Below are 113,350 nucleotides of genomic sequence, written 5' to 3'. Positions count from 1 at the left end.
TGACGCCTTCCGGCCCCTTGAGCGACTCGGCGCGCTGCAAATGGCGTTCGAGGATCGCCACGGAGTTTTGGGCGAATTTCTTGAGGTCAGGATTATCCCCCGAGGCGGCGTAATCCTGGAACAGGCGGATCGCTTCCTGATGTCCCTGGATTTGCTGGGTACGGAATTCGCGGTCGAAGGCTGCGCCTGTGGCCGATGAAAGCTGCTTGAGCTTCTGGGCGTGCTCGGCGTCGGCGGCGTTTGGAAGCTCCGCGCCGCGCGTGCTTCGCATGATGGACCTCAAATCATCCTGCATCTTCTGGTGATCGTTCACGACCATCTTGGCAAAATCCTTGAACTCGGTCTTCTGCGCCTTGTTCTCGGCCTCCTGGCCCGCCTGGATTTCAAAATTATTGATGTTCCACGCCTTGTTCAAAAACTCCTGGGTAGTGACGCGCTGCGATTGGGTCGTTCGCGCGCCGGTCGTCGGCGCTTCCCGCATTGGAGTCTGCGTGGATTGCTGCGCAAAGGCCGCCCCTTGCAGGGCAAGCGCAAGAAACACGCTCGTAGCGATGACAGGCCTCATCTCGATTGCTCCGTGACAGCGAGCCCCCAACCCTAACCCGCCCTCCCTGTCTTCGTTCCTGTCTGGCGCGGCGGGGCGGCGACTTTCCTTACGTCGACGACGGGGCGCGGTTGACGCGGAATGAAAGGCGCGATATTTATAACTAATAGGTTATATAACTAGGCAAGAATACATGCAGGACCCGCTCAGCCTCACGCTTTCCGCTCTCGCTGATCCGACCCGCCGGGCGATCCTCGCGCGCCTCGCCCAAGGCGACGCGTCGGTCAACGAGCTTGCGGCGCCCTTTGCGATCAGCCAGCCGGCCATCTCGAAACATTTGAAGGTGCTGGAGCAGGCGGGGCTCATCAGCCGCGCTCGCAAGGCGCAGTTGCGGCCTTGCCGGCTCGAAGCGGCGCCGCTGCGCGATCTTGCAGGGTGGCTGGAGAGCTATCGGCGCTTCTGGGACCAAAGCTTCGACCGGCTCGACGTCTATTTGAAGGAATTACAGAAAGGCAACCCTGATGGACCGCGCAACTGACGATGTATTTTCGACGCTTGTCGTCTCGCGCCGCTTCGCCGCGCCGCCCGAGATCGTCTTCGACGCCTGGTTCGACGCCAAAGCCGTCGGCGCATGGCTTTTCGCGACTCCTGGCGGTCAATCGGCGCATGTCGAGATAGACGCGCGCGTCGGCGGCGGCTTTGCGATTCACGAGCAGCGCGGCGAGAGCCTTGCAACGCATTTCGGCGAATATCAGGAGATCGATCGCCCCCGTCGGATCGTCTTCGCTCTCTCCACTGACAAGGACGGCCCGCGCAGCCTTGTCACAGTGGAGATCGAGGCCGATGGCGCCGGCAGTCTCTTGATGCTCACCCATCGCCTCTTGCCGGAACGGGCGCCTGTCGACGCGAGCATGCGGGCAGGATGGGAAAGCATTCTCGAAGGATTGGCGCGTGCGACCGGCGAAGAAGGCGCCGGCTACACGCTTATCATGCGCCGCACATTCGATGCGCCACGACTCCTGGTGTGGAAAGCATGGACGGAAGCCGATCATTTGCTCCGCTGGATGTGCCCGGCCAATTTCAACGTGCTGTTCGCCGAGAATGAATTGCGCATCGGCGGCAAATGGCGGTCCGGCATGCGCTCGCCCGAAGGCGAAGACTTCATCCATTGCGGCGAATATATCGAAATAGAAAAGCCGTCGCGTCTCGTTTTCACCCATCGATGGGAGCGCAACAGTCTCGAGCCTCAGGCGAACACGATGATCACAGTCGTTCTCACCGAGCGTGACGGCAAGACCGACATGATCTTTATCCATGCTGGCCTCGCCACAGTGGAATCCGCTTGTTCGCATCAAAATGGCTGGACCGGCGCATTCGAGTATCTTGCGCGGCATGCAGCGGAGCTCGCGCAAGACAGCAATTAACCGCGGTGAAGGTGCTTCGGCCCGAGCCGCGGCGGTTTGATACGAGGTCTGCTTGATTGGTTCGGCGCCGTTCCCGACGCCCGGTCGGGCTTTCAGCCCGCCGGGAATGACAATGCCCGACGCAAGCCGTTCAAACGGAAATGCAAAAACTTGCTTTTGTTTCGAACAAGGAGACATGTGATGGCTATCAATCCCTACCTTTACTTCGCGGGCCGCGCCGAGGAGGCGATCGCCTTCTACCAAAAGGCGCTGGGCGCAGAGCTGACGATGCTTTTGCGTTTCAAGGAGAGTCCCCAGCCTGCGCCAGAGGGCGTCATCGCGCCGGGGTGGGGCGAGAAGGTTATGCACGCCAATCTAAATGTCGGCGGCTCCAACCTGAGCCTCTCCGACGGTTGCGGTCCGGATAGCGCGGGCTTCAAGGGCTTTAGTTTGACCTATACGGCGAAGGACGCCGCCGAGGCCGATCGCATATTTGCAGCGCTCGCGAATGAAGGCCAAATAAGAATGCCGCTCGGCGAGACCTTCTTTGCGCCGCGCTTCGGCATGGTCGAGGACCGTTTCGGCGTTCTGTGGAACGTGATCGTTGTGGCGTGACAATAGGAGGCGCGAATGGCTCAGAAGGTAAGGACCTGCCTCTGGTTCGATCACGAGGCCGAAGAAGCGGCGAACTTTTACGTGTCGCTTTTCCCGAACTCCCGCATCGTCGACATCGCGCACTATAACGAGGCCGGCCCCGGCAAGCCGGGGTCTGTCTTGATGGTGACCTTCCAACTTGCCGGCGTCGAATATCTGGCCTTGAACGGCGGCCCGATCTTCAAATTCACCGAAGCCATTTCGATTTCGGTGGACTGCGTCGATCAGGCGGAGGTGGACCGTTTATGGGAGAAGCTCGGAGAGGGCGGTTCCTATAGCCGCTGCGGCTGGCTCAAGGATCGCTACGGACTTTCGTGGCAGATCGCTCCCTCCCGGGTCGTCGAGTTGATCAGCGGCCCTGATAAAGCTGGCGCCAAGCGCGCCATGGAGGCGATGATGACCATGGCGAAGCTCGATATTGCGGCAGTCGAAGCGGCCTACAATCGTTCGTAGCTTCATGCTTGCGCCCTCGAACGCGTTCGAGGGCGCAAGCGCGCGGATCAATCCAACAGCTTCGCGAAATCGTCGATGGAAACCGACGCGACGATGTTCATTTGATCGTCGAGCAGTTCGTAAAGCGCGTCGTTTTCGCCATAGATGGTGAACATCACCACCACGTCCTGATCGCCCCCGCCTTCGCGGTGAGGATCATTGCTCGGCGGGCTCACAGTGTAGCGTCCGGCAGGGCGGATTTCCTTGAGTTTTCCGTCGGGATGATACAGACGGTGCTCTCCCTGGATAACGAAAGTCTTGTTCGTGGTCTTATGCCGATGCAGCACGATCTGCTGGTTCGCCGCGAATTTGAAAAGCACCTGGACGATTCTGTTCTTTGCGTCCACGTCGAGCACGGAAAGCCACAAATGCTCGACGTCGCCGAACCGTTCCCATCGGATATTGCTGTCATCGAATCCCAATTGCGCCACGGTATTTTCTCCCTTGGATGGCGTGCAAGACGGATCAGACCAAAGGAGCCCGCGCGCGAACACGGAGAAAAACCCTGTGAGGCCAGGGAAATTTGCCCGCTCCCGACTGCCCGCGCGATCAGGGACGACGCCGACGCGGCTGTGATAGAGTCGTGCTCCTGGAATTGTCGAGAGGACAGGAAAGCATGAGCCGGAAAGTGATCATCGCATCAGCGCTCGTCACAGGCGTGGCTCTCTGCGGCTCCGCGCTTGGCGAGGTTCGTTTCGGCAAACATGTTTACGTCGGCGGCCATGATTTTTCGAACCAGACCTTCGACCCAAAGCATCGCGCCGAAGTGCATCTTTACGACAATCAGCCCAAAAACGCGGGCTGTCATTGGCAAGCCGACGGCTCCGGTGGGCGCGTGAAGGTCTGTCGACTTCGAACTTTACATTGACCACGGGCAGGCAGCCACACGCCGCGCCCAGCTTGACAAGCGCCGACCGCGATCCAGTTCGCGTTTGTCGCGCCCTTTTATAGGGCCAGCTCCAACAGGGAAGCGGCTATCATGCGCAAGCTTATCTTGTTCTCCATTTTATTGGGTCTCGTCGCCTTGGATCCAGCGCTCGCACAGGGCACGAAAAAACAGCGGTCAGCGTGTGAGCGCGACTCTCACAAACTCTGCGCCGAGGCGGAGCCTGACGCGCTCGCCGTGGAGAAATGCCTCAAGGCGCATATGAGCGCGCTGTCGCGGGGGTGCCAGCGTCAGTTCAAGAGCCGGGGTTGAGGCTGAAGGAACAAGGGCCTCCCGCAGTGGTTTGTCGTCATCCGCTCGCGCGGCGGGCGGATCGACGGCTTTAAAGGGAGAAGCCCATGCGCTCTTACATCCTTGCAATATGTACGGCGGCCTTCTTTAGCTTGCCTGCTGCGGCGATTCCGAGTGATGCGGGCGCCGACGCGTCGCTTCTGCAAGTCCAGTATCGGCAGTATCATCAGCGCTGGGGGTATGGCCCCAACTGCCGCGAGCTTCGGCGCGCCTGCATGTATAAGCGCGAACTCGGCGAAGAAGGCATGGGCAATTGCCAGCGCTATCGCGAGCTTTGTCGATAACGGCGTCGGCGCGGGCCGTCGGAAGCGGTCGGCCCGCGCCTTTTTTATCGGGTAAACTCTGAGGCGTTCGGAGCCTTTTTAGCCGGACGACGCTTGTCTGAGCTGCTCTGCAAGCGCGAGGGTCTCCGGCCAAGCGAGCCGCGCCTCCGCGCAGCCCTCGGCGCGGACGACGATGCCGTCCTGCCCGACGCTCGCCTCGAAGTCGTGATCGCTGGCGATCGGGCTCATGAAAATCTGCCGCTCGTCGCTCGCGCCTTGCGCCACCGCTTTGAGCGCCCGCGCCACGATCGCCGCCTCCTGCAGGGTGAAGCGGCGCGCCGGTTGGGCGGCGAGGCGCAATGTCGCTAAAACGCCAAACGCGTGGTGACGATCGACAACAAGGCTGAAACTTTCCGACATGGCGGGCCGCCTCCCAGGCGGAGGAATCTCTAATCCACTGATTTTCATCTGTTCTGGCGCGGGCCTCGGGCGGGCGCCCTTCTTGAATAAGAGGGGCGCCTCTTCACGAGAGAACCGCGCGCGATGCAGAACAAATTTCGTGCCCCGCAGAGCCGGCGTCCGCGATGAACGCTTATTCCGACGCGCTTCCCGCCGATATTCGCGGCTATCATCTCCGCACCAAGCACGCGCCCAACCGTTACGCGCTCGGCCCGGCTTTTCTGGATTGGACCTCGCAGCCGTCGCCCTTCCGGCGCTTCGAAGGGGCGCGGCTGATCGCGCTGCCGTTGAGCCGCGGGCCGGAGACGCCGTTCCCCGGTCCGGCGCGCGACCCGGCGCCCCTCGACGCCGCCGCGCTCGGCCTCTTCCTCGAGCTGGCCTTCGGCCTCAGCGCGTGGAAGACCGCCGAAGGGTCGACCTGGGCGGTGCGCAACAACCCTTCCTCCGGCAATCTGCATCCGACGGAAGCCTATATTCTGGCGAATGCGCTCGCGGGCCTGAGCGAAACCGCCGGGCTCTATCACTATGCGCCGCAGGAGCATGGGCTCGAAGAGCGTGCGCGTTACGCTGCGGCGCAAGCGTTCCCGGGCGGCGGCTTCCTTCTGGCGCTCAGCGCCATTCCGTGGCGCGAGTGCTGGAAATATGGCGAGCGCGCTTTTCGTTACTGCCAGCTCGACGCCGGGCACGCCATCGGCGCGGCCGCGCAAGCCTGCGCGGGCCTCGGATGGCGCGCGCATGTGTTCGCAGCGCCTTCCGATGACGAGATCGCCGCGCTGATCGGGCTCGATCGAGCGGATGCTTTTCACCGGCGTGAGGAAGAACACCCCGACGTCCTGCTCTGGATCGCGACCGATGGCCCGCCGCCGCCTGTAATCGACCTTGCCGCCTTGCTGGCGGAGCCGCGCACATTCCACGGCGCCGCCAATCGCCTCAGCGAGGATCACGACGGCTGGCCGCTCGTCGATCGCGCTGTCCGTCTTTGCCACAAGGCGGGTTCGACCGTGCCGGAGCCGCCGCCCGCGCTGCCGGCTCCGTCGATCGATGGCCCGGCGATCGGCGAGGTGGTGCGCCGGCGCCGCAGCGTTCAGCGCATGGATGGCGTCTCGACCCTGCCGCTCGAAACCTTCCGCCTCACGCTCGCCGCAACGCTGTCCGGCGCCGAGCCGCTCATGAGCGCCTTTCCCTTCGCGCCGCGCCTGTCGCTCGTTTTTTACATCCATCGCGTCGAGGGGCTGGAGCCAGGCCTGTATCTTCTCGCGCGCGACGCGGAGATGGCGGCGCGGCTGCGCGCGGCCAGCGACGCCAATTTCGAATGGGCGCCTGTCGATCTCTTGGGCGTTCCGCTGTTTCGCTTGCGCGCCGGCGCGCATGAACGCGAAGCGACGAAATTCGCCTGCCTCCAGCCGATCGCGGGCAAGGGCTGCTTCGCCGTCGCAATGATCGCCGATTTCGACCGCGCGCTTACAGAGGAAGGCGCCTTCGCCTATCGGCGTCTCCATTGGGAGGCGGGGCTGATCGGACAGGTTTTCTATCTCTGGGCGACGGCCGCCGGGCTCGCGGGCACAGGCATCGGCTGCTTCTTCGACGACGAGGTCCACGCCATGCTCGGCCTTCCGGCGGGCGAGACGCAATTCCAGGACGTCTATCACTTCACGGTCGGCGGGGCCGTCGAAGACACGCGCATTCTGACCCTTCCTCCCTATCCCGAAGAGCGGCGCCGGCCATGAATATCGAAATCGAAAGAAGCCATGTCGAAGCTTTGATGGCGCGTTTTCCGGCGCAGGCGGGGCTTGCGAGTCAGTTGCGCTTCAGCGACAGAGTCGAGGTCGATCTCAGCCATCTGACGAGCGAAGAACTCGATTTTCTCGAAGCGCGCTACAAGGAGTCGGGCCCCGAGCTGCGCGCCCGCGCGGCGCAGCTTTCCACCTTGCGCGCCGCGCTGGTCTCGCAGGACAAGCGCTTCCAGAACGGCGAACTCGAGGACGTCCTGCCGGCGCTGGTGCGTTATCTGACGACCGATCCGATCTACGGCTGGCTCTTCACGGCGAGCATTGCGTCGAAGCCGCTGCCCTATCTCATCATGCGGATCGATTACGTGCCGGCGTCCAACGACGAGGCCGGCAAGATTCTCATCGAGCTAAAGGCCAACGCCAAGGGAACGCTGCAGTCGAACGTCATCCGCATCATGGCGGCCGACATCGTGGGGCGAACGATCAGCGAGATACTCGCCGCCAGAGGCTTCCTGCGCGAGACGGCGGAATTGATCGAAGCCTTCGAGTCCTCAACGGAAACCTATTTCGAATGGCGCGGCCGCTACGGCCAGCAGTTCAGCGGCAAGGGCGTCGGCTTCCACGCCGAAGACCCCAACGCCACCCATCGAGACACCGATTGGGCGCGCAAGGATATTGTCGTTCTCTCGACCAGCGGCGGCGAGGCGCGGCTCGTGAATGACGAGGGCGTGCTGACCAACCGCAGCCTGACGCTGGAGGCGCCGGGCGACATTCTCGGGCATTTCCTGCGCAAGGCCGGCAAGAGCAATCGTTTCGCGGCCGAGGACGAAATCGCCGAATTGCGCGCGCAGATTCCGGAAGGGCTCTTCACCCGCATTCCGGTGCATCCTTACATACTCATGTTCCACCTCGACCTGCATCACCATCTCTGGGTGCATGTCGACGAGATGCGGCCCTATCAATATCAACCGGCGCTGAAGCAAAAGCTCGTCCTGCCGCCCGAGCAGACCGATCTCATCGACATTCTCACGGCCGAGATGGACGTGCTGATGGACGACATCGTGCAGGGCAAGTCGGGCGGCACCACTGTGCTCTGCGCGGGGCCGCCCGGCGTCGGCAAGACGCTGACGGCGGAGGTCTATTCCGAGATCATCCAGCGCCCGCTCTACCGCGTGCACTCGGGCCAGCTCGGCCTCAATGTCGCGGCGATGGAGACGTCGCTGAAGGAAATCCTCACCCGCGCGCAGCGCTGGGGCGCGGTGATGCTGATCGACGAGGCGGACGTCTATATCAAGCGGCGCGACGACAATATAGCGATGAATGCGGTCGTCGGCGTCTTCCTGCGCGTGCTCGAATATTTCAACGGCCTGCTGTTTCTGACGACGAACCGCGTCGACGACATAGACGAGGCGATCGTCTCGCGTTGCATCGCGCTTATCCGCTATTACCCGCCGGACGCCGACGCCAAGCGCCGCATATGGCGGGTCATGGCGGAGCAGTTCGGGCTTGCGGTCGACGATGCGCTGATCGACGATCTGGTGCGCGTCTTCCCGCAGGCGACTGGCCGTGACATCAAGGGCCTCGCCAAGCTTGTCGCCAAATTCTGCCACCAGAAGAGCGTGCCGCCTGATCTGAGCGCTTTCCAGCGCTGCGCCATCTTCCGGGGTCTGGATATGGCGCCGCTCGACGCAAAGGCGGCCTGAGCGGCTGCGCCAGCGCGCCGCATCCATCCGTCGCGCCCTCGCTCGCACGCTCGCTAATGGCCTCTGTGGGTATTCGCTTAGCGTGGACCGGCCGCTCTGGCGCTCGACGCCTGCTGCGCGATCGAGCCCACGCAGCAATCAAGCGGAAATAAAGCAAGTCAGCGCTTCGCTTGCCGAAAGGGTAGCCCCGCTTACTTGCCCGTGTTCCGGCGGCGCCGGATGATCACGGAGGAGACGATGAACAGAAAACTGCTTGCGGCGGCGCTCGTCGCGCCGATATTGGCTTGGGCTCCCGCTTCGGCGTTGGCGCATGGATGCGCTTCGAAGCATCACTATCGCCATCATACGAAAGCGACCGGCGGCGAGACTTACGGCAGCAGCAAGTCGATGCAGAAGAAGGGCTCGACTTCCAGCAATCCGAGTTCGCGCTCGCAAGATCTCAACCAGGGCGCCCCGAGTGGTTCGACTGCGCCGAGCGGCTCATCGGGCTCACCGAACAAGGGGCAGGGAATCTGAGGCGCCGTGGCGGCAGGAACGGCGAGGGCGCCGTTCCTGCCGTTCAAGCTTCGTCGCCGCTGGCGCGCGGAAGCGTGACGCGGACGACGAGCCCGTTCGGCTCGCGATCCAGTAAAGAGACGGTTCCGCCGTGGCGTTCGACCAGAGAACGCACGATCGACAGGCCAAGGCCGAATCCGCTGTGGCTGTCCATCGTGCGCCCCGGCTCGCCGCGCACGAAGGGCTCGAAAACGGACGCCCTCTGGTCTTGCGGAATGCCCGGACCGTCGTCGATGACGTCGACCTGGAGCTTGCCGGGCAGGGACTCGTCTATCCGGACGTCGACCACGCCGGCGTGATGGACAGCGTTCTCGACCAGATTGGTGAAAACCCGCTGCATGTCCGTCAGGGAGCCGATCATCATCTGGCGACCGCCGCCAGCGTAGGACACGTTGTAATTCATGTCGGCGAACTGATCCACGACGGTTTGCAGGACGCTGTCGAGGTCGATCAGCGAATAATCCGTCTTGTCGCTCTCGGCGCGCAGATACTGCAGGTTCTTGCGCAGCATGGCGTCCATGAGGTCGACGTCGCGGAGCATTTTGATTCGCAGATCGGCGTCGGCGATAAATTCGGCTCTCAGATTCAGCCGCGTGATGATGGTTCTCAGATCGTGGCTGACAGCCGCCAACACCCGTGTCCGCGCCACGATCATCGCGGCGATACGCTCCTGCATGCGGTTGATCGAGCGCGTCAGCTCGCGCACTTCGCTGGGGCCGCGCTCGGGAAGCGCGCCTTCGCTGCTGTGCGAGCCGGGGAACTGCTCGGCGTGGCGCGCCAAAGTAATCAGCGGCTCGACAATGCCGTTCGACGCCCACAGCACGAGAACCGAGGTGCTGAGAAAAAACAAAATGGCCGACAGCGCCCATGGCGTCAGCAGGAAAGGCGTGCCGGGCTCCGGCTCCCAGAGCCATCGCCACACCGAGCGCGGCGGCTTGCGGTGCTGGGTAATGGAGATGAGCCCATAGCCGCCCTTGCGGAGCGCGACAGCCATAACGCCCTGCGCGCCGTCCTCATTGGGCGGCGCGGCGGCGTAAACCTCCGCCTCGGGCCACAGGTCGGTCCGGATCAGGCGGATTTCTTTTTTGAACTCCCTGTCGTCGGTCGTGACGGCCCGCGGCTTTTCCTTTTGCAAATGGATATTCGCGAAAGGCGCGGCCTGCGCGAATTCGGATAGCAACCCCTGACGCGCCTCGGCCGGCGCCGCGTCCAGCGCGAGAATGACGCTCGCGATGAAATCCGTCTGGTCGACAATGTGGCGCCGCCCTTCGACGTCGAGCACGTGGAAAGTGACCAGCACGATCGTCTGGAAGGTCACGATCGAGACGAGGATGAGCAGCGTGATTTGACCGGCAAGGCGGGCTGGGGCCAGGCGTCGCATGAAAGCCTTGATCTTCAAATCCGGGCGACGGGCGCGGAGAGCATGTAGCCCTCCGATCTCACCGTTTGGATGATAGCCGGGTTTTTGGGATCCTTCTCGAGCTTCTGTCTGAGCCGGCTGATCAGCACGTCGATGCTTCTCTCGAAGGGGCCGGCGGTGGGGCCATGGGTCATGTTGATGAGCTGATCGCGGGTCAGCACCCGGTTCGGATTTTCGCAGAATGCGTGCAGGAGATCGAATTCCGCGCCGGTCATGGCGACCTTCATGCCGCTGGGCGAAACGACGTCGCGGGCGAGAAGATTGATGCGCCAGCCCAGGAACTGAAAGATTTGGTTCGAGGGGCCGGCCTCGACGCGGCTTTGCGGCCCGGTGCGGCGCAGCACGGCTCTGATGCGCGCGAGCAGCTCCCGGGAGTTGAAGGGCTTCACCACATAATCGTCGGCGCCTATCTCGAGTCCGAGGATCTTGTCGACGTCCTCTCCCTGGGCGGTGACGATGATGATCGGGATGTCATGCGCCGCCCGGACCCGCCGGCAAATGGAAAGACCATCCTCGCCCGGCAGATTGAGGTCGAGAATGAGAATGTCGAAGTCGCCGGCGGCCAGTTTGGCGTCGACGGTTTCCCCGCTGGGGATGCGCGTGACCGCCATGCCGTTGTTTTCGAGGTATCTGGAAATCAGCTCCGCGATTTCCGCGTCGTCTTCGACGATGAGGACCGAACTGCGATTGCTCATGCTTCCAAGCGCCTCCGTCCATGTGCGCCTCTGTGTTCATGGCTATAGCGTGTCGCACCCCGATTGTCTGGGTTTCCGGAAGCGCGCCGGCTTCCCCGACATAGAGCGGAAACATTTTTCCGCAGTGCGAAAAACTATGGAAACAGCCGCTTGCAAGTGTAGCTGAGCCCTTGGAGGCCAATCGAGGAAAGCCAATGAAGCGAGACTTAGGCGCAGCAAAAGGCCGGCCCAGCCTTCATTTTAGACAAATCGCGGCTCTGCCGAAATAAGCGCCGTCCCGCCTGAAATATAATCTTGCCGGGTCCGTGAGCGGCGCCGGGCGCCCTCAGCCCCACCAAAAAGAGTGCAGACGGCCTCGGCGCCGAAAATGCCTTTGTCGCCCAAGGGGGACAGGGCCCAGGCTCTTTTTCCGGTCTCATCTCCAGTTCGAGGATAACAGACGATGACCATCTCCTCGCCGGCTCATGACGCCTTGTCTCCCAAATCCGGGTTCGCCGGGCTCTTCGAAAGCTGGCGCTCCGACGTCGTTTCAGGCTTCCTGGTCTTCCTGATCGCCTTGCCCTTGTGCCTTGGCATCGCCATGGCCTCCGGCTTTCCGCCCCAGGCCGGCATCATCTCGGCCATCGTCGGCGGGCTTCTGGTGTCGCGCATCAACGGCTCTTTCGTCACGATCATGGGGCCGGCGGCCGGCCTGATCGTCGTCATTCTCGATTCAGTGAACGAGCTCGGCGAGGGCGACGCTATGGCGGGCTATCGCTACACGCTCGCCGCGATCTTCTTCGCCTCCTTGCTGCAAATCCTCATGGGCGTAATGAAGGCCGGCAAGATGAGCGCCTTCTTCCCCGCCTCGGCCGTCCACGGCATGCTGGCGGCGATCGGCATCATCATCATGGCTAAGCAAATTCACGTCATGCTTGGCGTGAAGCCGGATGCGCAGACGCTGTTCCAGACGATCGGCGCTATCCCGGCGAGTTTGCGGGACATGAACCCGGAGGTCGCCATCATCGGCTTTCTGGGCATCGGGATTTTGGCGCTCTGGACCCTGGTGCGGAACCCCAAGCTCAAGATGATCCCGGCGCCCTTGCTCGTCGTCCTGCTGGGCATGGCCCTCGCCAAATATTTCGACATCGAGGACGAGCACAAATACCTCTTCCTGCCGGACATGGTCTTCCTGCCGCACCATGAATTCACCATCGGCCCGAAGTTCCTCGTCACCTTGCCGGAGAATTTCCTGGCGGGCTTCGCCGCGCCCGATTTCGCCCGCGTCGGACATCTCGTCTTCTGGCAGCAGGTCGTCGCCATCGCGCTCGTCGGCAGCCTCGAGAGCCTGCTGAGCGCCGCTGCGGTCGACAAGCTCGATCCCTATAAGCGAACTTCCGACCTCAACCGCGACATCGCGGCGGTGGGCGTCGGCAACGCCATCTGCGGCCTGATCGGCGGCCTGCCGATGATCGCGGAAATCGTTCGCAGCTCCGCCAATGTCAACAACGGCGCGAAAACCGGCTGGGCCAATTTCTTCCACGGGCTCTTCCTGCTCGTCTTCGTCGCCCTGTTCCCGAAGTTGATCCACGAGATCCCGCTCGCCTCGCTCGCGGCGCTCCTGGTCTTCACGGGCTATCGGCTGGCCTCGCCTCACGAGTTCAAAAAGACGTTGGAGATTGGCTGGGACCAGTTGGGCGTCTTTGTCGTGACCATCGTCGGCGTGCTGGCGACCGACCTTCTCATCGGCGTCGCCATCGGCGTCCTGGCGGAGCTGGCCTTCCATTTCTGGCGCAGCATCCATTGGCCGGATGTTATCAAGCTCAGCCGCTCGATCGAAGAGAAGACGCCGGGCGTCTACCATGTGCAAGTCGCGGGCGCGGCCTTCTTCGGCAATTATCTCGCGCTCAAGAACGACCTCACCGCGATCCCGCCGGGCAAGACGGTCATCTTCGATCTCTCGGAGACAGCGACCGTCGACCACACGGTGATGGAAAATCTCCATCATTTCTGCGGGGATTACCACGGCAAGGGCGGTCATGCGGAAATCCGCGGGCTCGACCATCTCGTCCCGACCTCCGACCATCCTTTGGCGCCGCGCAGGCGCCCCGCCTAGCGCGCTTTTCCGCGCAGATTCAAAAAGCTGGAGCGCATTCTTTTCGCACAGGTCTGCAACTTTTGCGGAATGCGCTCTAAGGCCGCGCCGCATTCCGGCGAAATATCGCAGGTGAGACGTTCGGCGGGATAGACAGCCGCCGGAATTCCCGCGACCGTCTATGCAGGCAAGCCTCTCGGCCAAGTCGTTCAAGGAACATAAATGCCGCTTTATCTCGCCCTTCTTTGCGTGGGCGCCCTGATCGGCGTCGGCGTAGCCTCGATCCGCTATAAGGACCGCGCGGATGTGACGCGGCTCGTTTACGGGCTCACCGGCGGATTATGCGCGGCGATTTTCCTTGCCGTCATCGTCCCGAGAGGCGCGCATGTCTTGCAGACGACGCTGCCCCTGGGCCTGCCCTGGATCGGCATGCGCTTTCGCATCGACGCGCTGAGCGCCTTCTTTCTTGCGGTCGTCAATCTCGGCGGCGCGGCGGCGAGCGTCTACGCCATCGGCTACGGCGCGCATGAGAAAAGCCCGATGCGCGTGCTGCCGTTCTTTCCGGCCTTCATCGCCGGCATGAACGGCGTCGTGATGGCCGACGACGCCTTCACCTTCCTCGTCGCCTGGGAATTCATGTCGCTCTCGTCCTGGGCGCTGGTCATTTCCCATCACGATCACGCCGAAAACCGCGCCGCCGCCTACATCTATTTGCTCATGGCGAGCTTCGGCACCTTCTGCCTGCTCATGGCCTTCGGCGTTCTCGGCGGCGCCTCCGGCGCCTATGACTTCGATACGATCCGGGGGATTCCGAAGGACGCCTGGAAATCCGGCCTCGTCCTTGCCCTCGTCATCCTCGGGGCCGGCTCGAAGGCGGGTCTCGTTCCGCTGCATATCTGGCTGCCGCTCGCTCATCCCGCCGCGCCGAGCCATGTCTCGGCGCTCATGAGCGGCGTCATGACGAAGGTGGCCATTTACGGCTTCATCCGCATGGCTTTCGATCTTCTGGGCCCGCCCGCCTTCTGGTGGAGCATTCACCCACTGGTTTTCGGCGCGGCGAGCGCCCTGATCGGCGTGCTGTTCGCCACCGTGCAGAGCGATCTCAAGAAGCTTCTCGCCTACAGCACCATCGAGAATATCGGCATTATCTTCGTCGCGCTCGGCCTGGCGCTGGCCTTCAAGGCGAATGGCCAGGCGCTTCCCGCGGCGCTCGCCTTCACCGCGGCGCTGTTCCACGTCTTCAACCACGCTCTGTTCAAGAGCACGCTCTTCTTCGGCGCCGGCGCCGTGCTCGGCGCGACCGGCGAGAAGAACATCGAAAAGCTCGGCGGCCTGATCCGCTCGATGCCGAAAACCGCCTTCGTCTTTCTCGGCGGCTGCATGGCCATCGCCGCGCTGCCGCCGCTCAACGGTTTCGTCTCCGAGTGGCTGGTGTTCCAGGCCATCCTTCTCAGCCCCTCGCTGCCGCAGTGGATATTGAAGCTGCTCACGCCTGCTGTCGGCGTGACGCTGGCGCTGAGCGCGGCGCTGGGCGCCGGCGCCTATGTGCGGGCCTTTGGCGTCGTCTTCCTTGGCCGGCCGCGCTCGGGCGCCGCCGAGCAGGCGCAGGAGACCGATCAATGGTCGCTGCGCGCCATGTTCGCGCTGATCGCTCTCTGCCTTCTGGCGGGGATTACGCCAAGCTTCATGATCGACACGATCTCGCCCGCGGCGGCCGAATATGTCGGCGGCCGCATGCCGGCGCAGAGCCAGATCGGCTGGTTTACGATCGCGCCCATCGCCGAGAGCCGCAGCTCTTATAACGGCCTCCTCGTCTTCGCCTTCATCGGCCTGTCGGCTTTTGCCATGGCGCAGACGATCAAGACCTTCTGGCCGCGTCCGCTGCGCCGCGCGCCGCCGTGGGATTGCGGCTACGTCGATCCAACCCCCGCGAGTCAATATACGGCGAGCAGCTTTGCGCAGCCGGTGCGTCGCGCGCTCGGCGCCGTCGCCTTCTCGGTGCGCGAGAAGCTCGACATGCCGCTGCCGGGGGAGACGCGCGTGGCGCATTTCTCCGTGGAGATCGGCGACCGCTTCATCAACTACCTCTACGAGCCGCTGACGAAAGCGGTGCTGTTCTGCGCGGGGCGGCTCAATGTGGTGAACTTCCTGTCCATCCAGGAATATATCGCCCTCGTCTTCGCCGCCCTCGTCTTTCTCCTCATCCTCGTGGCGCTATGACCTTTCTCTTCGACCTCTTCGCGCAAGCGGCGCAAATGGCTTTGGTGCTGGCGCTCGCGCCGGTGCTGATCGGATTCACGCGCAAGGTGAAGGCGCGCCTGCTGCGGCGGCGCGGGCCGCCGCTTCTGCAGCCCTGGTACGATCTCATTCGCCTGCTAAGGAAGGACGTCGTGCTCGCCCATGACGCCTCCTGGCTCTACCGGGCGGCCCCCTATCTGATTTTCTCGACCACATGGGTGGCGGCGTCGCTCGTTCCAACATTTGCGACCGGACTGATGTTCGGCTGGATCGCCGATCTCATCGCGCTCACTGCCTTGCTCGGCGCCGCCCGCTTCTTCCTGGCGCTCGCCGGCATGGATGTGGGGACGAGCTTCGGCGGCATCGGCTCGAGCCGCGAGACGATGTTCGGTTCGCTCGCCGAGCCGGCGACGATCATGATCGCCTTCATCGTCTCGCTCATCGCCGGCTCGACCCAGCTCTCGGAAGTCGCCGCCTATATGGCGTCGGATTTCGCGCTGCGCGTCTCCGTGCTCTTCGCGCTGATCGGCCTCATCATTGTCGCGATTGCGGAGAACGGACGCATACCGGTCGATAATCCCGCGACGCATCTTGAGCTCACCATGGTCCACGAGGCGATGATTCTCGAATATTCGGGACGTCATCTCGCCATCATCGAGATGGCCTCGGCGCTCAAGCTTCTTCTCTATGTGTCGCTTATCGGCTGCATCTTCTTCCCCTTTGGCATCGCGCCCCCGGATGGCGGCATCGTCGACATGGGCTATGGCGTCGCCTTTTATGTCGTGAAAATCTTTGTCGCGGGCTTTTTGCTGGCCCTCTTCGAAGTATCGACCGCAAAGATGCGCATCTTCCGCGTGTCGGATTTCCTGGGAGCGGCGCTGATGCTCGGCCTTCTCGGCACTCTTCTCGTCTTTGTCACCCGGAGCCTGTAATGCAAGAGCATCTGTCTCTCGACATCGCGCAGCTCCTCGCGGGCGGGCTGGTGCTCGTCAGCTTCATGCTGCTCTATCAAGATCGCCTGACGGGGCTCATCAACATCTTCGCGCTGCATGCTTTGGTGCTGACTTTGTCGGTGGCCTGGCAGGCCCATGTGCAGAACGCGGCGCATCTTTATGTGACGGCGGCGATCGCCCTCGTGTTCAAGGCCATCGTCATTCCCTATAGCCTGCACAAGATCGTCAAGGCGCTGCGCGTCCATCGCACGGTGGAAGTCGTCGGCGGCATCGGCGCGACCATGCTCGTCGGCATGTTCCTGATGGGCCTTTCGCTCGTCGTCATGCTGCCCGCGACGACGACCGCCGATCCTTTCGCGCGCGAAGACCTCGCCTTTGCGCTGACGATCGTCCTTCTGGGCATGCTGATGATGGTCACGCGGCGCAACGCCGTCAGTCAGATCATCGGCTTCATGTCGCTGGAGAACGGCCTCGTGCTGGCGGCCGCGGGCGCCAATGGCATGCCGCTCGTCGTCGAGATCAGCGTCGCCTTCTCGATTCTCATCGCCTTTATCGTGATCGGCATCTTCCTGTTCCGCATTCGGGAGCGCTTCGACACAGTGGACTTATACGAACTCGATCGCGTGCGCGGAGAACGCCGATGATTTCCGAATTCTTCATGGTGTCGAACGCGCTCGTGGCCATTCCGGCGGTCGCGGCGGGCGTGCTGGCCTTTCAGACCGAATATAAGAAAGCGGCTCAGCTCAATGTCGCCGCGTCGGGCGCGACCTTCGTCTTCGCGCTTTTGCTCCTCGCCAAGGGACACGAGGCCGGCAGCTTTCTCTCGGTCGACGATCTCAACGTCGTCTTCGTCGTGCTGTCGACGCTTATCGGCTTCACCACGGCGGGCTTCAGCGCGAGCTATATCGAGCACGAGCTCGCGATCGGCAAATTGACGCCGGGCAATCTGCGCTTTTACCACGCCATGTATCAGGCGCTGATGTGCGCCATGAATCTGGCGCTTCTGGCCAGCAACATCGGCCTCACATGGGTCTCGGTCGAAGTCGCGACGCTGACCACGGTTGTCATGGTCGGCCTGTACCGCACCCGCGACTCGCTCGAAGCCGCCTGGAAATATTTCATTCTGGGCAGCGTCGGCATTGCGCTCGCGCTCTTTGGCACGATCCTCGTCTATATGTCGGCGGAGCCGGTTCTGGGCGAGGGCTACGACTCCATGCTCTGGTCCACGCTGATGCAGCACGCCGCGCATCTCAGCCCGCGCCTCTTGAATGTGGCCTTCGTCTTCCTGATGCTCGGCTATGGCACCAAGGTCGGCCTCGCGCCCATGCACGCCTGGCTCCCCGATGCGCATGCCGAGGGCCCGACGCCCATCTCGGCGGTGCTTTCCGGTCTGTTGCTGAATGTCGCGCTCTACGCCGTGCTGCGCTTCAAAATGCTGCTCACGGCCAACGCCGCCGCCATTACGCCCGGGCCGCTGCTCATCGCGCTGGGCCTCGCCTCCGTGCTATTCGCGGCTTTCATGCTCTACCGGCGCGACGACATCAAACGCCTCTTCGCCTATTCGTCGATCGAGCACATGGGCATCATCGCCTTCGCCTTCGGGATCGGCGGCCCGGTCGCCAATTTTGCCGGATTGCTGCATATGGCGATGCACAGCCTCACCAAATCTGCGATCTTCTTCTCCGTCGGCCACATCGCTCAGGCCAAGGGCACGCAGAAGATCGCCGAGATCAGGGGCCTGACCCAGAGCCATCCGGTGCTGGGCTGGAGCCTCGTCGTCGGCGTGATGGCGATCTGCGGCATGCCGCCGCTCGGCGTCTTCATGAGCGAATTTCTGGTCGTGAGCTCAGCCTTCGCGCGTCAGCCATGGCTGGCGGTTCCGCTGGTTCTCGGCCTTCTTGTGGCGTTCGGCGCCTTGTTGATGCGGTTGATCGGCATGGCTTTCGGCGAACCGACGAAGAGCGCCGGAGAGGCGCCGGCCTCTCCCGTGCCGCTCATCGCGCATCTTTCGCTCGTGCTTCTCGCGGGCCTTTATCTGCCGTCTTATCTCGTCACCTGGTTCCAGAACGTGGCGCGGCTGCTGGGATAAGCGCAAAGGGACATGCAAATGCTCTTCACCCCTGAGGACCCGAACAGCACGGCTCCTGCGCCCGCTGCGTCCTGCCGCCCCTGGGCGCGCGAGACGGTCGACGACGCCGGTTGGCGCGCGGCAATCGAAGAGATCGCCGGCCGCAAGGCCGATCTTCTCAGCCTATGGAGCGACGGCGCTCATGTGTTCATGGCGATCGTCGGCAGGGCGACGCCAAAGATTCGCCTCGTCTCGCTCGATTGCCCGCAAGGCCACTTTCCCTCGGTCGGCGTGCGGCACCCGCCGGCGCTGAGGCAGGAACGCACGATCGCCGATCTTTACGGGCTCACGCCCGAAGGATCGCCCGACACGCGCCGCTGGCTCGATCACGGCCGCTGGGGCCTTCGTCATCCCGACGGGGAGGCGGCGCAGATCGAGACGGCGAGCGACGCTTATCAATTCTCGCCGGCCGAAGGCGCGCCGCTGCATCAGATTCCTGTCGGCCCGGTGCATGCGGGCATCATCGAGCCGGGTCATTTCCGCTTCTCCTGCAATGGCGAGGTGGTGGTCCGGCTCGAGGAGCGGCTCGGCTTCGTGCACAAGGGCGTCGACAGCCTCATGGCCGGCGCCCCGCTCGACAAGGCGGCGAAGCTCGCCGCGCGCGTCTCAGGCGACAGCACCGTGGCCTATAGTTTTGCCTTCGCGCGCGCCGTCGAGGCTGCTTATGGCGTCGAGCCGCCGCCGCGCGCCGTGTGGCTGCGCGCTTTGATGGCGGAAATCGAGCGCCTCGCCAATCACTTCGGCGACATCGGCGCGATCTGCAACGACGCCGCCTTTGCGCTGATGCTCGCGCAATGCGGGCTGGTTCGCGAAAAGCTGCTGCGGGCGGCCGCCGCCTGTTTCGGCCATCGGCTGATGATGGACCGCATCACGCCCGGCGGCGTCGCCGTGGATCTGTCGGAAGAGGGCGTGACGACGCTGCGCTCCCTGCTGGAACGGATCGCGGTGATGACGCCGCGTCTCGTCGCGCTCTATGGCGACACGACCTCGCTGCAGGACCGCACCGTGGGAACCGGCGTGCTGAGCGCCGAGCTCGCCAGCCAATATGCCTGCGGGGGCTTCGTCGGCCGCGCCTCTGGCCGCCGCTTCGACGCCCGCGCCACCATCGGCTACGCGCCCTATGACGCGCTCTCCTTCGAGCTCGGCGAGTCGACCGGCGGCGACGTCGATGCGCGCGTCTGGGTGCGCTTCGACGAGGTGAGAGCGTCGGTCGAGATCATCGAGCAAATCCTCGATCGCCTCCCCCATGGCCCCATCCAAGCCGATCTCGGCGCCGCGCCGGGCGGGGCCGAGGGCGCGGCGCTCGTGGAAGGGTTCCGCGGCGATATTTTCGTCTGGCTGCGCCTTGCGGCCGACGGCCGGATCGAGCGGGCGCATCTGCGCGACCCGTCCTGGTTCCAATGGCCGCTGCTCGAAGCCGCGATCAAGGGGAATATCGTCGCGGATTTCCCGCTCTGCAACAAATCCTTCAACTGCTCCTATTCGGGGCACGACCTGTAAGCGGCTCGCAACCATGCAGAAATTTCTCTTCCAAGGGCTTTTGCGCGGCGCGCTGACCGAGCCGCCGCCCCGGCCCGAAGACGCGATGCTCGCCGAGCTCGGACAGGCGATGGAAAGAGCCGCCCGCGAGAAGCTCGGCCGCAGTCTCGCGATCCGCGAGGTCGACGCGGGCTCCTGCAACGGCTGCGAACTCGAGATTCATGCGCTGAGCAACGCCTTTTACGATCTCGAGCGCTTCGGTCTGCGATTCGTGGCGTCGCCCCGGCACGCCGACGTGCTGCTCGTCACCGGGCCCGTGACCAAGAATATGAAAGAGGCGCTGGAGCGCACTTATAATGCGACGCCCGATCCCAAATGGGTCGTCGCAGTGGGCGATTGCGCTTTCGACGGCGGCGTTTTTGCCGGAAGCTACGCCTGCGTGGGCGCCGTCTCGCAGGTCGTCCCGGTCGATCTCCATATTCGCGGCTGCCCTCCCGACCCCGTGGCGCTGCTCAAAGGCTTGATCGCCTTGGTCGACAAGGCAGGCTGAAAGCGCCGGGCCGGGCGCTGTGCCCGGCCCTGGCGACTTCTTCGTCAAGAGGCTCAGTCGAGCGTCTTGCCGCCGGCCGCTTCGCAGGCCTGGGCCGATTCCATATAGACCCAGCCCTTGCCCTTGCAGGAGTTCATGCCCTTGCAGGCGTTTTTGGGCGAATGGCAATCGCTCTTGCCCTTGCAGCTATTGGCGCCCAGGCAGTGAACTCTCGCAGTCGTCGTCTCGGCCTTCGCGGCCGGGGCGGTTCCGGCGAGCGCGATTGCGACCGCCGCGACAGCGAGCGTCGCGCCGTTGATGGTTTCCTTTTTCATGTCGTTTCTTCCCTGCGCCAAGAATGGCGCGGCATTCTTGCATCAAAGCCGCTATTTTCGCCAGCCGCCTCGGCAGAAAGCATATATTAGCGAATCGGCTGCGGCTTTCGCGCGCTGCCGATTCGGACTGTGTTTGTCCCTCATCTGTCCGTTGCTTCCTGTTTCAGGACAGAGCCCCAGGAGAGACGTTTAATTCATTGGCAAGGACGAGCGGCTGCGACGTCAGTGCACATGAAACTCGCCGTCGACCAGCCGCATCTCCGCTGGCGTGATGAGCTGGGCATGCGCCACCGTCACGCCATGGAGCGGCCCGTCGAGGCTCCTCGCCCAAAAATCCAGGAATTTCCTCAGCTCGGGAAAATGCGGGTGCAGATCATATTCCTGCCAAATGTAGCTCTGGATGATCTTCGGATGGTCCGGCAGGCCATAGAAAATATTCGCCGTCGTCAGACCGTAGCCCTGCATCTGCAAGCGGAAGTCCCTGGACGCCATTCCCGTCTCCTTTCCAACGGAAGACACTCTTAAAAAATTAGGAGCGACAGGTTAACGAAAGCAACTCTTGCGCCAGAAACAGGCGTAAAAACAAACTATTAGCAGCGTGTGCGGGCGAGTGCTGATTTCCCTGATTGAAGTGACTAAGGAAGAGCGCTTCCCAAGAGCCCGGGAGCGCAGAAGCCGCGTATTTACCATAAGCACAGGCGCCGCCTGGATTCTTTGGCCCGCGCCATCTTTCCGCCGAGTGCATTCAAGAGTTTGAGGGCCATGATTCGACGTTTCGCTCTCTTGTGTCTTCTCGCCTGCCCGACGCCGCTTGTCGCTGGCGCTTTGCCCCCCGGGCCAAAGGCTTCCGTCGCCTCCGTCGTTCGCGCGGTGACGCCGGGCGTCGTCAACATCGCCACGAAGCGGATCGAATCGGTCGAGGTGCCGACGGTCGTCGACCCGGTGCTTCAAGAGTTTTTCGAGATCCCGAACACCCATTTGAAGCGCGAAACCACATCCGCGGGTTCGGGCGTCATCGTCGACGCCGAGGCCGGGCTCATTCTCACCAATGAGCATGTCGTCCGCGGCGCCTCCGTCATCGAAGCGACAACGAAGGACGGCCGCCGTTTTCGCGCCCAACTCGTGGGCCGCGACAAAGCCACGGATATCGCCGTGCTGAAAATCAAGGCGGATAATCTTGCCGCCGTTCCGATGGGCGACAGCCGAACGCTGGAGGTCGGCGACTTCGTTCTCGCCGTCGGCAACCCCTTCGGCCTCGGACAGACCGTGACCTCGGGGATCGTGTCGGCGATCGGCCGCGCGGGACTTGGGATCGAAGGCTATGAGGATTTCATCCAGACCGACGCCTCGATCAATCCGGGCAATTCCGGCGGCGCGCTGGTGACGCTCGACGGGCGCCTCGTCGGCCTCAACACCGCCATTCTGTCGAAATCCGGCGCCAGTCATGGCATCGGCTTCGCCATCCCCATCGACATGGCGCGCCGCATCATGGCGCAGCTTGTCGAAAGCGGGGAGGTGCGTCGCGGCCATATCGGCATTTCGATCCGCTCGCCTTCGGGGAATGGCGCAGGCGCCGAGATCGTCACGGTGGAGCCGGCGTCATCCGCCGCGCTCGCAGGGCTTCGCAAAGGCGACGTCATCACCGCCGTCGACGGAAGGGCGATCACGACGCCGGCGCAGCTACGCGCCTTTCTCGGCGCGAGCCCGGCGGGAAGCGAGATCGACGTCCGCTTCCATCGCGCCGGGGAGGCGATGCAGGCGCGGCTGCGGATCGAGGCGAGCCAGAAGGCCGCGAGGCAATAATCTAGCGGAGAACCACGACCTTCGTGCCGACCTTCACGCGCGAATAGAGGTCGATCACATCGTTATTGGTCATGCGGATGCAGCCGGAGGACACGGCCGCGCCGATCGTATCCGGCTCGTTCGAGCCATGGATGCGATAGTCGCTGGAGCCGAGATAGAGCGCGCGGGCGCCGAGCGGATTCTCCATACCGCCCGCCATATAGCGCGGCAGGTCGGGGCGGCGTTTCAGCATGGGCGCGGGCGGGCGCCAGTCGGGCCATTCGCGCTTGCGGGAGACCGTTTTCACGCCCGACCAGGTGAAGCCCTCGCGACCGACGCCGACGCCATATTCGATCGCCTGGCCGCCGCCGAGCACATAGTAAAGCCGCCGTTCCTTGGTCGAAATGACGACGGTTCCCGCCTTATATTCCGGGTGGCGCCACTGCACGAGCTGCTTGGGGATCGACTGCTGACGGAAGATGGTCAGAAAATCCGCGACCGGCCCGCGATCGAGGGGACTTGCAAGGGCTATCCCCGGCGCCGTCATGGCGAGGGCGACAAGCGCTTTGAAGGGCAAGCTGGACCATTTCCTCATGCGCTTTCGTCTCTCCGCTTGTTATTCTGGGCGGTGAGACTGTTTGTCGACGAATGCGGCCGAAGTCTGACGCCGTTATCGGGGTTCAGGGCGCGTGGGAGAGTGAGCCATGCCAAAACGCAGCGCAGGCGTCCTCCTTTACCGGCGTAGCGCCCATGGGGTCGACGTCTTCCTGGTTCACCCCGGCGGGCCTTTCTGGGCGAGAAAGGACGACGGGGCCTGGTCGATCCCGAAAGGGGAAATTGGCGACGGGGAAGATCCGGAAAGCGCCGCCAAGCGTGAGTTCGCCGAAGAAACGGGCGTGGCGCTGACGGGCGAGCTGACGCCTCTCGGCGTCTTCAAGCAGCCCAGCGGCAAGCTGGTCGCCGCCTTCGCGCTCGAGGGAGACATCGCGCTCTCTTGCGTCCAAAGCAATGACTGCAAGATCGAATGGCCGCCGAAATCGGGGCGCATGATCGACATTCCCGAGATCGACAGAGCGGACTGGTTCACGCCTCAGGAAGCGCTGGAGAAAATTACAAAGGGCCAGCGCCCGATCATCGAGGCGCTTTTGTCCAAATTGAAGCTTTCGCCAGAATGAACGTCACCGCGCTTGCGCCGCCCAGCTTGTGACGGATCGCGGCGCCCAGCACTCGACGCCCCTGTGGCATTGCGCGCCGGTATAGCGGTTTTTATGAAAATACGGCGAATCCGCCGGGACGAAACGGTTGGCCCAGGCAAAAGTGGCGAGCCAAATGACGAGGATTCCAAATATGGCGTTGCGCCAGCTTTTGGGCCCGGGCATTCTTAAACTCCCCTGCGCGTTTCACAGAACCGGGGAATTGGAGGCTTCGAACCTCTCGCCCAGTGGGGAGACTCCAAAAAGTGTGTGTCAGCTTTGCCATGATCGAGCGAAGCAGGGCGTTCTCTAAACTTCCGCCGTGATCGTTGCGCGCAAGCCATCGGGCTCGAAGGCGATGTCGATGTCGCCGCCGAACTGCCGGGCGAGGACGGTCTTCATCAAATAGAGACCGACGCCTGAATGTTGCGGGTTCGCAACCGATGGCCCGCCTTGCTCCTTCCAAATGATGAGCAGCCGTCGGCCTTCGTCGTCGGAAATCCGCCAGTCGACGACCACATGCCCTTCTTCCCCCGATAGCGCGCCGTGTTGCTCGGCGTTGGAGAGAAGCTCGTGCAGCGCCATGCCCAGGGCCAGCGCGACTTCCGAGCGCAGCGCGACGTCTTCGCCGAAGATGGAGATGCGATCGCGGATGGCGAGCGAATCATAGGCGAGCGCCGTCATCACCAGCTCTTTCATGGGCGTCTCCGCCCAGGATTTTTTGACCAGCAAGGTCGAGAGACGGCTGAGGCACTGGATACGATCGGAAAAGCTGTTTCGAAAGCTGGCGAAATCCGTCGCCGTGCGGGCGGTGATGTTGGCGACGCCCTGGATCATGGCCAACGAGTTGTTCACCCGATGGTGTAGCTCGAGGTTCATGATGCGCCGGTGTTCTTCGGCGCTTTTGATCTCGTCGATGTCGGTAATGGCGATGATGGCGGCGATGATCTTGCCGCTTGCGTCGCGGATCGGCGCGCCGACAATGTTGATCCACGCCCATGTGCCGTCCGCGCGCTGATGCCGGCATTCGAGCGTCGGCCGATTTTCCCCGGCGAGGGCGCGGGCGAGGGGATATTCGCTCTCCTGGACGGGCTCGCCGCTCTCATGCACGGCGACCCAGTGCCGATAATGGCCCAGTCCTTCCGAATAGATCACAGGCCCTCGCCGGATGGCCTCGAGCGCCGAATTGCCTTCGAGGATGCGGCCGCTCGGCGCTTCCGCGATCAGCACGCCGACCGGAAGCGCGTCGATGACGGCGCGGAGCCTGTTGTTGAAGCCGTTGGGCGCGTTGGCGGCATCGCCTTTGATCAGCTCTTCGTTGAGCCGGCTCAGCAGCGCGCGCTTGCGGCGCAGCCTCTGTTCGAATTGATCGAGGGTGTGCGCGATGTCGTCGATGTCGGGGACGCCGGTCGCGGCCCAGGCGGGCAGCTCGCCGGCTTTCAGGCGATGGGCCAATTCCGCAAGCCGGTGGGTCGCCGCCGCCTGCCGCCGCCGAGCAGAGTCGAGACGATAAAGCGCGAGGAGCGCTGCGACGAAAGCAATCGCCAGCGCAACGATGATGACTTGCCCATAGGCGGAAATCAGCTCTGCTTGCGCTAGCGGGCGCACTTCCGCCGCTAGCGTATTATTGCCCCTCGGGCCAAGGGAAATGTCGGCTGAAAGGCCGAATCCGAGGATTCGAACGAGGTCTTGTTCGACCACTAATCACTCCGCGCCAAAACGGGCAGATTTGCATTTGCCCCCGAGCGTTTTGCGCCCGCGCGTTTTCTAGGCTGCACGAAAGTTGCCGGGCAGATGCTGAAACTGGCGAAGTCTTCGCCGAGTTCCACGGATCTGCCTGCGCCAGAGAGTTTTTTTGAACCGATTTCAGAGCGCCTTCGTGTTTTTTCGCGCGGCGATGCCCGTCATGGTCGGGTCCGAATCGATCTCATGTGTCCCGTTGAGCCCGAGATGCTCCGCAAGCTTGGCGCGCGCGCGATTGAGCCTGCTCTTCACCGTTCCGACGGCGATATTGCAGACCTGCGCGGCTTCTTCGTAGGACAATTCCGTGATGCCGATCATGAGCAGTATTTCGCGATGCTCCGGCGCAAGCTTGTCCAGCGCCTTCTGCACGTCCTGCATCGTCACATTTGATTCCTGCCCGCCTTTCACCGGAATCTGTTCCGCAAGGACGTTGTCGCTATCCTGCACTTCGCGCGAGCGCTTGCGGTACTGCGAGAAATAAGTGTTGCGTAAAATCGTCACGAGCCAGGCGCGAAAATTCGTGCCCGGCTCGAAACTGTCGGCATGCGACCAGGCCTTCACAAGCGTGTCCTGGACGAGGTCGTCCGCCACGCTATATGAGCCCGAGAGCGAGATGGCGAAGGCGCGCAGATAAGGGATCTGCGCCACCATTTGCTCTCCAAAGGTCGCGTTGGTCATTTCTTCTCGCGCTGTATGGCTTCGAGCTGGGCGAGCAGCATGACGAATTTGTCCGGAATTGGCTGGTGGATCAGGTCGTCGCAGAATGAGCGCAGCACACGCCCCAATTGATCCTGGATATGAGGCTCAAGAAAGGCCGTCTCCACGCCGTCGACCTGGTCGCCGTCAACCTGACCCAGGTCGGCCGTCTCCTGTGGCGCCAAGGTCTTTCTCTCCTCTTTTTCGTTGCCCTGCGTCATCTATCGTCCCGAGATCGCTCGCCCAACTGGTGGAGGCTTTGGCGAAGCGCCCTCGCTTCAGGCGCCTATTTAGGCAACCCGGGGACGGCGCATTCGTTCCGGATGGAAGTTGTGGATTTCTAGTTCGACGCGACGTAATGCTCAACCGCGCTGACAGCCTCTCACAAGACCGCAAGGTGTCGTCATGAACATCTCACGCGAGATCGCTCCGCATCTTCCCTATCTGCGTCGCTTCGCGCGCGCTTTGTGCGGGTCGCAAAAAAGCGGCGACGCTTATGTCGTCGCGACGCTCGAAGCGCTCGTTGCGGACATCGATTCCTTCCCCTCCAACATGTCGGCGAAGGTTGGGCTCTATCATCTTTTCATGAGGAGCTGGTCGTCGATCGCCTTGAATGTCGAGGACCGTCCCGAGGACGATATTTCCGCAGCGCAGCGTAACGTCAGCCTGCTGACGCCACGCTCACGCCAGGCTTTTTTGCTCCGTACGGTCGAGGGATTTTCAACCGAGGACGTCGCCGACATCATGTCGGTCACGCCAGAGGAAGTCGAGGCGTTGATCGCGCAAGCCGGGCGCGAGATCGCCGAGCGGGTCGCCACCGACGTGCTCATCATCGAGGACGAGGCGCTGATTGCGCAGGACATCGAATTCATCGCACGCGATCTGGGGCATCACGTGATCGGCATCGCCCGCACGCACAAGGAAGCGGTCGAGCTCGCGAAGGGACGTCACCCGGGCCTGATCCTTGCGGATATTCAGCTCGCCGACGGCAGCTCCGGCCTCAATGCGGTGAACGAATTGCTGCAAAGCTTCGACTGCCCGGTGATCTTCATCACCGCTTTCCCCGAGCGGCTGTTGACGGGCGAGCGGCCCGAGCCCGCCTTCCTCATCAGCAAGCCTTATAAGGTGGATACGGTGAAGGCGACGATCAGCCAGGCGCTGTTCTTCCAGCGAAAGGCCAGTCGCGTCGCTTAAGGCGCGGCTGCGGCTGGAACAATGAAGGCGAGCGCGCGTTCGTCGCGTAACGCTGGAGGCCCGCTCGAAGGAGGCCGCAATGACCATGAATATTCCCGAGAGCCGCGACACCGAACGGGCGGCCCTCAACACGCCAAGCGACCTTTCGCCGGAAGCGACGGCCACGCTCGCCGACAGCATCAACCGCCTCGTGGCGGACGCCTATGTGCTCTATGTGAAGACCAAGAACTTCCACTGGCACGTCAGCGGGCCGAATTTTCGCGACTTTCACGAGATGCTCGATGAGCAGAGCGAACAAATATTGGAGTCGATCGACCCTTTGGCGGAGCGCGTGCGCAAGCTCGGCCAGCCCACGCTCAAATCCCTCGGGCAGATTCTCGAACTCGCGTCCTTGCACGAAAATCAGAAGGATTTCGTCTCCCCTTACGAGATGCTCGTCGAGCTCATGAACGATAACATCTCCATCGCCAAATCGATGCGCGAAGCGCATGGCGTCTGCGACGATTGGGACGATGTCGCGACCTCTAGCCTGATCGAGCAATATCTCGACGAGACCGAAAAGCGGACGTGGTTCCTGTTCGAGGCGGCGCGGGCGGCCGACTCCGGCGGACACTGAGCCGGGCCGATCCTCTCTTGCGGAAGACCTGTGAAGCCGCATAAATTTCCAGCGATTTGCGCATCCGGCCTCGGCTGCGCTCCGCCGCGCTGGAAAGGACAAGATGGCGTCCGAACCCGAGAAGCTTCTTGGCGCAGTGACGTCGCATTACGCGGCGGCGCGGGGCTTTCTGTCCCGCCTGTCGGCCTTTGTCGCGAAGGTCACCTTCAAAATCCCCAAGGGCGGCTCGCCGGGGGAGACGATCGATGAGCTCGGCAAGCGCTGGGCGCTCGACGAGGAGGAGCGGCTGACGCTGCATATTCTCGTCAGGAGCAAGCCGGGCCTCGCCTTCTTCGACGAGAAGATTCAGAGCATCAATCGCGCCGCCTTCCATCGCTCGGCTTTCGTGCTGAATGCGGCGACGCAGCTTTTCTTCGTCGACATCGGGGCGCAGCTTTACATTTCAGCCCCGCAGTTGAAGGCCGCGCTCGTCGCCACAAATGTCCTGCTCGTCGCCGTTGCGCATTTCGAGATCAAGTCGCTGCTGAAGGCGCTCATCGCGGGGCCGAATGCGTTGCCGCCAAAGCGGCGTTTCTGGGGCCTCTTCTCGAATCCGCATTACAACAAGGCCGTGAAAAAGCATTCTCGCCATTACGCGCGTAGCGCCTGGAAGGAGAAATCGCTCTACCGGCCCGCCTATTTCCTGGACGCTGCAACGATCTTCCTTGGCGCGCAGTTCATTCTGGCGCCAGAGCGCATTATTTTCCCATTCGGCTTCATTATCGGCAAGACGACCGGGCTCCTCACGACCCTTATCATGATGTTCGACGTGTGGCGGGGCGTGCGGGCGGGGGAAGACGCGCGCATCGCGCGCGAACGCGAGGTGGCGGTCTATCGCGATCTCGATGTGTGACGTGCTCGTGGTCTCTGTGACGCATACCTGCGCAGCCTGCTTTGCGTTTCGGCGCCGCATGTGCGCATTTTAAACGCTTTCGATACTTGCGAATCTTGCACGCCGCTCGAGATCGATCAGACGATTCGAGCGTCTCGGGTTGCTCCAGCCGGCGCGTCTGTCCGACGCAAATGCAGAGACCACAACGGCTTGCGGATATTGTCGCAAAGGCGCGGGCTTGCGGGCGCGCGCGTTTTCAGAGACGACCATGATGGGGTCGTCGGCCCCAACCTTGCGGACCATGGGGATTCTCCCTTACGTCGCTTCGCGGCGCTTCGTGCTGTGTGCTTATTTCGTGCCAGACGGTTGAGGCATTTTCTGGGTAAAGCCGATGGAGGGAAAGAACCACGCGACGGCGCTTTCGATGGCGCCACCCTGACGAAGCTCGCGCATCGAGCTTCTACGCATGGATGCAAGCCTGAAAAACGATCTTCGAGACGGCGGCGCGAGGGTGCGTCAAAGTGGTCGATTGCAAGTGGCGCGTCTCTCGCTCAAATCTGAGGAATGATCCGCCCTCAGATTTCCAACGCCATCATCCTGTCGATACTCTTCGCCTCGCTTGCGGCCGGAGCCACGCTGATGCTCATGGAAGTGCCGGCAATCCATCGGGCGGAGTCGGGGAAGCTTAAGGCGCAGGGATCGGCGTCGCCTGCGCGCGACGCTGGCTTGACTGTCGCGCGCCAATAGCAGAAGGCCGCTTCACGACCTGTTTCGCTTGAAAGCGCGATTGTCGCCCGAGGCCCGCGTTCTATCTTGCGAGAAGCGAAGAGCGGAGCAAGGCCGAAGAGCGGAGCAAGGCCAATGACGAGCAAGTCGGATTTCGCGCCTGTCGAATGGAAAAAGCTGGTGCAGGCTCCCTTGCTCGCAGGCTACGCGGTCAGCGCGGCCGACCCCAGCGGCTTTGTCGGCTTGCTCCAGGAGGCATTCGCCGCCGCGCGCTCTCTCGCCGAGGCAAGAACGCAGCCGGGTGACGAGCTGATAAAGGCGGTCGCCGAGGAGCTTTTGACCGCGAACGGCCGCGCCGACGCGCGCGAAGGGGTGCGCACGGTCGCGCAAGGCGCAGCGCTCGAAGATATAAAGCACCGTGCGCTCGACGCCTTGAAGGATACGAGGGCGATACTCGACGCGAAGGCTGGCGAGCATGCGCGGCCTTTCAAGGAGTGGCTGATCAAGATCGCGCGCGTGGTGGCGGAAGCGGGTCTCGAAGACACTTTCCTCGGCTTTGGCGGCATCAGGATGAGCGAAAAGGAGAAATCCACGCTCGCGGAACTCTCCGCCTCGCTGGGGTTGGATGCGACCGCCCAAGGCGCAGGATGAGCGCCTTTCGATCTCCTGCATAAGGCAGGTCAACTTTTTCCGCGATCGGCTTTAAAATTCGCCCGACGACAAAGAAGGGCGGATGGATGGCGGAACGTATTTTTTTAAGATCGATGGCGCTGGCCGCGGCGCTCCTTGTTAGCCCAGTCGCCGGGGCCGAGCAGCGCTGGCCCGAGGGCTTTTTATCGCGCGTCGAGGTTCTCGCCCTGATCCAGACGCTGAACGCCTCCTTGCTCGCGAGCCGCAGCGCCACAATGACCCTGGAGAGATGGTGCGCGGACCACAAAATGGCCCTCGAGCCCAAAATCGTCGCGACACGCGTCTCTGGCGCCGACAAGCCGCCGAGCGACGAGACGCGCCAGCGGCTGCGCGTCGATCTGTCGGAGCCGGTCAAATACCGGCGCGTTCAATTGAGCTGCGGCGCCCATGTGCTCTCGGACGCGGATAATTGGTATGTGCCTGGCCGTCTGTCCCAGGACATGAACAGGACGCTCGAGACGACGGATACGCCCTTTGGAAAGGCTGTCGCGCCTTTGCAGCCTTTTCGCCGCACGATCGACATGAAGATGCGCTGGTCGCCCTTGCCCGAGGGCTGGGAACTGGCGCCGCAGAGCGCCCAATCTGAGGAGGGTGCGCTGCCGCTGCCCCGCGACATCTTCGAACACACGGCGGTCCTATACGGGCAGGATCAGAAGCCCTTCTCCGAAGTCCACGAGACCTACACCAGCGGGATTTTGGATTTTCCCCCGCAGGCTGGGGCAACGCCAAAAGATTAGCCGCATTTGTGGTCGACCGTGGCCTTGTCGCTAGATAGGTGACGAGCAAAAGCGGCGAGGCGGCGTATGGCGGACATTTGGTATTATGCGGAAGGCGGCGAAACCTTCGGGCCGGTCGGCGCAAGGGAAATTGCCGCACGCCTCGGCAAGGGGAAACGGCCGCTTCTCGTCTGGGCGCCCGGCATGCCCGAATGGACCGACGCGCGCGGCCTGCCGCAATTCGCGGCGACAGCGCAGGGCGCTGGGCAAGGCGGCGGCAAGGCGCCAGCGAGCCGCGCGTGGCGCTCCCACCCCGAGCTGATTTCCTATCTGGCCATATCCGGCTATCTGCTGGTCTGGTTTTGCGCGGTCTTGATTTATAGGGCGACCGTTTTGCGCGGTGGGGGGATAGAATTCGCGGCCTTTGGCGTCGCCGTGGCAAAGGCGTTGATCCTCGGCAAATTGATGCTGACGCTGAATTCCGCACAGCGCGACGCCATCGGCGAGACGCTCCTGGCCTGGACGGCGAAAAAGGCGCTTTATTTCGCTCTCGCGCTTTTTCTGTTGTCCGTCGCGGAAGGGTTGATCGTGGGCTATCTTCACGCACGCGGCGCAAAAGCGCCACTGGGCGAAATTGCCGGCGGCGCCATTGCCCAAGCCGCCGCCACCGCCGTGTTGATGTTTCTGGCGCTGCTGCCCTATCTCGCGTTCCGGCGTCTCGCGCGCGAGTTCGGCGAGCTTCCGGAGCTTCTCTTCTCGCGGCGGGAGTTCGGGCGTCGCGTCGAACGCCCCGACTCGATTTGACGGCGGGGCGTTTATGTCTGACCCATTTCCATTTGAACAGCTCGATGGGGACTTGTCATTCCCGGCGGGCTGAAAGCCCGACCGGGAATCCAGAGCCGCAAAAGCGCCGGTTTTGCTCTGGATTCCCGATCGCTCGCTTTGCGAGCGTCGGGAATGCCGCCGAACCCATCAGGTGGATCTCATAAGACGGAGCGCGCGCTTGCGTCAGGCGTCGCTCAAAGCGGGCCGAGGCCCAAGCCGAACAAGCCGCCGCCAGGAGCGCCGAGGCCGAACAGGCCGTCGCCCGCATAGCCGTAATATCCGGGCGTCGCACAGCCGGGGTATGCGGACCCATACATTCCCGCGGGATATGCCGAGCCATACGCCGCCGGCGCCGTCGTCCACCCGGGATACATGCCGTAGCGATAGCGCGGCCCGCCATAGCGCCAGCCCATATGCCAGCGGTGATGCCGGTGTTGATATGCGCGCCAGTGGATCTGTTCCGCAGGTTGCGAGAGGCTTATCGCGTCTTTGCCGGTGACGCTCATGACGCCGGCGGATGACGGCGCTGGCGCGGCAGAAACAGCGGCTGCGGCGCAAAGGGCCGCCGTCAGGTTCCGTGATCTCGAGCAATACATTTGGGCCTCCTACACGCGCTTTGAGACCCCGCCAGTTAGATCGTGAACGGCTCCTGTCGAGCGACGCGATAATTATTTTGTCTCTCTTGTTCCGCACGCGTTGCGCATCTGGGGTCTCATCCAACCAATAGCCTGTCGATCCTGGGAAGATCCGTATGGTGGAGCAGCAGCACCTGGTTCGAGGCCGCCAGCTTCAGCGCGGAGGAGGTATAACCGCTAGTCGTGACGACGACGCCTCTTTGAGCATTTTGATGCGCGATGCCCGCGACGATCTCTTGGACCGCCCGATTGCCGACCGGCTTCGCGTATTTCTTGCATTGGAGCACAATGCGCATGCCGCGCTTCTCCGCTACGATGTCGACGCCTTGATCGCCGCTGAATTGCGTGACGCGGGCGTCCCATTTCCGCTCGCGAAGGACGCAGGCGCAATAATGTTCGAACTCCTCCGGGCTCATGGTCTCGTGGAACTTCGCCCCGGCGATGTCCTCATAAGCGAGCACGGCGAGGTGAAGCGCGCCGGCATATGCGAGCCCCATGGAGACGACGCCAAGGGCGCCCGGCCAGAAGAAGCCCGCGAGAACGGTAAAGAAGGAGATCCAGAGGACGCAATTTGTCGCGCCCGGGGCCGGCTCTCGTCGCTCCGCCATAGCTCCCTTTCCGATTGCTGACCCGGGCCTTCCCCTGAAAATAAGACTAAACAGAAATCCATTCGTTAATTTCTCGTGAAGGGGTCGCTCGTCGCAAGCAGCGCAAGTCCGGCCCCTCCCAACGCGGCGTGGCGCCCCGCATTGATCGTCTCGACGCTCGCGCAGCCTGCGATCCGGAAGCCAGGCCAACGCTTTTCGGGCTCTGGATTCCCGATCGGGCCTTCGAATGACAAGGCAATCAGATCAACGCTTGCGCGCGTAAGTCACCGCCATTGTAACCGTGACATCCTTTGGGGGAGCGGAGAATGGCGCGCAGGCGCGAACAGTATCGAGCGCGCTGATATCGAGCTCCGCTCGTCCGCTGCTGGCGACGATCTTCAGCGAATCCGGATGCATCGTTCCATCCCTCTTGATCCTGAAAGAAACAGTCGTCACGCCCTGCAAACCGGAATGCCGGGCTTCTTTCGGATAAAGAAGTTTCGTTTGAATCTTTTTCGACAGGTTTCGGATATAGGCTTTCAGCACATTCATCTCGGCGTCGGTGCGTCGTTGGATGATTTGCGCATGTTGCTCGTTTTCGATCCCTTCCACGTCGCGACCGGCTTGCTGAGCGGAAGCACTCGGCTTGGCGGCGGCTGCGACCTGCTCCTCCTCCTTTTTTATCTTGTCCGGAACCGCGTCTTTTATCCGCTCCGGAAGCGCTTCGTCGTCTGCAACTTTTTTCTCGGCTTTCTCTTCCGTCTTCTCCTGCTTGGCGTTCTGCGCTTCGACCGCGCCGCCAGATCCCGCATTCTGCCGCTTGTGTTTCTCTTCGGCCTGAACGTCGGAGTCGACGCCATTGAATTCGACCAGCAATGTATCGTCTATCTCGGGGGACGCCTGTCCAACGGCGCCCCATAGAACGAGCAAAGCGAAGGAATGAACCGCCAGCGATCCTGCGATTCCGTGAAAGATGCCGAACTGCGCGTGGTTTGCCATTTTCAGATCTTGTGACAATCAGGAAAAAGATGATTTCGGAATTTTATTTGGCGCTGTTTTCGGTCTGAATCCCGACCCTGGTAATTTTGAGCCGCTTCAGAACATCGGCGACATCGACGAAGCTCTGGAACTTTGATCCACGGTCGGCGCGCACAAGAACGGGCGTCTGGCTCCCCTTGTCGGCGAGACGCGATTCAAGAGTGGCGGCCGAAACGGCTTCGCCCTCGAAATATATTTCGCCGCCCGACGCGATTTCGATAATCGTATCCTTGCGCTTTTCGTAGTCGGGTTTCGACGCCTGAGGCAAGGAGACAGGAATTCGCCCGGCTGAGATGAAGGATGCGGTGGTCAGAACGATCGTCAAAAGCACGAGCATGATGTCGACCAGCGGGACCACATTGATCGATTCGAACGATTTGTCATCCATTGGCGATCTCCCACTCGATCGTTAGGACTTTGACGCGGCGGGTCAGCGCATTGTGGAGAGTAACCGCGATAAGCGCGACAATGAGTCCGGCCGCGGTGGCCTTTAGCGCAAGGCCGAGGCTCGCCATGATTTTATTCGCGTCAGCGGACCCGTCGAGGCCCATGCTGTAGAATGTCGCCATGATCCCGAGGACAGTGCCGAGCAGCCCGATATAGGGCGCATTCGCGGCGACGAGGCCCACGATGTGCAATCGCTGCGTCAGCGCCAGCTCCAGCGCCTTTGCATTGCGGAATGTCTCGAGGCGAATAGCCCGAAAATAGAAGAAGCGCTCCAGCCCGATCGCGACGATGGTCACGCTCAGCGCCGCAAGCAATCCGATGACGCCGACGTCGACGAGTTTGGAGATGAGTTCGATGTCCATTTTGTTCCAGTCATGTCGTTGAAAATTTGTTGGTTGAGAGAAGGGGTCAGAAGGTCACGCCAACTTGAAACAAGCCTTTTGTGTGTCTGTTGTAGCTGGGCGCGATCTCGTTCCAGCCAAGGGAATGCGCGACCTGCGCCTTCAAAAACAGAGTGCGCAGGGGCGAGGTTTCATCGAAGCTCGGCAAATCATATGAGCCGTAATAGCCGGCTCCGACGTCGCTCAACGGCGAACAGGCCTTCTGCGTGATCGTGTAGGATGGGTTTTCGAGCCATACCACGCCAATATCCGAGAAGGCTCCGATCGAGTGTTGATAGCGCTCGATCGTCGGCAAAGCGTATCTGACCTCGGGCGTGGTGACGAAACCGCTGTCTCCCGCCATGCCTTCGTCGAAAGATCTGACGCCGAAATAGCCGGTCAAGCTCAATTTCTCGCTGGAATCGAGATTCCGGCCGATGGCTTTTTGCGCCCGAAGCGCGAGGGACGCCGATACAAGCGGCGTTATCGCCAGCGTGCCGTTGACGCTGAGATTTATGCGACCATAAGAGCCCGCCGTGCCGATGCCGGCCTGATTGGCGCGGCGCTCCTCGGTGTTGGGGAAACGCACGAAGCCGAAAGAACCCGAAAGAGATGCGTTGGTCACGTAGGGCAAGTCGAGGAAAGAGCCGAACATGTCATGATTGACGCCGATCGTCCCAACCTCGATGTAGCGGTAGGCCGTCGAGACGCCGAGCACCTTGTCGTTGAGATATTTGTGCGTGAAGTTGGAAAAGAGATAGATGCTCTCGTCCCTCTGGCGCTTGAGCGGATAAACGAGATTCGCCGCGACGCCATTCGCTTCGCCCCAGGCCTGCGCATTGTTGTAAACGCCGCCGAGCTTATAGACTGTCTCGAAAACGCTGACTTCGCCGCGCAGGCCGCCAAAGGCCGGCGGCGGCGCATAGGCCAGCCGCCCGTTCACCAATCCTCCGCGTTCCGACACGATGCCGAAAGCCGATAATCGATCGCCATATCCCGTCGGCGAATTCAGCGTGACAGCGCCGCTGGTTCGGATTCGCCCTGTGTAAGGAGAACCGTAATTATCGGCAAGAAGGTAGCCTTCGATCTGGCGGTCCTCCGGCGGACTGAAGATAAAGTCGGAGGTTTCCGGCTGTTGTCCCGGGGCAATCGAAATCCGCGGCGCGCCGGCGCCAGGGAGGTCGGCGTTCAGCAGCATCGCCCGTTCGAGTTCTTCCTTGCGAATGAAAGGCGACCCGGCAAGCGCGCGATCGATCATGGTTTGCAGATAATCGGTTCGCACCAGCGAGTTGTTGTCGACTTTGACCGCGCCATAGCGGCCGGGGATCACTTTGAATTTCAATTGGCCATTGCGCGCGTCCTGCTCGGGCACATAGGTCTTGGCGACGATATATCCCTTGGCCCGGTAGAGATTGGTGATTTTGTCCGCGGCTTCGTAAATCTGGCCAAGCGTCAATTTGCGATTTTCGTAGCGCTCCAGGGCGTCGCGAATATTCTGCGCGCCCACCAGATCGGGACCGTCGATCGTAATGCGCCGAATAAAGATCGTCGCGCCGTCCCGCATGGTGAAACGAGGCTCCGCGGTCTCGGGCGTCTCGATGTCCGGCCGATGGGGCGGCGGGGCCTCGCGCCGGGCGGATTCAGCCGAGCGCACCGCGTCGCCGAGCGTATAGGGAATGAAGGGGCCGGCCTCCTGCGCTTGTGCCGTCGTGAGGGAGCCAAAGGCGGTCTGGAGTGCGCCAATGGCGCTTGCAAGTTGAAGAACTCTTCTCATTTTCTCGATACGCCTGATAGAAATTAACGCTGTTGCGCGGGCTTGTTCGGGGCGCCGGGGGCGCGGTCCTGGAGATTGAACCGCTTGCCGTCGACTTCGATGCTCTGGATCGCTGCGCCGTAATCGGCGGCCTTCGGCTTCGATGCGGCCGGTTTCGCCGCCGTTTGCGGACCCGCCTGTCGATGCGCCCGCGCGTCTTCCGCGGCGGCGGATCCACGTGGCGCGGCTCTCGCGCCGCTACCGAGCGAAGAGACTCTCGCGGGCGCGCGTGACGTCGATTGCGACGGCGCCTCACGCGGCGTCTCCTTGATGTCGACTTGGCTATCCAATGCGGGAGACGCCATCGAGCTGACGGCGGCGACGCCGGCGGCGGCCATCCCGCGGGAAGGGGGCGATGCCGCCTGCCGCGCCGTATTCGTCGTCGAGATGACGGTTCCGAGCTGCTCTGCGTTGAGCGCGACCTGAGTCGATATGGTCGGAGAGCCGGGCGTTGCAATCGCCCAGGGCGGCGCGGAATTGGGATCGCCGAGCCCGGTGGCGCCGGAAGTCGGCTGCTGCGCGGGGATTGCTCCGAAGCCAGAGGTCTGGCCGGTGGCGGCGATATCCCAGCTATTGCCGCTTAAAGTCGCAACTCCCCCCGTGTTGCCGATCAAGCCGCCGGCACCGTAGGGCACGACATCTACGCCGGACGTGACCTGTCCCGCAGCGTAATTGTCGGTAATGGAGCCGGCGAATGCAACTCCAACGAGCCCGCCAATGTTATTGACCCATCCGTCGTTGTAGATATTGGACAGCGAAACTGATCTGGTGATGACGCCGCCAGTCTCGTCTAGGGCGAAATCATTTACGCCGACGAGCCCGCCTACGGCGCTGATAGGGAAAGGCGATCCAGCAATACTATTCAGAGTAATGTCGACTTTTGCGAAGCCGTCGCTAATAACGCCGCCCCAGTTGTCCCCGACCAGCCCCCCGATAGCGGTATGCGAGTCGCCGCCAAGCGGGTATTGCCAGGTTGCGTTTATCCAGCCGGTTGCCGACGAGTTTTTGATTTCGCCGCCCGGCAACCCAAAACCGAAGTTCATGTTGTATCCGACGAGCCCGCCGATGTGTTGGGCGTTATAGGTCGTTATCGCGACATTAGCGCGCGAATCCGAGATGGCGCCGGCGTTGATGCCAACGAGGCCGCCCGCGTCTCCTGCATTGACCAACCCCCCAAATGTGGTCGAAGGCGAGCCCGCGAAAATAAATCCGTTTGCGAAAGAATTATTGATAATGCTGAACATGAAGTTGTTGGCGACCAAACCGCCGATAGAATCCCTTCCGGCAACGGAGATATCCGTTCCGGAATTGATGATAGAACCGAAATTCGAAGAGACCAGTCCACCGACGCGGGACGAACCCGAAATATATCCGCCGTAGGCGTAGGAATTGCTGATCAGGCCCTGGTTCCAAGAGACGAGCGCGGCCGCATTGCCGGCGGCTCGCGGGTCTGCAAGGCCAACTAGGACATTGGTATTGACGAGCGTCAGATCACGTACCACCGCCGAGTCGTTGGCCGTCCCGATTAATGCGTTGGGATTGTTGCCGCTATCATCGGCGATTGTCAGATTGCGGATCGAATGGCCCATCCCGGCAAGCGTGCCGCTCAGCGTGTAAATCACAGGCCCGCCGAAAACTCTGCTTCCCGCGTCGATGTCGCCATTGAGCGCATAGAACCCTGACGCAATGGCGTCCGGATTATCCGCCAAGGCCGCCAGCTCGGCGATTGTGTTGATCAACTGGTATGATTGCCCATTGATCGTCAGCCCGGCGTTCTGGCCGGTGAGCGAAATGGAGCTGGTGGCGTTTTTGAAGATATAGTCCCCGCCAAATTCCAGCGCGAGATTTGCAGAAGCGCCTGTCGCCGTGAGCGACGAGGCGATGTCGATGTTTCTCGCGGCGTCTAACGTGAGATTTGTCGAGGCCGACCATGCGACGGCGTCCAAGACGCTGATGTCTCCCTCGCTTCCCGTTCCGACGGAACGGATCGTAACATTATTCAGCCCCAACAGGGTCGCGAGCTGCGCGCCGCCGATGTCGCCATTCTGTCCGATCGTGAACCCGTGCGATTTGATGATCCAATCCCCGGCCCGGCCCGATGGCGCGCTCGTTGTGACGTCGGCGTCTGGCGCAACCGTTACTTTGTTGCCCTTGGTCACGATCTTTCCGCCATTGCCGCCCTGTGGCGCCGAGGCGTCCAGGCGACCGCTGACGCGAACCTTCCCGCCGATCGCAGCAAGCTTGATGACGCCGGTTCGCGACGGCCCGCCCATGAGGCCCGCCATCGTGCGCGCCTGAATCACCCCGGTGTTGTTGACCTGCGCGGAGAGCAAAGCGTCCGCGGCGCGCGCGGTGAGCACGACGCGCCCGCCGTCGGCTTTGATGACGCCCTTGTTTTCGACAAGCGCGTTCAACGTCCCTTTGTTGACTGTGACATCCACAAGCGAATTGCCGCCAAAATTGAGGGTGATGTTATCGCCCGAAGCGAGGGCCACTGTTCCGAGCGTCGCTTCGATCACACCCTCGTTCGAGACGTTATTTCCAAGCAGCGCGACATAGCCGCCCGGATTGGCGGTGATCGCCCCCTGATTGATGACCGATTCCTTGGAGCTACCGGCGAAGACATATTTGCCGGCATTGAAGTCGGCGTTGGAAATGTCGAGCGTCGAGGCGACGAGTCCGCCGACATTGACCTGTGCGTCCTTCGAAAAAAGAATCCCTGCGGAATTGACGATGAAGACCTGGCCGTTAGCGTGCATTGCGCCTTCGATGACGCTTCTTTCGTTGCCCACCACACGATTGAGAATTGTCGAATAGGGCGTCGGCTGATTGAAGTTCACGATCTCGCCGGGCGCGATGGAGAAGCTGCGCCAATTGACGATCGCGGCGAGCGTATACTGATTGATGGTCATCAGATTGCCCGCAGAGGCAATATCGACCTGCCCTGATACGACTTGCCCGTCGAGAGGATTGGCAAGAGCGGCGTGAGGAGCGGTCGTCAGCGCGCACGCCGCAGCCGTGGAGAAAAGCAATCGTCTCCGGCGCTGCGCCGATAGCGACGCTCTTCCACTCGAGGATGCCCGGAACATTTGGATGGCCGCGCATCGAGCGGCGACGGAACGGGTCATCTGAAACTCCAAATGACAAAACAACAGCTTAGCGGGTTGCTAGCGATATAACAAAAATATATATCGACAGAAAAGTTATCTGCAAAGCCTATAATTTTTGCGGTCAGGCTCGCGCCGTACGCAGTTGCAGCACAATTTTCGATCTTGATCACTGCTGTTCGTTATATAATGTTAAGATATAAATGCAGGTCGATCGCGATGGCGGCGTGCACATTATTGCTGTGTGAGGGCGCGCGCGGTTTGGGGGGGCTGTGAGATGAGTGCAGGATAGCAAAACCAATAGGATAGGCGTGCTCTACTGTGCGCTGGGATCGGCGCCTCTCAGGTAGCCGCCAACTCCCGGCCGATGGCATTCCGATGCCCCCAACACTTTGCGTTTCAACTATCGACACGCGAGCGCTTCGATCCGAGGCGGCCGTTTGTTGTGACGGACGATCGCGTCCGTCGATCGGCGTTCGACGCCAGCGTCGAACTGCAAACTCGGGCGTGAAAATTTGAAGGATATGTTGATGCTGAAAGAAAAACTCGTATGCCTCGCAATTGGCGCCGTCGCTTTCGCCTTGTCCTGCGCCAACGCCAAAGCCGCGACGACGATCACAGTCGCTGTGACGCCGACGGCGGCACCCGCCATCGTTGATCTCGTCGCAGATTTCGTAAATGCAAACCCGACGTATAACGTCGCCGTCGTCGGCGCGCCGGATAGTCTCTCGAAAGACGCCATTGTCGCTGGTGGCGCAACGGGCCCGTATGATCTGCTGTTGGCCCAGTCCTATCTTGTTCCTGCGGGTTTGAAATACCTTCATCCCACCCTCGTCTCAGGGGATCCCTTTCCCTTCGCGAAGGATACGCTCGTCCTCTATTCGACGACCGTCGACATCAGTGGCGGTATTCCTCTTCAGCTCCAGGCATTTTCCTTGCCGGACCCCGCCACTCTCGATCCTTATGGCGTGGCGGCGGTTCAAGCGATGGGAGCCGAATATCTTTATGCGCTTTCCAAAAAACTGCCCATTAAAACGGCCGACGCGGGCGGTTCCTATGCGCGGGTCGAATATATGGGAACGGCTTACGGCTTTACCGGAAAATCCCAAATTTGCACCGCTGTTACCGACGTCGAAGCATATGAGCCAGGCAGCTTCCATCACGAATATGTTCTCGGGCAGAATTATGTGACCGACATCGTGTTGGCGGGCATCAAGATCGCGCGCACGCGCAGCGCCGATCAGGAAACAGCGCTGACCGCCTTCGTCAATTTTCTGACCAGCGCACAGGCAAAAGCCCTTCAAGATCATTGCTACAAACTGCCGAGCGCCGCCCAATAAGAAGAGTGTAGGGCACAGAAAGAGATGGGAGCGACCATCTCATCGAGAGCCCTATTCACCAAGAACGCCTCATTCCGAATTTCGGAGAAGGAAAACAGTTATGTCCTCAATGAAGCTCAAGGCGGCGGCGCTATCCGCTTTCGTTTTTACGACTCTGGCGAGTCCTTTCGCACATGCGGCAAGCATCAAAGTGGCGGTCGCGGCCAATTTCACCGCGACATTGGCGCAACTCATCAATGTGTTCACGCAATTGTATCCAAGTGTCTCCGTAACGTATGCGTCTGATTCATCGGGCAATCTGCAGACTCAGATCATCAATCACACGGTCGCATATGATTTGTTCTTGTCGGCTGATCAGTCGCGCCCGCAGACGCTCGCGACGAGCTATCCCTCGCTCGTGATCGGAAGCCCGTTTCTCTACTCCGTCGGCGAGCTCGAGCTTTGGTCCAAAACAGTCGATATTAGCGCTGGTCTGCCAAGCCCGATCCCGGTGGATATTGTGCTCGCTGATCCCAACAAGGCGCCTTATGGAACCGCTGCGGCCCAAGTGCTCAGCGCGAGCCCGTGGTCCATTACATGGACGCCCGGAAGCGCCTACCCTCCGTCAGGCACGGCGCATGTATTCACGAAATCAAACATCGGCCAAACATATTCAGCGATCAACGACGGCGCCTACGCCTATGGCTTCGTGCACCAATCCGCCATCTGCAAGCTCGTGGGCGGCGTGAAAACCTTCACCCAGCCGGGCGGATACCACCATACCTATCCGTACAATGACACAACGTACCCGCACAGCCAAATCTCTCAATACGGCATCAAAATCGTCAATTCAGCCCGCACTTCAGCAGACGACACGGCGCTTACCAACTTCGTCAACTTCATAACCGCCAATACATCAGGAACGAACATCATCAAATCCTACTGCTACTCATTGACATTGTAGCCGATCGCATTGGCGGTCGTCGCCGGTAGGCTTCTGGCGGCGGCCGCTCATCACGCAATGGCTTTCGATCTTTTCGCTCCAATCGCGCCATCGAGGGAGATGGGCGACCACGGTCGCACGAGGGCCTCTTACCTTTCCAGTCCAGAGTTCTCGTGTGGGGGGGAACATATGAAAAAACTTGCCGCTTTGCTTTGCGCACTTGCTTTGAACCAAGGACCTGCGCTCGCCGCCGATCTCATTCGCAAAGGCCCGCAAATTCTTCCGCCTCCTCCTCCGACGCCGAGCTGGGCAGGATTTCATGTTGGGCTCAACGGTGGTTATACATGGGCCGATAATCCCAGTATCCAGATTTCGTCTGTCCCCTTGCCTCCGCCACCTCTCGTTACGCCGCAAGGCGCCGTGGCGTGGGCAGACCGCTTCGCCTTCGGCGCCTCCGGGTCCATTGCAGGCGCAAGAAGCGGGGGATTTATCGGCGGCGGACAGCTTGGCTACGACGGTTTGATCACGCCTCATATACTCGCGGGCGTCGAAGCGGACTTCCAGGGCGTTCTCGGCGCCACGGGCAGCGCGTTTGTTTCGAACGCGACCACGCAGCTCCATCCCACCTCACGGCTCGACTATCTCGGAACCGTTCGCGCCCGCCTGGGCTATCTCTTGACCTCTGACTTCCTCCTTTATGCGACCGGAGGCGCGGCTTATGGCGGCGCGTCCTCGAGCATGTCGATCTTCCAACCCGCCCAAGGCGTGATTGGCGGCGTCGGGACGGGCGCCGCCAGCTCGACGCGTTTCGGCTGGACCGCCGGCGCCGGGGGTGAGTGGATGTTCTGGCCGAATTTGTCTGCGAAAATGGAGTATCTCCATTACGATATTGGCTCAATTGGATCCTCACTTATTGCAACAAGTGGTGGTTATGATCCACGTTATTTAATTGGAAATCCATTTGACAATGATACGATGTATCCATACGCGTACCTTACGGCTAAAACACACACGCATTACAGCGGTAATATTATTCGAGCTGGCGTCAATTACCATTTCAATTGGAATCCGCCACTCCTTTCGAAACTTTAATTGCAGCTCATTACCTCGAATCTGAAAAAGGCCTGTCGTCATGGCGTCGCGTAATTCCTGCCTGTGGATGAAGTCGGTTGCATTGGGTGTTGTATTGGCGTCTGCCTCCTGGGGAGCGTCGGCTGCGCCTGCGGGAGATGAAGCCGCGCCATCAAAATCTCAAAGTAACGACCCTGCGAAGGGCGCCACGAAACGCGCTCCCCAAGCCGTGCTAAAAACGGCCCCGCCTGCCTCAAAGGCCGGCGCGGCGCCGGTCGAGGAGAAAAAAAGCTACTACATGCCCACGCGCGGTTATCGGTTGGAGCCGCAGCCCGACATCCCGCCCTATGTGCGAAATCTCGGCAAGACGTATAAGCAATTCGAAGGCATCGATTGGCTGGACGTCGGTCTCGATTCGCGCACGAGATTTGAGTATCGCAAAAACGATTATCGGCCCTGGACCGACACAACGACGAATCCAGCATCATCGAAGCGACGATATTTTCCGAACTCTCTTTGGCTGCTGCGCACGCGCGCCTATATCGGCGTCAAGGAAATCCTCGATCCCTTCCGCTTCGTCGTGGAATTCCAGGACTCGCGCGCATTCAACAGTATCTATGAGCTGCAGGGTCAGGAGATCAACGAAGCGGACCTTATCTCGGGCTATGGCGAACTCTATTTCAAGGACGCTCTCGGCAAGGACGACCGTGGAAATGACCGGCCGCTGATCGTGCGCGCCGGCCGCTTCCATCTCGAGGTCGTCGATCGACGTTTGATCGCCGAAAACGAATTCCGTAACACGACCAACACATTCGATGGGCTTCGCATCAAGATCGGCAAACGCGACAATGATTGGGACCTCGATAATTTCGCGATGCGGCCGGTGGTCCGCTTACCCTATGAATTCGACCGCCCCGATTGGCAGAACTGGGTTTACGGCAGCGTGCTGAGCGTGCGCCGATGGTCAGAGTTCGCGACGATCCAACCTTATTTCATCGGACGTAAACAATATGGCGACCCGTCGAGCGCGTCGGCGGCGAGTAGAGTGAGCCGAGAGACATATTCGCCGGGACTGCGCCTCTACGGCGTTCTTGGCAATTTCGATTATGATGTCGACGTCACCAAACAGTTCGGGCAGATCGGCGAGTATCAGACGTTCGGCGGCACTTCCTTGCTGAAGAGCGTGCGCCTCGACGCTATCGCCTATGCCTTCGAGGCGGGCTACACCTATGTCGATCATCCCTGGAAGCCACGAATAAGCGTCAATTACGCCTATGGCTCCGGCGACAAGAGTCCCTACGACAACGCCAATCAGACGCTCGACATTCTCTACGGCTTCAATCAGCCCTTCTCGCGGAACGACTATTTCGCCTGGAACAACGTCAAAGCGCCGAAAATCCGCCTGGAGTTCACGCCGACAAAGAATCTTCAAATCGACACGGCTTTCGGCGGTTTCTGGCTCGCGAGCACGGCCGCCGCATGGGACCGCGCCAATCTCTATGCGCCGCTCGGCAATAGAGGCGGCTACCTGGGTTCCGAAGTGGACGTTCGCGTGCGCTACAAGCTGTCGCAATACATCAATCTGACCGCGAGCTACGCCCGCTTCTGGCCGGGCTCTTTTCCGTCGAGCTTCGGGCCGCCCGTTGTTGCGCAGACCTATTTTCCGCAATCCTTTCGCGGGCAAACCACCACGACAAACGGTCTGACCGCGCAGCCGACCGACTTTTTCTATCTCGAAGCGACGGCGAACGCTTTCGGCGACGGTCAGCCGATCACGAGCAATCCCGCCCAGGATGTCGCCGCGATTTTCCGCGCTGAGCCACCGAGCCCGGCTACGCCGACGTGGCGTGATTTCTATGTCGGGCTCAATGGCGGCGGGGCCTGGTCGAGTCCGAGATCAATGGTTTCTGTTGGCCCGATCAGCAGAGCGCAGCCGAGCCTGCCTGTCGCGGCGACGTCGAATATGCTCCCGACCAATTTCGAACTCTCGGGATTTCTCGGCGGCGGGCAAATTGGGTGGAACCGGAAATTCAAAACCAATGTCGTCGCCGGCCTCGAAACGGATTTACATGGCGTCAGCGGAAATACCGACAGGAAGGACCAGGCGACAAAAGCCTGGTCGATCGGCAACACTTTCGTCAATTACGGCGTGCGCTCGGCGACCTTGAATTTTCTCGGCACCGCCCGCGGCCGTCTCGGCTATCTCGCGACGCCTTCCGTGATGCTTTATGGAACAGGCGGCCTCGCTTATGGCGGCGTGACCTCCAATGCGGCGCTTTTTACCTATCGGGTGGGCGGCTTTACAATTACCCAGGGCAATCCGCTGAATCAGGAGACGCGCATTGGGTGGACGGCCGGGGGCGGGCTCGAATGGGCGCTCTCGCCGAATTGGAGCGCGAAGGCGGAATATCTCCATTACGACCTCGGAATGGCGACAGCCATGGCCCCGGTATTCCACCCAAGCGGGTTCTATGGTTATGGCGTGCTCAGCCAGACCAAGTTCGACGGCAATGTCGTCCACGCCGGCGTCAATCGGCATTTCGATATGAGCGCGAAATAGGCTTCGAGTAACCGCGGTCGCGGGACGGATACCATTTCCGTTTAAACAGCTCGCATCGGCGCGTGTCATTCCCGGCGGACTGAAAGCCCCCTCAAGAGCGCTGGTTTTGCCTAGAGCCCGTCATTGCGAGCGAAGCGAAACAATCCAGGGCCGCGATGCGGCGCTGGATTGCTTCGTCGGCTCCGCCTCCTCGCAATGACGGCGGTGAGTCCCTGTGTGTCCGGCGCGAGCGTCGGGGATGGCGCCGAACCAATCGAGCGGCTCTCGTATGACTTGGGAGGGCGTCTGTCTGGATGGCGCGGCCTTCAGAGGATGAAAGAGCCGCCCTGCCGCAGATTGCCGCGCTGCATGCGCGCGATCGGAACGATGACGCCTGGCGTGATGACGCGCGCGTCGCCGGGGCCATACAGGGCGCACGCCGAAAAGCGTTTGGAAGCATGGTACCGCCACCCCGGCTCGAACGGGGGACCCCCAGATCCACAATCTGGTGCTCTAACCAACTGAGCTATGGCGGCCCGAAGCGGCGCGAACCTATTCGCTCGCGGCGGGGATTGCAAGCGCTCCTGCAATCACGTCGCGTAATTGGCCGTGAGGCCAGGCGGTTAGCGGCTGCGGCGCGGCGTGAGCGCCCTTTCTCCCAGCCTCACCAGCGCGGCGCGCAGCGATTCTTCGGCGACGCCCTCCGTCGCCTCGGCCGCCCGCGCCCGTACGGCGGGGTCCGCGGGCGCCATTTTGGGGCGGGTTTGCGCCGCCCGTTGCGCCAGCGCCTGCTGCCGGAGCGTCACCCTGGAGACGCAGCGCCAGCCGAGATGGGCGTTGATCCGGTCGATGATGGCCGGAGCCATATGCTGGATCTCGAGGCTGAAACCCGGTTCGACGCGCAGAATGAGCGACGCCGGCTCCTGCGCCTTGTCGGGGGAGGGCTTGCGGCCCCGGGCCGGCCATTGCAGGCGCTCGGGCGCGCAGATGTCGGCGATGCGCGCGCCGACGATCTCGCGCCATTGCATCAGGAGCGACGCCTCGCCGAAGCCCTTTTTGGCCACGAGCGGGTCGACCTGCTTGAGCACATATTCGGCGAGCGGGCGGGCGAAGACGCCTTTCTTGCGCGGCGCGGCGCTCATGCGGCCTTCTCCCTTGCTTTGCCGCAGCGGCGGCGCCAATGGCTCTGTCTCGATGATAAAGCCTCAAGCCAAACGGCGAAAGCGGCCCGAGGGCGCGGCGCCGGCCGAAACGCTGCTGGCCTGGTACGACGCCCATCGCCGCGATCTGCCGTGGCGCGCGCCGCCGGGACGGCGGGCGGACCCTTACGCCGTCTGGCTGTCGGAAATTATGCTGCAGCAGACGACCGTCGCGACGGTGGAGGGCTATTTCGAGAAATTTCTTGTGCGTTGGCCGACGGTCGAAGCGCTCGCCGAGGCGCCGCTGGAGGATGTGCTCGCGGCCTGGGCGGGGCTCGGCTATTACGCCCGCGCCCGTAATCTTCACGCCTGCGCGGGAAAAGTGGCGCGCGACCATGGCGGCCGGTTTCCGGCGCGCGAGGCGGCGCTGTTAGACCTGCCCGGGGTCGGGCCCTATACGGCGGCGGCCATTGCAGCCATCGCCTTCGACGCCCCCTGCGCCGCAATCGACGGCAATGTCGAGCGGGTGATGACGCGGCTTTACGCGATCGAGACCCCCGTGCGCCAGGCGAAGCCGCTCATCCGGGAGAAGACGCAGGCGCTTCTCCCTGCCGCCCGCGCGGGGGATTTCGCCCAGGCGCTGATGGATCTCGGCGCCACGGTCTGCACGCCGCGCGGGCCGCTGTGCGGGCTTTGCCCCTGGGCGCAAAATTGCGCCGCTTGTCGCGCGGGCGCGCAGGAGGATTACCCCGTCAAGGAGAAGAAGGCGGAAAAGCCGAAGCGGCGCGGGGCCATTTTCATTCTCAGCCGGGGAGAGGAGACGCTGCTGGCGCGCCGCCCGCCCAAAGGGCTTTTCGGCGGCATGAGCGCCTTTCCCGCAACGCCCTTCAGCCGGGACGTCGGCCCGGACGAATGGCTCGACTTCGCGCCATGCCCTGCGGAATGGCGCGCGCTCGCCGAGCCGGTCGCCCATGTCTTCACACATTTCGCGCTCAGGGCTACTGTTTTCGTGGCGCGAACCGAGGCGGCGCCTAGGTTCGGCGCCGATTGCCGCTGGGCGGCGCAGCGCAATCTAGGTAAGGAAGGCTTGCCCACGCTCATGCGCAAGGCCGCCGCAGCGGCTGGGCTTTTCGACGATTAGAGCGCATTCCGCAAACAGACTGTTGCGACAAGAATGCGCCGTTTTTTTAGGGGCGCGGCTGATGGCGCGGGCGAAGATCAAGGTCGAGATGACGGAGGGCGCGATCCGCGTCCATCAGGACGGGCGCACGCTGACGATTCACGCGGAGGCGCCCGACGCCGAGTCCGGCGAGGAGACGGATTTCGTCGTGCGTCTCGATGAGATCGACACTTGGGACGCCCCCGATCAGGACAAGGAAATTCCCATTGACGATTTGCAGAGGATTCTCGACGCGGTGGAGAAGGAACTCGCCAAGCACGGGCTGACCGTAGATTTCGACTGATATAAGATCCGCTCGATTGGTTCGGCGCCATTCCCGACGCTCGCGCCGTTTGGACACACAGGGAATCGCCGTTCATTGCGAGGAGGCGGAGCCGACGAAGCAACCCAGGGCCGCATCGCTGCCCTGGATTGCTTCGCTTCGCTCGCAATGACGGGCGCGGACGGCGTCCCGCTCCGTTATCCAGCCCACCCCAGCGAGCGCTCGACCGCCTTCTCCCATGAGGCGACGAGCCGCGCCCGCTCTTCACCCGACATCGCCGGCTCGAAGCGCTGCGAGGCGCGCCAATGGGCGGCGATATCCTCCAGGCTCTTGAAGACGCCGACGGCGAGGCCGGCCGCATAGGCCGCGCCGAGCGAGGTCGTCTCCAAATGGCGTGGCCGCACCACCGGCGCGTCGAGAATATCGGCCTGAAACTGCATCAGCAGATCATTCGCGGCCATCCCGCCATCGACTTTCAGCGCGCCGATAGCGACGCCGGAGTCCGCCGTCATTGCCGCGAGAACCTCGCGCGTCTGATAGGCGGCGGCCTCCAGCGCGGCGCGGGCGATATGGCCCTTGTTGGAAAAACGGGTGAGGCCGGCGATGATCCCGCGCGCGTCGCCGCGCCAGCGCGGAGCGTAGAGGCCGGAGAAGGCCGGCACGAAATAGACGTCGCCATTATCGGGAACGGTTTTCGCCAGCGCCTCGATCTCGGGGCTTTTCTCGATGAGGCCGAGATTGTCGCGCAGCCATTGCACCAGCGCCCCTGCGATGGCGATGGAGCCTTCGAGCGCATAGACGGGCTTGGCGTTGCCGAGTTGATAGGCGAGCGTTGTCAGCAGGCCGGCAGTCGAAACATGCGGCGTCCCGCCCGTGTTCATCAGCAGGAAGCAGCCGGTGCCATAGGTGTTCTTGGCGTCGCCGGGTTCGATACAGGCCTGCCCCAGAAGCGCCGCGTGCTGATCTCCGAGCGCGCCCGCGAGCGGAACGCCTTCTAGCGGCCCCGCGCAATCGCCATAAACCTCGCTCGACGAGCATATCTGCGGCAGGCAGGCGCGCGGGACGCCGAAGAGCGCGAGCAGCTCCTCGTCCCATTGCAGCGCCGAGAGGTTCACGAGCTGCGTGCGGGCGGCGTTTGTGGCGTCGGTGATGTGGCGGCCGGTCAGGCTCCACAGGAGCCAACTATCCATCGTCCCGAAAAGGGCCTCGCCGCGCTCGGCCTTTGCGCGCGCGCCGGGGACATTCTCCAGCAGCCAGATGAGCTTCAGCGCCGAGAAATAGGTCGCGAGCGGCAGACCGGTTTTCATCCGCACCAGCTCGCCGACGCCTTGCGCCAGATATTTATCGACGAGCGGCTGCGTGCGCGTATCCATCCAAACCAGCGCGTTATGAAGCGGCGCGCCCGTCGCGCGGTCCCACAACAGACAGGTCTCGCGCTGATTGGTGACGCCGACGGCCGCGAGGTCCTTTGGCAAAAGCCCGGCCTTTTCCAGCGCCCCTTCGACTGCGAGACAGGCGTTGGCGCGAATCTCGGCCGCATCATGCTCCACCCAGCCCGGGCGCGGATAAATTTGCGCATGTTCACGCTGGTCGAAGGCGAGAATTTCGCCTGCCGCGTCGATGACCGTGAAGCGCGTGCTGGTCGTGCCCTGGTCGATCGCGCCGATGAAACGCCGCATGGAGCGCCTTTCTGAATCCTTGCTGAACGGCCGCTTAATGCTTAGTTCAAGACCGCTGCGCCACTCTCCCCCACCTTAGACTGGGCGAGGCGCCCTTTTGGCTCCAGGAGAATGCCTCATGAAATTGGTTACCGTCAAAACGCTCGCTGGACTGGCCGTCGCCGGCGGGCTGGCCTTCGGCCTTTCGTCGGCTCAGGCCATGCCGGCCCTGGACCCTGGCGTCGCCGTCGGCGGCGGGCCAAAGGTCGAAAAGGTTTGGTGTGGGCCCTATGGCTGCCGCCCTGGCGGACCGGGTTATGGTTATGGCTGGCGCCCGCGCCCCCCGGTTGTCTACGGCTATGGACCGCGTCCGCGTCCTCCAGTCTATGGCTATGGACCGCGTCCGCGTCCCCCGGTCTACGGCTATGGGCCGCGCCCGCGCCCCCCGGTCTACGGCCCGCATCCGCGTCCCTGGGGGCCGGGCTACTGAGCCGGACAGGCTTCTTTCGAAAGAAACGCACAGACAGGCCGCGACGGTTTCGTCGCGGCTTTTTTTTGCGCCATCTTTGCTTAGCGTGGAAGAGTTCCAAATTTCATATCGGCGGCACGTCGATTGCGATTTTGCCCGTGACCGCCAGAGCCATGTCGGGAAACCGACACTGACGGGTTGCAAAACGAGGGAAGCTTTGTAAGCTACTGATGTAAAACGTAGTTTGCAATCTTTCCAAACTGGGCGAAGCCATGATCGTTTGCTCCTGCAACGTCCTCTCCGACCGCGACGTGCGCGAATCTCTCAGCGCGCGCGCCGATCGTCCCTCCGTGGGGGCGGTATTCCGCAGCATGGGCTGTGAGGCGAAATGCGGACGCTGCGTGCGCAGCATCGTCGCGCTTGTCGATCAGCACGCCACGGCGAGACTGGACGAATGTCGCGGAACGAGCGATTGTGATAGCTGCCGCGCCGACGGTTTGGCGGCGTGAGTTTAAGAAACATGGAAAGGGATTGCGCATGCGCGGCGACGCGAAGGTTATCGAATATCTCAATCGCGGGCTTCGCGCCGAGCTGACGGCGGTCAACCAATATTGGCTGCATTATCGCATTTTCGACAATTGGGGTTTCAAGGAGCTGGCCGAGAAATGGCGTAAGGAATCGATCGAGGAGATGTATCACGCCGATCATTTCACAAAGCGCATCCTTTTCCTCGAAGGCTTCCCGAATATGCAGGTGCTCGACCCGCTGCGCATCGGCCAGACCGTCGAGGAGATCATCGCCGCCGATCTCGCCACCGAGTCGGACGCTCGCAAGCTGTACATAGAGGCCGCCGTTTATTGCGACTCCGTGGACGACCGCGTGTCGATGGAGCTTTTCGAGAGCATCATCAAGAGCGAGGAAGGACATATCGACTTCCTCGAGACCCAGCAGGAGCTGATCCGGCAGCTCGGCGTGCAGCTCTACAGCCAGAAGCATATGGGCGGGCTTTCGTCCTAATGGGATGCGTGCGCAGGCGGCCTGTGGGTGGCCGCCCGCGCAAGCGCGCCGGCCCAGAAATATCGGGGTTTCAGGAGTATTTTTTCGGTCCGTAGGGGGCGTCTGCGAGTTCAGGCGATCTGCGGGAGTAATACGGAGCTGCCAAACGCTCCATGCGCACAATATGTGTCTTGCTTCCCGACGCGCATGGACCGGATGTGACCACCTATCTTTACGACGCGCCCGCGTCTCAATCGCGACAATCGCTTGCGACGCAATGGCGTCGCGCCGAAGCCGTGGGCCTTGCGATCGACCAGGCTTTCACCGAGCAGGAGGCGGACGTCCCCACGGAGCGCCGTCCTGTCTACGACAAGCTCAAAGCGGGAGACACGCTCGTCGTCAGCGGAGTCGGCTGCCTCGGCGAAAGCTACGCTGAAATAACCGACGCGATCCGCGATCTCATGCGCCGGCGAATCTGCGTGCGGTCTATAAATGACAATCTGACCTTCGATGGTCGCGTTGCGGATGCCGGAAAGCAGGCGTCGCGGGATTCGCTGATCGCTTTCGCCGCCGCGGCGGCGGAGACCCAGAAGACCGCAAAGCGCGCGGCGCAGACGCGTCAGGCGCTCGTCGAAGAAGTTTCAGCGCCCGAGCCGGTAGGAAAGGACCGTCACGGGCCGGTCCTGCAATTCGGCGTCGTCGCCGCCCAGCTTTCCGCTCTTGCCGTGGCGGCCTATTTGGCGAGCTTCGTGTCGCCCAAGCTCAGTCGGCATTCCCCCGCTTCGCCGCCGGCTCAAATGGCCGCGCTCGATCGCCAGAGAGCGGAGGCGCCGCTCCCTCCGCCCGCCGATTTTCGGGAAATACCAAGGGAAAAGCCTGCCATCGTTGCGAGCGATAGCAACAATCAGGAGGCGTCAGGCGACGCCCGGCAATCCCTTGGGATTTCTCCGGAGCGGGAGCAGGAGATTTTTTCGACTGTCGGCGATTGGCGATCGGCGCGCGTCAAAGACGCGTCTTTCGCCATCGCCGCCGGAGCTATCGTTCCGCGTGGCGTCCGACTCGCCATTTTCCCGCGCCGGCTGGTCGCGCGCGAGGCGGTATTGCGCGGCTATCGATTCATCGTCTCGGGACAACGGATCGGCGTCGTCGACCCCACCAGTCGGCAGATCGTCGCCATTTTGAAGAAGGAATGAGGCAGGGCCGCAGGCGTTATCCCATTTCCATTTGAACAGCTCGACGGGGATTTGTCATTCACGGCGGGCCGAAAGCCCGACCGAATCCAGAGCCCAAAAAGCGCTGGTGTTGCTCTGGATTCCCGATCGCTCGCTCAAGCGAGCGTCGGGACCCCCGTCATTGCGAGCGTAGCGAAGCAATCCAGGGCCGCAATAGCTGTTCTGGATTGCTTCGTCGCTACGCTCCTCGCAATGACGGAGACGCTGGGCGCCACTTCAGCACGGGCTCGCGCACTAGATCGCCCAGCAAGCGCTAACCTTGCTCTGGATTCCCGATCACTCGCTTCGTGAGCAGATCAATCAAGCACTTCCATATTACTCCATCACCGCTGCTTTCAGAATGCACACCATGGTCGCCTGCGCCTGCGCCTTGCCGATGTTGCGGATGATGTGCGGACGGTCGCAGCGATAGCGCAGCGTCTCGCCGGCCTTCACCGTCTCCTTGACGCCGGCGACCTCCACCTCCAGCTCGCCTTCGCGCACCGAGAGGCTTTCGACCGAGCCGCGCTGATGGGCGTCCGATTCGAGCGCGCCGCCCGGATCGGCGGAGAGCTCGTAGGATTGCAGCCATTCGACCGTCTTGATCCAGCCGATGATCGCCAATCGGCATTTGCCGTCGTCGGAGACGAGGATCGGCGTATCGGCTTTGCTGGTTTTCTCGAGGAAAGGCTCGTCTTCCGTCGTTTGAAGCACGCGCTCGATCGAGACGTCGAGCGCCTGCGCCAGACGCCAGATGGTGGCGAGCGTCGGGTTCGTCTCGTTTCGCTCGATCTGGCTGATGATCGACTTGGCGACGCCCGACTGCTGAGACAATTCCGAGAGCGAGAGATTATAGGCCTTGCGTAGCCGCTGGACGGTGGCGCCGAGCTGACCCGAGAGCGCCAGCGCGCCCGCTTCGAGAATCTTGTGTTTTTCTTTCCCTTCGACGCCCATTGCGTTCACGCCGCCCCGGCCGGCTCCCTGTTTTGAGTCGGCCGGCATAATATCCGCTTTTGTTCGAAATATCGAACGCGGCATGCAGGCGCTGTGTAAATTTTAGACGCCGATCGGCTTTAGCCGTCAGGCCGCGACTTGCGCCGGGTAGCCGGCGTCTGTGATGGCCTTCGCCAGCGCCTCGGGGTCCTTCGGCGTCGGCGAGACGTCGACCCTGCCGCTGGCGAGATCGACCTTCACATCCGCGCCGGGCTCGACCGCCTGCACCGCTTTGGTGACATGCTTGACGCACATGTTGCAGGTCATGTCTTGCACATTGAAAGTGGTCATTCTTTCCTCCTTCTGATTGGTGTTTAATGAGGCGCTCTCGTCATTGCGAGCGGAGCGAAGCAATCCAGAGCCGTGATGAGCCTCCTGGGTCGCTTCGTCGCTGCGCTCCTCGCGATGACGGGGAGGCGCCTCTGCGATGACCGGCGGCTGTAACCTGCGCAGACGTAGCGCATTGGTCAGCACAAAAACGCTCGAAAGCGCCATGGCGCCGGCGCCGAGCATGGGCGAGAGCTGCACGCCATTCACCGGATAGAGCGCGCCGGCCGCGACAGGAACGAGCAGCGCGTTATAGCCGAAGGCCCAGAAGAGATTCTGCTTGATGTTGCGCATCGTCGCGCGCGACACCGCCAGCGCCGCAGGCACTTTGGCGAGATCGCCCGACATCAGCACGACGTCGGCGGCTTCGATGGCGATGTCCGTGCCCGTGCCGATGGCGATGCCGGCGTCCGCTGCGGCGAGCGCCGGGGCGTCGTTCACGCCGTCGCCCACAAAGGCGATCTTTTCGCTCTCGCGCAGCCGTTCGAGCGCGGCGACCTTGCCGTCGGGCAGGACGCCCGCGATCACTTCGTCGATGCCGAGCCGCCGCGCAATGGCGTTGGCGGTGCGCGCCTCGTCGCCGGTGATCATGGCGGTTTTGACGCCGATGGCGTGCAGCGCGTCGATCGCGGGCTTGGTGGTGGGCTTCAAATCGTCGGCGACGCAGAGGATCGCCCGCGTCTCGCCATCCACCGCGAGATAGAACGGCGTCTTGCCCTCGTCGGAGAGCGCGGCGGCGTCTGTCTCGAAGGCCGTCGTATCGAGGCCCAGCGAGGCCATATAGCGCGCGGCGCCAATGACGACCTTCCGCTTATCGACAAGGCCGGCGACGCCCATGCCTGAAACAGACTCGAACTGCTCGGCCGCTGGTACCGCTAGCCCACGATCCTTCGCGGCGGCGACGATCGCCGCGCCGACGGGATGCTCCGACTGCGCCTCGACGCTCGCCGCTAGCCGCAGCAGCGCCGCTTCGTCTTCGCCGGGCGTCGGGATCAGATCGGTAAGGCGCGGCTTGCCGAAGGTCAGCGTGCCGGTCTTGTCGAAGGCGATGAGCGTCACGTCTTGCAAGGTTTGCAGCGCCTCGCCTTTTCGGAACAACACGCCCAGTTCCGCCGCGCGCCCGGTGCCGGTCATGATGGCGGCCGGCGTCGCGAGCCCCATGGCGCAGGGGCAGGCGATGATGAGCACGGCGACGGCGCTGACCAGCGCATAAGTGAGCCGCGGCTCGGGGCCAATCGCCATCCAGACGACGAAGGTGATCGCAGCGATGGCGAAGATCGCCGGCACGAAGACGGCGGTGACGCGGTCGACCATCGCCTGAATGGGAAGCTTCGCGCCCTGCGCCTGCTCCACCATTCGGATGATGCCGGCGAGAACCGTATCGGCGCCGACCCGCGTCGCGCGGAAGGAGAAGGCGCCGGAGCCGTTCACCGTCGCGCCCGTGACAGTGGCGCCGATGGTTTTCGCGACCGGCGCGGGCTCGCCCGTCACCATGGATTCGTCGACATAGGAAGCGCCCGCCGTCACCACGCCATCGGTGGGGATACGTTCGCCCGGCCGCACTAACACAATATCGCCGACGCGCACGTCGTCGATGTCGACATCCGCTGTCTCGCCGTCGCGTTCGACGCGGGCGGTCTTGGGCTGCAGCTTCGCGAGCGCGCGAATGGCTTCCGAGGTGCGGCCCTTGGCGCGCGCTTCGAGAAAGCGGCCGAAGAGGATGAGCGTCACAATGACCGCCGCCGCCTCGTAATAGACATAGACCGCGCCGGCCGGCAGAAGCTGCGGCAGGAAGGTCGCGACGAAGGAATAGAGATAGGCGCTGAGCGTGCCGACCGCGACGAGCGCATTCATATCCGGCGCGCCGCGCAGCAGAGCCGGAACGCCTTTGACGAAGAAGACAGCGCCCGGCCCGAAGAGGACGAGCGTCGCGAGCAGGAAGGAGAATTGGCGCACCAACTCCTCGCCGATCGTCATCATCGTCCAATGATGAAAGGAGGGCACAAGGTGGCCGCCCATCTCGACGATGAACAGCGGCGCGCTCAGTACGGCGGAGAGGATGAGATTGAAGCGCAGCGTCTTCATTTCCGCCTCGCGCCTAGCGCGTTCGCGGTCGGTCGCGCCGGCGTCGGTCTCGATGCGGCGCGGCTCATAGCCGGCCTCTGTAATGGCGCGACGCAGGCGCTCGGCGAGGCCGGGGCCGGAGAGGGCGCGCACGCTCGCGCGCTCGGTGGCGAGATTGACGCTCGCCTCCAACACGCCCGGAACGCTTTTGAGCGCCTTCTCGACATGGGCGACGCAGGAGGCGCAGGTCATGCCGCCGACGCCGAGCTCGATCGTCTCGATGACGGGCTCGTATCCGGCGTCCGCCACCGATTTGGCGATCGCCGCCGGATCGGCGCCCGGCGCCAGCGCGACATCGGCGCGTTCGGTCGCAAGATTGACGCTCGCCGAGGCGACGCCGGGCGTTGCCGTGAGCGCCTTCTCGACATGCGAGACGCAGGAGGCGCAAGTCATGCCGCGCACGTTGAAGTCGAACCGCGTGGTCTCGGCGCTCAACTATTCCTCCTTCAAAGCCAGCGACGCGTGCGCGCCATATAGGCCCGGTAATCATTTCCAAATTTTGCTGCGAGATGCCGTTCCTCCGGCTCGACGGCGAGCTTTTGCAGCCCGAAGGCGAGAAGCGGCGTCAAAAGCACGGTGAAGGGCGAGCCGATGAGAAGCCCGACGCCCAGAACAACCGCGACATGTGAAATGTAGATGGGGTTGCGCGACCAGCGGAAGGGGCCATCGGTGACGAGATGCGCGGCGGCGCGGTGCGGCAGGATCGTCGTCTTGTGACGCGCGAAGGCTTGGGCGCACCAAATGTCATTGGCGAGCGCGAGCGCGATAATGACGCCGCCGAGGAGCGGGGCGCCGGGGAAGGCGACCAGCCCCGCAAAGGCGCCGCCGCTCGCGCGGTCGAGCGCGAGACCGGCGAGAATCGTCAGCGCAATTAAGATCGGCGGCCAGGGCGCGCGGGCGGGCGGGGCGTCGGGAGAGGGCATGATCGGAACTCCGAGCGCCCCTAACATCGCGAGACGAGCCCGAATTTTCAACCCCGCGCCCAAGCCGGGCCCCTGGACCGCTGGCCTTCAGGCCCGCATTCTCGAAGCGAGCCTGAAGGCTCGCGGTCCAGGGGCCCGCGGTCCATTGACCCCATTCGCGCCAGTCTTTACCAAACCCCTCGAAATCAGGGAGCCACACGTGGCGGAGACGCTCGAGCCTTACAAGGCGGACCTTGCCGGCCTCGCCGCGCGCGACCGGCTGCGGACGCTCGCGCCGCGCGCCGGGCTCGACTTCGCCTCCAACGACTATCTGGGCCTTGCCGAGTCGCGCGAGCTCTCGGCCGCCGCGGCGGCTGCGGTCGCGCGCGGCGTTCCCGTGGGCGCCGGCGGCTCGCGGCTGCTGCGCGGCAATCACCCGGAGCACGAGGCGCTGGAGGCGCAGGCTGCGCGCTTCTTCCACGCCGAAAGCGCGCTGTTCTTCGGCGCGGGCTTCTCGGCCAATGAGGCGCTGCTGTCGACGCTGCCGCAGCGCGAGGATATGATCTTCTACGACGCGCTCATTCATGCGAGCGCGCATGACGGCATGCGGCTCTCCCGCGCGCCCTGCGCCGCCTTCGCGCATAATGACGTCGGCGCGCTCGGCTACGCGATTGTTGGCTGGCGCGCGAAAGGCGGCAAGGGGCGTCCCTGGATCGCCGTCGAAAGCCTCTACAGCATGGATGGCGACATCGCGCCGCTCCACGAGCTGATGGCCTTGGCGGACCGCCATGACGCCTTTCTGCTGATCGACGAAGCCCATGCGACCGGCGTCTACGGCCCCGGCGGCCGTGGCCTCGCTGCGGGTTTCGAGGGGCGGGAGAATGTGATTTCGGTTCATACCTGCGGCAAGGCGCTCGGCGCCTCGGGGGCGCTGGTCTGTCTTACCGCGCCGCTGCGTGATTTTCTCGTCAACCGCTGCCGCAATTTCATCTTCGCGACCGCGCCCTCGCCGCTTGTCGCGGCTTGCGTGCGCGCCGCCTTGAAGATCGTCGAAAGCTCGGAGGATCGCCGCGCCGCTTTGCGCGACCGCGTTGCGCTCGCGGGCCGCGAGTTGCAGCGCCTCTGCGGCGTTGCGCCGTCCGGCTCGCAGGTGCAGCCGGTTATTGTCGGCGCAGATGCTTTGGCGATGTCGCTTGCGTCGCGGATGCGCATGCGCGGCTATGATATTCGCGCCATTCGCCCGCCGACTGTGCCGGAAGGAACGGCGCGTCTGCGGCTATCGCTGACGCTGAACGTCAGCGCAGCGCAGACCACGCAAATGATCTCGGATCTCGCCGAAGAACTCGCGAAGGCGAAGGCGTGACGCGCCGCTTCGTGATCGTGGGGACGGATACGGGCGTCGGCAAGACGATCTTCTCGGCCGGGCTCGTGCAGGCGCTCGGCGCCACTTATTGGAAGCCCGTGCAGGCGGGGCTCGACGAGGAGACGGATTCGCAGACTGTGGCGCGGCTCTCGGGCGCGCCGCAAGAGCGCATTCTTCCCGAAGCCTGGCGCTTACGGCTTCCCGCCTCGCCGCATATCGCCGCGCGCGCTGAAGGCGTGGAGATAGACGCCGCGCGTCTCGCGCCGCCAGATGTTGCGGGCCCACTCGTCATCGAGACGGCAGGCGGCGTGATGGTTCCGCTCACGGATAATATCCTGACGATCGATGTTCTGGCGCTTTGGCGCCTGCCTGTCATTTTGGTGGCGCGCACGCGGCTCGGTACGATCAATCATTCGCTCCTGACGATCGAAGCCTTGCGCCATCGCGATATCGCCATTCATGGCGTCGCCTTCGTAGGCGAGGAAGAGCGGGCGGCGCAAGATACGATCGTGCGCATCGGCGAGGTGAAGGCGCTCGGGCGCCTGCCGCGCCTTCCCGTCTTGTCGAAAGAATCGCTGCGCGCGGCTTTCGACGCGGCCTTCTCGCGAACGGATTTCGAATAGATGAGCATCGTCACCGATTCGCCTGTGTGGCGCCCGTTCACGCAACACGCTTTGCAGCCGGGCGCCTATAAGATTGCGCATGCCGAAGGCGCATGGCTGACGGCGGAAGACGGAACGCGCTTTCTCGACGCCATCTCCTCATGGTGGGTCATCACCCACGGCCATCGTCGCCCTGAGATCATGGCGGCGATCCGCAAGCAGACGGAGACGCTCGACCAGATCATCTTCGCGGGCTTCACCCACGAGCCTGCGGAAGCGCTCGCGCGCCGTCTCGTCGAGATCACGCAGCCGGGGCTCGATTACGTCTTCTATTCAGACAGCGGCTCGACGTCGGTCGAGGTCGCAATCAAAATGGCGCTCGGCTATTGGCGCCATCGCGGCGAGACGCGCGCGCGCGTGATCGCGCTAGAGCATGCCTATCACGGCGATACGGTCGGGACCATGTCGGCCGGCGCGCGCTCGGTCTTCAACGCGCCTTACGAGCCCTTGCTCTTCGACGTCGCGCGCGCGCCTTTTCCGCATGCGGGCGCCGAGCAGGACACGCTCGACGCGCTGGAGAAGTTTTGCCGCGAGGGCGCGGCGGCCCTTATCGTGGAGCCGCTGATCCTCGGCGCCGGCGGCATGTTGACCTACAGCGCGCAAGTGCTGCGCGAGATGAAGCGCATCTGCGAAGAATACGGGACGCTGTTCATCGCCGATGAAGTGATGACGGGCTTCGGCCGCACGGGAACGCTTTTCGCCTGCGAGCAGGCGGGTATCGTGCCCGACATCGCCTGCTATTCGAAAGGCCTTACCGGCGGCGCTGCGCCGCTCGCCGTCACCATGTGCAAGCGCGAGATTTACGACGCGCATTATGCGCCGGACCGCGCCCGCGCCTTTTTCCACTCGAGCTCCTACACCGCCAATCCGATCGGCTGCGCCGCCGCCTTGGCCAATCTGGAAGTGTGGGAAAAGACGGACGCGCGCGCGCGCGTCGCAAATCTCTGCTCCTTGCAGGCCGAACGCGCGGCGCGCTTTGCGCAAGACTCACGCTTCTCGTCCGTGCGTCAGCTCGGCACGATCGTGGCGCTCGATATGAAAGTCGCGCAGAGCGGCTATCTCGCCACCATCAGCCTCGATCTCATGCGCTTCTTCAATGCGCGCGGATTGCTGCTGCGCCCGCTCGGGCCGACGATCTATGTGCTGCCGCCTTATTGCGTGACGGGCGAGGAGCTGGATCTCGTTTATGCGGGGATCGACGAGGCGGCGCGCCAATTTGGAGGGTGACCCCCTCCCTGTCCCTCCCCCGCCATAGGGCGTCTGCAAGACGCCCGTCTCTCGACGGGCTATGGCGGGAGAGGGGGCGCTCACGATCAACCTTCTGGATGAAGGCCACGACCTACTCCCTCTCCCGCGAAGCGGGGGAGGGCTGGGGAGGGGGCCTATGCCTGCTCCTCATTGGCCGCCGCCTTGGGCCGCGCGAAATATTCGTCGCGTAGCGCGCGGCGCAAAATCTTCCCCACATTGGTTTTCGGCAAGGAATCACGAAACTCGTAGAAGCGCGGCACCTTGTAGCCGGTGAGCCGCTCATGGGCGAAGCGGCGCAGCTCGTCGGCTGTAAGGCTCGGATCGCGCGCCGTGACAAAGGCCATGGGCGCTTCGCCGGAATGGGCGAAGGGCACGCCGATGACGGCCACCTCCTTCACTTTCGGGTGTTCGGCGAGCGCCGCCTCCACCTCATTGGGATAGACGTTGAATCCCGAGACGAGAATAATGTCCTTCAGGCGATCGACGATCTTGAACATGCCGTCCGGCTGCATGACGGCGACGTCGCCGGTCTTGAAGAAGCCGTCGGAGGTCATTGCCTTGGCGGTCTCGTCGGGGCGGCGCCAATAGCCCGGCGTCACCTGCGGGCCGCGCGCCCAGAGTTCGCCGCGCTCGCCAAAGGGCGCCGCGTCGCCATGCTCGTCGCGCAGCGTGATCTCGGTCGAGGGAAGGGGGTAGCCGATGGCGCCGGTGAACTCCGCAATGTCTGCGCGGTTGACGGTCAGGATCGGCGACGTCTCGGAGAGGCCGTAGCCTTCGACGATCGGTTTTCCGCTTATCGCCTTCCATTTTTGCGCGACGACCTGCTGTGTCGACATGCCGCCGGAGATGCTCATCTTGAGATTGGAGAAATCGACATCCCTGATACGCGGGTGATCGGCGAGAGCTGCATAGAGGGTGTTCACGCCCGAGAAGACGGTGAAGCGGGCGTTGCGCACCGTCGCGATAAGCCCCTTGAGGTCGCGCGGATTGGCGATGAGCAGGCAGCAGCCGCCCGCACGCATCGTCAGCATGCAGCAGGCCGTGAGCGCGAAGATGTGATAGAGCGGCAGCGCCGTCACCATCACATGCGGGCCGGTCGGTCCGAGATAGGAGTCGAGCCAGGCCCAGGTCTGCTCGACATTGGCGGCGACGTTGCGGTGGAGCAAAATCGCGCCTTTGGCCACGCCTGTGGTGCCGCCCGTATATTGCAGAAAGGCGACGTCCTCAGGCGCGACCTGGGCCGGTGTGAACGGACGCTTGCCGCCTTCGCGCAAAACCTCGGCGAAGGACAGGCTCTCTGGAATTGCATAAGCGGGAACCGCCCTCTTGACCTGCCGGGAGACGAAATTCACGAGGAAGCCTTTCAGCCCCATGAGATCGCCGGGCGCGACGATGATCGCCCGTTCGACTTTCATGCGCGGCCAGGCGGCTTGCGCGGTATGTGCGAAATTTTCGAAAACGAAGAGGAAACGCGCGCCGGCGTCGTTGATCTGGAATTCGAGCTCGCTCGGCGTATAGAGCGGATTGACGTTCACGACGACGCCCCCCGCCAATAAAACGCCGAAGAGGATCGCCGGATAGGCGAGAACATTGGGCGACATGATGGCGACGCGATCGCCTTTCTCCAGCCCTTGTCTTTGCAGCCAGGACGCGACGGCTTCGGCGGCGCGGGTCAATTCGCGATAGCTGAGCCGTGCGCCGAAGCTTTCCATCGCCGGACGATCGGCATAGGCGGCGGCGCTTTTGCGCAGGAGATCGACGAGGGTCGAACGGCCTGGGTCGATCGTGGCCGGAACGCCCGCCGGATAGGAAGCGAGCCAGGGCCGCGTCGCATAGGGGTCGTGCTGTTGCTCTGCGCTCGTCATTTTCCACCCTCGAAAATAGGAATCGTGTCGCAATTCGAACGGTCTGGCGCCGAATCGTTTTCTGCAATGAAAATAGCGCGTGTGTCAGCCGTTTAACGGCGGCCGAGCCGCGAGAATTGTGCTGCGGCGCACGAAATTTACGATGCGCTGCAAGAAGCGCCCATGCCGGCGAGCAATGCGAGGCCGAGGCCAAATACCAGAAGCGCGGCGAGAAGCTCGGCCGTGCGCGCCACGATCGCCATGCGCCGCGCGCCGCCGCCGCTGACTCGCAGCGCCAGGTCCTTGGCGTAGACGGCGACGGCGGCGAGCGCGCCTGTCGTCACGGCTGTGCCCGCCGACATCGCCAGAACCGCGCCGGCGCCCGCCGCCAGCGTCTCCTGCGACAGCGTAAAGACCAGAATGAGAATGGCGCCGGAGCAAGGCCGCAATCCCGCCGCGAACACGGTCGCGAGAGCGTCTCCCCAGCGAAAGCCCGGGCCGGAGAGCGTCGCTGGATCAGGCGCGCAGCCGCAGCTCGGACCATGCGTGTGGCTGGGATCGTCGATCGCTTCGCACAGGAACCGGCTGGAGCCGCTCGCAGCGGCGACGGCCACGGCCGGTTGGCGCAGAGCGGCGAGAAGGCCAGAGCCTTTGGACCATAGGAGCTTCGCGCCGAGCGCGGCGATGGCGAGATAGCTTGCGATCTCGATGACGCGCGCGGCGTTGGTCATCTGGCCCGCCGTGGCGCGGAAGACGAGCGCCACGACGAGGACCAGCGCAATCGCCACCACGCCCTGCAGCAAAGCGGCGAGGGCGGCCAGCGTCAGCCCGCGCTTCAGTTGCACTTCATTGGCGACCATGTAGGAGGTCAGCACGGCCTTGCCGTGGCCGGGCCCGGCGGCGTGAAAGACGCCATAGGCAAAGCTTGCCGCGGCGAGGGCGAGAAAGGCGGAGGGGTCGGTTTTCAGCGCGCGCGCGGCCGCCTGCAGCTCGGCGTTGAACTTGCCTTGCCACGCCAGCATGAGGCCGGCGAAGCCCCCGGCGCCGCAGGCCGTCTCGCCGGCGCCAATGGCGAAGGGATGGCGCTGGGCGGCCGCGGGCTCGATGGCGCAGATCGCCAGCGCCAGGGCGGCGACCGCGAGAAACCCCAACCGCCGCGGCGTCACGGGCAGGCCACGATGGCGCGGGTCGCGAGCTTCACGCCGAAATCGGCGCCGGGCGACATGTTCTGGAAAAAGGCTTCGCTCAGCTTCTGATTATCCGTCGCGACGAGCGGCGCCGGCTCGACGAGGCTGATCGAACAGCCGCTCGGCGCTTGCGCGAGCTTGACGGGGTCTTTCTTCTCAAAGGCGAAGGCGACGAAATAGGTCGGGTCATAGACCTGAAAAGAGAAGGGTTTTTTTGCGGGGACAGGCGTCTCGAGCGGCAAGAAGAAATGCAGCGTCACGATCTTCTTGTCGTTCGCCTCCAGATAGACGCCCTCCGGCGGCTTGAAGGCGGCCTTGGCGCCGTTCTGCTTCGCATAAGTGAAATAGTCGAACTCGGCGAGCGACTCGACATTGGTCTTGGCGAGCGGCGCAAGCTCCTCCCGTGTGGGCGGCTTGCCGCCCTTGCCGAGCCCCTGGACGGCGAAGGCCGAATACATTTCGTCGAATTCCCAGGCGTGGCGCACGCCCAGAATCTTCCCCTCGGGGCCGAAGACCGTCTCGCTGCGGACGGCGACCCAGACATGCGGGTGAGCTTGCGCGACGGCGACCCAGGCCAGGGCCAAAGCGGAAAGAAGAGTGATTTTGAGGGGTTTCATGTCTGTTCCGACTAGGGCTGGAAATCGGCGAAAACAGGGCGCGCCGCCAGCCCCTGTGCGTCTCTCTATATGGGTTCTTGAAAACATTATTCGCTCTGTCATAAAATACGAGCATGGAGAGCCGCGCCTCCCTGGGGCGCCAGCGGATGGCCATTGGATGAGAGATAGGCGGCGGCTCGCGCCTTGCGATTGGGCTCTCGGAGAGAGGGCTTCTATGCTCGTTCCTAGTCGTCATTGCGTTCGTCGCGCGTAAGCCAAGCGCGCGCCCTTTCGCGCAGGAGAGTTGTTGTATGGCGGATCACGTCGCCGGCGCCTTGAACCCCGGCTCCGCCTTCGCCGAGGCTAGGCTCTCGGACCGTTTCGACCTTGCCCGAGACCGCGTGCTGATCACCGGCACGCAGGCTATTGTGCGCTTGCTGTTGATGCAAAAGGAGCGCGACCGCCGCGCCGGGCTCAATACCGCGGGCTTCATCACCGGCTATCGCGGCTCGCCGCTCGGGGGCGTCGACGCCCAGATGCACAGGGCGAAAGCCCTCTTTGACGCCAATGACATTCTCTTCATGCCGGGCCTCAACGAGGATCTCGCCGTCACCGCCGTCTGGGGCGCGCAGCAGGCCGAGATGCGCGGCGAAGGCAAATATGACGGCGTTTTCTCCATCTGGTACGGCAAGGGGCCGGGCGTCGACCGCAGCGGCGATGCGCTCCGCCATGTCAATCTCGCGGGCTCATCGCGTTTTGGCGGCGCGTTGGCGCTCATGGGCGACGATCACACCGCCGAATCTTCGACGACAGCGCATCAGTCCGACTTTCATTTCGTGGATGTGATGATGCCGATCCTCTCGCCCGCCGGCGTGCAGGAGATATTGGATTATGGCGTTTACGGCTTTGCGATGTCGCGCTTCGCCGGCGTGTGGGTCGGCTTGAAGCTTCTGAAGGACACGGTGGAGTCGACCGCCTCGATCGACGCGTCTCTCGATCGCGTGCAGCCGCTCATCCCGGAGGATTTCGTCCTGCCGCCTGGCGGGCTCAATATCCGCCCGGGCGATCCCGTGCTCGCGCAGGAGGAGCGGCTGCAGGAAAGCAAGCGCGACGCCATGCTCGCCTTCATCCGCGCCAATCGTCTGAACAGGATCATTACCTCGGGCGGCGCGAATCCGAAGATCGGCGTCATCACCGTCGGTAAATCCTATCTCGACGTAAGACAGGCGCTCGACGATCTCGGCGTCGACGAGGCGCGCGCCAATGATCTCGGCTTGCGCCTCTATAAGATCGCCGCGCCCTGGCCGCTCGAACCCAAGGGGTTGCACGACTTCGCGCGCGGCCTCGACCTCATCATGGTCGTGGAGGAGAAACGCTCGCTCATCGAGGTGCAACTGCGCGAGGAGCTTTACGGCTCGGCGCATCAGCCCGTCTGCATCGGCAAGAAGGACGAACGCGGCGAGTGGCTCTTTCCTGTAAAGGGCGCGCTCGACGCCAATGACATCGCCATCGCCATCGGCCGGCGGCTGCTGAAATACCATCCCTCCGAAGAACTCGACGCCCGCGTGCGGCGGCTGGAGCGCTTGCAGGACCGGCGCAAGACGATGACCGACGTCACGGTGCGCGTGCCGCATTTCTGCGCCGGCTGCCCGCATTCGACCTCGACCCATGTGCCGGAAGGCGCGCGCGCCTATACGGGCATCGGCTGCCATTACATGGCGCAATGGATGGGCCGCTCCACCGAGGGCTACACCCATATGGGCGGCGAGGGCGCCAATTGGATTGGCGAGGCGCCCTTCTCGACGCGCAAGCATATGTTCCAGAATCTGGGCGACGGCACCTACAATCATTCGGGGTCGCTCGCCATCCGCTTCGCCGTCGCGGCCAAGACGAACATCACCTTCAAGATTCTCTATAACGGCGTCGTCGCCATGACCGGCGGCCAGAAGCACGAAGGCGAGCTGACCGTCGAGTCGATCGTGAGTCAGGTCGCCGCGGAAGGCGTGAAAAAGATCGCACTCGTTTCCGACGAGCCCGAAAAATACCCGCCGAGTATCGCCTGGCCGCCGGGTCTCACCATCCACCACCGCAACGTCCTCAACGAGGTTCAGCGCGAGCTTGCGCAGACCGAGGGCGTCACGGTTCTCATCTACGATCAGACCTGTGCGACCGAGAAGCGCCGGCTGCGCAAGCGCGGACTCTTCCCCGACCCCGACGCGCGCGTCATCATCAATGAGCTGGTGTGCGAGGGCTGCGGCGATTGCGGCACGGCGTCGAACTGCGTCGCCGTGCAGCCGGTGGAGACCGAATTCGGCCGCAAGCGCCGCATCGACCAATCCGTCTGCAACAAGGATTTTTCTTGCCTGGAGGGCTTCTGCCCGAGCTTCGTGACGGTGCATGGCGGGCGCATGAAGAAGGCGCCGCTGCCGACGAAAGAGGACGCGAGCGGCCAGCCGGCGCTTCCTGAGCCCGCTATCGCTGACATCGGCGAAACGCCTTACGGCATTCTTATCGCGGGGCTCGGCGGCACGGGCGTCGTGACGATCTCCGCCCTTCTCGGCATGGCGGCGCATCTTGAAGGCAAGGGCGTCGGCGTCATCGACATGGCCGGCCTCGCGCAAAAGGGCGGCGCCGTCTATTGCCATGTGAAGATCGGCCGCACGCCCGCCGAGGTGCACGCCATCCGCATCGCCGCAGGCGAAGCGAATTTGTTGCTCGGCTGCGATCTGGTCGTCGCCGGCGCCAAGCACGTATTGGCGACCGTGGAGCAGGGCAAGACGCATGTGCTCGTCAACAGCGCGGAGGTCTTCCCCGGCGATATCGAGCGCAATCCCGATTTCGTTCTACCGTCGGAGGAGGTCAGGCAGGCCATCCGCCGGGCCGGCGGGCCCGACGCCACTTTCATCGACACCACGGCGCTCGCCCAGACGCTGCTCGGCGACTCGATCGCCGCTAACGTCTTCATCCTCGGCTACGCCTGGCAGAAAGGCTATCTGCCGCTCTCGGAGGCCGCCATCCTGCGCGCGATCGAGCTTAACGGCGAATCCGTGCCGATGAATCATTCGGCTTTCCTCTGGGGCCGTCGCGCCGCGCATGACATGAGGAGCGTCGAGGCGGTGGTTGAGTCGCTGCAACGTCCGACGCAGACGCGCGAGCGCTCCAAGACGCTCGAAGAGGTGATCGAGCGCCGCGCCGCCTATCTCACCGATTATCAGAACGAGGCCTATGCCGCGCATTACCGCGCCCGTGTCGCGGCGGTCGCCCAGCTCGAAAAGGCGCGCGTTCCCGGCGCGCAGCAATTGGCCGAAGCCGTCGCGCGCTATCTCTTCAAGCTCATGGCCTTCAAGGACGAGTTCGAAGTCTCGCGCCTATATACGACCGAAGCCTTCCAGCGCCAGCTTTCCGAGACTTTCGAAGGCGATCTCAAGCTCGAACTGCATCTCGCGCCGCCGATCCCCTTCCTGCAGCGGAAGACGGACTTCGGCGGTTCGCGCAAGATCACCTTCGGCCCCTGGATGTTCAAGGTGATGCAGGTTCTCGCCAGACTCAAATGGCTGCGCGGCTCCTTCTTCGACTTCACGCGCTTCAATCATGATCGCATCGTCGAGCGGCGGCTGCTGGCGGAATATGAGGCGCTGATCGATGAGCTTCTGACCTCGCTGACGCCGGAGAACCACGCTGTCGCGGTGGCGCTCGCGCGCGTTCCCGAGAAAATCCGCGGCTTCGGCAATGTAAAAGCGCGCCATATCGCGGCCGCCGACGTCGAGCGCGAGAGGCTCCTCGCCGAACTCCGCAGCCCGCCCGCCGTGAAGCTCGCCGCAGAGTGAACGCCGCAGTGAAATCGGCCGGCAATCCGAGAACATCCCCGCCGTCATTGCGAGGAGCCGAAGGCGACGAAGCAATCCAGAGCCACGACGCGGCTCCTGGTTTGCCGCGCTTCGCTCGCAATGACGGAGGTCGCCGCCGCATCCTTCTGCTGGCCGGAACGAGCGAAGCGCGCGCGCTCGCCGAGCGCATCGCCGCCGAGGCGCGCGACGACGCCATCGCCTCTCTTGCCGGCCGCACCAGTGCGCCGATCGCGCTCGCCTTGCCCACGCGCGTCGGCGGCTTTGGCGGGGTAGAGGGGCTGAAGCGTTATCTAGTCGATGAGCGCATCACGCATGTCGTCGACGCCACCCATCCTTTCGCCGCGCAAATCTCCGCCAATGCACAGGCTGCCTGCGCTTCGTTCGGCCTGCCGCTGGTCGTCTATGCGCGGGAACCCTGGCGGCCCATAGCCGGCGATCGCTGGATCGAAGTCGACAGCAACGCAGCGGCGGCGCAAGCGCTCGGCGCTGCGCCCCGCCGCGTCTTTCTCACTATCGGCCGGCAGGGCGTCGCGGATTTTCGCGCCGCGCCCCAGCATGCGTATCTGCTGCGTGTGATCGAGCCGCCCGAAACAAGCGACCTTCCGCCTAAATGCGCGGTGATGTCCGCGCGCGGCCCGTTCACGCGCGCCGATGAAATCGCGCTCATGCGCGAAAAACGCATCGATGTCGTCGTCAGCAAGAACAGCGGCGGCGCGCTCACCTACGCCAAGATCGAAGCGGCGCGCGCGCTTGGGCTGCCCCTCGTCATGATCCAGCCGCCGTCGCGCGCGGGCGCCGCCATCGCGCATAGTATCGACGCTGTCATGGCGCTGCTCGCATCATGAGCCGCGTCTTGATGATCCAGGGCACGGGGTCCGACGTCGGCAAGTCGCTCATCGTCGCAGGGCTCGCGCGCGCCTTCGTCAATCGCGGCCTCAGGGTCGCGCCCTTCAAGCCGCAGAATATGTCGAACAATGCGGCGGTGACGGCCGATGGCGGCGAGATTGGCCGCGCCCAGGCGCTTCAGGCGCGCGCGGCGAGGCTCGCGCCCACCGTCGACATGAATCCGGTGTTGTTGAAGCCCCAGGGCGTGAACGGCTCGCAAATCGTGGTGCGCGGAGTCATCGCTGGGCAGGCGAAGGCGCGCGAGTATCAGGACTGGAAGCCGCGCCTGAAGCCCGCCGTCATGGAAAGCTTTGCGCGCCTCAAGGCGCAAAGCGATCTCGTCATTGTCGAAGGCGCCGGCAGCGCGGCCGAGATCAATCTGCGCGCCAATGACATCGCCAATATGGGCTTTGCACGCGAAGCCGACGCGCCCGTCATTCTCGTCGGCGATATCGACCGGGGCGGCGTCATTGCGCAGCTCGTCGGCTGCAAGGCGGTGCTCGATCCGCAAGACGCGGCGATGGTCCAGGGCTTCATCGTGAATAAAATGCGCGGCGACGCCTCCCTGTTCGATGACGGCATGCGCTTCATCGGCGCGCGCACCGGCTGGCGGGCTCTGGGCCTCGTTCCCTATTTCGATGCCGCCACAAGGCTGCCGGCCGAGGACGCCTTCGGCCTGCGCGCCGCGCGCGGCAACAAAAGCAATGGCGTCATCATCGCCGTTCCGCTGTTGCCGCATATCGCTAATTTCGACGATCTTGATCCGTTGAAGGCGGAGCCCGGAGTTGATCTCCGACTCATTCCGCCCGGCGCGCCTTTGCCGGCGGAGGCGGCGCTCGTCATTCTTCCGGGCTCCAAGGCGACAATCGCCGATCTTGCGGCGCTACGCGCCAATGGCTGGGATATTGACCTTCTCGCACATGCGCGGCGCGGCGGGCGCGTCTTCGGCATATGCGGGGGCTATCAAATGCTCGGCCGCATGATTTGCGATCCGCAGCGCATGGAAGGCGATGTGGCGCAAGCGGCAGGGCTCGGCCTGCTCGACATAGAGACGACGCTCACGGAGAAGAAGACGCTGACGAGCGTCACGGGTCAGGCGATCGCGTTCGACGCGCGCTTCCATGGCTACGAAATGCACATAGGCGAGACCTCGGGCGAAGATTGCGCGCGGCCGCTCTTGCGTTTCGATAGCGGTCGCCTCGACGGTGCCATATCACGCAATGGCCTCGTCATGGGCGCCTATGTGCACGGCCTCTTTTCCGACGACGCCTTTCGCGCGGCGTTCTTGCGATGGGTCGGCGCCGAGGCGTCGCCCCTGCGCTTCGAGGACATGGTCGAGGAAACGCTCGACGCGCTCGCAGCGCATTGCGAAGCGCATATCGACCTCGACGCCCTGTTGGAGATTGCGCGATGAGCGCGCATGCCCCGCTTTCTTCCCCGATTGCGCATGGCGGCCGCCTCGACGCTGCGCGCCGCGCTTATCCGCATGCGCCCGAGCCGTGGATCGACCTCTCGACGGGGATCAATCCCAATCCTTATCCCTTGCCGGTGATCGCGCCTGAAGCCTGGATGCGGCTCCCTGATGAGGCGGCTTTCGCAAATCTGGACGCAGCCGCGCGCACGGCTTATGGCGCGCCGCGAGATTGCGCGATCGTCGCGGGCGCCGGCGCACAGGCTTTCATTCAGTTGTTGCCGCGCGTTTTCCCGGCGCATCGCGTCGGCGTGCTGGGCTTCACTTATGCGGAGCACGGAGCCTGCTGGGCCGCTAACGGCGCAAAGGTCGAGACGGTTGCGACGATCGAAGAACTCGCGGGCTTCGACGTCGCGGTCATCGTCAACCCGAATAACCCTGACGGCCGCATTGCTTTCCCGTGCGACCTTGGCCTGCTGGCGCAAGAGATGACGCGCAAGGGCGGATTGCTCATCATCGACGAATCTTTCATGGATTTCACGCCTGAGCACAGCGCGACGTCGCTCGCGTCGCTGGAAGGCGTCGTCGTGTTGCGTTCGTTCGGAAAGGCCTATGGGCTTGCTGGCGTGCGGCTCGGCTTCGCGCTATGCGCGCCCGCCCGCGCGGCGATTCTGCGCGCGGCGCTCGGTCCCTGGGCGGTCTCCGGCCCTGCGCTCGCGATTGGCGCTGAAGCGCTCGCCGATGTGCGATGGCGCGCCGCCGCCGCCGCCGGCTGCGCAGCCGAGGCCGAGCGTCTCGATGCGGCGCTGGCGCGCGCCGGGTTTGAGCTCCTCGGCGGCGCGTCGCTGTTCCGACTCGTCCGTCGCGACACGGCGCCGGATTGGTTCGCGCGGCTGTGCGAGAAGGGCGTCCTTGTGCGGGCCTTTCCCGAGCGGCCGGACTGGCTGCGGTTCGGACTCCCCGGGAGTGAGCCGGCCTGGGCGCGGTTGAACGCCGCATTGGAGATCGGCTGATGGCGGACAATCCGCACGATAAGCCGCCCTTCGACGCGGCCGAGGCCGAGCGCGACATTGACGCCGCTGCGCCATTCGACGAGGCGGAACGCGCGGCGGTCTATCGCGCGATCTATACCCGCCGCGACGTGCGCAACGAATTCCTGGCCGATGACGTCCCACAGGACTTGCTGATTCGCATTCTCGACGCGGCGCACCACGCGCCCTCCGTCGGCTTCATGCAGCCGTGGAATTTCATCGTGATCCGTGACAATTCGGTGCGCGGCGCGGTGCATGAGGCCTTTCTGCGCGGCGCGCAGGCGGAGATCGCCATGCTCGATCCCGAGCGACGCGCGCATTATCGCAATCTCAAGCTCGAAGGCATTTTGAAGGCTCCGGTCAATGTCTGCGTCACCTGCGACCGCAACCGCCACGGCCCGACGGGGCTGGGGCGCACGCAACAGCCCAACACCGATCTCTTGAGCACTGCTTGCGCGGTGCAAAACCTCTGGCTTGCGGCGCGCGTCGAAGGCGTCGGCGTCGGTTGGGTCAGCATCATGCGCGAGGAGGAGCTGCGCACAATTTTGGGAATCCCGGACGAGATTGCCGTCGTCGCTTATCTCTGCGTGGGATTTGTCGAGCGCGCCTATCGGCGCCCGGAGCTCGAAGTGAAACGCTGGGCGTCGCGACTGCCGCTCGAAAGTCTCGTCTTCGAAGATCGCTGGGGAGCGCCTTGTCCGTTCACAAAGGCGCCTTAAATTTCCGTAATAAATCCTTCAGCGAAGGGTCATTCGGCTGTCAACCGCACCTTTAAGCGACGGAAACGACGCTGATTGGAGCGCGGCAATAACCGAAAGATAATCGCGACGCTCCATGTGATGAGCAGCGGAGACCACAAAGATGGCGACGGCGCGATTCGAGCAGCTTTTCGACAAAACGTTCCCGATTGCGAATAATTTGATCCTCACCGTGACAGAAGTGCCCGAATGTGAGGAAGAGCTGATAAAGCTGCTCGAACGCGCCATGCGACGGGGCTTCGACAATCATGCGCGCCTCACGCAGATCCAACTGCCGATGGAGCGCTTCCCTTTCATGGATTCAAAGTTCTGGCACGTGCCGGTCGAGGATTGCGGCGAGGCGCAAGTGCTGCGCTTTTTCTTCGAACAGCCTGAGACCGAGGCGCATTGAGCGCGCGCTCTCGCATCGCTTCCGTTTGAACAGCATCATTGGGCCATGTCATTCCCCGCGGGCTGAAAGCCCGACAGGTTTTGCCCAGAGCCCGTCATTGCGAGCGAAGCGAAGCAATCCAGGGCAGCGATGCGGCTCTGGTGCTTCGTCGGCTCCGCATCCTCGCATGACGGCGGTGATTCCCTGTGTCTCCAAACGGCGCGAGCGTCGGGAATGACGTAAATCAATTGACCGCTTTATTCTGCGGGCGCCGCCCGCTCGCGCGCAAATGATTCTTCGCGCGGTTTGCGACGCAGCTTGCTCATCAAGAGATAAATGACCGGCGTCGAATAGAGCGTCAGCACTTGGCTCAGCAGCAGCCCGCCGATGATCGTAATGCCGAGCGGGCGGCGCAGCTCGGCGCCGATTCCCCCGGCAAAAGCGAGCGGCAGCGCGCCGAACATGGCGGCGAGCGTCGTCATCAGGATCGGGCGGAAGCGTTCCTTCGCCGCCTCCAGCGCCGCGTCGTGGATGGACAATCCGCGCTCGCGCTCGGCATGGAGCGCGAAGTCGACGAGCATGATGCCGTTCTTTTTCACAATGCCGATCAGCAGCAGAATGCCGATAAAGGCGATCACGGTGAATTCGACGCCGAAGGCTTCGAGCGACAGAAGCGCGCCGAGGCCCGCCGAAGGCAGGGTCGAGATGATCGTGACGGGATGCACGAGGCTTTCGTAGAGAATGCCGAGAATGATGTAGACCGCGAGCAGCGCGGCAAGGATGAGCGTCGCCATGCCGCGCGCCACTTTGCGGAAGTCTGCGGCGTCGCCGGCAAAACCGGTACGCAAGCCGCTCGGCGGGTTCATCTCCTCGACGGCTTTTTCGACGGCTGCGGTCGCGGCGTCGAGGGTGGCGCCCGGCGCGACATTGTAGGAGATGGTGACGGCCGGCAGCACGCCCTGATGGTTCACGACGAGGGGCATCGAGCTGCGTTCCACGCGTGCGAGAGCCGTCAGCGGAATTTGCGCGCCAGAGGCGCTCGACACATAGATCCCGGCGAGGTCGCGGATGTCGCGCTGGCGCGACGGCGGCGTCTCGAAGATCACGCGGTATTGGTTGCGTTGTGTATAGATGATCGTGTCCTGTCGCTGTCCGAAGGCGCTGTTGAGCGCATTGTCGATGGCGGCGATCGGCACGTTCAGGCGCGAGGCGGCGTTGCGGTCGATGATGAGCTGGGCGCGCAGTCCCCCGACCTCTTTGTCGGAGGTGACGTCGGCGAGCTGGGGCAGTTGCTTGAGCCGCGCGAGAACCTTCACGCGCCATTCCTCGAGTTCGTCGAGCGAGGCGTCGGACAACGTGAACTGATATTGCGATTTGCTGACGCGGCCGCCCGAGCGCAGATCCTGGGACGGCACCATATAGACGCTGACGCCCGCAATCTTTGCGAAGGATACGCGCAGCCTGTCGACGACTTCGCGGCTCGACGACTTGCGTTCGTTGATCGGCTTCAGGGCGACGAAAAGGCGCCCCTGATTCCCCGACGCGGTGAGAGAGTTGGCGCCGATGAAGGAGCCGACATTGGCGACGTCCGGATCATTCATCAAGACATCGTTCACCTGCCTTTGCAGCCGCACCATCTCCTCGAAGGAGACGTCGGGCGCGGCTTCCGACGTGCCATTGATGAGGCCGATGTCGTCCTGGGGAAGATTGCCCTTCGGGATCGTCCGGTAGAGCTGCACGGTCCAGAGCACGGAGACCAGAATGACGACGAGCGTGATCCAGGGATGGTCCACGACGGGCCGCAAGGTGCGCGCATAGAAGGAGACGATTGCATCGAGCCCGTTCTCGACCAGGCGATCGAAGCGCGTCTTGTGATCGCGCCTCGGCGCCGGCAGCCAGGCGCAGATCATGGGCGTGACGGTCAGCGACACCACCGTCGAAATCAGGATGGCGAAGGTGAGCGTCACCGAGAATTCGCGCAAAAGCCGCCCGATCACGCCTTCCATGAAGAGCAGCGGTATAAAGACGGCGATGAGCGACAGGCTGATGGAGACGACCGTGAAGCTGATTTGCTTCGAACCTTCGAGCGCCGCCTGTAAGCGGCTGAGGCCGCGCTCCTGATAGCTCTCGATATTTTCGATCATCACGATCGCGTCGTCGACGACGAAGCCGACGGCGATGGTGAGCGCCATCAGCGACAGATTGTCGATCGAGAAACCGGCGAGCCACATGGCGGCGCAAGTGCCGACGAGTGACAGCGGCACTGTGATTCCCGCGGCGATGACGGGCGTCGCGCGACGCAGAAAGAAAAACACCACCATCATGACGAGCCCGACCGAGATCGCGAGCGTCAGTTGAATGTCGTGAATGCTGGCGCGAATGGTCTGAGTGCGGTCGGCGAAGACGTGGATTTTGATGCCGGCGGGAATCCACTGCTGCATTTGCGGCAGGAGCGACTTGATATGGTCGACGGTCTCGATGACGTTCGCCGAGGGCTGCTTGGTGACGATGATGATGACCGCGGGCTTGCCGTTGAACCAGCCGGCGGACATGCGATTGCGCACGCCCCGCTCCACTCTGGCGACGTCGCCGAGCTTCACGATCGCGCCATTGCGCGACGCGACGACGATGTTGCGATAGTCTTCCGGCGTCGAGAGCTGATCCGTCGTATCGAAGGTGATCTCCTGCGAGCCCCCGGAGAGCGCGCCGACGGCGGCGTGGGCGTTGGCGGTAAAGAGCGCCTTGCCCACTTCGTTGACGCCGAGATTCATCGCGGCGAGCCGAGCCGAATCCACTTGCACGCGAATGGCCGGCTGCTCGGCGCCGGCGATGCGCGCCTCGGCAACGCCCGGCACCTGCGAGATGCGTTGAGCGATCACCGAATCGGTGGCGTCGAAAATGGCGCTGGTGGGCAGCGTGTCGGAGGTCAGCGCCAGCACCAGGACGGGCATGGTGGATTGGCTGGCTTTGCGAAAGCTCGGCGCGGTGGGCAGATCGGTGGGCAGATCGACGAGAGCGGCGTTGATCGCCGCCTGAACGTCGCGGGCGGCGGCGTCGATATTCTTGTCGATGTCGAATTGCGCGATGATCTGCGTGCTGCCGAGCGAGCTCGTCGAGGTCAGCTCGTTCAAGCCCGATATGCCGGAAAGACGCCTTTCGAGCGGCGCAGCGACTGAGGCGGCCATCGTCTCCGGGTCGGCGCCGGGGCGCGACGCGCCGATGCCGATGGCGGGGAAATCCACGGCAGGCAGGCTCGCGACCGGCAGGAAGAAATAAGCGACGGCGCCCAGCAGGAAGAGCGCGGCGCCGAGGAGAGTCGTCCCCACGGGGCGCCGGATGAAGGGCTCCGAAACATTCATTCCGCCGCCTCCCGCCGCTGCAGCGTCTCCTCGGTCGCCGCGCCGAAAGTTTCTTCTTCGTCGTCTTGCCGCAGCGGCTTCAAGAAGCGGCGGCGCAGCCGGTCGACCTGCAGATAGATGACCGGCGTCGTGTAAAGCGTCAGCGCCTGGGAGAGGAGCAGGCCGCCGATGATCGAGACGCCGAGCGGAATGCGCAATTCGCTGCCCGGCCCGGTCGTGAGGGCGAGCGGCAGCGCGCCAAAGAGCGCGGCGAGCGTCGTCATCATGATCGGCCGGAAACGCATATGCGCGGCATGGACGATGGAGTCGCGGGGCGACATCCCTTCGTCGCGCTCCGCCTCGAGCGCGAAGTCGATCATCATGATCGCGTTCTTCTTCACGATGCCCATGAGCAGCACGATGCCGATCAGCGCCACGATCGACATATCGATGCGAAGGATCATCAGCGCAAGCAGCGCGCCGACGCCCGCCGACGGCAAAGTGGTGAGCACGGTGAAAGGATGGGCGAAGCTCTCGTACAGAACGCCGAGCACCACATAGATGGCGATGATCGCCGCCAGAATGAGCCAGGGCTCGCTCGCGAGCGATTTGTTGAACTCGGCGGCGTCGGCGCTGAAGACGCCGATGATCGACGAGGGCATGCCGATCGCCGTCTGCGCCTGGGCCACCAGCTTCACCGCGTCGCCGAGCGCGACGCCGTCGGCAAGATCGAAGCTGATGGTGGAGGCGGGGAACTGATCCTGATGCGCCACGGAAAGCGGCGCGGCTTTATTCTCGACGCGCACGAAGGTCGCGACCGGCGTCTGCGGCCCGCCGCCGATCGGCGCCACATACAGCTTCTCCAGCGCCGACATGTCGCGCAAATATTGCGGCGCGGCCTCCAGGATGACGCGATATTGGTTCGACTGCGTGTAGATGGTCGAAATCTGCCGCTGGCCGAAGGCGTCGTTCAGCACATTATCGACGTCCTGCGCCGAAATGCCGAGCCGGCCCATCTTCTCGCGATCGATCTTCATCAGCGCGCGCAGGCCGCCGTCCTGCGTCTCGGCGGCGACGTTCTTCAGCCCAGGCGTCCCGCGCAATTCGTCGACGAGGCGGTTGGACCAGCGCAGAAGCTCGCCCGCGTCGGCGGAGGTCAGCGTATATTGATATTGCGAGCGGCTCGGCCGCGTCGTGATTTGAATGTCCTGAACGGGCTCGACGAAGAGCGAGACGCCGGGGACCTTCTCGCCGGCGGTTTTCAACCGATCGGCGATCGCGTCGGCGCTCGTGTCGCGGATCTCGCGGCTGCGCAGCGTCACCGTGAGGCGGCCCACATTCGTCGTGGCGTTGAGCGGGCCGATGCCGAGCACCGAGGTGACGCCGGTCACTTCAGGGTCTTTGCGGAAGACGTCCGTCACCTGCGCCTGCAGCGCTTTCATGCGCTCGAAGGACGCGTCGGGCGCAGCCTCCATGACGACGCTCAGCACGCCCGTGTCCTGGCGCGGCAGGAAGCCTTTCGGAATGTAGATGTAGAGCGCCACCGTCAAAGCAAGCGTGCCGGCGGTCAGCGCGAGCATGAAAGTCTCGCGCTTCAACGCCCAGTCGAGCGAGCGATAATAGAGGCGGTCGAGCCAGAGCGACACGATCTCCCATGTCGAATGCGGGCGCGTTGGCGCGCTTTTGAGCAGCACCGCGCAGAGCATGGGCGTCAGCGTGAGCGAAATGACCGCCGAGATGACGACGGCGATGGAGAGCGTCAGCGCGAATTCCCGGAACATGCGCCCGACGATGCCGGTCATGAACAGCAGCGGGATAAACACGGCGATGAGCGAGACCGTCAGCGACACCACCGTGAAGCCGATTTCGCGGGCGCCGTCGAGCGCCGCCTGAAGCGGCTTCTTTCCGTGCTCGATGTTGCGCACGATGTTCTCGATCATCACGATGGCGTCGTCGACGATGAAGCCCGTGCCGATGGTGAGCGCCATCAGCGAGAGATTGTCGAGCGAGAAGCCCATTCCCCACATGACGAAGAAAGTGGCGATGATCGACAGCGGCAGGCTGACGCCGGCGATGAGCGTCGCCCGCCAACTGCCCAGGAACAGCAGCACGACAGCGACGACGAGGCCCCCGGCGATAAAAAGCGTCATCTCCACTTCGTGGATCGAGGCGCGGATCGTGTCGGTTCGGTCGTTGACGATGTCGAGGCTCATGCCGGCCGGCAGCTCGCCGCGCAGTTTCGGCAGCGCCTCTTTAACGAGCTCGACAGTCGCGATGATATTGGCGCCCGGCTGGCGCATTACGTCGAGTACAATGGACTGCTCGCCATTGTACCAGCCGCCGACGCGGGCGTTTTCGAGTCCGTCCGCGACCTTGGCGACGTCGCGCAGCATCACCGGCGAATTATTGCGCCAGGCGACGATGATGGTCTCATACTGCTTGGCTTGCAGAATCTGGTCGTTGGCGTCGAGCGTGTAGGATTGGCGCTTGCCGTCGAGCGACCCCTTGGCGCCGGCGTTGTTGGCGGCCGCGACCGCCTGGCGCAAATCCTCCATGCCGATGCGATTGGCGGCGAGCCGCGCGAGATCCGCCTCGATGCGCACGGCGGGGCGCACGCCGCCCTGCACCGACACGCGGCCGACGCCGGAGACTTGCGACAATTGCGGCGCAATCAGCGTGTCGGCGAGATCGCTCAAATCGCGCAGCGTCGCGGTTTTGGAGCGCAGCGTGAGGGTCAGCACCGGCGTGTCGGCCGGGTTCACCTTGGCGTAGACCGGCGGGTAGGGGAGATCGCGCGGCAGTGTCGAGGCGGCGGCGTTGATCGCCGCCTGCACGTCCTGCGCGGCGGCGTCGATGTCGCGGTCGAGAGCGAATTGCAGCGTGACCTGCGACAGGCCGAAGGAGCTTTGCGACGACATGCCGGCGAGCGAGGGAATCTGCCCGAACTGACGCTCGAGCGAGGCCGTCACCAGCGAGGCGATCGTGTCGGGATTGGCGCCCGGAAGCTGCGTCGTGACCTGAATGGTCGGAAAATCGACCTGCGGCAGGGGCGAGATGGAAAGACGCGAATATCCCAGCAGGCCGAACAGCAGGACGGCGAAGGCCATGAGCGAGGTCGCCACCGGCCTGTTGATGAAGGGCGCCGAAATATTCATGCCGCTTTCTGTTTACTTTCCGGGAGAGCCCTCTCCCTTTGCGCCGCCTCGGCGGCGATTGATCTGCTCTGGCTTGGTTTCGGGGCCGGCCGCCGCGGCGACGGGCTCCTCGGCTTTGACCACTTGGACCTTGGCGCCTTCGGAAAGGCGCGAGAAACCGCTGGTCACGATCGTCGTCCCGGGCTCCAGCCCCGACGTGACGACGACGAGATTCTCATCCTGCCGTCCGGTCGTGACGCTTTTCATTTTCGCACGACCGTCTTCGCTAAGAGTATACACGAAGGCGCCGTTCGGTCCGCGCTGCACGGCGGGGCTCGGCGCGACGATCGCATTGTGGATCGTATCGAGCATCAGGCGGACGTTGACGAACTGGCCCGGCCAAAGCGCCAGATTATCGTTCGCGAAAACGGCCTTCAGCTTCACTGTCCCGGTGAGCTGGTCGATCTGGTTGTCGACCACTTTCAGCTCGCCCGTCTCGATCACGCTCGCATTGTCGGGGCCGAGCGCGCGCACCGTGGCGGCGCCGTTGGCCTGCGCCTTCTGCACCGCCGGCAGCGCCTGCTGCGGCAGCGTGAAGACGACGTAGATCGGCTTGAGCTGCGTGATGATGACGATGCCGTTCTGATCGGACGGGTGAAGGATATTGCCGACGTCGACGAGGCGGATGCCGACGCGTCCGTCGATCGGCGAGCGGATGGTGGCGTAATCGAGCGTCGTCCTTGCGTTGTCGATCGCCGCCTGATCGGCGCGCACTTGCGCCTCGAGCTGGCTCACTTGCGCTTTCTGGGTCGCATATTGCTGCTGCGACAGGAACTTGCCGGCGACGAGCTTTTCGTAGCGCGCCATGTCGACGCGGGCGTTGGCGAGATTGGCCTCGTCCTGCGCTTTCTTGGCGACGGCCTGATCATATTGCGCCTTGTAGAGCGCCGGGTCGATTTCGGCGAGGACGTCGCCTTTCTTGACATCCTGGCCCTCGGTGAAGTCGAGGCGCAGCAGCCGTCCGTCGACCTGGGTCCGGATCGTGACCGAGTTGAGCGCCTGCACCGTGCCGACGGCGTCGATCGTCACCGGCACGTCCTGAACGCGCGTTTGCGCCGTCGTCACGGTGACGACGGCGTCGCCGCGTCCGCGTCTGCCGTCGGGCTGGTCGGCGGCGGGTTTATCCGCGGCGGGAAAACCCGGCAGCACGCCGGCGCGATAGGCCCCGCCCGCGGCAAGGGCGACTGCGAGCGCGCCGAGCGCCATGAGAATACGCCGGTCGGCGCGTATCATGGATGGATCCCTTTGTCCGCCTCATAGGCGGCGTTTGCGGAAGCGATTTCGGCGTCTCTCGTGGTGGGTGACCATCCGCCGCCGAGAGCCTGATATAGGCTCGTCGCCGACTGAAAATAAGACAGCCGGGCCAGAGCAAGTTGATCCTGGGCCAGGAACAGAGTGTTCTGCGTCGTCGACAGCGTAACGATGTCGATCGTGCCTTCCTGCAGGCGCATCTCGGCGGCTGTCAGCGCGCGCTGGGCGGCCGCGACGGCGAGGCCCTGCAGCCTGACCGTCTGCGCGGTCTGCTTCGAGGCGATGAGCGCATTCTCCGCGTCCGAGAGCGCCGTCAGGATTTGTTTTTTGTAGAGCGCGCCAAGCTCGGCGTAGCGGCCTTTCTGCAGCTCGTAATTTCCCTGCAGATTATAGCCGTCGAAAATCGGCTGGGCGAGATTCGAGGCGATTTGCCAGCCGATCGCCTCGGGGCGCAGAAGATTGTGCAGCAAGGCGGTCTGCACCCCGTATTGGCCGGTGAGCGTGATCGAGGGGAAGAACATCGCCCGCGCTTGCAGCACCGAGAATTCCTGCGAGGCGAGCTGGGCCTCGGCGTTTGCAATGTCCGGGCGGCGCAGCAGCACCTCCGACGGCATGCCCGGCGCGATTTTCGGATAGGAGAGCTTGGTGAGCGATCCGCCCTTAACAGAAAGGCTTTCGGGCGTCTGGCCGACCAGCACGGCGAGCTGGTTTCGCGTCTGCCGCAGTGTCTGCTCCAGCGGCGGGATGCTCGCCCGCTGCTGGGCGACCACGGTCTCCTGCTGCGCCGTGTCGAGCACGCTGGCGACGCCGACCTCGAAGCGCGCCTGAATGGCCCGGTAGACGCGTTCGGCGATGGCGACATTGTTATGGGCGATAGCCAGGCGGTCCTGGGCGGTCAACACCTGGAAATAGGCGTTCAGCACCGCGGCGATCGTCGAAATCTCCACTGTGTCGCGGTTGAAGCGGCTGGCGTTGGCCAGCAGCCGCGCGGCATAGGAGGCGTCTTCGTTCTTGCCCCAGAAGTCGATCTCGTAGCTCGCCGTCAGGCCGAGCTGGAAGAAATTGAATTCGCGCGCGCTGAAGGTGTTCGAGGATGACGTTGTCGTCGAAGACGATGTCGTCGCCGGGGTGAAGCCGCTGCTCGCCGAGCCGATGTTGGTCGTCGTGCCGGGCGTGCGCGTTCTGCGCGCGATGTCCTGCATGGAGATGCTCGGCCAGAGCGCCGCGCTCGAGACGCGCGCCTGGGCGTCCGCCTGCTGAATGCGCGCCACGGCGGCGGCGATGTCGAGATTGTCGCCGACCGCCTGCTCCACCAGCGTCGTCAGCTCCCTGGAGCCGAATTTGACCGCGAAGTCCGGGCCCCGCGCGATGGGCTTGGCGGAAGCCGGTTTGGCCTCGCGGAAGCTCTCGGGCGGGGGCGTCGCGAGGTCCGGCTTCTCCCAGTCCAGGTTGCAGGACGATAGGCACAACGCAGCCGCCGCGCTGAACGCGGCGCTCCGTTTTTTCCCAGCAAGTGCGAACACGACGTCGGCCGTCAACGGAAGCTTGTCCTTGTTGTTCCGCTGAGGTCTGTCCGCCAAAAACAGGCCGCGGTCAAGATAACTCTATCGAACATGTGGGATTTAGCCAGTCAAGGCTGGAACGACAAAACCACTCCGGCGAAGGTCGCGCCGGTTTGTCCGGTGACGCTCGCCTACGGCGTAGCAAGCGTCAAGTTACCTATCTTTAACCTGCGGCGAAAGCCGCTCACTCCTCGGCGTCGCCCGATTTGGGCGCCGCCGGCTTTGCTGGAGCCGCCGCCTTTGCCGGCGCGGGCTTTGCGGGCAACGATTTGGCGTCGCTCGGCCGCAGCGCGGGTCTCGCGCCCTTGGCGGCGTCCTGAGCCGCCGCTTTCGGCGGGGCTTTGTCTTTGTCTTTATCCGAGGATTTGGCGGAATCAGGCGCCTTGGCGCCCTTGGCTTCCGTCTTGTCGGCGGGGGCGATCGTCTTGGTCGGGCCCGAGATGCGCGTCCATGTCTCGCTCTGGCAAAGGAAGGCGACGAGGCAGCCGCTCAACGTGAGCTGATCCGGCGAATCGAGCGTAATTTTGCCCGTGTAGGTTTTGCCGTCCTCGGGGTTGTAGAGGTCGCCCTTCCAGCTATTCGGGCCGGTCTTGGCGGCGGAGCGCAGAATGAGCGGCGGCGGGCTGCCGTCGCGCATGGGGAGTATGCCCTTTGCGCAGAGCTTGCCTGTGCAATCGAAGAATTCCAGCTTGTCCGTCGGATGGCCGTCGCGCGCCCAAACGCCATAAATGTCCGTGCCGGAAGCCGCAGCGGGCGCGCAAAAAGCCGTCACGGCGAGGATGCTCAGCATTAGTCTCTTCATGACGCCCGGCCCCTGATTCGCATTTGCAGAATATATCGGTCCTCACGCAGCGAAAAACCGAACGCCGGCGCCGTCAAGCCGCATCAGCCTCGCCTTCGGCCGGATGCGGCGGCGGTCCGAGGAACGCCGGCACGATGATGAAGGCCGCGAGCAGAGTGAAGAAGAGGGAAATTGTCAAAAATTCGCCCATGCTCGCCGTGCCGGGATGGCTCGACAGAAAAAGGCTGCCGAAAGCCGTTCCCGTTGTCAGAGAGCTGAAGAATATGGCGCGCGTCAGGCTCGACGCCAGCATATCGACGACGCCCTTTCGCCAGGCGATGACATAGTAGATGTGGAAGGCGACGCCGACGCCGAACATCAGCGGCAGCGCGATGATATTGGCGAAATTGAGCGGCACGCCCAATATTTCCGCCGCCTGAAGGCTCATCACGCCGGCGAGCACGAGCGGCCCGAGCGTCAGCGCGACGTCCTTGGCGTTGCGCAGGGCGATGGCCAGAATCAGGAAGACGGCCACGAAAGCGTAGATTCCGGCTTGCAGAAAGGCTTGGGTCACGGTTTTCCCGGCTTCCGAAATGATGACCGGCGCGCCGCTCGACTCTGGCGCGACCGAAAGCACGGCGTCCGCGAATTTCGTCATCACCTCGAGATCGTTGCCATCGCCCTTCGGCGTCGTCTCCAGGCGCAGGACGCCGGTGGCCGTCATCCAGTCCGACCGGAGCTGCTCCGGCAAGGATTCGGGCGTCACGCGCTGCGCTTTCAGCGCCTCGCGCATTTGGCCCATGAGCCTTTCGAAGCCCGTGAAGGCGGCGGCGCGCGCCTTTTCGCGGATTTCGGGGCGTGCCTTGGCGAGGCCGTCGAGCGCCGCGGCGAAGCGGAGCGTCTGAGGCGAGGGCGCTTTGGCGACCGCCGCGCGCAGCGCTCTCGCGGCGTTGGTCAGGGCCTTGATCGTCTCGGCGTCGCTCGGGGCAGGTCTCACCTTGGGATAGAGCGCGTCATGCAGCTCCTTCGACGCGCGCTCGATCAGCGCGAGCTTCTCGTCCTGATCCACCGGGATGAGCGATTCGATCGAGTCGACATGATCGACCTCGGGCAGGGCCAGAATCTTCTGCTTCAGCTCGCGGGCGGCCTCGAAGGAAGACGCCAGCGTCTCGATCTTGTTGGGCGCGGTTTTGGGATCGGCGTTCAAGTCCAGGAAGGTTGCGACCGATTCGACTTTCTGGTCGCGCAGATTCATCGGATTGGAGTCGAAACGCAGCCGCAAGAGATAGGGCGTTCCGGCGAGAACGACGGCGGCGGTGCCAAAAAGGACCAGCTTGCGGTGGTGGGCGATCCAGTGATCGACCGTGGCCAGCGAATGGGTGGCGATCGGCACATGCTCGGCCGGCGGATGCAAAATCTTGATCAGCGCCGGCAGGAAGCTGAGCGTCGCGACATAGGCGATGATCATGCCGACGCCGGCGATGAGCCCCAGCTCCGCGACGCCCAGAAATTTCGTCGGCAGGAAGCAGAAAAAGCCGGCGAGCAGCGAGACGGCGGCGAGGGTGAGCGATCCTCCGATGCCGCGCGTCGCCGCGAGAAGGGCGCGCTCCAGATCGCCGTGGCCGTGGCGCTCCTCACGGTAGCGGGTCGCGAACTGAATCCCGAAATCCACCCCCAGCCCGATGAACAGGGCGGCGAAGGCGACCGAAATCAGATTGAAACGGCCGATCAGCAGCACGCCGACGCCGGAGGTCATGGCGAGGCCGGCAAGCAGCGTGAGCAGCACCGCCAGGATAAGCTTGGGCGAGCGCAGCGCGGCGAGCAGGATGAACGAGACGACGACGAGCGTGCCCGCGGTGTTCAGCGCCATGTTCTCGGAGAGCGTGGCGAATTCCTCATCCGCGAGCGGCGCCTCGCCGGTCAGGCGGAAAAGGAAGCCGTTCTCCTTGGTGACGCCGAGCTCGGCCGCGGTCTTGCGGACAAGCGCGATCGCGTCGGCGGCGGGCTGCAGCGCGGTGAAATCGAGTGTCGGCGTAATGAGCACGATGCGGCGCTTCTCCAGCGGCGGACCCGCCGGGGCGGCGTCGGCCTTGCCGCCCGCGAGCAGCTTCTCCCAGTCGACCTGCGTCTGGCGACCCGCAAGCGTCTCTTCGAAGGCGCGCGAGAATTCGTCGAGCCCCGCAAGATACATGGCCGTCGCGCGCTCGCTGCCGGCGGCGCGTTTCTGGTTGGCGACGAGGACGGTGGAGAGGCCGCGCAAGGTCGGGTCCTGGGCCAGCGGCGTCAGCACGTCGCGCTGGCCGAGCATCATGCCGACCGTATGCTCCACCTCGGGCAGGTCGAGGTAGAGCAAGCCGTTTTTCATGAAGAAGGCTGGATCGTCGGGGCGCCAGACGCGCTGCATCAGCGGCTTGCCCGTGAGCGCGGCGGCGAGCCGCGCCGCCGCGTCGTCGGCGGCTTCGCCGGTCTTCGCGTCGATGACGGCGACAATCGAATTCTCGAGCTGGGGGAAGGCGCGATAGAGCGCCGTCTGGTTTTTCCGCCAGGCCATGTTCGGCGAAAAAAGATTTGTGGTGTCCGTATCTATCGCGAAACGCTCGACGGTGAGGTAAACGCCCCCGCCCGTGAGAGCCAGCGTGAGAAGAACCACTGTCCAGGGCCAGCGAAGACAGAAGGCCACCAGTTTTTCCAACATTACCTGACCCCGGACCACATTTGCGACGTTGCCCAACGGAATAACCGCTAATTATTGTATTCTTCTATACGCGAGCGCGGCCGACCCACCAAGGCGCCGGGACAGGAAAATGCGGGCGATCGTTAAGGATTACAGATAACTCAGCCACCAGAGGTCGCTCCGGCGCCGTTTGATTTCAGCGAACCAACGGCAGAGCGGGTAAAGTCCCACGACCACGAGAATCCAGGCGACATAGGCGCCGGCGAGGCCTGTCCCGAAATCGGCTGGCGGCGCCCCAGACTTGATGACCGCGCTTATGTCTTGGAGCGAGTAGCCCCGCCAGGCCGCGAGCGCCAAGGCCCCGGCGGCGCCGGCGTATAAATGCAACACGTAAAAGAACAGGGGCGTGCGGCCGAAAACGACGAGCGCGCGCCCGACCGCCCCGCGAAGACGCTCCAATGCGGGCAGGGCGAGCGCCGCGCCGCCGAGCGTGACCAGCAAATAGAGAAGCGAGGGCGGATATTTCGTGACGTTGAGGAAGGAAAGCGCCGAGCCGATCTCGTCGGCCCGTAAAGTGAAGGCGCGCGGGTCGCCGTAGAAATTGGTCGCCCGCAGGACGATGAAAAGCGCCAGCGCGCCGAGCCCCGCCTTTTGCAGGACGGCGTCGCGCTCCTGGGCGGGGCGTTTGAACAGCGGCCCGAGCCCATAGCCGAGCGCCAGAACCCCGATCCAGGGAAGGGCCGGATACAGCAGATGGCCGGGGAGGTCGAACGGCAAGGCGCCTGGTTCATGAAGCAGCCGCCACCACGGCGCCAGGGCGCCAAAGTCCGCCGCCTTGATCCCGTCGAGAAGGTTGTGGCCGAGAAGGATCGCGGCGCCGATAGCGAAAACGACCGCCGGCCGCGCGAGCGACAGGACCGAGAGCGCCAGCAGCCCGCAACCGATCGCCCAAAGCGTGCCGAGGCTGATGCGTCCTGGCCCACCCCAGGTCGGGCTGATCACGACGATCTCGAGCAGGATGAGCCAGACGCCCCGCGTCGCGAGGAAAAGGGTGAGTTCTTTGTGGCTCCGCCGCGCGCCGTAAAGATATGCGCTAACGCCCGCCAGGACGGCGAATGTCGGCGCGCAGAAGTGGGTGATGAAGCGGGTGAAGAACAGAAAGGGATAGGTGTGGTCGAGATCGGTGGGGCTGAAGCGCAGGGCGTCGGCGTCGAAGAAGTCGCGCATATGGTCCAGCGCCATGATGACCATGACGAGGCCGCGCAGCCGGTCGATTTCCGGCAGGCGCGTATCGTCTAGCTGCTTGCTGGGACCGTCCCTCATCCCAGCGTCGCGAGCCCCGGGAATAATTCGAGGAGCCAGAAGGACATTTCCTGCACGCCGCCGGTGAGGAAGGCGACGCCGGTAAAGATCAGCAGCACCCCGACGATCTTCTCCACCTTGCCGAAATGCCGGCGGAAGCGGGCGACGAAGGCGAGGAATCGCCCGAGCGCGAAGCCAGCGACGATGAAGGGCAGGCCGAGGCCGAGCGAATAGGTGGCGAGCAGCGCGGCGCCGCGCGCGACGGTGTCCTGCGTTCCCGCAACGGCGAGAATGGCCGCCAGAATCGGCCCGATGCAGGGGGTCCAGCCGAAGGCGAAGGCGAGGCCCATCACATAGGAGCCGAAGAGTCCCATGGGCTTCGTGATTTCCGCGCGCTTCTCGCGGTAGAGCAGGCTCACCTTGAGCAGGCCGACGAAGTGGAGGCCCATCAGGATGATGATTGCCCCCGCGACCCAGGAGAGAATTTGGAGATTGGCGCGGATCACCGCGCCGAAGGCGCTCGCCGTCGCGCCGAGCGCGACGAAAACGGTCGAGAAGCCGAGAACAAAAAGAACAGCCGACAGGAGGACGTCGCGCCGTGCGCGCGAGCGCGACTCGATCTCCAGATCCTCCATGCTGACGCCGGCCAGATAGGTCAGATAAGGAGGCACCAGCGGCAGGACGCAAGGGGAGAGGAAGGACAGAAGCCCAGCCGCCGCAGCCGCTGGAAAAGTGACGTCCGCCGCCATGGTGGTCCCCTAAAGCATCATTTTTCGGAAGGTGGAGACGTTTCTGCCATAGCCCAGGCCGCGGCGCAAAGGCGCTTCGCCCGTAGGAGGCTCGCGAACGGATTAATTTCCGTTAATCTGTTAACCATATGTAAGGATTTTCCGATACGCTGACTTCGGGAAACGCGTCGGCGCGGTGGGCAGCATGGGGCTACAGGCCGGATTTCACATCGACATTGCTCGCACGCCGCTTCACGGCCCGACCGTGCGCGTCGATCTCGACGCCTGTCTCAGATTGCCCGACGGGTCGGAGCATTCCTGCCGCATCGTCGAGGCCTCGACCGGCGAGATGGCGCTCTCGGCGCTGGCCGAGCCTTGTTACGGGGATAAGATTTTCATTCATAGCGCCGAACTTGGCCGATTCGAGGGACGTGTCGAACGGCAGAGCGACGGCGGTTTCGCCATCGGACTCGATCTGATCGTCACACGGCGCCGCAAGCTTGCCGCGCAGCTCATTTGGTTCGCCAATCGGGACGCCTTCGGTCTGCCGGACGCGCGCCGGCACAAGCGTATCGTCCCGAGGATGCCGTGGACGACGATCTGCTTGCAAGGCGGCAAGGAAAATGCGGCCTGGATCAACGACGTCTCCTGCTCGGGAATCAGCGTCGAGACCTCGGCGCACGCCTCAATTGGCGACCGGGTGTCGCTCGGGGTGAAGACCGCCGTGGTCGGGCGCATCTTCGACGGCGGCTTCGTCGCCGAATTCGACCAGTATTTCGAGGAAGGACAAATCTCCGACAGGCTTCGATTCTGACGCCGCCCCCGTTGCGGCGGCAATGTGACGAAAAAGCCACTTAACTAGAAATTAGCTCCCGGGTTAATCCGGGCCGGTTGCGCCCCCGCTCCGGTATTGAGATAGCTTTTATAACTAAAGGCAGTCGCTGCCGTTTTTTTGAATTCTGGCATTTCCGGGGGATCTTCATGCGCAGAACTGCGATCACGACAACCGCTCTCTGCGCTTTGACGCTCCCAGCCGTCGCCGAGGACACGATCGGCTCCGCCGCCGCCATCGAGAAGGACGTGCAGGGCCTCTCCAGCGGGCGCAGCATGCGCCTTTCGAAGGGCGACGAGGTCTATTTCGACGAGGTGCTGACCACCGGCGCGGCAAGCCGCGGCAAGTTCGTCTTCTCGGACCGCACCGATCTGCAAATGGGCCCTTCGTCGCGGGTGAAGCTCGACAGTTTCGTCTATGCGGGCGGCGCGGGCGCGACTTTCAACGCCGCCAAGGGCGCCTTTCGCTTCGTCTCCGCCCCCGGCGAGCACAAGCCCTATGACGTGCGAACGCCCACCGCGACGATCGGCGTGCGCGGCACCAATTACGGCGTGCGGGTGAGCTCAGGCCGGACAGACGCCGTCCTCTACGCCGGCGCGATCGAGGTCTGCGACGCGTCGGGCGCTCAGTGCCGCGTGCTGGATAAGCCCTGCACCACCGTCACGGTCACGCCCAACCACGTCTCCGAGCCTAAAAAGGTCGGCAAGAAGGATTGGAGCTTCGACAACACCTGCAAGGGCGCCCCGCCGCCCTCGGACCATGGCTCCAACCCGCCGCCGGGCGAACCCGCGCCGCCGCCCCCGCCAGGCGGGGAGGCCCCCAGCTTCAACTGGGGCGGTCCCACGATCGGCTTCACCGCCGGCTCGGTCGTCGGCAACAGCTATTTCGCTGATCCGGTGCCGCTCAACGGCGCGGCCTTCGCCGGCGGCCTAAAGATCGGTTATATACTGCCGATCTGGGCCAATATCGTCGTGGGCTTCGAGACCGACGCGCAGTTTCGTTCGTCGATCGGCGGCTCATCCAACGGCGAGGGCTCCGTCTCCGGCTCCCGGCCGGGCTATATCGGCACGGCGCGCCTCAAATTCGGCTACGCCTTCGACCGCATCCTGGTCTACGGCACGGGCGGTCTCGCCTATGGCCATATTATCGCGCCCAAGAGCTACGCCGGCTTCAACGTGGTCGGCGCGGGCTATTCGACCGGCGCGAGCCTCGACCACGCCTTCCTGCCGGGCTGGTCGGTGGGCGGCGGCGTGAGCTACGCGCTGACGCAGAACATCTCCGTCAACGCCGAATATCTCTACATCAAACTCCAGCACCATTATCCGGCCTATACCTCCAGCGCGGCGCCGGGGGCCTTTCCTGTGGGCGATCACAGCGGCATGCACGGCATTCGTTTCGGCGTGAATTTCGGCTTCTCGCCGGGCGATCTGGCGCGCCTTATCCGGTAACGCGCGATCTCATTCCAGAACGGCTGCCGCCGCCGGCGGGATAGCGCTCGCCGAGACGACGGCGCCCCGCCGGGCCTGAAGCCGCTTCGAGAGCGCATGGCCGTAGCCGGCAAGCTTCAATTCCAGTGGGAAGAGAAGCAGGCAACATCCGACCATCGCCGCCGTCAAAGCGAGTTCGGCAATCGCCTCTAAGTCGTTGAAGACCGGGCCATTGCAGAGCTGTTGCCAGAGATAGATCGAATAGCTCGCCCGGCCGACATAGGACAACGCCCGGTTGGAGAGCATGCTGCGGAACGGGCCTGTCGCGCCCGAGAGCAGAACCATGGCCGGGATGGCGGCAATATAGAGCAGCCGGTAATAGGCGATGAGTTCCGCACGCGCGGCTTCGTCTTGCCCGAAGGAGGCGACGACGCCGCGCGGCAGGAAGACGATCACCATCGCCGCGATCAGCGCCGGGACGCGACAGCCTTGCGACGCCGCGATAACGCGCTCGCCGTGCTTCGCCGCGGCGTAGCCCGCGAAGAAGAGCGCATAGGCGATGACGAAGCCCGTCTTGCCGATCCACCAGACGGTGAAGGCGAAAGGAGCGGCCGCAAAGAGCAGGGCGGCGGCGGCGATCGGCCGGGGCGCCTTGCCCAACTCGAGATAGGCGAACGCGACCGGAAAGAGCCAGTAGAACTGCTCCTCGAAGGCGAGGGTCCACGTATGGCCGACATACCAGTTGCAGGAAACGTCCGGCGCCGTGGTGTTGCACAGATAAAGCGCGGCGCTCAGGAAGTTTTCTGGAGAGAAGTCTATGAAGCCGGCTGCGCCCAAAGCGAGGCAGAAGGCCAGATAGAGCATCAGCGGCGGGACGATGCGGAAGAAGCGGCGCGCATAGAAGGCTAGAGCCGAAAATCCCCCCGAGCGGTCTACTTCGGCGAGGCAGGCGCGGCTGACGACATAGCCGCTGATGAAAAAGAAGATGAAGACGCCGGTCTCGCCATATTGGGAGATGAAGCCGATCGGGCTCGCCTCGTAAAAGGCGCCGATCTCGCGGTTCGCGCCGAGATGATCGAGAAAGACGAGCATGATCGCGAGCACGCGCCAACCATCGATATAGGCAAGTCTCGTGGCAGGCGCGCGCATATCTGATCCATAGGCGCCCGGCGGCGCGATTCGGGGTTGGCCCGAAAATTCCAGATCATGACGCTAATGTGAAGCCTGCGGTTGGAGCCCGTCATTGCGAGGAGGCGAAGCCGACGAAGCAATCCAGAGCCACATCACGGCCCTGGATTGCTTCGCTTCGCTCGCAATGACGGGGGCTGGGCAAGTGCGCGGCCTAAAACCGATCCGCGCGATAGGGCGATGGGTCCGTAAAAGGCGTCTCGCCTGTCATCATTTCGGCAAGCAACCGCCCGCTGACCGGCCCGAGGGTCAGCCCGTGATGGGCGTGGCCGAAGTCGAACCACAGCCCCTTGTGGCGCGGGGCGGGGCCGAGGACCGGGAGCATATCGGGCAGGCAGGGCCGCGCGCCTTTCCATGGCGCCGGATCGAGCGCTTTCCCGAGTGGGAAAAGGCGCCGCGCGATCGGCTCGCATAGTTCGATCTGCACGGGAGTCGGCGGCGCGTCACGAGGCGCGAATTCGGCGCCGCTCGTGAGCCGGACGCCCTTGGCCATGGGCGCAAGGAGATAACCATTGTCGGCGTCGAGCACGGGATGATTGAGCTTGGCGCCTTCTCCCGGCGCATAATGCATGTGATAGCCGCGCTTGAAGCCGAAAGGCATGACATAGCCGAGCGGCTTGAAAATCTGGTCAGACCAGGGGCCGAGCGCCACGACGGCGTCGCGCGCGAGAATGCGCCCCTCCGGCCCCGCGACGCTCCAACGCCCATCCGCCTCCTGCGTCAGGCTCGAGGCGTCGCCGTGAATGAAACGCCCGCCGCGCGCGAGGAAGAGATCGGCGTAGGCCTTCGCCAGGGCACCAGGGTCGCTCACCGAGGCTGTGTCGAGATAATGCACCGCGCCCGCGACAGGCGCGAGATGCGGTTCGCGCGCGGCGACATCCGCCGAATCCAGAATGTCGATATGGAGATCATATTTCGCCAATCTCTCGGCGTCCGCGATCCCGGCCCTGAAGGTTGTTTCGCTACGAAAGAGCTTGATCCAGCCCGTATGGCGCAGCAGCGCATCCGCGCCCGCCTGGGCGACGAGCGCTTCATGTTCGCTGAGACTGTGTTCGATCAGCGGGCGGCGCGCGACGATGCTTTTTGCGACGCGCTCGGGCGCGCTCTCGCGCCAATAGCGCAGGAGCCAGGGGCCGACGCCGGGCAGCGCCGTCAAATGATAATGCGCCTCGGGCAGAAGGTTCAGCGCATATTTGACGAGCCGCGCCGGGTCGCGCGGGAAGACATAAGGAAAGATCGAGGAGCGCTCGATGAGGCCGGCGTTGCCGAAACTCGTCTCGAGCCCCGCCCCGCGCCGGTCGATCATGACCACCGCGCGCCCGCGCGCCTGTAGGCTCAACGCCGCCGATACGCCGACCATGCCCGCGCCGAGAACGATGACATCCGTGGTCTGCATGCCGCCTCCAGGCTTCTCATATGGTCGCGCGCGCTTTGCAATACAGCCTCGCCGATGCAAGCGCCATGCAACCGGCCTCCCGTCTCTCAGCCGAAAAACGAGGCGAGATAATAAGCGGCGCCCGCCGCAAGCCCGCCCACGAGGAAGGTCTGAAAGCCCGATTTGAACGGATCGACGCCCGTGAGCTTGCCCTTCACTCCGCCGAAGACGAGCAGAGCAAGGCCGGTGAACCCCGCCGAGTAAATGAGCGCTTTTTTGATGTCGCTCTCGATCATGTAAGGCGCGAGCGGGATCAGCCCGCCCACGAAATAGGCCGTGGCGATGGTTGCGGCGCTCACCGGCGCGCGCTTGGGGTCGGGCTTTTCGAGGCCGAGCTCGAAACGCATCATGAAATCGACCCAGCGTTTCTTGTCCGCCGAAAGCGCCGCCACGACAGTGTCGACCTCGGGCTTGCCGAGCCCATATTCGCCGAAAATTTCGCGCAGCTCCTTTTTCTCCTGCTCGGGGAGCTTTTCGACCTCGGCATATTCACGCTTCTCTTCGGAGTGGAAATGCTCCTGATCGCTGCGCGCCGCGAGATAGCCGCCCAGTCCCATGGCGGTCGCGCCTGCGACAATCTCGGCGAGGCCCGCCGTCACCACGACGCGGGTTGAGGCGATCGCCGCCGTAATGCCCGCCGCGAGCGCAAAGGGGACAGTCAAGCCGTCCGCCATGCCGATAACCACGTCGCGCACCGTCTCGGAGTTGAGAAAATGCCGCTCGACATGTTCGCCCGACGCGGCTTTCGCGCGACGCCCAAAGAGGATCGTGCGCAGCTCCTCTGTGCCCAGCACGCGTTCGAGCTCCACGAAGGCGAAGAAGGGAATGAGCCCGACGCTCGCAATGATCGCCGCCATCAGGATCGCCTGCAGCGAGCCGTCGCCCAGCTTGGGAACGGCATCGGCGACCGTTTTGTCATGGAAGAAGACGCCGATCGCCGTTTCCTCGACGACGTGGAAGGCGACGAGCAGGACGCCGAAGAGCAGGGATTTGAGGAGCGCGGGCGCGGCGACGGGCGAGTCTTTTCCCGCCTCGCCGAGATGCAGCTTTTGGCCGATGAGGATGATCTTGGCGAGCGCCAGCGCGTTCACGAGCGCCAGACCCTGCTGATAGGTCAGGAAATCCTCGTTGAAAATGAAAGCCTTGTGCAAAGTGAACAGGGTCAGCAGCACCCAGAGATAAAGAAAGATGGCGAGGAGTTGCTTTCCCTCCTCCACAACGCCGGATTTGATCCGCGCCAGACGTTCCTGCTCCATCCTGGCCTCCCGAGGAGAGCGCGCCGCTCTGCTTGCGGCTCCCATCATAACCGGCTCCATCGGAGCCGTCATCGCGAGGAGCGAAAGCGACGAAGCGACCCAGAGCGGCTACGGTTGGCCCTGGATTGCTTCGCTACGCTCGCAATGACGGGAGCGGGAATTAGTGCCGCTTGGCCTCGCGGATGCGATAGACGCCGTCTTCATCGCGCGCAAACGTCTCGTCGACCTGCGGATGGCGGACGGGCTCGCCGGAAGTGTCGGGCATGAGATTCTGCTCCGACACATAGGCGACATATTCGGTTTCCGCGTTTTCCGCGAAGAGATGGTAGAAGGGCTGGTCCTTGCTCGGACGCAAATCCTCTGGGATCGACAGCCACCATTCCTCGGTGTTGGCGAACACCGGGTCGACATCATAGATGACGCCGCGGAATGGATAGCGGCGGTGCTTCACGACCTGGCCGATCGCAAATTTGGCAATGCTCTCTCGCGGCATTCTTACGACGCCTTTAACGCAGATTTTACTGCAGCATTTGGTAGCGCAGCGCCCTCGGCGCCGTCAACGGCGCCGAGAGAGAGCAATCATAGTGTCGTTAAATCAAGCCTTTAGTGCGGCGACGCCGGGGAGGGTCTTGCCTTCGAGCCATTCGAGGAAGGCGCCGCCCGCCGTCGAGACATAAGAGAACTCCTGGGCGGCGTGCGCCTGATTGAGCGCCGCGACCGTGTCGCCGCCGCCGGCGACCGACAGGAGCTTCCCTTCCACCGTCAGGCGCGCCGCCGTTTGCGCGACGGCGTTGGTGCCTTCCTCGAAGGGCGGCAGCTCGAAGGCGCCGAAGGGGCCGTTCCAGACGAGCGTCTTGCATTGCGCGAGAAGGGATTCGACCTGAGCGACCGATTTCGGGCCGACGTCGAGGATCATGTCATCCGCGCCGACATGGTCGACGGAAACGATATGCGACGGCGCATGAGCCTCGAATTTCTGCGCCACTGTGGCGTCGACCGGCAGAACGATCGTGCAATTGGCGGCTTTCGCCTTTTCGAGAATTGCGCGCGCCGTGTCGGCGAGTTCGTGCTCGCACAGAGACTTGCCGACCGCCTTGCCCTGCGCGGCGAGGAAGGTGTTCGCCATGCCGCCGCCGATGACGAGGTACTCGACCTTGTCGACGAGATTGCCGAGCAATTCGAGCTTGGTGGAAACCTTGGCGCCGCCGACGATCGCCATCACCGGCCGCGCCGGATTGGCAAGCGCGGATTCGAGCGCTTCGAGTTCCGCCTGCATGGTGCGGCCGGCGATGGCCGGGAGCTTACGGGCGAGGCCTTCCGTGGTGGCGTGGGCGCGATGCGCCGCGGAGAAGGCGTCATTGACGAATAGGTCGCCGAGCTTTGCGACTTCCGCGACGAAAGCGGGATCGTTCTTCTCCTCGCCTTTGTGAAAGCGGGTGTTTTCGAGAAGGACGACGTCCCCGTCCTTCATCGCCGAAACGACCGTCTCGGCCGCTGCGCCAATGCAATCGTCGGCAAAGGGAATCTGGCGCTTGAGATAATGTTCGAGGGTCGGGAGCACTTGGCGCAGCGAGTCTTCGTCGACGCGCTGGCCCTTCGGGCGTCCGAAATGCGAGAGCAGGATGACCTTGCCGCCTTTGCTGGCGATCTCGTTGATCGTCGGCAGAATGCGCTCGATGCGGGTCGCATCGGTGACGCGTCCCTCCTCCATCGGCACGTTGAGATCGACGCGCAGCAGAACGCGTTTGCCTTTGACGTCGAAGTCGTCGAGGGTTTTGAAGGTCATTTGCTCACTTCTTGAGGTAGTTCATTGCGAAGATGAGGATGCCTGAGCCCAGCGCCCAGGTCGTGAAGACGATGCCGAGCATTGTCCAGGTTGTCGGGAGAGAAGAAAAACGCGCTTCGACGCCAGAAATTCTGCCCTTAACCTCGGCGAGGTCCGTTTGAGCTTTATGCAAGTCCGTTTGCTTCGCGCCCGTCAACGCGATTTCGGTAACTTGAAGCTGGAGTTTGGTCAAATCCGCCTGTTTGGCGCCCGTCAGCAATGTTTCCGTTATCTTTGACTCAAGGCGCAGGAGAATTGCCTCTATGCGATCGACCTTCTCCTCGAGCTTTCCAACACGCGCTTCGAGCATGGGATCCTCCGGGCCGCCGCCGTCGCTTTTGCCTCCGGGAACAACATCGAATTTCCTACTCGCCATTTGCACCTTCCGGCAGGGCTTTCGTAGCAAAATCTCTGAGAATATTTAACGCGTGCGACTCGACCATGCCGCACCGCTTACAAATCAGATTGACCGTCTCGATCATCGGGCCTCCGTAGCAATGGAGGCGAGCGTCGGCGGCGTAGGCGTTTCCGCCTTCATAGACATATTGGGCCGGGGTGGCGAGGAAGAAAGTCTCATTGCCACACCGCAGACATTTGATGTCCGCGAAAGCCTTCTCCAGCGCGAGGCCCAGCTCGGCAAGCGCGCTTTCCCCGGTCGGCGTCTCGATGTCCGACGCTTCATTCGACGGGGTCGAGGAGCCTGTCTCACTCGTCGTCATGCCAGGCTCCTCGATTGGTTGCGTCTTAAATCAGCTTCCCCATCGCCGCCGCCGTATCGGTCATGCGGCCCGAGAAGCCCCATTCATTGTCGTACCAGCTCAGGATGGAGACAAGGTTTCCGTCCATCACCTTGGTCTGATCGAGGTGGAAGGTCGACGAGGCCGGGCAGTGGTTGAAATCGCAGGAGACGAGCTTTTCCGACGTGTAAGCAAGCACGCCCTTCATCGGACCGTCGGCCGCCGCCTTGATGGCCGCGTGGATTTCGTCCTTGGTCGTCGGCCGCTTGGCGATGAATTTCAGATCCACCGCGGAAACATTCGGCGTCGGCACGCGGATCGCATAGCCGTCGAGCTTGCCGTTGAGCTCCGGCAGCACGAGACCCACGGCCTTGGCGGCGCCCGTCGAGGTTGGGATCATCGAGAGAGCCGCGGCGCGGGCGCGATAGAGGTCCTTGTGGAAGGTGTCGAGCGTCGGCTGGTCGCCGGTATAGGAGTGGATCGTCGTCATGATCCCCTTCTCGATGCCGATGGCGTCGTTCAGGACCTTGGCGACCGGCGCGAGGCAGTTGGTCGTGCAGGAGGCGTTGGAGACGACCAGATGCTCCTTGGTCAGTCGGTCATGGTTGACGCCATAAACGACCGTGAGGTCGGCGCCGTCGCCAGGCGCGGAAACAAGCACGCGTTTGGCGCCCGCTTCGAGCAGCATCTTCGCCTTGTCGCGCGCGGTGAAGAGGCCGGTGCACTCCATCGCCACGTCGATGCCCAGCTCCTTATAGGGGAGCTCCGCCGGGTTCTTGATGGCGGTGACCTTGATCGGGCCGCGACCGACGTCGATCGTGTCGCCCTCGACCGTCACCTGATGCGGGAAGCGGCCATGCACCGAGTCGTAGCGCAGGAGATGGGCGTTGGTTTCGACCGGGCCCAGATCGTTGATGGCCACGACCTCGATATCCGTGCGGCCCGATTCGACGATATAGCGAAGGACGTTGCGGCCGATGCGCCCGAAGCCGTTGATGGCCACTCTCACGGTCATTTGGAAAATCTCCTTCTCGCCGCTTGCTCCATGAGGAAAGCGGCTTTCACCCGGCTGCGTCTCTTGCGCCGCGCGCCGGGCCTGATGCGAGGCGAGGGTGTGATAGCACCTCGCGCCCCCCTGTCAACGCGGCGCGCCGCCGTGCGGCATGGATCGTGCTGTCTAATTGGGATTCGCCCGTTTCATGCTACCAACCTGTTACGGCGAATCGGCGCAGGCCGGCCGCAACCTTTTCCCCGCGAGAAATAGGGCGCAGCCCGGCGATGACGCATTCCGAAAAGCCTGCTGGAAAATCCGCCGAAAGGCTCGATCAGGCGCTCGGTCGCCTTGGCGCCGCTCTCGACCGGCTGGAACGAAGCATGGCTGTGAAGCTGGAAGACGATGTTTCCGCTGCGGAGCTGGAGGAGGAGCTCGACATCATGCAGGACGACCGCGGTCGCCTCGCTCTGGAGCTCGACGCCGCGCTCGCGCATGTCAGCGCGCTGGAGAAAGCGCGCGACGAAGTGCTGCGCCGCCTGGATGAAGCAGGGGCCGACGTCGCCGCCGCGCTGGGGCAGGCGAGCGGCGCGCCGGTCGGGGAATAGCGCCATGGCCGCCGTCATCGTCAGCATCGCCGGGCGCACCTACCGCCTCTCCTGCGACGACGGCGAAGAGCCGCGCCTCGAAGAGCTGGCGCGCTATGTCGAGGGCAAGATCCTCTCGATGAAGGATAATTTCCGCGAGATCGGCGAGCAGCGCGTCGTGGTGATGGCGGCGTTGAGCATCGCCGACGAGGCCGCCGACGCGCGCAACAAAGCGCAGGCTTTGGAGGCGGAGCTCGCCGCTTTGCGCGCCGAGCTCGACGCTGTGAAAACAGCCTCTGTGGCGCTGGAAGAACGCGCGGTGGCGGCGGTGGACGACGCGGCGAAACGGCTGGAGCGGCTCGAGGCCGACTTGCGGAAGCCGGCCGTCAGCGATGATTTTCCGTTCTGAAGGAAGGGCGCGGGAAGGGCTTCGCAAGCATTTCCGACGCTCGCGTATCGGGCAATTCATCCCGTCATTGCGAGCGAAGCGAAGCAATCCAGGGCCGCCGTGGCTGCCCTGGATTGCTTCGTCGCTCCGCTCCTCGCAATCATGAGAGGGAGTCGCTTATCGGCGGTCGATCACTTGCCCCAGTTTTCGACGCTCGCGTCGCGCTTTGCATGTTCGAGATCGTCGGCATTTTGCGAATATTGGTGATTGAGCTTTTCCGCCGTCATGGCCACGGCGCCGTCCGACATGATGGCGATTTTCATCTGCTCGGTCGCCATGTGGTTGAGTTCGTTGATCCACTGATTGAGATTGAGAAGAAGCTTGTTTTTGCGGTCTTTCTGAACCGCTTGGGAGGCAGTCGTGTCGGTTGCGACGGCGATCTCGGCCTTGGTGTCGTCGATCAGCTTGTCGAGATCCTTGACCTTTGCTTCGAGCGCCGCGACCTGGTCCTGCGCGCCGTCCTTGGCCTTTTCCAGAGCGGCTTCCGTCTCTTTCTTCGCCTTCTCGAGATTGTCGAGGCCGTTCTTCAGCCAGCTCGCCTGGATGTTCAGCAGCGCGTCTTTGGCGACGCCTGTGAGGTTGAAGCCGTTCGGAATCGGGAAATAGGGGCCGAGCTTGGCGGCTTCTGCGGGCGCGGCGAAGCCGAGGGCGCCGGCGACGAACAAGGCGGCGGCGGCCGCGCGAAGACCAGCCGACATAGAGACGAGGCGCATATGATTTCACTCCCGATCAGGCGCGCCGGTTTGTTCCCTGGCGCGATTTCTTATGAACAGAGCTTGGGCGATCCGCGCCGGTCTTGCAAGCCCGCTTCCTGCCACACAAACGTCACGCGCCGCCGCCGCGGCGCTTGACGCGGGCGGCTGTTTTGCGCGAATCTTCGGACGCCGGGGGAGCCCCGCCCGGCGGCGGAAGGATCGCGCCGCCACGGGGCTGAGAGGCTGCGGAAGCGCGTTCGTAACGAACGTGGGGCGCGGCGACCCTTCGAACCTGATCCAGTTCAGATGCTGGCGGAGGGATGGTGTTCAACTCTCGTTACTTTGCAGGCGCGCTATGCTAGCGCGCGTCATCGGCGCCGGCGTTGCCGGGCTTTGCGCCGCCTATGCCTTGGCGCGCGCCGAGGCGCAGGTGGAGCTTGTCGAGCGCCAGGCGACGCCAGGCCGGGGCTGCTCGCGTTTTGCGGGCGGCATGATCGCGCCCTGGTGCGAGCTGGAGAGCGCCGAGCCGCTCGTGGCCGAGCTTGGCCAGGAGGCGCTCGCCTTCTGGACGGCCGACGTTCCTGTCGCCACTGTCGCCGGGACTCTTGTCGTCGCCGCGCCGCGCGAAGGCGCGGAGCTTTTCGATTTCGCCCGGCGGACGGATCACTTCGAGCGGCTCGACGGCGCGGGCGTCGCGGGGCTGGAGCCCGATCTCGCCGAGCGCTTCGACGCCGCGCTTTATTTTGCGCGCGAGGCGCATCTCGATCCGCGCGCCGCGATGAAGGCGCTTGCCGACAGGCTTGCCGAAATGCCGAATGTCGTGCGGCATTATGGCGCGGAGGCGCAGGCGCTTGCTACCTCTCCCGACTGGACCGTCGATTGCCGTGGGTTCGCCGCGCGCGATGCGCTTGCCCGGCTGCGCGGCGTGAAGGGCGAGATGCTGATTCTGCGCAGCGACGAGATTTCCCTCTCCCGCCCCATCCGCATGCTGCATCCGCGCCGGCCGGTCTATGTCGTGCCGCGCGGGGAGGGCGTGTTCATGGTCGGCGCGACGATGATCGAGAATGAAGAGCGCGCGCGGGTGACGGCGCGCTCGGTTGTGGAACTCGTCAATTCCGCCTTCGCCATTCACCCGGCCTTCGCCGAGGCGGAGCTCGTCGAGACGGGCTCGGATGTGCGCCCTGCCTATCCGGATAATCTTCCCCGCCTGACGCAGCGTGGAAAGACGATCTATATCAACGGGCTCTACAGGCATGGTTTCCTGCTCGCCCCCGCGCTGGCGCGGCGCGCCGCAGAGGTTGTTCTTCGCGGCGCCTATTTTCCGGAGGTGATGGATGCAGATTCGGGTGAACGGGCGTCCGCGTGACGTGGACGCCACCACATTGGAGGCCCTGCTGCGCGAGTTGGGCTATGAGCATCAGAAGGTCGGCACGGCGCTGAATCAGGAATTCGTGCGCGACAGGGACCGCGAGAAGACCACGCTGCAGGAGGGCGATGCGGTGGAGATCGTCACGCCGCGGCAGGGCGGATGAATGCAAGAGCTCATGACCGAAGCTGATCCGCTCACCTTCTATGGCGCGACGCTAAGGTCGCGGCTGCTGCTCGGGACGGCGCGCTATCCCTCGCCGGCGATCCTTGCCGACGCGATCCGCGCCTCGGGCTGCGAGATCGTTACGGTGTCGCTGCGGCGGGAGGCCGGCGGCTCACGCGCGGGCGAGAGTTTTTGGGGCCTCATTCGGGACTTGGGGGCGCGCGTGCTTCCCAATACGGCGGGCTGCCGCACGGCCAAGGAGGCGATTGCGACGGCGCAAATGGCGCGGGAGGTCTTCGAGACCGACTGGATCAAGCTCGAAGTCATCGGTGAGGAGGATACGTTGCAGCCCGATGTCTTCGGGCTTGTCGAAGCGGCCAAGGCGCTCGTCGCCGACGGCTTCGAGGTTTTTCCCTATACGACCGATGATCTCGTCGTCGCCGAAAAGCTGCTCGATGCGGGCTGCAAGGTCTTGATGCCCTGGGCGGCGCCGATCGGGTCGGGGCGCGGCGTCAACAACGCTTTTGCGCTGCGCGCCTTGCGGGCGCATTTTCCGGAGACGCCGCTCGTCGTCGACGCCGGGCTCGGCGCGCCGTCTCATGCCGTGACGGTGATGGAAATGGGCTATGACGCCGTGTTGCTGAATACGGCTGTCTCGCGGGCGGGCGATCCTGTCGCCATGGCGCGCGCTTTCGGGCTTGCAGCCGAGGCTGGGCGGCTCGCGTTCCGCGCCAAGCCGATGACGCCCCGCGACATGGCGGAGCCCTCGACGCCGGTGATCGGGCGGCCGTTCGAGGATATGCTCTGAGAAACTGTTGCGCGCCTGAAAGCGCGCGGTCCATTAGCGAGCATCGGACCGCGCGCCTTCAGGCGCGCAACAACGTCGCAAACAGCTTCGAAAAGCGGTAGACCGCCGCCTATGCCGACCTTCAATCTCGACCCCTTCTACCTCATCGTCGATAACGCCGACTGGCTGGCGCGGCTGCTGCCGCTCGGCGTCCGCCTCGTGCAATTGCGCGTGAAGGATAGCCCTGAGTCCGAAGTGCGTGAGGAGATCCTCCGTGCGCGCGATCTCTGCCGCACCGCGGGCGCGCAGCTCATCGTCAATGACTATTGGAAGCTTGCGATCGACGCCGGCTGCGATTTCGTGCATCTCGGGCAGGAAGATCTCGACGGCGCCGATCTCGACGCCCTGCGCCGCCACGAGGTGCGAATCGGCGTTTCCACCCATGACGAGGCCGAGCTCGACCGCGCATTGTCGATCTCGCCCGATTATGTGGCGCTCGGGCCCGTTTGGCCGACGCTGCTGAAAGAAATGAAATTCGCGCCGCAGGGCCTCGAAAAGCTCGGCGCCTGGAAGGAGCGCATCGGCGACATCCCGCTCGTCGCCATCGGCGGCCTCACGCCGGCCCGCGCCTGCCTCGCGCTGGCGGCGGGCGCCGACAGCGCCTGCGTCGTCACAGACGTACTGCGCGCCCGCGATCCGGAATCGCGGGCGGTCGAATGGGTGGCGACGACAGCGCCCTGGCGCGATTCGCCGGAGCTGACGCGCGCCTTTTCCCCGGAGTTCGCGGGCGCGAAAGTCTTCCCCTCGCCCAACCACGGCCCCCGCGCGCGCGCGGTCTCGGCGCTGGTGTTGCATTATACCGGCATCCCGACGGCGGAGGGCGCGCTCGAGCTTTTATGCTCGCCGATCGCGGAAGTCTCGGCGCATTATTTCGTCGAGGAAGACGGCCGCATCCTGCAGCTCGTGCCCGAGTCGCGCCGCGCCTGGCATGCGGGCGCCAGCTATTGGGCGGGCGAAACCGACATGAATTCGGCTTCCATCGGCGTCGAGATCGTCCATCCGGGCCATATCGATCCGCATGATTTTCCGCCAGCGCAGATCGAGGCCGTAATTGCTCTGTCGCGCGACATTTGCGCGCGTCACAAGATCGCGCCCGAGCGCGTGCTCGCCCATTCCGACATCGCGCCGCGCCGCAAGATGGACCCCGGCGAGTTCTTTCCCTGGGCGCGTCTCGCCGCCGCCGGCGTCGGCCGTTATGTCGAACCTTTGCCGCCCGACGATGGTCCGGCGCTTGAAGGCGACTCCGCTGGCGAAGCGGTCGCGCGGCTGCAACGGCAGCTCGCGGCCTTCGGCTATAAAATCAACGAGACTGGCGTCTATGATGAAGATACGGCGTCGGCCGTCGCTGCCTTTCAACGGCATTGGCGGCCAGCGCGGGTCGATGGGCGCGCCGACGCCTCGACCATAGACGTTCTGACACGCCTTTTGACCTGAAGGAGTTTTACGTGGCTATTGAAAAACGCGCGGTCGTCGTCACCGGCGCTTCGACGGGCATCGGTCTCGCCTGTGTGGAAATTCTAACGAAACACGGCTTCTTCGTCTTCGGGTCGGTCCGCAAGAGCGCGGACGCCGAGCGCTTGCAGTCGCGATTCGGCGATGATTTCTCGCCGCTTCTCTTCGATGTCACGGATGCGGCCGCCGTCGCGCGCGCCGCACAAGATGTTGAAGCCCGACTCGGCGGCGCGACGCTCGCGGGCCTCGTCAATAATGCAGGCGTCGCCGTGCCCGGGCCGCTGCTGCATCTTTCCATTGCGGATCTGCGCCACCAGCTTGAAACAAATCTTATCGGCCAGCTGCAGGTGACGCAGGCCTTCGCGCCGCTGCTGGGCGCGCGCGCGCCGCAGGGGGGCGCGCCGGGGCGGATCGTCAATATGAGCTCGGTCGCCGGCCGTGTGGCCTCGCCGTTTCTGGGCGCCTACAACGCATCGAAATTCGCGCTCGAGGGCATGTCGGACGCGCTGCGCCGGGAATTGATGGTCTATGGCGTCGATCTCATCGTGATCCAGCCCGGCATGATTGCGACGCCGATCTGGGACAAGGCGGACAGCCGCGACTTCAGTCCTTTCGACATGACCATCTACGGACCTGCCGCGCGTCGCATGCAAAAATGGGCCGTCGACGGCGGACGCGCCGCACCGGGGCCGGAGCTGGTGGCCAATGCCGTGCTGCGCGCCCTTACTGCGCGCCGCCCGCCCGCGCGCATCCCCGTCGCCAATGGGATCGGTCGGACCTTGCCAAGTCTGCTGCCGGCGCGATTTGTAGATTGGCTCGTGGCGCGTCGTTTGGGCTTCCACGAGACGCGCGACAAGCTTCGCGTCCACTATTCTGACGGAGACGGCAATGGCGAATGAAATGACCGCCCCGCATGGCGTCGTTTGCTGGAGCGAACTTGCCGTCCGCGATATTGCGCGCGCGCAAAAATTTTACGCCGAGACGCTCGGCTGGCGCTTCGAGGCCATGGCGGCGCCGGACATGACCTATTGGATCATCTTCTCCGGCGAGGCGCGGGTCGGCGGCATGTTCGAGATGAAAGGCGCGCAATTCGACGGCGTGCCGGAGCATTGGCTGACCTACATCGCCGTCGATGACATAGATGCGCGTCTGAAGAAGGCGGTCGAGGCCGGCGCAAAAACTTGCAAGGAGCCCTTCGACATTCCGGGCGTCGGCCGCATGGCGGTGCTGGCGGAGCCGGGAGGCGCGGTCGTCGCCTGGATAAGGCTCGAGCGATAGACGCCGTCGGCGCGCCTCAAAGGCGCGTCGTTTCGTCGATCTCCCCTGGACGGAAAGGCTTGAGAAATTCGCAGGCGACGCCGTCGTCGAGAATTCCGACGACTTTCGCCGGCGTATTCCCTACCGCAACCTCGGCGCCGATCGGGATCGCGCGATCGGCTTCCAGCACGACGGCCGAGTTCGACAGGCTCCTGATGCGCACGATTTGTTCTTCGCCGCAGGTCAGCCGTAGAACCGTGAGATCCATGAAAGGAATGACGACACGATCGTGACGCCCCTCGCTATAGGCGGCGGAGCGGTTGGCGTACCACTCCAATTGGCGGGCGAGCCTCTCGCGTTTTTTCGGCATGAGATGAAAACGCATGTCGAAGCCGTTTGGCGTCGGCTGCAGGACAACGCCCGCGAAACGGCCCAGCTCATTGAGGCAAAGCGCGACCTTCTCCCCGGGCAGAATCGCGACCGGCGCCCAAAGCCGCGCGGAATGAGATGAGATTTCAATAGTCCGACAAGGATACTCCTCGTTGGACTTGAGCAGCATGTAGCGGCCTTCGAAAGTGATTTGCAGCCGCTGCTGCGTCTCCGCTTCGAAATAAGAAAATTGCTGATGCTGAATACCCATATTTGCCTCGAAAAGTTAATGGTCGGGCGGAAGCGCGCTTCAGCCGTCAAGTGGCTGCCATCCTAGCGCCGGCTCGTGCCATAAAAGTTAAGCTGGACCGTTGGTCGGCGGCATAGACGAGCGGCTGTGCGCAAACAGTTACCGAATTGTCAACAATTTGAACGGCTCCGGGGCTCGGCCTTGTCCTTCCTGGAGGAGGCGCGCAAGTAACGCGGCGTCGCTATTCGATTTTTGGCGGCCGACGCCAGCGTAAAGGCCGGTCGGATCTTTTTATTTCAACGCGTTATTAACCAAGAAGGGTTCGCTAAGCTTAATGGAATGGACGCCGTTACGGTTTAATTTTATAGTTTAGTTCAAGGATATCCGTGAGATTCATCGTGACGCCGATGCGGCTTTTCGTAAGTGCGCTTATCTGTTGCAGTATCGCGTGTGGCGAAATGTCGTCCGCGCGCGCCTTCGACTTTTTTGGCCTGTTCGGCGCGCCGGAAAAGGCCGAGCCGACCCCCGGCGCGGTCGCCTATGAGGTGATCTTCAAGGGGATCGACGACGATAAGCTCGAGCAGACTCTGAAGGACGCGTCGAATAGCTGGCGGCTGCGCCTGGAGTCGCCCGCGGCGGGCGTCGGCCTTGCGCGTCGGGTGATCGCGGATTATCCGCGCCTGACCGAGGCGCTCTGGGCCAGTGGCTATTTCAACGCAACCGTGCGCGCGAGCGTCGCCGGCGTAACCGTCTCGCCGGAGGGCAATGGAGCCGACGCGGCGGCGGCCGCCGCCGAGCGCCATCGCGGCGCTTCCCTCGCGCCGGTCGTCTTCGAGATCGACCCCGGCCCGCTGTTCAAGCTGCGCCATGTCGTCGTCTATGACGCGCGCGTCAATGCGCCGATCGATCCGGCGCTTTTCCCGCGCAAGGCCTTCGATCAGGACCCGGACGATCCCGCCCGCGCCGCCGCGCTACGGGCGCGCGAGGCCGAGTGGATCGATGCGCTGCGCGAGAAATCCTATCCGCTCGCCAAGGTCGTCTCTGCGCGTCCGGTGATCCTGCATGATCTCCATGTGATGGACGTGGCGGTCACGATCGATCTGGGGCCAAAGGCCGGAATCGGCGAGGTGCATCTCTCCGGCGCGCCGGGCGTCGATCCCGATGTTATCCGCTCCTTCATCTATCTGGAGGAGGGCGAGCCCTATAGCCCCAGGAAAATCGCCGACACGCGCAAATCCATCGCCCGCATCGAGGCGCTCGGCGGCGTGAAGATCGAAGACGGCGCCCATCTCGACAAGAACGGCAATCTGCCGCTCTTCATCGAGACGACCGAGCGCAAGCGCCATGCGATCGGCGCTTCGGCGATGTTCTCCAACATAAACGGCCCGACGTTGCGCACCTATTGGGTCGATCGCAATCTCTTCGGCGGCGGCGAGCGTCTGCGTTTCGATCTCGACGGCGGCCTCGCCTATTATAATAATTCGTCCGCCTTTCTCTCCTTTCCGGAGTTGAAGGCGAGCAATCTCGTCGGCTCGGCGCGCGCGAGCTTTTTGAAGCCCGCGCTCTTCGGCTCGCGCAACGACCTTCTCCTCGACGCCGCGGCGGTGCGCGAGCGCACCGTTTACTACTGGGCGTCCTATGGCAATTTCAACGGCGCGATCCGCCATCGTTTCAGCGACACGGCGTCGATCCAGGCCGGGATCGAAGTCGAAGGCGGCCAGTTCAACGACGTCTTCGGCCTGCACAATTACGCGCTGCTCGGATTCCCCGTTTCGGGCGCCTATGACAGCACCGACAATGCGCTCGCGCCGACGCGCGGCATACGCGCCACGGCCCGCGTCGCGCCTTATGTGAAGGCTTTTTCCAACGGCGTCGGCATGCTGGAATCGAAGGGGCAATTGTCGGCCTATCACGCGCTCGACGAAGACGCCTGGTATATTCTCGCGGGCCGGGTCGCCGTCGGCTCCATCGTCGGCCCGTCGATTGCAAACGTCCCGGCCAATCGCCGTTTCTTCGCCGGCGGCGGCGGCTCCGTGCGTGGCTATCGCTATCGCTCGATCAGCCCCGACAATGGCTTCGGCTTTCCGACCGGCGGCCTGAGCCTTTTCGAAGCCTCCGCCGAAGCGCGCCTGAAGGTGACGCAGGAAATCGGCATTGTCCCCTTCCTCGACGCCGGCGCCGCCTATTCCTCCTCTGTGCCGAATTTCAGTTCGACGATGCGCTTCGCGGCTGGCGTGGGCCTTCGATACTATACGGGCATTGGTCCGATTCGTTTCGATGTCGCGACGCCGCTCAACCCGAGGCCGGAGGACAGTCGCCTCGCCATCTTCCTCGGCATCGGAGAAAGCTTCTGATATGCGCAAGCCTTCTCGCGGCCTTGTGATCGCCGGCGGCCTCGCGGCTTTTGTGATTCTCGGCGCAGGCGCCGGCGTCTATTCGATCAATAGCGCCGCGGGCGGGCGCTCTCTCGCCCGCATGATTTCAGAGGCGGCGTCTACGCCTGACGTGAAGATCGAGATTGGCGCAATCGACGGCGTTCTGTCCGCCACGCCGTCCGTGCGCGACATCGTCATCTCCGACCGCGACGGTCCCTGGCTGAAGATCGACCGCGTCGCCGCCAAATGGTCGCGTCTCGCGTTGCTTGGCATGAAGCTCGATGTCGACCAAATCGACATCGGCGAAGCAGACGTGCTGCGCGCGCCGGTTGCGGCTGCGGAAAAGAAGCCCGAACAAAACAGCGACGGCGGAACCTTCCCTCCGAAGCTGCCCATCGGCGTTCGGCTGGGCGAGCTAGCGCTGGCCAAGCTCGTTCTCGCCGAGCCGGTGTTGAACGCCGCCGCCGCGCTCTCAATTCACGCGGGCGCCGAGCTCACCGGGTCCGCAGCGAGCGTGCGGCTGGAGGCGCAACGGCTCGATGCGCCGGGGTCGATTGGCGTCGACGCGGCTTATGCGGCGCAAGGCGACAGGCTGCGCCTCAAATTCGCGGCCTCCGAGCCCGGCGACGGCCTGATCGCGCGCGTCGCCAAAATTCCTGGCCTGCCGCCGGTGGAAGCCTCCATAGATGGCGAAGGCCCGCTCGACGCTTTCGTGGCGAAGATCGCCGCCAAGGCGGGCGAGGCGGGCGCCGAGGGCTCGGCCCGCATCACGCGCGAGGGCGCTGCGCGCCGTTTCGACCTCGATCTCGCGGCGCGGCTCGCCGATCTCCTGCCGCAAGACCTCGCATCGCTTTTCGCCGACGCCACGAAGCTCGAAACAACGGCGCATATCTCCGACGACGGCGCTAAGACGCTCGACCGCCTCGCGCTCGCGGCTTCGGCTTTCAAGCTCGACGGCGCCGGCCGGATGGACGTCGACGGCAAAGCGGTTGGCAAGGTCAATCTCGCGGCGGCCGATCTCGCTCCTTTCTCACGCCTCGCCGGCCGCCAATTGCGCGGCGCCCTCGATCTTTCCGCCGATATTGCCGGGGCGCCGCTCGACGGCGCGATGGAGGCGGCGCTCGACGGCGCTGTGACGTCGCTGGCCTCCGGCGTTTCGGCCGTGGACGGGCTTGCGGGGGAGCGTCTGCGTCTGACGGGCAAGGTCGCGACGCTTCCCGGCGGCGGATTGGCTTTCGACAAGCTTGCCCTCACGGGCGAGCATCTCTCCGCCCTCATTGATGGCAAGGCGACGAAAGAAAAAGCGGCGATCGACGCGAAGATCGACTTGCCGGAATTGCGCTACGCCGGCCTGCCGCTCACCGGCCGCGCCAATGTCGCGGCGTCGGTGACGGGAAGTCTCGAAAAGCCCGACGCGACGCTTCTTGCGACGCTCGAAGACGCCAGCGCCAACGGCCGTCCGATCCCCAGGCTCGCGCTGCAAGGCGAGGCGCATGATGTGCTCGGCCGTCTCACGGCGCTCGCGACGCTCGACGGCGTCGTCGATCGCAAGCCCGCGCGCGGCCGACTTTCTCTCGCCCGGACGGACGCGGGCTGGACGCTCGACGATGTCGATTTCGCCATTGGCGGCGCGACGGCGAAGGGCGCGCTCGCGATAGACGGCGCCGGGCTCGCGAACGGGCGCCTGCGCATCGCGGCGCCGAGCCTCGACGATCTCTCGGCGCTCGCGTTGCGAAAGCTCGGTGGACGCCTCGACGCCGATATTTCGTTGGAGGCTTCCAACGGCGGGCAGAACGCGTCGATTGATGCTGAGGGCGCGGGCATAGAGGCGGCAGGCGCCGGGGTCGGCAGGCTCGCGGCAAAATTTTCGGCGCGTGACGTCCTGCGCCGGCCGGCGCTCGATGGGGATGTCTCGATCGATAACGCGCGTTTTGGCAAGGAGACGATCGGCAAGGCGCGTCTGCTCGCGCGGCCCGCGGCGGATGGCGCGGCGGCGCTCGATCTCACCTTGGACGCCCGCGGCTTCAATATCGCCAGCCGGGCGACGCTCACGCCGGGCGAAACCACCCGGCTCGACATTGCGCAATTCTCCGCGCAACGCGCCGGCAAGAAAATCGCGCTGGCGCAGCCGGCCGTCGTCACCCTGCAGCATGGCGCGGTGGCGCTCAAAGGCCTTGCCCTCGCGCTCGGCTCCGGCCGCCTCGACATAGACGGCGTCGCCGGGGAGCGTCTCGACATCGCCGCCAAGGCGCGCGCCGTGCCGCTCTCGATCGCCTCGATCGTCGATCCGTCTCTTGGCCTCGACGGCGTGCTCGACGCCGAGGCGCGCGTCACCGGAACGAAAGCCGCGCCGGAGGGCGACTGGCGCGTGAAACTGGCCAAGGTCAGCGCGCCGCACCTCCGTTCCAACGGCTTGCCCAGCGTCGATGTCGCCGCCAATGGCCGCCTCGCCAATAAGCGCACGACCCTCGACGCCGACGTCGGGCTCGGCGCGTCGAGCAAGCTGAAGATCACGGGCTCGGCGCCGCTCGGCGAGGGCGCGCTCGATCTTGCCGTCAAAGGCGCGCTCGACGCCGCGCTCGCCAATACGATGCTCGCGGCGAACGGACAGACGGCGACCGGCAAGGCCAATGTCGATCTGCGCCTCACTGGCCCGGCGGCGAGCCCGATCATCGGCGGCGCGGTCACGATCGCCGACGCAGCCTTCAACGATCCGCTCAACGGCGTGAGCCTCACGAAGATCAGTGGAAAGATCGAAGGCCGCGGCCGGGAGCTCACAATCGACGGCCTCACCGCGCAGACGAAGAACGGCGGGCGGATCGCCGTTGCAGGCAAAGTGACGGTCGCGCCCGACGCCGGCATGCCCGGCTCCATCCGCATCGGCGCCAACAACGCGCAGCTCGCGTCGACGGACATCGTCTCCTCGACCGGCGATCTCGATCTCACGATCAGCGGCGCGCTCGCCCGCAATCCCAAAATCTCCGGCAAGGTCAATCTCGACTCGATGGACGTCAACGTCCCTGATCGTCTGCCGGCCAATCTGAAGCCGCTGCCGGGCTCGACGCACATCGACGCCAAGGGTTTCGCTGCGCAAATGCTGGCGCTCGAAAAGAAGCAGCGGGAAAAGGCTGCGCACAAATCCGGGTTCGACGCGGCGCTCGATCTCGCGCTTTCGGCTCCCAATAAGATTTTCGTGCGCGGACGCGGCATCGACGCCGAGTTCGGCGGCGGTCTGAAAATCTCGGGCACGATCCAGAAGCCCAATGTGCAGGGCGGCTTCGAGCTGCGGCGCGGCAAGATGCAGCTCCTCACGCAGCGCATCGATCTTACGCGCGGCAAGCTCACTTTCGCCGGCGGGCTGACGCCGGCGCTCGATTTCGAGGCGGAGACCACGGCCTCCGACATCACGGCGAAGATCGACATCACCGGGCCGGCGGCGTCGCCCTCCTTCGCTTTCTCGTCGACGCCGGAGATGCCGCAGGACGAAGTGCTCTCGCGCCTGCTTTTCGCCAAGGCATCAGGCGCGCTCACGCCCTTTCAGGCCGTGCAGCTCGCGGCGGCGCTCGCGCAGCTCTCCGGCGCAGGCGCGGGAGTCGACGCTTTCGAGAAAATGCGCAAGGCGCTCGGCGTCGATTCGCTCGACCTCGACGCCGGCGGCGGCAATGGGCCGACGGTGGGCGCGTCGCGCTATATCGCCAATGGCGTGAACGTCGGCGTAAAGACGGGCGCCAACCCGCAGCAAAGCTCGGTCAATGTGGGCGTCGACGTGACGCGCGGCGTGCGCCTGCAAAGCGAGACCAGCATGAGCGGCGCGACCTCGCTCGGCATTGGCATAGAGCACGAGTATTGAGATGACGCGCGGGCCTCACTCCGTCTCGCAAAGTTTTTTGGAGAGGCCGAGGTAGTAAGCCGGGACTTTGGACCAGGTCGATTGCGCCGGATAATCGCCGCGGCGGGCGCCTGTCGCCATATGCCCGTCGAACCAGCTTCCGCCTTCCGAGCGGTAGGCGTGTTTCGCGCAGTCGATCGTCACGCGCTCGATCTCGGACAATCCCTTTTGTGAAAGCTTGAAAGCCGCCGCCTCGGGAGATTGCGCATCGTAATCGGTGAGGGCGCGCGCGAAAACGGCGCCCTCTGGCGTTTTCTGGCGAGACGCGGGGTCGAGATAGATCTTGGACAAGCCGTCCTGCGATATAAGCCGCCACTCCGCTGAAGCGGCCGATGCGTGCAGCAGGGCGGCGAGAAGGATGCAAAAGGCGTTCTTTTTCATGACGGCTAAGATTTCAGTTTAAATAGCTCGCATTGGGGTCCGGTCATTCCCGGCGGGCTGAAAGCCCGACCGGGAATCCAGAGCCAAAATAGCAGTGGTTGCTCTGGATTCCCGATCACTCGCTGCGCGAGCGTCGGGATTGATAGCGAACCAACCAAGCGGATCGCGTATGATGCCTAAAAAGGGTCACGCCTACTTTTCCGTCAACGAGTCCTTACGAAAAGCGGCAACGCCGCAGGGTGGCAGCTTCGTTTCGCCAAGCAGCAGCCACGCGTCGCCAACGAGTGAAGATATATCCGCCGTCTCGGGACCATAGTTGAAAACATAACGCAAGCCGCCATTGTCCCGAACCCGGATGTCCTGCGGCAATCTCAACGTCTCGACGCCCGCTTCCGCCAGGAGGCGGGAGACGACGGCGTCAGCAAGCGTTTCATCCGGCCAACCGCCGAGATAATAGCGGTGGCCGCATTGCGCGAGGGCGCATTCCCCGTCGCGCGACGCCATGGCGATCGCCGCCTCGTCGCCCAGAACCAGAAACTCCCGCCACCGTTCGAAATGCCCCGGATGTCCGTCGCTCATCGGAATGATCGCGCCCGGCCGCAAGCTTTCGACGCGTCGAACGCGCAGGTCGATCAGGCTCTGAAGGGCGCCGGGCGGCAGGGCGGCCGGGATGTTGAAATGCTCCGTTTTGGAGCCGGCGCGCGGCCCGGCGAGGATCACGGCCGCGCTGTTGGACAGCCCTTCAACTAGGGACTCGCCGGCCGTAAATAACCCCGGCAGCAGAATGAGCTTGCGATCAGCGACGGTATCGGCTGTTGGCGGGCCGATGTCGATCGAAACGCCCGCGCGCCGCAATGCGCGATAGAAGCGCATGACAAGTTCGCTATAAGAGAAATCCTGACCCTGCGGTTGGATCTTCCAGGCCCAGTCGCTCTCGTAGTCGAAAACGACGACGACCTCCGCGCGCCGCCTCCCGACATGTGCGGAGAGCGCGGCAAGCTCTCTCGCCACATCCTGCGCCTCGTGAAAGGCTTCGTTCGGTTCGGAATTTGGCAATAGCAGCGCCTCATGCATCTGCTCCTGCGCGAAAGGCGCCTGCCGCCAGCGGAAGTAGCAAACTGTTTCCGCCCCCGCGGCAAAGGCCTCATGCGCCCAGAGCCGCACCGCCCCTTTCGCGGGGGCCGGATTCCACGGCGCCCAATTCACGGGCCCCGGCTGTTGCTCCATGACCCACCAGCGTCCGCGCCCGCAACCCCGATAGAGGTCGTGGTGGAAGGCCTGGAAATCAGGGTCGCCGACGCGCATGTAGCGCGACTTGAAAGCCTCGCTATTGGGGCTGCGTTCCAGAAAGCCGAGCGGGTAGCTGTCCCAGGCGGCGGCGTCGAGGTCCCGCGACAGCGCGAAATGATCGAAGGCGGTGAAGGCGCCCATGAAGTTATGAAGGATCGGCCGCCCCGGCGAATATCTGCGGACGATATCCGCTTGCCTTTTGTTGAAGGCGACAACCTGATCGGACGAGAACCGCTGGAAGTCGAGGAGATGAGAAGGATTGGCTTCCGTCACCGTGAGATTGGGGAGCTCGATCTCCTCGAAGGAGGCGAGCTCCATCGACCAGAAGACATTGCCCCAGGCCTCGTTGAGCGTCTCGATCGCCTCATATTTTCCCCGGCACCAGTCGCGGAAGCCCGCGAGCGCTGCTTCTGAATAGCTTTCGACTGTATCGTGGCAGCCGAATTCATTATCGGTCTGCCAGGCCGCGACGGCGGGATGGGCGCCGAATTCTTGCGCAAGGCGCGTCACGATGCGCTCGCATTCGCGCGCATAGCCCGCGTGGCTGAAGCAATAATGCCGGCGCGAGCCGAATTTCCTCGGGCGACCCTGCGTATCGAGCGCCAGCATGCCCGGCATGCTGTCGACGAGCCACTTCGGCGGCGTCGCGGTCGGCGTGCCGAGAACGACCTCGAGCCCGGCTTCATGCAGCGTGTCGATCGCCCGCCGGAGCCAGACGAAATCATAGGTCCCAAGGCTCGGCTCCAGCCGCGACCAGGCGAATTCGCCCACACGAACGACGCTCAGCCCGATTTCCCGCATGCGCCGGGCGTCCTCGGCCCAGCGCGCGACAGGCCAATGTTCGGGATAGTAGCAGACCCCAAGTTTCTGTTCGGTCATGTGAAGGCGCCTAGATTGTCACCCGCAGATGTGCCCGCGCGCCGTTGCAGGAGCATGACGGCGGCCGGCCGTCGCATAAGGAATGACGAGGCTCCTGTGGCCCGTCATTTTCCGTGAAAATTTTTTGACAGCCCCTTTTTCCTCGGAGGCAGGCATAGGCCGACAACACACTGATATTCATACGTGTTTATGGCCAATGAGCGCGGTTAAAAACAGGTGTTGACACCCAGAGCGCCGGTCCGTATAACGCATTCATCGACGGCGGCGCTGCCAACGGTTGCAGCGGATGCGGT

101 protein-coding genes, 1 tRNA gene and 1 riboswitch (1 of these 103 cut by a window edge) are annotated in these 113,350 nt (G+C 63.6%); of the genes, 55 read left to right on the top strand and 47 right to left on the bottom strand.

What is annotated here, in order from left to right; genetic code table 11:
- On the bottom strand, positions 1-565 hold the 5' portion of the coding sequence (locus JJT62_RS00510) for a DUF4142 domain-containing protein (protein WP_202070740.1). The gene continues 5 nt to the left of window position 1, outside the view; the window shows 565 of its 570 coding nt (coding positions 1-565); the start codon lies at positions 563-565; its stop codon lies beyond the left edge, outside the window.
- A gap of 172 nt (positions 566-737) precedes the next feature.
- Between JJT62_RS00510 and JJT62_RS00505 the strand changes: the two genes are divergently transcribed.
- From JJT62_RS00505 to JJT62_RS00490, 4 genes are all read left to right on the top strand, one after another.
- On the top strand, positions 738-1,082 hold the full coding sequence (locus JJT62_RS00505) for a helix-turn-helix transcriptional regulator (RefSeq protein WP_202070739.1): 345 nt from the start codon (positions 738-740) through the stop codon (positions 1,080-1,082).
- Entirely contained in the window at positions 1,066-1,968 is a 903-nt protein-coding gene (locus JJT62_RS00500) for an SRPBCC domain-containing protein (RefSeq protein ID WP_202070738.1), read from the top strand. The genes JJT62_RS00505 and JJT62_RS00500 overlap by 17 nt, the downstream gene beginning before the upstream one ends.
- 180 nt (positions 1,969-2,148) lie before the next feature.
- Positions 2,149-2,562: a VOC family protein gene (locus tag JJT62_RS00495; protein WP_202070737.1), complete on the top strand. Its 414-nt coding sequence runs from the start codon at positions 2,149-2,151 to the stop codon at positions 2,560-2,562.
- Positions 2,563-2,577: 15 nt separating this feature from the next.
- Complete coding sequence (locus tag JJT62_RS00490; protein WP_202070736.1) at positions 2,578-3,054, top strand: VOC family protein; 477 nt, start codon at positions 2,578-2,580, stop codon at positions 3,052-3,054.
- A gap of 47 nt (positions 3,055-3,101) precedes the next feature.
- Here JJT62_RS00490 and JJT62_RS00485 read toward each other — a convergent pair whose 3' ends face one another.
- Positions 3,102-3,524, bottom strand: a complete 423-nt coding sequence (locus tag JJT62_RS00485) for a regulator (protein WP_202070735.1) — start codon at positions 3,522-3,524, stop codon at positions 3,102-3,104.
- Positions 3,525-3,709: 185 nt separating this feature from the next.
- Here JJT62_RS00485 and JJT62_RS00480 point away from each other — a divergent pair, with 185 nt between their 5' ends.
- Positions 3,710-3,961 carry a hypothetical protein gene (locus JJT62_RS00480; RefSeq protein WP_202070734.1) on the top strand — a complete coding sequence of 84 codons (252 nt, stop codon included), beginning with the start codon at positions 3,710-3,712 and terminating at the stop codon, positions 3,959-3,961.
- Between the two features lie 416 nt (positions 3,962-4,377).
- Positions 4,378-4,614 (top strand): hypothetical protein, encoded by a 237-nt coding sequence (locus JJT62_RS00475; protein ID WP_202070733.1) that lies wholly within the window; start codon positions 4,378-4,380, stop codon positions 4,612-4,614.
- A gap of 78 nt (positions 4,615-4,692) precedes the next feature.
- Here the strand turns inward: JJT62_RS00475 and JJT62_RS00470 are convergent, their stop codons facing one another.
- Positions 4,693-5,013, bottom strand: a complete 321-nt coding sequence (locus JJT62_RS00470; RefSeq protein WP_202070732.1) for a hypothetical protein — start codon at positions 5,011-5,013, stop codon at positions 4,693-4,695.
- Between the two features lie 164 nt (positions 5,014-5,177).
- Between JJT62_RS00470 and JJT62_RS00465 the strand changes: the two genes are divergently transcribed.
- The 3 genes from JJT62_RS00465 (at position 5,178) to JJT62_RS00455 (ending at position 9,001) form a co-directional block, all read left to right on the top strand.
- A complete protein-coding gene (locus JJT62_RS00465) occupies positions 5,178-6,779 on the top strand; it encodes a SagB/ThcOx family dehydrogenase (protein ID WP_202070731.1) in 1,602 nt (533 codons plus the stop codon).
- The gene (locus JJT62_RS00460) at positions 6,776-8,485 is read left to right on the top strand and encodes an ATP-binding protein (RefSeq protein WP_202070730.1); all 1,710 of its coding nucleotides are present in this window, start codon (positions 6,776-6,778) and stop codon (positions 8,483-8,485) included. Before JJT62_RS00465 ends, JJT62_RS00460 begins: the two co-directional genes overlap by 4 nt.
- A 237-nt stretch (positions 8,486-8,722) precedes the next feature.
- On the top strand, positions 8,723-9,001 hold the full coding sequence (locus tag JJT62_RS00455) for a hypothetical protein (RefSeq protein WP_202070729.1): 279 nt from the start codon (positions 8,723-8,725) through the stop codon (positions 8,999-9,001).
- Between the two features lie 43 nt (positions 9,002-9,044).
- On the opposite strand, the gene JJT62_RS00450 is transcribed toward JJT62_RS00455, so the two are convergent.
- Positions 9,045-10,421 (bottom strand): ATP-binding protein, encoded by a 1,377-nt coding sequence (locus tag JJT62_RS00450; protein WP_202070728.1) that lies wholly within the window; start codon positions 10,419-10,421, stop codon positions 9,045-9,047.
- Positions 10,422-10,435: 14 nt separating this feature from the next.
- Positions 10,436-11,155 carry a response regulator gene (locus JJT62_RS00445; RefSeq protein WP_202070727.1) on the bottom strand — a complete coding sequence of 240 codons (720 nt, stop codon included), beginning with the start codon at positions 11,153-11,155 and terminating at the stop codon, positions 10,436-10,438.
- Positions 11,156-11,597: 442 nt separating this feature from the next.
- Between JJT62_RS00445 and JJT62_RS00440 the strand changes: the two genes are divergently transcribed.
- The 7 genes from JJT62_RS00440 (at position 11,598) to JJT62_RS00410 (ending at position 20,577) form a co-directional block, all read left to right on the top strand.
- Positions 11,598-13,250 carry a SulP family inorganic anion transporter gene (locus JJT62_RS00440; protein ID WP_202070726.1) on the top strand — a complete coding sequence of 551 codons (1,653 nt, stop codon included), beginning with the start codon at positions 11,598-11,600 and terminating at the stop codon, positions 13,248-13,250.
- Between the two features lie 201 nt (positions 13,251-13,451).
- Positions 13,452-15,449: a hydrogenase 4 subunit B gene (gene hyfB / locus JJT62_RS00435; RefSeq protein ID WP_202070725.1), complete on the top strand. Its 1,998-nt coding sequence runs from the start codon at positions 13,452-13,454 to the stop codon at positions 15,447-15,449.
- Positions 15,446-16,399 carry a respiratory chain complex I subunit 1 family protein gene (locus tag JJT62_RS00430; protein WP_202070724.1) on the top strand — a complete coding sequence of 318 codons (954 nt, stop codon included), beginning with the start codon at positions 15,446-15,448 and terminating at the stop codon, positions 16,397-16,399. Before hyfB ends, JJT62_RS00430 begins: the two co-directional genes overlap by 4 nt.
- Positions 16,399-17,064, top strand: coding sequence for a hydrogenase-4 component E (locus tag JJT62_RS00425; RefSeq protein ID WP_202070723.1), 666 nt, complete (start codon positions 16,399-16,401; stop codon positions 17,062-17,064). The genes JJT62_RS00430 and JJT62_RS00425 overlap by 1 nt, the downstream gene beginning before the upstream one ends.
- Entirely contained in the window at positions 17,061-18,509 is a 1,449-nt protein-coding gene (locus JJT62_RS00420) for a hydrogenase 4 subunit F (RefSeq protein ID WP_202070722.1), read from the top strand. Before JJT62_RS00425 ends, JJT62_RS00420 begins: the two co-directional genes overlap by 4 nt.
- Positions 18,510-18,527: 18 nt before the next feature.
- The gene (locus JJT62_RS00415; RefSeq protein WP_246744627.1) at positions 18,528-20,048 is read left to right on the top strand and encodes an NADH-quinone oxidoreductase subunit C; all 1,521 of its coding nucleotides are present in this window, start codon (positions 18,528-18,530) and stop codon (positions 20,046-20,048) included.
- A gap of 13 nt (positions 20,049-20,061) precedes the next feature.
- Positions 20,062-20,577, top strand: coding sequence for an NADH-quinone oxidoreductase subunit B family protein (locus JJT62_RS00410; protein ID WP_202070720.1), 516 nt, complete (start codon positions 20,062-20,064; stop codon positions 20,575-20,577).
- Between the two features lie 53 nt (positions 20,578-20,630).
- On the opposite strand, the gene JJT62_RS00405 is transcribed toward JJT62_RS00410, so the two are convergent.
- Together JJT62_RS00405 and JJT62_RS00400 are read right to left on the bottom strand one after the other, a co-directional pair.
- Positions 20,631-20,891 (bottom strand): hypothetical protein, encoded by a 261-nt coding sequence (locus JJT62_RS00405; RefSeq protein WP_202070719.1) that lies wholly within the window; start codon positions 20,889-20,891, stop codon positions 20,631-20,633.
- 222 nt (positions 20,892-21,113) lie between these two features.
- Complete coding sequence (locus JJT62_RS00400; RefSeq protein WP_202070718.1) at positions 21,114-21,383, bottom strand: usg protein; 270 nt, start codon at positions 21,381-21,383, stop codon at positions 21,114-21,116.
- A gap of 270 nt (positions 21,384-21,653) precedes the next feature.
- Here JJT62_RS00400 and JJT62_RS00395 point away from each other — a divergent pair, with 270 nt between their 5' ends.
- Positions 21,654-22,694, top strand: a complete 1,041-nt coding sequence (locus JJT62_RS00395; protein WP_202070717.1) for a S1C family serine protease — start codon at positions 21,654-21,656, stop codon at positions 22,692-22,694.
- Between the two features lies 1 nt (position 22,695).
- On the opposite strand, the gene JJT62_RS00390 is transcribed toward JJT62_RS00395, so the two are convergent.
- On the bottom strand, positions 22,696-23,268 hold the full coding sequence (locus JJT62_RS00390) for a L,D-transpeptidase (RefSeq protein WP_202070716.1): 573 nt from the start codon (positions 23,266-23,268) through the stop codon (positions 22,696-22,698).
- Between the two features lie 109 nt (positions 23,269-23,377).
- On the opposite strand from JJT62_RS00390, the gene JJT62_RS00385 reads away from it, so the two are divergent.
- Positions 23,378-23,848 carry an NUDIX domain-containing protein gene (locus JJT62_RS00385; RefSeq protein WP_202070715.1) on the top strand — a complete coding sequence of 157 codons (471 nt, stop codon included), beginning with the start codon at positions 23,378-23,380 and terminating at the stop codon, positions 23,846-23,848.
- Positions 23,849-24,175: 327 nt separating this feature from the next.
- On the opposite strand, the gene JJT62_RS00380 is transcribed toward JJT62_RS00385, so the two are convergent.
- From JJT62_RS00380 to JJT62_RS00370, 3 genes are all read right to left on the bottom strand, one after another.
- Positions 24,176-25,567, bottom strand: coding sequence for an HWE histidine kinase domain-containing protein (locus JJT62_RS00380; RefSeq protein WP_370568459.1), 1,392 nt, complete (start codon positions 25,565-25,567; stop codon positions 24,176-24,178).
- Positions 25,568-25,732: 165 nt separating this feature from the next.
- Positions 25,733-26,287 (bottom strand): sigma-70 family RNA polymerase sigma factor, encoded by a 555-nt coding sequence (locus JJT62_RS00375; RefSeq protein WP_202070714.1) that lies wholly within the window; start codon positions 26,285-26,287, stop codon positions 25,733-25,735.
- Positions 26,284-26,526 (bottom strand): NepR family anti-sigma factor, encoded by a 243-nt coding sequence (locus tag JJT62_RS00370; protein WP_202070713.1) that lies wholly within the window; start codon positions 26,524-26,526, stop codon positions 26,284-26,286. The genes JJT62_RS00375 and JJT62_RS00370 overlap by 4 nt, the downstream gene beginning before the upstream one ends.
- A gap of 184 nt (positions 26,527-26,710) precedes the next feature.
- On the opposite strand from JJT62_RS00370, the gene JJT62_RS00365 reads away from it, so the two are divergent.
- The 6 genes from JJT62_RS00365 (at position 26,711) to JJT62_RS00340 (ending at position 31,922) form a co-directional block, all read left to right on the top strand.
- A complete protein-coding gene (locus JJT62_RS00365; RefSeq protein WP_202070712.1) occupies positions 26,711-27,499 on the top strand; it encodes a response regulator in 789 nt (262 codons plus the stop codon).
- 79 nt (positions 27,500-27,578) lie between these two features.
- Positions 27,579-28,115, top strand: coding sequence for a Dps family protein (locus JJT62_RS00360; RefSeq protein WP_202070711.1), 537 nt, complete (start codon positions 27,579-27,581; stop codon positions 28,113-28,115).
- Positions 28,116-28,218: 103 nt separating this feature from the next.
- Positions 28,219-29,007: a hypothetical protein gene (locus JJT62_RS00355; protein WP_202070710.1), complete on the top strand. Its 789-nt coding sequence runs from the start codon at positions 28,219-28,221 to the stop codon at positions 29,005-29,007.
- Positions 29,008-29,847: 840 nt separating this feature from the next.
- Positions 29,848-30,363 (top strand): hypothetical protein, encoded by a 516-nt coding sequence (locus JJT62_RS00350; RefSeq protein WP_202070709.1) that lies wholly within the window; start codon positions 29,848-29,850, stop codon positions 30,361-30,363.
- Between the two features lie 86 nt (positions 30,364-30,449).
- Complete coding sequence (locus JJT62_RS00345; RefSeq protein WP_202070708.1) at positions 30,450-31,139, top strand: hypothetical protein; 690 nt, start codon at positions 30,450-30,452, stop codon at positions 31,137-31,139.
- A 66-nt stretch (positions 31,140-31,205) separates the two neighbouring features.
- Positions 31,206-31,922, top strand: a complete 717-nt coding sequence (locus JJT62_RS00340) for a DUF4339 domain-containing protein (RefSeq protein WP_202070707.1) — start codon at positions 31,206-31,208, stop codon at positions 31,920-31,922.
- A 215-nt stretch (positions 31,923-32,137) separates the two neighbouring features.
- Here JJT62_RS00340 and JJT62_RS00335 read toward each other — a convergent pair whose 3' ends face one another.
- The 7 genes from JJT62_RS00335 to JJT62_RS00305 form a co-directional block, all read right to left on the bottom strand.
- Positions 32,138-32,539 carry a hypothetical protein gene (locus JJT62_RS00335; protein WP_202070706.1) on the bottom strand — a complete coding sequence of 134 codons (402 nt, stop codon included), beginning with the start codon at positions 32,537-32,539 and terminating at the stop codon, positions 32,138-32,140.
- Between the two features lie 116 nt (positions 32,540-32,655).
- Positions 32,656-33,186, bottom strand: coding sequence for a restriction endonuclease (locus JJT62_RS00330; RefSeq protein ID WP_202070705.1), 531 nt, complete (start codon positions 33,184-33,186; stop codon positions 32,656-32,658).
- 243 nt (positions 33,187-33,429) lie between these two features.
- Positions 33,430-34,164 carry a TonB family protein gene (locus JJT62_RS00325; RefSeq protein WP_202070704.1) on the bottom strand — a complete coding sequence of 245 codons (735 nt, stop codon included), beginning with the start codon at positions 34,162-34,164 and terminating at the stop codon, positions 33,430-33,432.
- Positions 34,165-34,207: 43 nt separating this feature from the next.
- The gene (locus tag JJT62_RS00320; RefSeq protein ID WP_202070703.1) at positions 34,208-34,591 is read right to left on the bottom strand and encodes a biopolymer transporter ExbD; all 384 of its coding nucleotides are present in this window, start codon (positions 34,589-34,591) and stop codon (positions 34,208-34,210) included.
- Positions 34,584-35,012, bottom strand: coding sequence for a MotA/TolQ/ExbB proton channel family protein (locus tag JJT62_RS00315; RefSeq protein WP_202070702.1), 429 nt, complete (start codon positions 35,010-35,012; stop codon positions 34,584-34,586). The genes JJT62_RS00320 and JJT62_RS00315 overlap by 8 nt, the downstream gene beginning before the upstream one ends.
- Positions 35,013-35,058: 46 nt before the next feature.
- On the bottom strand, positions 35,059-36,804 hold the full coding sequence (locus JJT62_RS00310; protein WP_202070701.1) for a ShlB/FhaC/HecB family hemolysin secretion/activation protein: 1,746 nt from the start codon (positions 36,802-36,804) through the stop codon (positions 35,059-35,061).
- Positions 36,805-36,827: 23 nt separating this feature from the next.
- Positions 36,828-39,932 carry a filamentous hemagglutinin N-terminal domain-containing protein gene (locus JJT62_RS00305; protein ID WP_370568476.1) on the bottom strand — a complete coding sequence of 1,035 codons (3,105 nt, stop codon included), beginning with the start codon at positions 39,930-39,932 and terminating at the stop codon, positions 36,828-36,830.
- A 644-nt stretch (positions 39,933-40,576) separates the two neighbouring features.
- On the opposite strand from JJT62_RS00305, the gene JJT62_RS00300 reads away from it, so the two are divergent.
- The 4 genes from JJT62_RS00300 to JJT62_RS00285 all read left to right on the top strand — a co-directional run bounded on the left by JJT62_RS00300 (position 40,577) and on the right by JJT62_RS00285 (position 45,843).
- Positions 40,577-41,290 (top strand): substrate-binding domain-containing protein, encoded by a 714-nt coding sequence (locus JJT62_RS00300; RefSeq protein ID WP_202070699.1) that lies wholly within the window; start codon positions 40,577-40,579, stop codon positions 41,288-41,290.
- Positions 41,291-41,390: 100 nt separating this feature from the next.
- On the top strand, positions 41,391-42,233 hold the full coding sequence (gene modA / locus JJT62_RS00295) for a molybdate ABC transporter substrate-binding protein (RefSeq protein WP_202070698.1): 843 nt from the start codon (positions 41,391-41,393) through the stop codon (positions 42,231-42,233).
- A gap of 168 nt (positions 42,234-42,401) precedes the next feature.
- Complete coding sequence (locus tag JJT62_RS00290; RefSeq protein WP_202070697.1) at positions 42,402-43,304, top strand: outer membrane protein; 903 nt, start codon at positions 42,402-42,404, stop codon at positions 43,302-43,304.
- A gap of 277 nt (positions 43,305-43,581) precedes the next feature.
- Positions 43,582-45,843, top strand: coding sequence for an alginate export family protein (locus JJT62_RS00285; protein WP_246744625.1), 2,262 nt, complete (start codon positions 43,582-43,584; stop codon positions 45,841-45,843).
- A gap of 438 nt (positions 45,844-46,281) precedes the next feature.
- Here the strand turns inward: JJT62_RS00285 and JJT62_RS00280 are convergent.
- Together JJT62_RS00280 and JJT62_RS00275 are read right to left on the bottom strand one after the other, a co-directional pair.
- Positions 46,282-46,358 (bottom strand) — tRNA-His (locus JJT62_RS00280).
- A gap of 87 nt (positions 46,359-46,445) precedes the next feature.
- Entirely contained in the window at positions 46,446-46,964 is a 519-nt protein-coding gene (locus JJT62_RS00275; protein WP_202070695.1) for a DUF721 domain-containing protein, read from the bottom strand.
- A gap of 52 nt (positions 46,965-47,016) precedes the next feature.
- Here JJT62_RS00275 and mutY point away from each other — a divergent pair, with 52 nt between their 5' ends.
- Both mutY and JJT62_RS00265 read left to right on the top strand, forming a co-directional pair.
- On the top strand, positions 47,017-48,102 hold the full coding sequence (gene mutY, locus JJT62_RS00270) for an A/G-specific adenine glycosylase (RefSeq protein WP_202070694.1): 1,086 nt from the start codon (positions 47,017-47,019) through the stop codon (positions 48,100-48,102).
- Positions 48,103-48,163: 61 nt separating this feature from the next.
- Positions 48,164-48,424 carry an Imm74 family immunity protein gene (locus JJT62_RS00265; RefSeq protein WP_165052061.1) on the top strand — a complete coding sequence of 87 codons (261 nt, stop codon included), beginning with the start codon at positions 48,164-48,166 and terminating at the stop codon, positions 48,422-48,424.
- Between the two features lie 176 nt (positions 48,425-48,600).
- Here JJT62_RS00265 and glpK read toward each other — a convergent pair whose 3' ends face one another.
- Positions 48,601-50,082: a glycerol kinase GlpK gene (gene glpK, locus JJT62_RS00260; RefSeq protein WP_202070693.1), complete on the bottom strand. Its 1,482-nt coding sequence runs from the start codon at positions 50,080-50,082 to the stop codon at positions 48,601-48,603.
- A 118-nt stretch (positions 50,083-50,200) separates the two neighbouring features.
- Here glpK and JJT62_RS00255 point away from each other — a divergent pair, with 118 nt between their 5' ends.
- The 4 genes from JJT62_RS00255 to JJT62_RS00240 all read left to right on the top strand — a co-directional run bounded on the left by JJT62_RS00255 (position 50,201) and on the right by JJT62_RS00240 (position 52,719).
- Positions 50,201-50,551 (top strand): hypothetical protein, encoded by a 351-nt coding sequence (locus tag JJT62_RS00255; RefSeq protein WP_202070692.1) that lies wholly within the window; start codon positions 50,201-50,203, stop codon positions 50,549-50,551.
- A 251-nt stretch (positions 50,552-50,802) separates the two neighbouring features.
- On the top strand, positions 50,803-51,039 hold the full coding sequence (locus tag JJT62_RS00250) for a bacterioferritin-associated ferredoxin (protein WP_202070691.1): 237 nt from the start codon (positions 50,803-50,805) through the stop codon (positions 51,037-51,039).
- Between the two features lie 28 nt (positions 51,040-51,067).
- Positions 51,068-51,547 (top strand): bacterioferritin, encoded by a 480-nt coding sequence (gene bfr, locus JJT62_RS00245; protein ID WP_202070690.1) that lies wholly within the window; start codon positions 51,068-51,070, stop codon positions 51,545-51,547.
- A gap of 152 nt (positions 51,548-51,699) precedes the next feature.
- Complete coding sequence (locus JJT62_RS00240) at positions 51,700-52,719, top strand: DUF1236 domain-containing protein (RefSeq protein WP_202070689.1); 1,020 nt, start codon at positions 51,700-51,702, stop codon at positions 52,717-52,719.
- Between the two features lie 354 nt (positions 52,720-53,073).
- Here the strand turns inward: JJT62_RS00240 and JJT62_RS00235 are convergent, their stop codons facing one another.
- The 3 genes from JJT62_RS00235 to JJT62_RS00225 form a co-directional block, all read right to left on the bottom strand.
- Positions 53,074-53,691: a helix-turn-helix domain-containing protein gene (locus JJT62_RS00235; protein WP_202071482.1), complete on the bottom strand. Its 618-nt coding sequence runs from the start codon at positions 53,689-53,691 to the stop codon at positions 53,074-53,076.
- A gap of 126 nt (positions 53,692-53,817) precedes the next feature.
- On the bottom strand, positions 53,818-56,574 hold the full coding sequence (locus JJT62_RS00230) for a heavy metal translocating P-type ATPase (RefSeq protein ID WP_202071481.1): 2,757 nt from the start codon (positions 56,572-56,574) through the stop codon (positions 53,818-53,820).
- Positions 56,575-56,627: 53 nt separating this feature from the next.
- Positions 56,628-57,104 carry an isoprenylcysteine carboxylmethyltransferase family protein gene (locus tag JJT62_RS00225; RefSeq protein WP_202070688.1) on the bottom strand — a complete coding sequence of 159 codons (477 nt, stop codon included), beginning with the start codon at positions 57,102-57,104 and terminating at the stop codon, positions 56,628-56,630.
- A 199-nt stretch (positions 57,105-57,303) separates the two neighbouring features.
- On the opposite strand from JJT62_RS00225, the gene JJT62_RS00220 reads away from it, so the two are divergent.
- From JJT62_RS00220 to JJT62_RS00210, 3 genes are read left to right on the top strand one after another with little or no spacing between them, the layout of a single operon-like run.
- Entirely contained in the window at positions 57,304-58,446 is a 1,143-nt protein-coding gene (locus tag JJT62_RS00220) for an 8-amino-7-oxononanoate synthase (RefSeq protein ID WP_202070687.1), read from the top strand.
- Positions 58,443-59,069, top strand: a complete 627-nt coding sequence (bioD, locus tag JJT62_RS00215; protein ID WP_202070686.1) for a dethiobiotin synthase — start codon at positions 58,443-58,445, stop codon at positions 59,067-59,069. Before JJT62_RS00220 ends, bioD begins: the two co-directional genes overlap by 4 nt.
- Positions 59,070-60,335, top strand: a complete 1,266-nt coding sequence (locus JJT62_RS00210) for an adenosylmethionine--8-amino-7-oxononanoate transaminase (protein WP_202070685.1) — start codon at positions 59,070-59,072, stop codon at positions 60,333-60,335.
- A gap of 155 nt (positions 60,336-60,490) precedes the next feature.
- On the opposite strand, the gene JJT62_RS00205 is transcribed toward JJT62_RS00210, so the two are convergent.
- The 3 genes from JJT62_RS00205 to JJT62_RS00195 all read right to left on the bottom strand — a co-directional run bounded on the left by JJT62_RS00205 (position 60,491) and on the right by JJT62_RS00195 (position 64,004).
- Entirely contained in the window at positions 60,491-62,221 is a 1,731-nt protein-coding gene (locus JJT62_RS00205) for an AMP-binding protein (RefSeq protein WP_202070684.1), read from the bottom strand.
- Positions 62,222-62,358: 137 nt separating this feature from the next.
- On the bottom strand, positions 62,359-63,366 hold the full coding sequence (locus JJT62_RS00200; protein ID WP_370568458.1) for a nickel/cobalt transporter: 1,008 nt from the start codon (positions 63,364-63,366) through the stop codon (positions 62,359-62,361).
- A complete protein-coding gene (locus JJT62_RS00195; RefSeq protein ID WP_202070683.1) occupies positions 63,363-64,004 on the bottom strand; it encodes a DUF1007 family protein in 642 nt (213 codons plus the stop codon). Before JJT62_RS00195 ends, JJT62_RS00200 begins: the two co-directional genes overlap by 4 nt.
- A gap of 290 nt (positions 64,005-64,294) precedes the next feature.
- Here JJT62_RS00195 and JJT62_RS00190 point away from each other — a divergent pair, with 290 nt between their 5' ends.
- From JJT62_RS00190 to JJT62_RS00165, 6 genes are all read left to right on the top strand, one after another.
- On the top strand, positions 64,295-67,810 hold the full coding sequence (locus JJT62_RS00190; RefSeq protein ID WP_202070682.1) for an indolepyruvate ferredoxin oxidoreductase family protein: 3,516 nt from the start codon (positions 64,295-64,297) through the stop codon (positions 67,808-67,810).
- Between the two features lie 101 nt (positions 67,811-67,911).
- On the top strand, positions 67,912-68,676 hold the full coding sequence (locus JJT62_RS00185; RefSeq protein ID WP_246744624.1) for a cobalt-precorrin-6A reductase: 765 nt from the start codon (positions 67,912-67,914) through the stop codon (positions 68,674-68,676).
- Positions 68,673-70,130, top strand: a complete 1,458-nt coding sequence (locus JJT62_RS00180) for a cobyric acid synthase (RefSeq protein ID WP_202070681.1) — start codon at positions 68,673-68,675, stop codon at positions 70,128-70,130. Before JJT62_RS00185 ends, JJT62_RS00180 begins: the two co-directional genes overlap by 4 nt.
- Complete coding sequence (gene cobD, locus JJT62_RS00175; RefSeq protein WP_202070680.1) at positions 70,127-71,140, top strand: threonine-phosphate decarboxylase CobD; 1,014 nt, start codon at positions 70,127-70,129, stop codon at positions 71,138-71,140. Before JJT62_RS00180 ends, cobD begins: the two co-directional genes overlap by 4 nt.
- Complete coding sequence (gene bluB, locus JJT62_RS00170; RefSeq protein WP_202070679.1) at positions 71,140-71,877, top strand: 5,6-dimethylbenzimidazole synthase; 738 nt, start codon at positions 71,140-71,142, stop codon at positions 71,875-71,877. Before cobD ends, bluB begins: the two co-directional genes overlap by 1 nt.
- Before the next feature lie 142 nt (positions 71,878-72,019).
- Positions 72,020-72,307 (top strand): hypothetical protein, encoded by a 288-nt coding sequence (locus JJT62_RS00165; RefSeq protein ID WP_202070678.1) that lies wholly within the window; start codon positions 72,020-72,022, stop codon positions 72,305-72,307.
- Positions 72,308-72,543: 236 nt separating this feature from the next.
- On the opposite strand, the gene JJT62_RS00160 is transcribed toward JJT62_RS00165, so the two are convergent.
- The 8 genes from JJT62_RS00160 to JJT62_RS00125 form a co-directional block, all read right to left on the bottom strand.
- Positions 72,544-75,645, bottom strand: coding sequence for an efflux RND transporter permease subunit (locus tag JJT62_RS00160; RefSeq protein ID WP_202070677.1), 3,102 nt, complete (start codon positions 75,643-75,645; stop codon positions 72,544-72,546).
- Positions 75,642-78,779: an efflux RND transporter permease subunit gene (locus JJT62_RS00155; protein WP_202070676.1), complete on the bottom strand. Its 3,138-nt coding sequence runs from the start codon at positions 78,777-78,779 to the stop codon at positions 75,642-75,644. Before JJT62_RS00155 ends, JJT62_RS00160 begins: the two co-directional genes overlap by 4 nt.
- A gap of 12 nt (positions 78,780-78,791) precedes the next feature.
- A complete protein-coding gene (locus JJT62_RS00150; RefSeq protein ID WP_202070675.1) occupies positions 78,792-80,051 on the bottom strand; it encodes an efflux RND transporter periplasmic adaptor subunit in 1,260 nt (419 codons plus the stop codon).
- Positions 80,048-81,538, bottom strand: a complete 1,491-nt coding sequence (locus tag JJT62_RS00145; RefSeq protein WP_246744623.1) for an efflux transporter outer membrane subunit — start codon at positions 81,536-81,538, stop codon at positions 80,048-80,050. Before JJT62_RS00145 ends, JJT62_RS00150 begins: the two co-directional genes overlap by 4 nt.
- 277 nt (positions 81,539-81,815) lie before the next feature.
- A complete protein-coding gene (locus JJT62_RS00140; RefSeq protein WP_202070674.1) occupies positions 81,816-82,433 on the bottom strand; it encodes a DUF2147 domain-containing protein in 618 nt (205 codons plus the stop codon).
- 73 nt (positions 82,434-82,506) lie between these two features.
- On the bottom strand, positions 82,507-85,092 hold the full coding sequence (locus JJT62_RS00135) for an MMPL family transporter (RefSeq protein WP_370568457.1): 2,586 nt from the start codon (positions 85,090-85,092) through the stop codon (positions 82,507-82,509).
- A 144-nt stretch (positions 85,093-85,236) separates the two neighbouring features.
- A complete protein-coding gene (locus JJT62_RS00130) occupies positions 85,237-86,409 on the bottom strand; it encodes a DUF1624 domain-containing protein (protein ID WP_202070672.1) in 1,173 nt (390 codons plus the stop codon).
- A complete protein-coding gene (locus tag JJT62_RS00125; protein ID WP_202070671.1) occupies positions 86,406-87,137 on the bottom strand; it encodes a cytochrome c biogenesis CcdA family protein in 732 nt (243 codons plus the stop codon). The genes JJT62_RS00130 and JJT62_RS00125 overlap by 4 nt, the downstream gene beginning before the upstream one ends.
- Before the next feature lie 184 nt (positions 87,138-87,321).
- On the opposite strand from JJT62_RS00125, the gene JJT62_RS00120 reads away from it, so the two are divergent.
- Both JJT62_RS00120 and JJT62_RS00115 read left to right on the top strand, forming a co-directional pair.
- Positions 87,322-87,930, top strand: coding sequence for a PilZ domain-containing protein (locus JJT62_RS00120; RefSeq protein ID WP_202070670.1), 609 nt, complete (start codon positions 87,322-87,324; stop codon positions 87,928-87,930).
- Between the two features lie 167 nt (positions 87,931-88,097).
- A complete protein-coding gene (locus JJT62_RS00115) occupies positions 88,098-89,396 on the top strand; it encodes a FecR domain-containing protein (RefSeq protein ID WP_202070669.1) in 1,299 nt (432 codons plus the stop codon).
- A gap of 9 nt (positions 89,397-89,405) precedes the next feature.
- Here JJT62_RS00115 and JJT62_RS00110 read toward each other — a convergent pair whose 3' ends face one another.
- The 8 genes from JJT62_RS00110 to gap all read right to left on the bottom strand — a co-directional run bounded on the left by JJT62_RS00110 (position 89,406) and on the right by gap (position 96,831).
- Positions 89,406-90,524, bottom strand: a complete 1,119-nt coding sequence (locus tag JJT62_RS00110; RefSeq protein ID WP_202070668.1) for an acyltransferase — start codon at positions 90,522-90,524, stop codon at positions 89,406-89,408.
- A 193-nt stretch (positions 90,525-90,717) separates the two neighbouring features.
- Positions 90,718-91,959 (bottom strand): FAD-binding oxidoreductase, encoded by a 1,242-nt coding sequence (locus JJT62_RS00105; protein WP_202070667.1) that lies wholly within the window; start codon positions 91,957-91,959, stop codon positions 90,718-90,720.
- A gap of 86 nt (positions 91,960-92,045) precedes the next feature.
- Complete coding sequence (locus JJT62_RS00100; RefSeq protein WP_283484214.1) at positions 92,046-92,765, bottom strand: VIT1/CCC1 transporter family protein; 720 nt, start codon at positions 92,763-92,765, stop codon at positions 92,046-92,048.
- Positions 92,766-93,414: 649 nt separating this feature from the next.
- A complete protein-coding gene (hspQ, locus tag JJT62_RS00095) occupies positions 93,415-93,747 on the bottom strand; it encodes a heat shock protein HspQ (protein ID WP_202070666.1) in 333 nt (110 codons plus the stop codon).
- 102 nt (positions 93,748-93,849) lie between these two features.
- A complete protein-coding gene (gene pgk / locus JJT62_RS00090) occupies positions 93,850-95,040 on the bottom strand; it encodes a phosphoglycerate kinase (protein ID WP_202070665.1) in 1,191 nt (396 codons plus the stop codon).
- Positions 95,041-95,044: 4 nt separating this feature from the next.
- Entirely contained in the window at positions 95,045-95,389 is a 345-nt protein-coding gene (locus tag JJT62_RS00085) for a hypothetical protein (RefSeq protein ID WP_246744622.1), read from the bottom strand.
- Between the two features lie 55 nt (positions 95,390-95,444).
- A complete protein-coding gene (locus JJT62_RS00080; RefSeq protein WP_202070664.1) occupies positions 95,445-95,798 on the bottom strand; it encodes a hypothetical protein in 354 nt (117 codons plus the stop codon).
- A 25-nt stretch (positions 95,799-95,823) separates the two neighbouring features.
- The gene (gap, locus tag JJT62_RS00075; protein ID WP_202070663.1) at positions 95,824-96,831 is read right to left on the bottom strand and encodes a type I glyceraldehyde-3-phosphate dehydrogenase; all 1,008 of its coding nucleotides are present in this window, start codon (positions 96,829-96,831) and stop codon (positions 95,824-95,826) included.
- 263 nt (positions 96,832-97,094) lie between these two features.
- Between gap and JJT62_RS00070 the strand changes: the two genes are divergently transcribed.
- The gene (locus JJT62_RS00070) at positions 97,095-97,415 is read left to right on the top strand and encodes a DUF4164 family protein (RefSeq protein WP_202070662.1); all 321 of its coding nucleotides are present in this window, start codon (positions 97,095-97,097) and stop codon (positions 97,413-97,415) included.
- Positions 97,416-97,419: 4 nt separating this feature from the next.
- Positions 97,420-97,803, top strand: a complete 384-nt coding sequence (locus tag JJT62_RS00065; RefSeq protein WP_202070661.1) for a cell division protein ZapA — start codon at positions 97,420-97,422, stop codon at positions 97,801-97,803.
- A gap of 170 nt (positions 97,804-97,973) precedes the next feature.
- Here JJT62_RS00065 and JJT62_RS00060 read toward each other — a convergent pair whose 3' ends face one another.
- A complete protein-coding gene (locus JJT62_RS00060) occupies positions 97,974-98,555 on the bottom strand; it encodes a hypothetical protein (protein WP_202070660.1) in 582 nt (193 codons plus the stop codon).
- Between the two features lie 163 nt (positions 98,556-98,718).
- Positions 98,719-98,876, top strand: a riboswitch (TPP riboswitch).
- 16 nt (positions 98,877-98,892) lie between these two features.
- Here JJT62_RS00060 and JJT62_RS00055 point away from each other — a divergent pair.
- From JJT62_RS00055 to JJT62_RS00030, 6 genes are all read left to right on the top strand, one after another.
- Positions 98,893-99,903, top strand: coding sequence for an FAD-dependent oxidoreductase (locus JJT62_RS00055; RefSeq protein WP_202070659.1), 1,011 nt, complete (start codon positions 98,893-98,895; stop codon positions 99,901-99,903).
- Positions 99,872-100,069 (top strand): sulfur carrier protein ThiS, encoded by a 198-nt coding sequence (thiS, locus tag JJT62_RS00050; protein ID WP_202070658.1) that lies wholly within the window; start codon positions 99,872-99,874, stop codon positions 100,067-100,069. The genes JJT62_RS00055 and thiS overlap by 32 nt, the downstream gene beginning before the upstream one ends.
- The gene (locus JJT62_RS00045) at positions 100,070-100,876 is read left to right on the top strand and encodes a thiazole synthase (RefSeq protein WP_246744621.1); all 807 of its coding nucleotides are present in this window, start codon (positions 100,070-100,072) and stop codon (positions 100,874-100,876) included.
- A gap of 111 nt (positions 100,877-100,987) precedes the next feature.
- The gene (locus JJT62_RS19440; RefSeq protein WP_202070657.1) at positions 100,988-102,349 is read left to right on the top strand and encodes a thiamine phosphate synthase; all 1,362 of its coding nucleotides are present in this window, start codon (positions 100,988-100,990) and stop codon (positions 102,347-102,349) included.
- Positions 102,350-102,360: 11 nt separating this feature from the next.
- A complete protein-coding gene (locus JJT62_RS00035) occupies positions 102,361-103,266 on the top strand; it encodes an SDR family NAD(P)-dependent oxidoreductase (protein ID WP_370568456.1) in 906 nt (301 codons plus the stop codon).
- Positions 103,256-103,645, top strand: a complete 390-nt coding sequence (locus JJT62_RS00030) for a VOC family protein (RefSeq protein WP_202070656.1) — start codon at positions 103,256-103,258, stop codon at positions 103,643-103,645. Before JJT62_RS00035 ends, JJT62_RS00030 begins: the two co-directional genes overlap by 11 nt.
- 16 nt (positions 103,646-103,661) lie before the next feature.
- On the opposite strand, the gene JJT62_RS00025 is transcribed toward JJT62_RS00030, so the two are convergent.
- A complete protein-coding gene (locus JJT62_RS00025) occupies positions 103,662-104,264 on the bottom strand; it encodes a PilZ domain-containing protein (RefSeq protein ID WP_202070655.1) in 603 nt (200 codons plus the stop codon).
- A gap of 437 nt (positions 104,265-104,701) precedes the next feature.
- On the opposite strand from JJT62_RS00025, the gene JJT62_RS00020 reads away from it, so the two are divergent.
- A complete protein-coding gene (locus tag JJT62_RS00020; protein WP_202070654.1) occupies positions 104,702-106,597 on the top strand; it encodes an autotransporter assembly complex family protein in 1,896 nt (631 codons plus the stop codon).
- 1 nt (position 106,598) lies between these two features.
- Entirely contained in the window at positions 106,599-110,468 is a 3,870-nt protein-coding gene (locus JJT62_RS00015; protein ID WP_202070653.1) for a translocation/assembly module TamB domain-containing protein, read from the top strand.
- 15 nt (positions 110,469-110,483) lie between these two features.
- Here JJT62_RS00015 and JJT62_RS00010 read toward each other — a convergent pair whose 3' ends face one another.
- Both JJT62_RS00010 and JJT62_RS00005 read right to left on the bottom strand, forming a co-directional pair.
- Positions 110,484-110,888 carry a surface-adhesin E family protein gene (locus JJT62_RS00010; protein ID WP_202070652.1) on the bottom strand — a complete coding sequence of 135 codons (405 nt, stop codon included), beginning with the start codon at positions 110,886-110,888 and terminating at the stop codon, positions 110,484-110,486.
- Between the two features lie 192 nt (positions 110,889-111,080).
- Positions 111,081-113,057, bottom strand: a complete 1,977-nt coding sequence (locus JJT62_RS00005) for a beta-galactosidase (RefSeq protein ID WP_202070651.1) — start codon at positions 113,055-113,057, stop codon at positions 111,081-111,083.
- Positions 113,058-113,350: the final 293 nt, after the last annotated feature.

The organism is Methylocystis sp. Sn-Cys (assembly GCF_016745395.1).
GTDB lineage: Bacteria > Pseudomonadota > Alphaproteobacteria > Rhizobiales > Beijerinckiaceae > Methylocystis > Methylocystis iwaonis.
The sequence above is the reverse complement of the archived record's forward strand: the minus strand, read 5'-3'. Positions and strand labels throughout refer to the sequence as shown.

Excerpts from the sequence above, each read along its gene's own strand:
- JJT62_RS00120 (WP_202070670.1), top strand. The coding sequence starts at position 87,322 with ATGGGGCTACAGGCCGGATTTCACATCGACATTGCTCGCACGCCGCTT.
- JJT62_RS00315 (WP_202070702.1), bottom strand. The coding sequence starts at position 35,012 with ATGGACATCGAACTCATCTCCAAACTCGTCGACGTCGGCGTCATCGGA.
- JJT62_RS00230 (WP_202071481.1), bottom strand. The coding sequence starts at position 56,574 with ATGACTTGCGCCTCCTGCGTCTCGCATGTCGAGAAGGCGCTCACGGCA.
- JJT62_RS00470 (WP_202070732.1), bottom strand. The coding sequence starts at position 5,013 with ATGTCGGAAAGTTTCAGCCTTGTTGTCGATCGTCACCACGCGTTTGGC.
- glpK (WP_202070693.1), bottom strand. The coding sequence starts at position 50,082 with ATGCGGCGTTTCATCGGCGCGATCGACCAGGGCACGACCAGCACGCGC.
- JJT62_RS00325 (WP_202070704.1), bottom strand. The coding sequence starts at position 34,164 with ATGGCAAACCACGCGCAGTTCGGCATCTTTCACGGAATCGCAGGATCG.
- JJT62_RS00350 (WP_202070709.1), top strand. The coding sequence starts at position 29,848 with ATGACGAGCAAGTCGGATTTCGCGCCTGTCGAATGGAAAAAGCTGGTG.
- JJT62_RS00105 (WP_202070667.1), bottom strand. The coding sequence starts at position 91,959 with ATGCAGACCACGGATGTCATCGTTCTCGGCGCGGGCATGGTCGGCGTA.
- bluB (WP_202070679.1), top strand. The coding sequence starts at position 71,140 with ATGGCGGACAATCCGCACGATAAGCCGCCCTTCGACGCGGCCGAGGCC.
- JJT62_RS00285 (WP_246744625.1), top strand. The coding sequence starts at position 43,582 with ATGCCCACGCGCGGTTATCGGTTGGAGCCGCAGCCCGACATCCCGCCC.
- JJT62_RS00360 (WP_202070711.1), top strand. The coding sequence starts at position 27,579 with ATGACCATGAATATTCCCGAGAGCCGCGACACCGAACGGGCGGCCCTC.
- JJT62_RS00065 (WP_202070661.1), top strand. The coding sequence starts at position 97,420 with ATGGCCGCCGTCATCGTCAGCATCGCCGGGCGCACCTACCGCCTCTCC.
- JJT62_RS00450 (WP_202070728.1), bottom strand. The coding sequence starts at position 10,421 with ATGCGACGCCTGGCCCCAGCCCGCCTTGCCGGTCAAATCACGCTGCTC.
- JJT62_RS00385 (WP_202070715.1), top strand. The coding sequence starts at position 23,378 with ATGCCAAAACGCAGCGCAGGCGTCCTCCTTTACCGGCGTAGCGCCCAT.
- gap (WP_202070663.1), bottom strand. The coding sequence starts at position 96,831 with ATGACCGTGAGAGTGGCCATCAACGGCTTCGGGCGCATCGGCCGCAAC.
- JJT62_RS00265 (WP_165052061.1), top strand. The coding sequence starts at position 48,164 with ATGGCGCGGGCGAAGATCAAGGTCGAGATGACGGAGGGCGCGATCCGC.
- JJT62_RS00290 (WP_202070697.1), top strand. The coding sequence starts at position 42,402 with ATGAAAAAACTTGCCGCTTTGCTTTGCGCACTTGCTTTGAACCAAGGA.
- JJT62_RS00310 (WP_202070701.1), bottom strand. The coding sequence starts at position 36,804 with ATGAGAAGAGTTCTTCAACTTGCAAGCGCCATTGGCGCACTCCAGACC.
- JJT62_RS00390 (WP_202070716.1), bottom strand. The coding sequence starts at position 23,268 with ATGAGGAAATGGTCCAGCTTGCCCTTCAAAGCGCTTGTCGCCCTCGCC.
- JJT62_RS00365 (WP_202070712.1), top strand. The coding sequence starts at position 26,711 with ATGAACATCTCACGCGAGATCGCTCCGCATCTTCCCTATCTGCGTCGC.
- JJT62_RS00410 (WP_202070720.1), top strand. The coding sequence starts at position 20,062 with ATGCAGAAATTTCTCTTCCAAGGGCTTTTGCGCGGCGCGCTGACCGAG.
- JJT62_RS00500 (WP_202070738.1), top strand. The coding sequence starts at position 1,066 with ATGGACCGCGCAACTGACGATGTATTTTCGACGCTTGTCGTCTCGCGC.
- JJT62_RS00430 (WP_202070724.1), top strand. The coding sequence starts at position 15,446 with ATGACCTTTCTCTTCGACCTCTTCGCGCAAGCGGCGCAAATGGCTTTG.
- JJT62_RS00495 (WP_202070737.1), top strand. The coding sequence starts at position 2,149 with ATGGCTATCAATCCCTACCTTTACTTCGCGGGCCGCGCCGAGGAGGCG.
- JJT62_RS00240 (WP_202070689.1), top strand. The coding sequence starts at position 51,700 with ATGCGCACAATATGTGTCTTGCTTCCCGACGCGCATGGACCGGATGTG.
- JJT62_RS00030 (WP_202070656.1), top strand. The coding sequence starts at position 103,256 with ATGGCGAATGAAATGACCGCCCCGCATGGCGTCGTTTGCTGGAGCGAA.
- JJT62_RS00110 (WP_202070668.1), bottom strand. The coding sequence starts at position 90,524 with ATGCGCGCGCCTGCCACGAGACTTGCCTATATCGATGGTTGGCGCGTG.
- JJT62_RS00415 (WP_246744627.1), top strand. The coding sequence starts at position 18,528 with ATGCTCTTCACCCCTGAGGACCCGAACAGCACGGCTCCTGCGCCCGCT.
- JJT62_RS00420 (WP_202070722.1), top strand. The coding sequence starts at position 17,061 with ATGATTTCCGAATTCTTCATGGTGTCGAACGCGCTCGTGGCCATTCCG.
- JJT62_RS00125 (WP_202070671.1), bottom strand. The coding sequence starts at position 87,137 with ATGGCGGCGGACGTCACTTTTCCAGCGGCTGCGGCGGCTGGGCTTCTG.
- pgk (WP_202070665.1), bottom strand. The coding sequence starts at position 95,040 with ATGACCTTCAAAACCCTCGACGACTTCGACGTCAAAGGCAAACGCGTT.
- JJT62_RS00015 (WP_202070653.1), top strand. The coding sequence starts at position 106,599 with ATGCGCAAGCCTTCTCGCGGCCTTGTGATCGCCGGCGGCCTCGCGGCT.
- modA (WP_202070698.1), top strand. The coding sequence starts at position 41,391 with ATGTCCTCAATGAAGCTCAAGGCGGCGGCGCTATCCGCTTTCGTTTTT.
- JJT62_RS00505 (WP_202070739.1), top strand. The coding sequence starts at position 738 with ATGCAGGACCCGCTCAGCCTCACGCTTTCCGCTCTCGCTGATCCGACC.
- JJT62_RS00025 (WP_202070655.1), bottom strand. The coding sequence starts at position 104,264 with ATGGGTATTCAGCATCAGCAATTTTCTTATTTCGAAGCGGAGACGCAG.
- JJT62_RS00165 (WP_202070678.1), top strand. The coding sequence starts at position 72,020 with ATGGCGACGGCGCGATTCGAGCAGCTTTTCGACAAAACGTTCCCGATT.
- mutY (WP_202070694.1), top strand. The coding sequence starts at position 47,017 with ATGATAAAGCCTCAAGCCAAACGGCGAAAGCGGCCCGAGGGCGCGGCG.
- JJT62_RS00045 (WP_246744621.1), top strand. The coding sequence starts at position 100,070 with ATGCAAGAGCTCATGACCGAAGCTGATCCGCTCACCTTCTATGGCGCG.
- JJT62_RS00395 (WP_202070717.1), top strand. The coding sequence starts at position 21,654 with ATGATTCGACGTTTCGCTCTCTTGTGTCTTCTCGCCTGCCCGACGCCG.
- JJT62_RS00465 (WP_202070731.1), top strand. The coding sequence starts at position 5,178 with ATGAACGCTTATTCCGACGCGCTTCCCGCCGATATTCGCGGCTATCAT.
- JJT62_RS00460 (WP_202070730.1), top strand. The coding sequence starts at position 6,776 with ATGAATATCGAAATCGAAAGAAGCCATGTCGAAGCTTTGATGGCGCGT.
- JJT62_RS00195 (WP_202070683.1), bottom strand. The coding sequence starts at position 64,004 with ATGAAACCCCTCAAAATCACTCTTCTTTCCGCTTTGGCCCTGGCCTGG.
- hspQ (WP_202070666.1), bottom strand. The coding sequence starts at position 93,747 with ATGCCGCGAGAGAGCATTGCCAAATTTGCGATCGGCCAGGTCGTGAAG.
- hyfB (WP_202070725.1), top strand. The coding sequence starts at position 13,452 with ATGCCGCTTTATCTCGCCCTTCTTTGCGTGGGCGCCCTGATCGGCGTC.
- JJT62_RS00490 (WP_202070736.1), top strand. The coding sequence starts at position 2,578 with ATGGCTCAGAAGGTAAGGACCTGCCTCTGGTTCGATCACGAGGCCGAA.
- JJT62_RS00020 (WP_202070654.1), top strand. The coding sequence starts at position 104,702 with ATGTCGTCCGCGCGCGCCTTCGACTTTTTTGGCCTGTTCGGCGCGCCG.
- JJT62_RS00130 (WP_202070672.1), bottom strand. The coding sequence starts at position 86,409 with ATGAGGGACGGTCCCAGCAAGCAGCTAGACGATACGCGCCTGCCGGAA.
- JJT62_RS00425 (WP_202070723.1), top strand. The coding sequence starts at position 16,399 with ATGCAAGAGCATCTGTCTCTCGACATCGCGCAGCTCCTCGCGGGCGGG.
- JJT62_RS00225 (WP_202070688.1), bottom strand. The coding sequence starts at position 57,104 with ATGCCCTCTCCCGACGCCCCGCCCGCCCGCGCGCCCTGGCCGCCGATC.
- JJT62_RS00255 (WP_202070692.1), top strand. The coding sequence starts at position 50,201 with ATGAAATTGGTTACCGTCAAAACGCTCGCTGGACTGGCCGTCGCCGGC.
- JJT62_RS00160 (WP_202070677.1), bottom strand. The coding sequence starts at position 75,645 with ATGAATGTTTCGGAGCCCTTCATCCGGCGCCCCGTGGGGACGACTCTC.
- JJT62_RS00335 (WP_202070706.1), bottom strand. The coding sequence starts at position 32,539 with ATGTATTGCTCGAGATCACGGAACCTGACGGCGGCCCTTTGCGCCGCA.
- JJT62_RS00235 (WP_202071482.1), bottom strand. The coding sequence starts at position 53,691 with ATGGGCGTCGAAGGGAAAGAAAAACACAAGATTCTCGAAGCGGGCGCG.
- JJT62_RS00445 (WP_202070727.1), bottom strand. The coding sequence starts at position 11,155 with ATGAGCAATCGCAGTTCGGTCCTCATCGTCGAAGACGACGCGGAAATC.
- JJT62_RS00405 (WP_202070719.1), bottom strand. The coding sequence starts at position 20,891 with ATGAAAAAGGAAACCATCAACGGCGCGACGCTCGCTGTCGCGGCGGTC.
- JJT62_RS00275 (WP_202070695.1), bottom strand. The coding sequence starts at position 46,964 with ATGAGCGCCGCGCCGCGCAAGAAAGGCGTCTTCGCCCGCCCGCTCGCC.
- bfr (WP_202070690.1), top strand. The coding sequence starts at position 51,068 with ATGCGCGGCGACGCGAAGGTTATCGAATATCTCAATCGCGGGCTTCGC.
- JJT62_RS00055 (WP_202070659.1), top strand. The coding sequence starts at position 98,893 with ATGCTAGCGCGCGTCATCGGCGCCGGCGTTGCCGGGCTTTGCGCCGCC.
- JJT62_RS00455 (WP_202070729.1), top strand. The coding sequence starts at position 8,723 with ATGAACAGAAAACTGCTTGCGGCGGCGCTCGTCGCGCCGATATTGGCT.
- JJT62_RS00370 (WP_202070713.1), bottom strand. The coding sequence starts at position 26,526 with ATGACGCAGGGCAACGAAAAAGAGGAGAGAAAGACCTTGGCGCCACAG.
- JJT62_RS00345 (WP_202070708.1), top strand. The coding sequence starts at position 30,450 with ATGGCGGAACGTATTTTTTTAAGATCGATGGCGCTGGCCGCGGCGCTC.
- cobD (WP_202070680.1), top strand. The coding sequence starts at position 70,127 with ATGAGCGCGCATGCCCCGCTTTCTTCCCCGATTGCGCATGGCGGCCGC.
- JJT62_RS00475 (WP_202070733.1), top strand. The coding sequence starts at position 4,378 with ATGCGCTCTTACATCCTTGCAATATGTACGGCGGCCTTCTTTAGCTTG.
- thiS (WP_202070658.1), top strand. The coding sequence starts at position 99,872 with ATGCAGATTCGGGTGAACGGGCGTCCGCGTGACGTGGACGCCACCACA.
- JJT62_RS00115 (WP_202070669.1), top strand. The coding sequence starts at position 88,098 with ATGCGCAGAACTGCGATCACGACAACCGCTCTCTGCGCTTTGACGCTC.
- JJT62_RS00320 (WP_202070703.1), bottom strand. The coding sequence starts at position 34,591 with ATGGATGACAAATCGTTCGAATCGATCAATGTGGTCCCGCTGGTCGAC.
- JJT62_RS00060 (WP_202070660.1), bottom strand. The coding sequence starts at position 98,555 with ATGCGCCTCGTCTCTATGTCGGCTGGTCTTCGCGCGGCCGCCGCCGCC.
- JJT62_RS00085 (WP_246744622.1), bottom strand. The coding sequence starts at position 95,389 with ATGCTCGAAGCGCGTGTTGGAAAGCTCGAGGAGAAGGTCGATCGCATA.
- JJT62_RS00070 (WP_202070662.1), top strand. The coding sequence starts at position 97,095 with ATGACGCATTCCGAAAAGCCTGCTGGAAAATCCGCCGAAAGGCTCGAT.
- JJT62_RS00005 (WP_202070651.1), bottom strand. The coding sequence starts at position 113,057 with ATGACCGAACAGAAACTTGGGGTCTGCTACTATCCCGAACATTGGCCT.
- JJT62_RS19440 (WP_202070657.1), top strand. The coding sequence starts at position 100,988 with ATGCCGACCTTCAATCTCGACCCCTTCTACCTCATCGTCGATAACGCC.
- JJT62_RS00210 (WP_202070685.1), top strand. The coding sequence starts at position 59,070 with ATGAGCATCGTCACCGATTCGCCTGTGTGGCGCCCGTTCACGCAACAC.
- JJT62_RS00355 (WP_202070710.1), top strand. The coding sequence starts at position 28,219 with ATGGCGTCCGAACCCGAGAAGCTTCTTGGCGCAGTGACGTCGCATTAC.
- JJT62_RS00440 (WP_202070726.1), top strand. The coding sequence starts at position 11,598 with ATGACCATCTCCTCGCCGGCTCATGACGCCTTGTCTCCCAAATCCGGG.
- JJT62_RS00340 (WP_202070707.1), top strand. The coding sequence starts at position 31,206 with ATGGCGGACATTTGGTATTATGCGGAAGGCGGCGAAACCTTCGGGCCG.
- JJT62_RS00480 (WP_202070734.1), top strand. The coding sequence starts at position 3,710 with ATGAGCCGGAAAGTGATCATCGCATCAGCGCTCGTCACAGGCGTGGCT.
- JJT62_RS00010 (WP_202070652.1), bottom strand. The coding sequence starts at position 110,888 with ATGAAAAAGAACGCCTTTTGCATCCTTCTCGCCGCCCTGCTGCACGCA.
- JJT62_RS00180 (WP_202070681.1), top strand. The coding sequence starts at position 68,673 with ATGAGCCGCGTCTTGATGATCCAGGGCACGGGGTCCGACGTCGGCAAG.
- JJT62_RS00400 (WP_202070718.1), bottom strand. The coding sequence starts at position 21,383 with ATGGCGTCCAGGGACTTCCGCTTGCAGATGCAGGGCTACGGTCTGACG.
- JJT62_RS00150 (WP_202070675.1), bottom strand. The coding sequence starts at position 80,051 with ATGATACGCGCCGACCGGCGTATTCTCATGGCGCTCGGCGCGCTCGCA.
- JJT62_RS00155 (WP_202070676.1), bottom strand. The coding sequence starts at position 78,779 with ATGAATATTTCGGCGCCCTTCATCAACAGGCCGGTGGCGACCTCGCTC.
- JJT62_RS00250 (WP_202070691.1), top strand. The coding sequence starts at position 50,803 with ATGATCGTTTGCTCCTGCAACGTCCTCTCCGACCGCGACGTGCGCGAA.
- JJT62_RS00140 (WP_202070674.1), bottom strand. The coding sequence starts at position 82,433 with ATGAAGAGACTAATGCTGAGCATCCTCGCCGTGACGGCTTTTTGCGCG.
- JJT62_RS00080 (WP_202070664.1), bottom strand. The coding sequence starts at position 95,798 with ATGACGACGAGTGAGACAGGCTCCTCGACCCCGTCGAATGAAGCGTCG.
- JJT62_RS00190 (WP_202070682.1), top strand. The coding sequence starts at position 64,295 with ATGGCGGATCACGTCGCCGGCGCCTTGAACCCCGGCTCCGCCTTCGCC.
- JJT62_RS00375 (WP_202070714.1), bottom strand. The coding sequence starts at position 26,287 with ATGACCAACGCGACCTTTGGAGAGCAAATGGTGGCGCAGATCCCTTAT.
- JJT62_RS00330 (WP_202070705.1), bottom strand. The coding sequence starts at position 33,186 with ATGGCGGAGCGACGAGAGCCGGCCCCGGGCGCGACAAATTGCGTCCTC.
- JJT62_RS00205 (WP_202070684.1), bottom strand. The coding sequence starts at position 62,221 with ATGACGAGCGCAGAGCAACAGCACGACCCCTATGCGACGCGGCCCTGG.
- JJT62_RS00305 (WP_370568476.1), bottom strand. The coding sequence starts at position 39,932 with ATGTTCCGGGCATCCTCGAGTGGAAGAGCGTCGCTATCGGCGCAGCGC.